We start from the raw sequence: 115343 nt of genomic DNA on the forward strand, positions 1-115343 counted from the left end.
CAATTTAAGTGAAGGCGGGGAGGGCGTTGATGCGGAACCTAAAGTTGCTTACCGCGGGGTAAAAGGTTTTGACAACATCTGGGACGCTGGAGCGCAGATCGGCATTGCCGACAGACAGGCTTTTTTACTGGGTATGTACCACAGTACAAAGAATGCAACCTTTGGTTTGGGTATGGATTACAAACGCCAGTACCTGATCAGTGCCACTTACACTACGCAGACTTCTGCTTTGAGTAATTATACAAATGGCAGTTTTGAGCTGAACTTAAGACTGAGTTTGGGACAAAAAGGGAAGTAGTTAACCGAGGTTACCCTCATTACTTACGTCATCCTGAATTTATTTCAGGATCTTAACATAAAAATGGCTGGTGTAGTTTACATCAGCCATTTTTATTTAAAGGCTAGTTCCATTTAGTCACAGCCTATTCCACATATGTATCCATTGTGTAACATTTTAATTACAGTATAATAAGCTTATTTCCTGTGATTACTTTTGAACAACCAAATATACAGCGAGTTAAATGCCTGTTGTGTATTGTAAAAACCAACACAACCATCTAATTAACTCATAACTTTATTATGAAAAAAGCTCTGCTCTTTTTACTTGTTATGTTTTCGTTATTTTCTGCTTCAGGACAAACAACGGAAACATTTGAAGGTCTCAACGCTGGTCAAACCAGTTTTACAGCCGGAGGCAAGACGTTTAACCTCGTCTCTACACTAGGATTTGTCGTTTATGCAGGCACGCCCCAGCTGGGCTACAATCAATCCAACAAATTTATTCATGCACTGGATGCTCCAATCAATCAGCCGCAAACCTATGGGCAAACGGGCACCATGACCGTGACTTCAGGTAATTTTAAGCTCAACAGTCTATGGGTGTACCTGGCTGGGGATAACACGCAAAATCCTGGAATCACATTAGGTGGCGGTGCAGGTTCAGTAACCTTTAGAGGCAAGCTTGGGGGAGTAACCCAATTTACTGTCGTGAAGACAACCACTGGTGCCAATATTGGGTTCGGACTTCCCGGTAACGGCTTTATTCCAATTAATTTCGCCACTGAAGGCGGATCAAACAACACCAATACCAGTATCGACCAGCTTGAGATACAGTTGAGTAGTAATTACGACTATTTCGCAATTGATAATTTTATCTTCAGCGCTGGCGGGCCGCCGGCATTGACTGCTACAACGGCACAAACAGACGTTTTATGTAATGGCGCAACAACAGGCTCAGCTTCGGTTACACCGAGCGGAGGGACTACACCTTATACCTATTTATGGAATACCGGTGCAACAGGTTCTTCAATTTCCGGGCTTGCGGCTGGAAGTTATTCCTGCAACATCAAAGATGCGAACAACACCACAATCACCAAAAACTTTACCATCGGTCAACCAGCCTCATTGGTAGCCTCGCAAGGCACAATAAATAATGTAAGCTGTAACGGCGGATCTAACGGAACGGCTACTGTAGTAGTGACGGGCGGAACAGGACCTTATACTTACGACTGGAACGGTACACCTACCGGAGACGGTACAGCGACAATTTCTGGTTTAGCTACGGGTACGTATACGGTAACTGTAAAGGATGCTAACCTGTGCCAGACTACACAGAGTTTTACCATCAGTCAACCTGCAGCATTTACAGTGACGACCTCACAAACAGATATTTTATGTAACGGCTCGGCTACGGGAGCTGCATCGGTTAATGTGAGCGGTGGAACTGGTGCGTATAGTTATTTATGGTTACCTAGTGGTGGCACTCAGGCCTCAGCTACGGGGCTGACCGCAGGAACTTATACGGTGACCATTAAAGACGCCAACCTTTGCCAGACCACCAGAACTTTTACCATTACGGAACCTGCAGCTTTGGTGGCTACGGCTGGTGCACAGACTAACATCAATTGTCGTGATGCGGCGACAGGCAGTGCCACGGTGAACGTAACTGGCGGAACCGGGGCGTACACGTACAGCTGGTCCCCTTCGGGTGGTACCCAGGCTACAGCCAGCGGCCTGGTTGCGGGAACTTACACCGTGACCGTTAAAGATGCCAACCTTTGCCAGACTACACAAAGTTTTACCATTACCCAGCCGGGGGCTGTATTGTCGGCCACCACGGCCTCAACCGGGGTGAGTTGTTTTGGGGGGTCTAATGGTACAGCCACAGTTAATGTTAGCGGTGGTACACCTACCTATACTTATTTGTGGGCACCCCTGGGTGGTACCTCAGCATCCATCAGCGGTCGTCCTGCGGGGAATTATACCTGTACCATTACCGATTCAAAGGGCTGTACACTGGTAAAAAATGTCACCATTGGTACGCCTGCTGCTTTTTCGGCTACGGTGAGCAAAACGGATGTGAGCTGTAATGGCGGTACAAATGGCAGCGCTACTGTAGTGGCTTCGGGTGCCACAGCGCCTTATAGCTATGCATGGTCTCCTACCGGAGGTACGCAAGCTACGGCGAGCGGGCTTGCTGCCGGAAACTATAGCGTTACGATAACAGATGTGAATACCTGTTCTTACACGGTTAACGTGACCATCGATCAACCTGCAGCTTTGGCGGTTACAACAGCACAAACCGATGTACTTTGCAATGGCAGCGCAACGGGCTCAGCTAGTGTTAATGTGAGCGGTGGAACTCCGGGATATACTTATTTATGGTCACCATCGGGAGGGACAGCTGCAACAGCTTCCGGCCTTACCGCCGGTAATTACAGTTGCCAGATTACTGATGCAAAAGGTTGTACTTTTACTCAGAGTTTTACCATTGGCACAACCAATACTTTAGTGGCTACGACTTCCAAAACAGATATTTTATGTCGTGGTAGCAATACCGGTTCAGCAACGGTGGTTCCTTCAGGTGCCCCTGGACCTTTTACTTATGTCTGGTCGCCGTCAGGCGGAAATGCGGCTACGGCTTCCAACCTGACTGCCGGTAACTACAGCGTCACCATTACTTCTGCCAATGGATGTTCGATCGTTAAGAACTTTACGATCAATGAGCCGGCGGCTTTTGTAGTTACCCCATCACAGACCAATGTGGCTTGTCATGGATCGGCTACAGGTACAGCCAGTGTTGTTGTTACCGGAGGAACCGGAGCTTATACGTACAACTGGTCGCCATCTGGTGGAACTGCAGCAACAGCGGGCAGCCTCACTGCGGGAACATATACGGTAACCATTAAGGATGCCAACCTTTGTCAGACGACACAGAGTTTTACGATTACAGAACCGACTGCAATTACAGCTTCAACTTCACAGACGAATGTGACCACAGCGCTGGGGAGCAATGGTTCGGCAACGGTGACTGCAACTGGCGGAACCGGGGCTTACAGTTATGTGTGGTCGCCTACTGGCGGAACTGCTGCCACAGCTACAGGTCTGGGTAGTGGAAATTATACCGTTACGGTGACAGATGCGAACGGTTGTAACGTGCTGAAGAATGTAACGATCCTGGAGCCAGCGGCGATCAGTAGTTTTGCCGCAATCAGCAAAACCTATGGTGATGCGAGTTTTAACATCAGCCCGCCGACTAGCAATAGCCCAGGGGCGTTTAGTTATACCAGCAGTGATCCTACAGTCGCATCGGTAAGCGGAAATACGGTAACCGTGATTAAGTCTGGAACGACCACCATTACTGCAACGCAGGCGGCCAGCGGCAATTATGCGCAGACCGTTGCTACGGCTACGCTTTCGGTAAATGCAAAACAATTGACGATTAGTAATACCAGTCGTTCAAAAGTTTATGGGCAGGTGTTGACCGGTACCGACTTTGCCGGAACAATCACAGGTCTGGAAAACGGCGATAACATCACGGTCAGCAGGACAAGTACAGGTGCAGCAGCTACGGCAGCAGTAGGGAATTACCCGATTGTGGCAACGCTTGTTGACCCAGGTAATAAAATAGGAAACTATACTTTGGTTAATCCAAATGGCACGTTAACCGTAACGGCTAAAGCCTTGACGATTGCCAGTACCGACCGCTCAAAAGTTTACGGACAGGTGTTGACCGGTACCGACTTTTCCGGTACGATCACAGGTCTGGAAAACGGTGACAACATTAGCGTAAATAGAACAAGTACAGGTGCAGCAGCTACAGCAGCAGTAGGGAATTACCCGATTGTAGCGAGCATTGTTGACCCAGGTAACAAAATAGGAAACTATACTTTGGTTAATCCAAATGGCACGTTAAGCGTAACGGCTAAAGCCTTAACCATTGCCAGTACCGACCGCTCAAAAGTATACGGGCAGGTGTTGACCGGTACCGATTTTGCCGGAACGATCACTGGTTTGGAAAATGGTGATAACATTAGCGTAAATAGAACAAGTACAGGTGCAGCAGCTACGGCAGCAGTAGGGAATTACCCGATTGTAGCGAGCATTGTTGACCCAGGTAATAAACTAGGAAACTATACGGTTAGCAATCCAAATGGTACCTTAAGCGTAACTGCTAAAACCTTGACGATTGCCAGTACCGACCGCTCAAAAGTATACGGTCAGGTGTTGACCGGTACCGACTTTACCGGAACGATCACAGGTCTGGAAAATGGCGATAACATTACGGTCAGCAGGACAAGTACAGGTGCAGCGGCTACAGCAGCAGTAGGGAATTACCCGATTGTAGCGAGCATTGTTGATCCAGGTAACAAAATAGGAAACTATACTTTGGTTAATCCAAATGGCACGTTAAATGTAACGGCTAAAGCCTTGACGATTGCCAGTACCGACCGATCAAAAGTATACGGTCAGGTGTTGACCGGTACCGACTTTACCGGAACGATCACTGGTTTGGCCAATGGCGATAACATTACGGTCAGCAGGACAAGTACAGGTGCAGCGGCTACAGCAGCAGTAGGGAACTACCCGATTGTAGCGAGCATTGTTGACCCAGGTAACAAAATAGGAAACTATACTTTGGTTAATCCAAATGGTGTATTAACCGTAACGGCTAAAGCCTTGACGATTGCCAGTACTGACCGCTCAAAAGTTTACGGACAGGTGTTGACCGGTACTGATTTTTCCGGAACAATCACAGGTTTGGAAAACGGCGATAACATCACGGTCAGCAGAACAAGTACAGGTGCAGCAGCTACAGCAGCAGTAGGGAATTACCCGATTGTGGCGACAGTTGTTGATCCAGGTAACAAACTAGGAAACTATACTTTGGTTAATCCAAATGGTACCTTAAACGTAACGGCTAAAGCCTTGACGATTGCCAATACCAACCGTTCAAAAGTTTACGGACAGGTGTTGATCGCTACCGACTTTGCAGGAACGATCACAGGTCTGGAAAATGGCGATAACATCACGGTCAGCAGAACAAGTACAGGTTCCGTGGCTACAGCAGCAGTAGGGAATTACCAGATTTTGGCAACGCTTGTTGACCCAGGTAACAAACTAGGAAACTATACGGTTACCAATCCAAATGGTACCTTAAGCGTAACTGCTAAAGCCTTGACGATTGCCAGTACTGACCGTTCAAAAGTTTACGGACAGGTGTTGACCGGTACCGACTTTGTAGGAACGATCACAGGTCTGGAAAATGGCGATAACATCACGGTCAGCAGAACAAGTACAGGTTCCGTGGCTACAGCAGCAGTAGGGAATTACCCGATTGTGGCAACGCTTGTTGACCCAGGTAACAAACTAGGAAACTATACTTTGGTTAATCCAAATGGTACCTTAAGCGTAACTGCTAAAGCCTTGACGATTGCCAATACTGACCGATCAAAAGTATACGGTCAGGTGTTGATCGCTACCGACTTTACCGGAACAATCACAGGTCTGGAAAACGGCGATAACATTACGGTCAGCAGAACAAGTACAGGTGCAGCAGCTACAGCAGCAGTAGGTAATTACCCGATTGTAGCGAGCATTGTTGATCCAGGTAACAAAGTAGGAAACTATACGGTTACCAATCCAAATGGTACGTTAAGTGTAACGGCTAAAGGCCTGATCGTTACTGCAGATAACAAAGAGAAATTTGCCGGAACAGCCAATCCAACATTAACAGTGAGTTATGCTGGTTTCGTAAATAACGAAGACTTCAACGTGTTAACCACTAAGCCAACAATAGTTACCACAGCAGTACTGAACAGTCTGCCTGGAGACTATCCGATTACAGCAAGTGCTGCAGTTGGAAGCAATTACAGCATCAGTTATGTAGCTGGTATTTTGAAAGTAAAACCAGGTGCACCTACGGACATCAGTTTAGCTGCGGTAACTTTGTATGAAAATGCTGCTGCTGGTACCAATGCCGGAACCCTGAGCAGTACTTCGCCGGATGCTTCTGCAACCTTTACCTATACTTTGGTGGCCGGAGCCGGTGATACGGACAATGCATCTTTCGCAATCAGCGGAAACAAGATCAACACCACAGCGGTGCTGGATTATGAAACCAAAGCTGTATACAGCGTTCGCCTGAGAAGCACCACGCAATACGGTCTGTTCCTGGATAAAGTAATCAGCATCAACCTGACTGACGTGAATGAGATCCCTACACTTGCAGCAATTGCCAACCAGACAATTTGCTACAACCGTACGGTTCAGAATGTGGCCTTAACGGGTATCAGTGCCGGTCCTGAAACTTCGCAAACCACGACTTTGTCGGTAAGCAGCAGCAATGCAAACTTGTTTGACCGCCTGACGGTAACAGGAACCGGTGCAACCGGAACTTTAAGCTACCAGGCTAAAACTGGTGCTGCAGGTACTGCAACAGTGACTGTAACGGTTAAAGACAATGGCGGAACCGCCAATGGTGGTGTGGATACTTACAGCCGTACTTTTGTAATTACCATCAATGCCTTGCCGGTGTTGAGCATCAACAGCGATAAAGGTGTAGAGGTGAGCAAAGGTGAAACGGTGTTTTTAAATGCGACCGGTGCGGTTGGTTATACCTGGTCTGCAGACAACAGCATCATTGGTGCGGTAAATGCTGCGACCTTACAGGTTAGACCTAGTCAGACAACAACCTACACGGTAACAGGTACCAATGCGAGCGGTTGCAGCGAGACAAAAACCTTTACCATTACGGTACTGGACGACCTGGCCAAGATCAAAGCCACCAATATCCTGAGTCCGAACGGCGATGGTTACAACGACAAATGGATCATTGACAACATCGATTTTTACCCGAACAACGAAGTGAAAATATTCGACAAGAGCGGGCGTATGGTGTTCAGCAAAAGAGGCTACGACAACAGCTGGGAGGGAACCTATAACGGTATTGCACTAAATGAAGGTACTTATTATTATGTGATCGATTTTGGAACCGGCAGGCAGGTGTTTAAAGGTTTCATTACTGTAGTAAGGAATAATTAAAATGTGCCGGTACTTTAAATAAAAAATAAATGAGAACAACACATAAAACACTTGCCCTGATTGCCTTTGCAACGCTATTGGGAATATCATCAAAAGCGCAGCTTAACCCGCTGTCGTCTCAATTTTACACCAATCAATACCTCATCAATCCGGCTTTTGCCGGCGCTGGTGAAGGTTTAAAGGTAAATGGTGCCTACCGCAAACTCTGGAGCAATGTACCTGGCTCCCCTTTAACCCAAAACCTGACAGTAGATTACGGTTTTGGCCGGGTTGGTTTGGGTTTAACGGTAAACAACGAAAGCGCGGGACTGCAAAGGCAGACCCGTGTGGTAGGTAGTTATGCGTACCATTTGCCATTGAGCGGGGACAACCAGCAATTGCATTTTGGGGTGTCCTTAGGATTTATGAGCCAACGCCTGGAAAATGCGGACATTTATGGCAATCCGAGTGACCCGATGGTGTGGCAGTACAACGACCGTAAAACTTACCTGGATGGTGATTTCGGGGTGTCCTATACTTCTGACCACTTAAACATCCAGGCTTCGATCCCAAACCTGAAAAGTGTGCTGAAGAAAGATGTGATCAAACTGGCGGATGTGGCTACTTTTTATACGGCTGTAAGTTACCGGATTTTGCTTAGCGAAGGTGCAGAAGGTGTAGATGCGGAACCTAAAGTTGCTTACCGCGGCGTAAAAGGTTTTGACAACATCTGGGATGCTGGAGCGCAGATTGGCATTGCCGACAGACAGGCTTTTTTACTGGGTATGTACCACAGTACAAAGAATGCAACCTTCGGGTTGGGTATGGATTACAAACGCCAGTACCTGATCAGTGCTACTTACACCACGCAAACTTCTGCTTTGAGTAATTATACAAATGGCAGTTTTGAGCTGAATTTGAGACTGAGTTTGGGCAGGAAAGGGAAGTAGTTAACCGAGGTTACCCTCATTACTTACGTCATCCTGAATTTATTTCAGGATCTTAACATAAAAATGGCTGATGTAAACTACATCAGCCATTTTTGAGTTATGCATCTGGTATTTCTGGTTCTACCAATTTTGTCAGTTTTTCAAGTGATTCCTGCCAGCCTAAGTAACACATTTCTGCCGGTATAACTGCCGGAATTCCTTCTTGTGTGATTTTGATTTCTGTACCTACCATTGTTTTACGTAGCAAGACAGTTGTGGTCATTTCTCCTAGTAAATTTGGATCATCAAATACATCGCTGTACTTCAAAGCCTCGTTGGGTTTGAGTTCAATGTATTTTCCACCAAATGAATGGCCATGGCCGGTCGTGAAGTTTTGGAAGGACATTTTAAAAGTTCCTCCGGTTGTGACATTCATCTCATGGACGGTACAAAGAAAGCCATATGGAGGAAGCCAGGAGGCAATTGCCAAAGCTTCTGTGAATGCGCGATAAACCTTTTCTGGTGAGGCCTTAAGGACTCTGTGTAAAGAAACGCTGTTTTCTGACATGGGGATCATTTTTAAGTTTATAATGGATTATTTAACATCAACATTACAAATGTGGTCAGAAAAACCGGCTCGCTTAGCGGTGAAATAAGACAATTTGAAGGGGCATTTGCGACTTGCTTATTTATAAAAAACGCTTATTATCTTTAAAGCGCAGCATGCTGCGCTTTAAAGATAATAAGCGTTTATAGCTTTATAAAATCAGTCTTAGTTGATTACCTTGGCAGCATCGCGTAAGGCTTTGATTGTATCGTGTGCTGCTTTGATGTCTTGTGCCTGACGGCTAACGGTATCTAAAGCTTCACCACTCAGTTCACCTTTTTCTAAAGCCATGCGGTAAGCTGCTTTGATCGCATCTTCGCCGCGCTCGGCCTCGTTCAAAATGCTTTCACGGTCGCTTCCGCCAAATAAGGCTTTTACGTCGATCCAGGCGCGGTGTAAAGTACCAGCTACACTATTTCCGGTTTCTGGTTCTTCGCCCAGGCCTGCAACTAATGCCACCAGTTCCTGGCTGAATTTTCTGCTCTGTGAACTATATTCCAGGAAGACGGCTTTTAAATCAATGTTCTCATCGTTAATATCCGCTACTGCTTTTTCAAAACCAGCAATCCTGTCATTGTTAATCTCTACCAGTTCATTTAAAATTGTTGTCGTTTTCATAGTATATATAAGTTTTTGAAACTTTATAACAACTGGTTGCTGGTTTTGTTTAGAGAATGCTGAATGATGGGTTTATTTGTCAGGCCTGGGTGTTGATGTGTATTGATGATGAAATGAATAGTCAGCTTATCAAAAAGACAAATTAACTTGTCTTATCATCAGGTATTCCAGGTTATATATTTTTATGGCTTAAAGCGGTCTGATGAAGAACACGATAAAGGTTGAACGGGCAAAGCATGACCTTACCCAGGCTGCGCTGCCAGCATATTCGATACCACTGTAGAATCCATTTTCACCCTGGAGGAGAAGGACTGGAAATAGATGTTGGTTTTTTTTAGATGAATAGACTAAATTTATAGAATATGGTAAACGATTATAAGAAACACGATCTGTTTGGTAAGACCTTCATGCAGAAAATTGCACTTACGGCACCATTTAAATTTGATTTTCCAGTCACTGAACAAGCCTGTTTCCTATATGTTTTAGCAGGTGATTTTCAATTCGAAGTGGATGATGAGAAGATAAATATTCCTGCGAATTATTCTTTGCTATTGAATTGCATCAGTTCTGGAAAACAAATACACCATTCTCATTCAAAAAGCAATTGCGAGATTGTAATTGTTACTTTCTATCCGGATATATTAAAGCGGATTTACGACAGGGAGTTGCCACTATTGTTTCATACACCCAGCAACAAGGTTTCAAATCAATCCCAAGAGAAGGTCAGCAACGATTTTCTCATTCAGAAATATGTAGAAGGATTGTTGTTTTATTTTGCCAATCCATCGCTTGTCAGTGAAGATATGCTGATCCTAAAGCTCAAGGAAATTATCCTGCTGCTCTCCCAGACACAAAATGCTGAAGCCATACAGGTCATCTTATCGCAGCTTTTTTCGCCCATGGCCTACACTTTCAAGCAAATCATCGAAGCCAACTTGTTTTCGCAATTGACAATCGAACAGCTGGCGGAGCAAACTAACCTTAGTGTCTCATCATTCAAAAGGGAATTTGCGAAATTATATAATGATACGCCTGCCAGCTATATTAAAAACAAAAAACTGGAAAAAGCAGCCGAAATGCTCCTGGTTTCTGACCAACGCATTACGGGCATCGCATTTGAATGTGGCTTCCATGATCTGGCAAATTTCACCAAAAGCTTCAGCGATAAATACCAACGTACCCCAACGCAGTATCGTCAGGAGTTAAAAGGCAGGGCATCGGAGTGATGCTGTTTTTATGAACTAAAATACCAAACAATTGAACTAAATCGCAAAGCCCATTTTTTCTTTCTGTTGCAATTTTGTCCTGTTCCTTTTTCGGAAAACAAGCTTCGGATGGGATCAATAAACAGGTCTGGCAATGGCGAGGTTTGAAGTGTTAAATCAAAGCCTGTGTTGACAGCATATTTTAACTAAAAACAATATCAAAATGGGATTATCAAATTTAGGAATCTTTCACACCATTGTCGGAATCGCCGCAATTGTAGCTGCACTGATCGGATTGATCAGATATGCTAAAATCAATTTGAACGTATTGTCCGGACGCGTATATTTCTTGGGAACTGTCGTTACTTCAGTGACTGCACTGGGTATTTCAAAACATGGCGGCTTTAACCCCGGGCATGCTTTTTCCATATTTATTCTCTTACTGGTTTCGATTGCTTTTTATCTGCATTCGAGAAAGAAAGAAAGCATGAGGGCCCGTTACTTCGAGAACTTCCTGCTGTCGTTCAGTTTTTTCTTATCCCTGGTGCCCACGGTTAATGAAACATTTACCCGTGTGCCTGTAGGGCATCCTTTGGCAAAGGACATCAGTTCTCCGGTCATTGGCCAAACATTGCTGGTTTTGTTGGTTCTTTTCATAGCGGGGTCTGTTTATCAGTTTATTAACCAGAAGAAAGAGCGCGGGCTGGCAAAAAAATAAAAGTCTATATCTTTGTGGCAATACAGGAAGACAAAAAACAAATAAAATGGACACAAGTGATTTGCTGAAACAGGTTGCCTTTATTAAGGAGATTGACAAATTGAAATATATTCAGCGCAGAACGAAATTGTTTAACAGTGACAGGCACGAAAATGACGCTGAACATAGCTGGCACCTGGCGATGATGGCCATCGTTTTAAGCGAACATTCCAACCAACCAATAGATGTTTTGAAAGTGGTAAAAATGGTCTTGATCCATGATTTGGTTGAAATTGATGCTGGTGATACTTTTATCTACGATACAGCAAAAAATCACACCAATACAGATGAAGAAAGATTGGCTGCACAACGAATTTTTGGGCTGCTGCCGGAAGCGCAGGCCCAGGAATTTATATCAATTTGGGAAGAATTTGAGGAAGGACAGACTGATGAGGCCAAATTTGCAAAAACCATGGACCGGTTTGAACCATTGTTGCAGAATACTTCCAACAATGGTGGGACATGGGCTGAATTTGATGTGGAATATCAAACAGTTTACAACAAAAAGAAAGCAATTGCAAATGGATCGGCCTCAATCTGGAGTTATGCTGATCGCTTGTTAAATGAAAGTGTGGAAAAGGGGATTCTTCGCAAGGCATCCCAATGATTTTAACATCCAATTCTTAGCACTGCCACAGAAACTTTGCAGTTTTTCCTTCTTTACAATCAAATAAGTAAGCAACTCCGCCGCCGCCAAAATTCATGGCTGTTCTGTAATCGGGACCTTCTTCCAGTTGTGCCACAAATCTCATGCTTTTGCTGCAGCAATCACATTCAGGTGTTTCATCCCCCTGAATCCAACTTGGTATGCCATCGTATTGCCCTAAAACCTGCCTTTTATTTCCTTCCCAGTTTTCTCTCGCGCTATCGTAATCATCAGCGTCTGTTTCGATCAGGTTTACCCCATAAACTGTCTCTCTAAGTAACGATTCACCCTCAAGCGGTTTAAAAAATTCCAGATTTTCTGAGTTGACAATAATGACTTTATTGCCGCCGCCTTCAGGATCCCATTCATCACACAATCCTGGATCATTTTGGCACATGAATATCAATTCCAAGCCAATATCGGTTTTGATCTTTCCCTGATATTGCATCTTGGCCTGACACGTGCGACAGCTAGGCCATTCCGTGTTTTTGCCAATTTCTTTAACTGGTAGTCCACCAAAGCTGGTTTCTGTAAGTATATCACTTTTTGAATCGTCGTTAATCAGTAGTTTTATCATCAGGATTGTTTTAGGATTTCGGTTTTTATGAACTCAATATAAATTTTTGTGCGTGGTTCTGATGGGGTTACTGTTTTTAAACAAAATTGGAAGGAGTTTAGTTTTTAGTGATATGATTCCAATTTATCCGGGTACCTTCCTGCTAAGATGACCATACATACTTATTGTGCCTGTTCGGTTATTTTTCGTACAACGTTATCGAGTTTGATAGCTTCTTGTTCCAACAGATCTATGATGCCGCTACAAGACGAATCGTCCTCGTTTTCTTTGGCTAGCTTAACAAGCCCGAGTATATTGGAAAGTGGCGCCCTTACTTCATGTGATTGTATCCATGATATTTTTTTGAGCTGTTCGTTCTGCTTTTCAATCATCTTCATCTGCATGTTTTGCTTAGCCTGTATTTTTTTTTGCTCAGTTACATCGACAAAATAAACAGCGAGCCCGTCTTTTTTTGGATATACATGCATCGATCCCCAAACACCAAGAGCAGCATAACATTCTTCAAAATGCACACTTACCTTTTCCGTTAACGCACGTTGGTATTCCTGGTAAAATCTTCCTTCTTTTGATTGAGGAAAAAATTCCCAAAGGTTTTTTCCCAGCAAATCGGCTCTTTTACAGTTTAAGATCCGCTCTGCCTCCTTGTTGATATAAGTTACCTCCCAATGTTGATTCATGGCGTAAAACCCATCGGTAATACTTTCAAGGATATCGGCGATTTCTAAATTTTTTTCTTGTAATTCATTTTCAGCCTTTACCTTCTGGTCAATATCTATAGCCATTGCTACCCTGGCCTGCCTGTTCTGGAAAATACTGCTATGCCCGTAGATATGAACAAAAAATTCTTCTCCATTTTTTCGGATGTGTTTCCATGTCCCGTAATCGACATACGTGGTTTTTACCTGCTGAATGGCAGATTTGAAGCGCTCTGCTTCTTCCACTGACCTGATTTGTAAGGCTTTCATGGACAGGAACTCATCCCTTTGGTATCCGTACTGGTTTAAAGCAGCATCATTTACCGCTAAAAATTCATACGTATGAAGATCGAAGATATACATTGGGGCAGGACTTTCCTCAAAAATTCGTTTGAAATTGGCAGCTTCTCCATCTTCTGAGGCGATCTGGGCAGGTATATTCTTCATGATTTAATCCTTAATGTAGGATTCAAATTAGTAAAAAAATATGATTTAAGCATTGCTTTAAGATCAAGCAGTGGACTTTATTATTATAGAAATAATTTAGGGCCATATCATAGTGGGCTAACATAAGTTATGTTCCATGAGGTAGGTCATCGCTTCTTTCAGGGCTTGCTCATTATTTTTTGGATTGAACCCCAATTCATTTCTTGATTTAGAAATATCAAAATCCTGTTGTAATCCTGAAAACATAGCAATGTCTTTGATCGTCAGTAAAGGTGGTTTGCCACTCATCTTAGCCGAAAATTCCATTAAACCTGCAATAGCATACAGCATAAATTTTGGTACTGATCCAGGTATTTTAAGTTTCAGTTCGGGATAAAGCTTTTGTGCCAATTTAGTTGTATCCGTAATGGTCATACATTTTTCATTAGCCAGAATATACCGTTCGCCGGAACGTCCTTTTTGTGCGGCCAAAAAACAACCTTCAGCAACATCTTTCACATCAATCCAGTTCAAGGTAATTTTGGTATCCATTGGAATTTGTTTATTCAAAATCAGCTTTAGTACGCCATAAGAAACGTTCAAAGGGAAAAAGGCCTCGCTTCCTATCATTGCTCCCGGCATAACGGACACCAATTCAATTCCCAGTTCTTCGGCCAGTTGAAAAGCGAGTTGTTCACCGTCATTTTTAGAGTTGTAATACATATCCCTGCGGTCGGGGTTGTAGCCATTGCTTTCTTTGGTCGGTAGATTGGTATAATCTAAAGCAGCAATGGAACTCACATAGACAATTCTTTTAACACCCGCATCGGCCGCTGCTTCTATCGTATTGCGCGTTCCCTGCATATTTACATCGTAAATTTCTTTTTTAGGGTCTTTAGCCCACAACTTGAAGGCGGCACCAACGGCGTAAAAGGTATGAACACCTTGTAAAGCTCTTTTAAAGGAAGCGCTATCCGTAATATCTGCCTGAACTACCTCACAGTCCAGATCTTTTAAATGTGCTGCGTTTTTCATGTCGCGGACAGACGCCCGTACTGGAATTCCTTTTTTTAGGAGTAACCTAACCAGGTTGTTACCCAGATGTCCGTTGGCACCAGATACCAATGCTAAATTATGATGTGTCATATGCTTTGATTTTAAATGATGGGACAAATTTCAGTCTTAATCATTCAAAACCACTTCACAAATGTTACCTAATAATCTGTTTACGGATACGGCTCAAACTTTTAGGGTTCATACCTAGAAAAGAGGAGATGTATTGCATGGGAACATGCTGGAGAATTTCGGGATGTTGGTCCATCAGTTTTAAATACCGCTGTTCTGCATTAAGGGTAGCCAGTTCTTTTGCCCGGTTTTCATTATAGGATAAGGACTGCTGGAATACCAGGATACTGAAGTCTTTGAATGCTGGGCTTTGTCCGATCAGTATATCGAGATCAAATTTCGTAATCCTCAACAGCTCACATTCGGTAATACATTCCAGATTGTCATCAGACTTCTGCTGATGAATGAAATTTGAATAGGAAGTGATGAACCCAGGTGGACAATTGATGTGTGTGGTGACCTCGTCGCCCTTTTGGTTATAATGGAATAGACGAAGAAAACCTGAAACTACAAAATACAAATAGACAGGTACTTTTCCTTCTTCTTCAATTACCCGATTTTTAGGGTACAAAACTGGTTCGAAATATTGCAGGCACAAATTTCTTTCTAAATCAGAAAGCGCTACACTTTGTGTAATGAGATGGATAAGTTGCTTGTGCATCTTGCAAAGATAAGCAAAGTGCATGGTGTTGTGCCATTTGCTTTAAGTGAGGAAGGAGGAAATCACTGATAAATACATTGGCATAGAATTAGCGTACAGAAATTAATATAAACGACTATTCTACTTAGAAATATGCGAACAGGTAAAATCATCACCATATATTTATTTTTGTTCTTTTCGGCAGTTTTACAAAAGGAGGTAATTGCAAAACAAACTTTCGGGATTTTAAACGATCATAACTCCGCGAAAGATGAGATTGATCAGGATAGGCCGAAGAATTTAAAACAACTTAAAAGTAAATCCTTTGTAGTTAGCTGTGGTGGAGGGTGTGCAATGACGTATACGGCGACAGCAATAAAGCAAAACAGTTCCTCTTTTAAAGTGAGGTTCAAAGTTGAAATGTATGTCAACGAAGGTTTAACAGATACATATACGGAAAGCTACTCATTTATTTATAACGCTGCCAATAATGTTGATCAGGTTCTGGATGTTAAGCATAAAAATGCTTTAGAAACTTTGCCCGTTGGCGCGCGGAAATCGTTTATCGATTTCGGCAAAGACCTGATTAAGACCTATGGAGTTGGGGCTGATTCAAAAGTACTTTAATAATAAGTAATCGAAATTTGATATCAAGAAAAAGAAATGTTGCAGGAATAATATTTATGATAATATGTATCTTGGTTTCGCATGAAAATTATAAAGCTGATTCACACGCTGGTATCGATAGTATTACTTTTGCTTGTAAGCAAAGCATCGATTGGCCAGACAAAACACCCTAATTACTGGAACGACGTACAGACGATCAAAAGTTATGATAAAATGTTCCAGCAACCACCGAACCCTATTTTGTTTGTCGGTAGCTCCTCAATACGTAAATGGGAACACCTGCAGCAGGCTTTTGGTTCTTATAATGTGATGAACCGGGGGATAGGGGGTGCGGTGGTTAACGACATTACTTTTTATCTGAAAGATTTGGTGTTTAAATATAAGCCGAGGCAAATTGTTATGTATGTGGGGGAAAACGATGTGGTGTCTGAAGGCGTGACTGCGGATTCAATTTTGAACCGGACAATCCGTCTTTATAAGGGAATTAGAGCTGAAATGCCTACTGTTCCAATGGTGTATATTTCGCTTAAACCCAGTCCGTCGCGTGCTAAGTTTATGGATAAAACGAAGGAAGCCAATCGGCTTATCCGTGAGTTCCTTTCGCAAGAAAAGAATACTGTTTTTGTTGACATTTTTTCGCCTATGCTAAAGGAGGGGATATCCAGACCCGAATTATTTGTAAGTGACCTGTTGCATATGAATCAGAAAGGTTATGATATCTGGGAGGCTGCTGTGAAACCTTTTTTGATTGCAGCTGAAAAATAAAACGATTACTTATGGACGCAATTGAACTTAAAGATCAACAAAGAAAGTATTTTGGATTGGCGCCAGTCGACAAAAACTGGGATCGGATCACATTTCCTAAGGGCCTGGTATGCTATTTTGATCAGAATGTCATCAAAAAGGTGGTGATAAACAGCACAGAATATTTTGATTATTATTCAGAGTTTGATACAGAAATACAAACCAATGATCGTTCCAAAGTAATACCAGTTAGTGGTAAGGGAAAGGAGAAGTCCATAAGCCTTGCTGTGTTGGCCGACTATAGCCTGAAATCGGTTTCTGTTAGGTTTGACATAGACCATAATACCAAAGGCGAGGTAGTACAAAGGTGCTATTGGGTAATCAATAAACACGCAATGAACTTATTGGATAACGCGGCGATGTTTAGGCAGATGGTAACATTAGATGAACTTCCGGTATTTATTGATCAGTTTATTGAAACATTACCCGATGACCACCTGAAGCGCTTAGCTGGTGTTAAAGAAGCGCCTCCACAAAAGAATAAACCGGTTAAGTTTAAAAGTGGTGATTTTTTTGCCATTCCTACGAAACGGGATTTATATGGTCGGCCAACGGAATATACCTTTGGCAGGCACCTGTTGAATATTTCTGCATTGAGGAAAAATGGTGTGGTCAATAAACAACACCATTTTTACGACCTGGGTACAATTGTACAGCTAGTGACTGTTTATGATTTTAAATCTCCAACTACAGACGTGGATGTCAATAGGATTAAATTATCGCGTAGCATTCCCCCGTTTTATATGATGGACGACCAACTGATGCGTGGCAATTATCCCATTATTGGAAATATTCCTGTTGATCCGAATGAAATCGTTTTTCCAATGCATTATGGCAGTTACGTGGAAAGTTCGCGTAAAGGCTATTATTTTGGATGGGGGATGATTATGGTTGACAAGGTAGAGAAAATTCCTTTTAAGGACAATGACATGGATTATAATTACCGCAATAACGGTGTAGCATTTGGTGCGTCTCTGTATCAACTTGAAGATTTGAGAAATGGTCTGCCTCCGTATGATGTATATGACGATATTAATCACCCGGACAATATCGAACTTAAGCGGAAAATATTTGCATCTCTGGGGGTACCAATCGATATTGACTATGATGATTATTGTTTAAAATCAGGGGTGATGACAAGAGCTGAGCTTTTGAAGGTTAAGGTTGGTTGATTAGCCTTTAATTATCCTCCCCCGATGGTATTGTTACGATCATCTGTTTAAATTAAAAATCTTAATTTAGAAAAAAATAACATGAAATATATTGGATTCATTACTGAGAATACAAAAATTGAAGGCTCCGATTCGTTCGCTTACATGCTATCTAAACCACCGAATAAAGATGAGGATATATTAAAAAAGGTAGTGAAATATCTAGATGAAGGGGTTATTATTTTTGGATGGATGGGCTACAGTTATGATTTTAAAACAAAGCAGCCTATAGCACCTGATGCCTATTATACAGATGGTGTATATGTGTGGCCAGGCTATTATTCTTATTATTTAAATACTTATTCTCAAGAGCTCGACGGAGATTTTGTTGAATATCTTCGCGAGAATAAATTCAAGTTAAAAGATAAGGATGCAATTATCAGATTGGTTGGTAGTTTAGAGGTGGAATTAGATGAAAAACTAAAGGCTTCATTTAGTTCCCCAGAAGATCACACATTAAGCCTAGATGGCCATAAAGTTAAATAGCGTATGAGAAATGGATTACTTTTCCTGAAATTATTAGTATTACTATCTTCTAGCAGTTACTCGCAAGAGAAAGATACTGACAGGTTAAGGTCTGAGATCTTTAAAATCGTAACACCTAAAGATCAAAGCTATCTGGAGCAAGGACAATTTAAAAGTAGTGTAATTACATTCTCTTTCGCCATTGGGACCGATGAACAAGGCGATATAGACACGATTGACTTATCAAATTCTGTATTAAATGTGCATTCAAATTTCGTTAACTTTGAGCGTATTAAAAAAGAACTAAGGAAACAGGAGCATATTTTCGAACCCTATAAAAATATGTTGTTTTTTGGAATGGTTATGGTGGCAAATGGCGAATTGGATTACATCAGACCAAACCAATTGTATACCTCATGGCCAAAGCTATTGCAAAATTTACAACCTTTATTGGGTAAAAGGAAACTTATTATTTATGATCCGTTTTTGACGCTTTTCTATTATAAGAAAAGTGATTAGCTAAGTAACCTTATCTTATTCTTGCTTAAATTTATAGTGTTAGAAAACATATATTATAGAAGTGGTTTCGCATGATGACGTTATTTTGGCGTATCAGGTAAAGATTTGAAACTGGATAAAGCAGACCTAAATAATAATAAGAATTAATGACTTGAAAATATGGAGAATAAGCAGTGGATTGGAAATAAAATCAGGTTGGAACCGCTTGAATTAATTCATACAGAAGGACTGACCTTAGCTGCTGAAGGGAATCAGGAATTGTTTCGCTGGACTGTGGTACCACAGGGAGTTGAAGCAATGACGCAGTATGTGCAATCAGCGATCGAGCAACGCAATGCCGGAACTGGTTTGCCTTTTGTTATCATTAGTAACGATGACGGAGCCATTAAAGGATCAACCCGTTTTTGGAATATTGCTTACTGGCCCTGGCCATCACAGACGCCGGAATTTGGTAGAACTGCACCGGATGTTTGTGAAATTGGTCATACCTGGCTTACGGCTTCTGCTGTTAAAACCGGGATAAATACTGAAGTTAAGTTCTTAATGCTAAAATATGCTTTTCAGTATTGGAAGGTGTGGCGGGTTAATTTTACAACTGACGTTCGAAATCAGCAATCCAGGACGGCAATTGAACGGTTAGGAGCTAAATTTGAAGGAGTGATCCGGGCAGAAAGAATGGGGGCTGATTTTACAGTCAGGGATTCTGCACGATTTTCTATCCTTTTATCCGAATGGTCAGAAGTAGAAGCTCGGCTTCAAAACTATATGCAATCTTATAACTAAAATATTGCTCGTTTATAAAATATATAAATATGATAAGTTCCTTTTTAATGGTAGGCCAGTCAAATATGGCAGGTCGGGGATATTTGGCTGATGTTAAGCAGATTTATGATGAAAAGATCAAAATGCTGGTGAATGGCCGCTGGCAAACAATGATAGAACCAATTAACTTTGACAGGCCTACATCAGGCATCGGACTTGCAGCATCATTTGCGGGAGCGTGGAGATTAAAAAATGATCAGGAAGAAATTGGTTTGATACCCTGTGCTGATGGTGGAACCAGTCTGGACGATTGGGCTGTTGGGGGCGCACTCTTTGACAATGCTGTGTTCCAGGCAAAGCTTGCGCTAAGAACCAGTAAATTGACTGGGATTATGTGGCATCAGGGAGAAAATGATAGTTTTGCTGGGCTTTCGGCTGTTTATTATGATAAGCTGAGTATTATCGTTGATGCGTTTCGCGCTGAGCTGAATGCGCCAGATATTCCTTTTATTATGGGTGGTCTTGGCGATTTTTTAAGCACAGGTAGATACGGTAAATATTTTACTGAATATAAGCAGGTGAATTATGCCCTTCAGAAATTCGCTGAAACAAAACCGAACGCTTATTTTGTAACAGCTACGGGATTAACAGCAAATGCGGATGAGCTTCATTTTGATGCGATATCGTTGCGCAGATTTGGTATCCGGTATTTCGAATCGTTCCTTCAAAAGAAAAATGTGCTAGCTCCAGTTACCGGCGAAGATGAGTTAGTGGATATGGTACATCAAAGGCCTTTAACGAAAAATGAGCAGGCCGCATTGTTAAAGATTGATTTTTCACTTGGTAAAATATCTTCAGATGATCTGGACGAAAAGGTAAGCCAATTGAATGAGTAATCAACTTGATCGGTTAATTTCAATAGTCTATCCTTAGTGTCTTCCAAATTACTTTTGTCCAGAAGATCAATTACGGTTTCCCGTAAGGACAAGCTTGTTTATCTGACTACTTTCGAATTATGATTGGGAACTGAAATTTTGAGTTGAATGATTCCCTGGTCGGATTTGGTCAACTGAATTTCAGAATGATTTATTAGAAAGTAAAAAATAGGGTGCCAGATATTACTGACACATGGAGCAATTGTAATAAGGTATTTGATATGGATTTTAAAGACGAAGTAAGGCAATTAGGGACGAGAACTGCAAAGATGATTCCGCAGATTCAAACAGAAGAAGCAACCAAAAATGCGCTGATCATGCCATTTATCAGATTGTTGGGATTTGATGTATTTGATCCATTTGAAGTTAACCCGGAATTCATTGCGGATATTGGGATTAAAAAAGGCGAGAAGGTTGACTATGCAATTATGAAGGATGGGGAGCCCATCATCATCATTGAGTGCAAACACCATCTGGAAAAGTTGGATCCACACAATTCACAGCTGTTTAGATATTTTCATGTGACTAAAGCTAAGTTTAGCTTATTAACTAATGGATTGAATTATAGGTTTTATACGGATTTAAATGATCCCAATAAAATGGATGATAAGCCGTTTTTTGAATTCAATATTGCTGAAATCAAGGATGCGCAGATCGAGGAATTAAAAAAGTTCCATAAGTCGTATTTTGACATTGAAAACATTTCTAATACAGCATCTGATTTAAAGTTTACCAATGAACTTAAAGCCCTCATTACATCGGAACTTAGAGATCCTTCGACAGTATTTGTAAAACATTTTGCCAGTCAGGTGTATCAGGGTAAGTTGACAGAAAAAATTCTGGCTCAGTTTACTGAACTGGTTAAACGGTCCTCTAACCAGGTGCTCAATGATGCGATTACCGACAGGTTGAAAATGGCTTTAGGGAAGGAAGAGGCCAACAGTAACGAAACTGAAGTAAAAAGTACAGCTGAGCCTGTAATGGCGACTGAAACGGGAATTGTAACCACTGAAGAGGAAATTGAAGGGTACTTTGTTGTGAAGTCAATTTTACGAGAGGTAGTTGACCCAAAACGGATTGTGCATCGTGATGCGTTATCATACTTTGCCATATTGCTTGATGACAACAATCGCAAGACCATATGCAGGCTGTATTTGGGCAATAAGAAGTATTTGGCTGTGCTGGATGAAAATAAGAAGGAAGTTAAGTATGAAATCAATTCAATTGATGACCTGTATCAACATTCGGGTGTTTTAACTGATATCATTAATAGGTTGGAAAAAAAGTAAAGCACACATTAGAAAAGCCTCCTTTTTAGGGAGGCTTTACCTTATTAAATTTGTAATTTTAAAGCGGCGGAAATATGTTTTTCCCCTTCTTCATCCAGAAAAACTTTTGCTGGCGTAAGTCCGACATATCTACCCCCTTCATGTGGCCGGGCTTCGATTACCTGGAAGCTGACCAGTTTACCTGATTTAACATAACGACCTTCCAGTTGAGTTGCACAACTTCCCTCTTCTCCGGTCGGTATACGCAAGATTCCCTCAAAATCATTTTCATTAAATAAACGGATAAGTTCAGCCTGGTGCTGGCGCTCGAAATAACGGAAAAAGTACTTTTGTGACTCCCCGGTTTCTACATGTTTCAGCGAAATCAACCATTTCCTTTTAAAAATCTTCAGTTCTTTCATCAAGAAGTCAAACAAATCCGAATATTCCCCCGGACTTACTTCCTTAGTCATTAATATTTTATTACTCATAGGTTATGATAGTTTGTTTTATAAAAATATAAAAAAATGCCATAACTTAAATAACAATAAATGTATATGATGCACATTCTTAGGTGAGTAGCTCAAATGGCTCGTGTATGTAATTTGAAGCATATAAATTCTCAGTGATTTGGATTGTACTTTTTAAAAAGCCAATTGACTAGCAAGGCATATTTTATATCTTAGTTGAGAACTTTTAGTTTATAATCCAATGTAGATGCAATTCAGAAAAAGACTCCCATATGTCGGTTTAATTTTTTTAATCATATTGCTTGGGCTTTTGTCAAGGCAATTCGCTTTGATACCTGTATCGACAGGTGATGCATTATGGGCAACAATGATTTTTTTTATAGTCAGGTTTTTCCTGGTTGATGCTCGTGTGAACTCGGTTGCATGGATTGGTTTATTAATTTGTTACCTGGTAGAGTTCAGTCAGCTTTATCAGCAGCCCTGGATCAATAACATTAGGCAGACCCTGCCGGGGCGATTGATTTTAGGTCAAGGATTTCTTTGGTCTGATCTCATTGCATATGCTATAGGAATTTTTATAGCATATTTAATAGATTCTGCGGTAGCGGGAAAACGATCTTTAACAAAAGGGAGTAAATAGAACGTTTGAATTTTTAGTTAGGTTGCAGATCAGGTGATCTGCCTTCGGTATCTCTCCCCGATGGAGAGTGGACTTTTTTCGTTTTACGGGTTCCCGTAAGGAAAACTTTGTTTACCTGCATACTTTCGAATCATAATTAGGAACTGAAATTCTAAATTATGAAGAAGTGCTGCGTAAATGCTCAGTTAAAATTCATGGTTTTGTTGAAGTTCATAGTGAGCAATCAATATTAACGACACCCAAATGAACCAACATCCAATTTTCTTAGAACACCCCGGTCTTATTATAATCTTTGCCGTTGCTGTTATCGTTATGCTATTGCTAGATCTAGGCATTTTTAATAAAAAAAGTCATGTTGTTTCCAATAAGGAGGCTATTACCTGGTCATTGGTTTGGATCAGTTTAGCCATGGCCTTTAGCGGTCTTGTGTATCATTTTGCCGGGCCAGTTAAGTTTTTTGAATTTCAGTCTGCCTATTGGATTGAAAAGGCACTGTCTGTAGATAATCTATTTGTATTTATACTTGTTTTCAAATTTTTTGATGTAGCCAATGCCAACAAGCATAAGGTTCTGTTTTGGGGAATTATTGGGGCTTTAGTTTTGAGGGGGCTCTTTATCTTTTCTGGTGCATTTTTAATTGAGCTTACTTATCTGAATAAGCTGTTAAATGTAGTTGGGTTACGAGGTTTTAAGTATGATATCAATATCATCATGACACTTTTTGGTCTATTCCTGGTTTACGCAGGGATTAAATCCTGGTCGTCTGGTGAAGAGGATGACGAAGAGGATTACAACAACACAAGGGGAGCGAAATTGATCCGCAAAGTTTTTAATGTGAGTGATCAATACGATGCTGATAAATTTTTCACCATTCAGAATGGAAAGAAGTTTGCAACACCGCTGTTGGTAGTTGTGGCTGTTATTGAATTTACAGATCTTTTATTTGCGGTAGACTCTATCCCGGCCATTTTTGCCATTTCTAATGATCCATTCATCCTATATACGTCCAATATCTTTGCCATACTCGGATTGAGGGCGCTTTTCTTTCTACTGGATAATTTTATTTACTTGTTTAGCAAGTTGAAATACGGCCTGGCCATTATTCTATCTTTTATCGGATTGAAGATGATCATTGCACCATTTTATCACATCGAGTCCATTTATTCACTCCTGGTGATTGGTGTGATATTGGGCTTTTCAGTTTTGCTCTCCCTCATTTTACCGGACGAAAAAAACTCATAATAGCTTCATCAATTTTAAATTAAAATATACGATAATGAAAAAGAAATACTGTATTGTCCTTATAGCTGCGTTGGGAATTCAGGGCTGCAGCAGCGAAAATGGTGATCCATTTGCTGAATTTGATCCCTATATCGCTACGGAACTGCCTGGCCGCATTGAAGCGTACAATAATGCAAGGGATACAAATAGTATCAAAAGTGGAAATGTAGCACTTTATATCGATTTCTCGGCCGGAATGAATACCGCATTCTCAAATCCTGAGATTAAACACTTAATGGGGGATTGCTTTAATGCTGTTTTAGCTGATCAGTTTGATGTGTATAAATTGGTCAGTGGTGCCGTAACACCTTTGGAAGTTACGAACCCCACCGAACTTGGTGAAAAAGTCAGCGACGCAAAGGAATACCTCAATAGACGGGCTCCGATCCAGATGGGAGTGGAGAAGATCGTTGCCTCCAATAGCGATGCCTTGCTGATTACTGATTTTGAAGAATTTCAAAATGATAAGGAAGTGACCAGTACAGCTTATCTGAAGATTTCATTTTCAAAATGGCTGGCTAAAGGAAACGCCGTTAACTTCTTTGTAGCCAATTATAATGAGGGAAAGGTGACCAAGCACATCTATTTTACCATATTTAGTTGCGGAAGGCCAGACACCAAAAGTTTATTGAGTAAGCTGGAACCTAAGTTGAGTTTGTTAAACTCGAAATTTGAACTTTCTACCCAGTCATTTAAGCTGAGTACAGATTATCCCACGGAGAAATCGGGGGGTATATTTTATGATCCAAAAGGAACATCGGAAGCGACCAGGAATGTTTTGGATCTTAAAAGTAATTATGTAAATGGTTTAAAAAATGGAAGAAACTTTGAGTTTTATCCATTTGGTGTGGATTGGAATACGATTGGAAAACTTCATGAAAGTTATAATGAGCAACATCAGTTTAATGACTTTTTTAGAAAGTTGTGGATTGATTTAAGCAATGAAGACAGTTATCTGTTTGGTGATTTTGCGGTCAATGTATCCGACGTATCGGAAGATTACGAGCAGTTTTCAAAATGTTTGGAGGTTAAAAAGCACAAGCCAAAGTTAGCTAAAGGAAGCAATGGTGAGGCTAAGTTTGCAGATGAGGAAAAAGACCCTATAGCAATGAAGTGCTATAATACTGATGGCTTTTTGAAACCGGAATGGATGTATAAAGCTAAAGATCCGGTAGCGTTGACGGAAGTTTTTGTACTTAACCAGACACTCTTTAAGAATACAAAGACAATTAACCGCAAAAAGACGGAGTTAGGCGTTTCATTTGATCCACAATTTAAAGTTAAAAATATTCAAAATCCGGGCGGACTACTTAGGGTGGATATTGTGCTTAAAAATCCACAACCGAATTTAGCTAATCCAGCACTTGATCAGTTTAAATGGGTTAATGAAAGTGGAATTTCTAACATCGCCCTGCGGGAATCTATAGTTAGTACGCTACAGGATATTAAACCGGAAAACAAGGTAGTGTACTCGTATTATATCAAAACAAATCAATAATTATCAAACCATTTAATAGACAATTACATGCAATCTGTATCTGCTTACATCATTTCAATTGTGATCACTTTCATTTTTTTACTAGTATCGGCTTTGATCTCCACATCCATCAAGTTTGAGGGAGGCAGTCAGCCTAAAGATGCTCAGAAGCGTAAAACCTGGTTCTGGATTTTCGCCTTGCTTAATCCTGCCGTAATTTTCCTAATGGGGTATTATGCCTTTAAGCCGGATGCAAACATCATGGTGGTGAACAAATATGTCTCTGCCTTAGGCGTAGGGACTGCCATAGGCTTTTTCGTGTACCTGATTGGTGGACTGATACTAAGTAAGACTTTTAAAAATGGCAAACTGGGTCACTGGTTCTAATCCTTAATCAAAAACATCATGGATAAATTATTTGTCATCGCGATCGGTGGTACCGGTATGCGTTGCCTGGAAGCCTTTACACATTTATGTAGCATCGGCATGTTCGATAACCAGGAGATTGAAGTACTTACTTTAGATACCGATCAAAACAACGGTAATAAGGCGAGAGTTGAGGAATTAATTACCCTGTATAACCGGATTAAAACCAATGGTACAATAACTGGGGGAACGCCAAATGCAAATACCTTTTTTTCTGCAAAGCTTAATTTGCATCGATTCTGGACGAATTATTCAGGCCCCGGCAGGGAGAGCTATAAAAATCTGAGTAAAATATCAACTGGTTCTCAGGAACAGCAGAAGGCCAATAAATTGATTTCTGACCTGTTTTTAGACAATGATACGGTACAGGAGTTTGATTTGGCACATGGCTACAGGGCGCAAACGCATTTGGGTTCAATGTTGATGTACCACGGCATTGTAGAGGCAGCCCGAAATATTTTGAAAGGAACCAATGTACAGACTGAAGAACGGGAACTGGAAGCTTTTATAGCCAAGTTGGAGCAAGCTGGTGAGATAGCCAGGGTTTTTATTTTCGGGTCTGTCTTTGGGGGAACTGGTGCTTCTTCTATTCCGGTGATACCGAAAGCCCTACAGGATTTTGTTAAAATAAGGTCAAATGGGACATCGAGTATTGATTTTTCAAAGGCGAAGTTTGGCTCGACATTGTTGACCGAATATTTTACGTTTGCCAAACCAGACGACAATCAAAAATCTGCGAAAAGCGATCGGGTAATTGCAGATTCTTCGTTTTTTCCGATCAACAGCCAGGCTGCACTTCAGTTCTATCAAAATGATCCTACAGTTAAGAAGTGCTATAAATTGCTGTACCACATTGGGTGGCCGATAGAAAGTAAAAAGATGGATGAAGGAAAATCAAGTAAAACCATTACAGGTGGTAGCGAACAGAAAAATCCTTGTCACATTACAGAATTGCTTTGTGCCTGTGCTGCTTATGACTTTTTTACAAGGAGTACAGGTTTTGATAACGGACAGGCAGACTATCTGTACAAAGCTGTAGAATTTAAAGACAATTCCTTTAACTTCTCTTTTGATGATTTTGTAGGAAAAGAGAATAATGCAGGTGAAAACTTTGTGAACAGATTGGGCGCATTTTTTTCCCTGGCGCATATTTCCTTATCCTTGAATGGCGCTGCGGATGGAGATATTGGCATCAAAGGGTTCATCAATCAGTGCAAAGAGCAGAAGTTGGATCAATATAGTGGTATTACTGATATTGAATGTAAAGAAATCAATGAGTATTTTAAATTATTCGCGTACACTTTTGATGATGCGAGATTTATTCCTGGATGGTTGTATCAGGTCAGGAGTACGGTGGCCCCAGGTCGTTTTATTTTTGACAGTAAGGCTTTTCTTAGCAATAGAAACGAACTGAAGAATATTGATGTTGGTGCGATATTTCAGGACGAAAAATACCATTGGTCTAAAGGCGGTTTTTTTGGAAGCAGGTATAATTCTTTCGTAAAGACACTGATCAATACCGGACCAAAGGATGAGCAGAAGGTGAATACGACCAAGGAAAAGTTTTTGGCCCACATCTACAATGCATTAACCATTTCACAAAATTTTAATCTTAATTAATAGGAAGATGTCTGATAAAAGAATAAAGGCGCTTGCGATTAAAGTTCAGCCAAATACAGAACCAAATGGGGTGGAGTTTGCCTGGGACAAGATTCCTCAGCTTGAGGTTTTTACCAAGCACATTTTAATTCCTGAAATTGCGGTTAACCAATACGGTGATTCATCTGTTAATATCGGAACCATTGTATCCGGGATACCTTCGGTATTTGCCAGGGCTAATCTGTTCAGAGCTGCCTCGGATAACATTCAGGATAAAGATGCTGCGGCATCCGGCTTAATGCTCTTTTATAAATCATTAATCAATGAATGGAAAGGGTTCATCAGCTGTATTGCATTGTCTTATAAAGACATTGAAGTAAATAGGGTGCATTTGGCTTATTCTGACGGCAAGAAAGTTCTGGATACTGCAAATATTTATGAACCCACTGGAGCATTTGGTAACATGCTATTTGAAAGGGAACCGCTTTGGTGCGATCAATCACTGGCAAATAATACCGATAAAGTGCCATTTATAGATGTAATCTCTTTTAAAGGAACTGTGGTAGGAGGTACCTCACCAGACAGTTTATTGTTTACCTCGGCATCTTATGCTATTGGCGATAAGGCTCCCTTTGTAAATGTAAGAAATGGTCGGTTTATTGATCCGCTGAAATCGGATCTGACACCACAGGATCTCTTTAATTTGTATGGTTACGCCAAGCATATTCTAAACCATATTGAAAAGTTTAGGCGCAATTTTGATGGCGTAGCAGAATTTATCGCACCGAAATATGGCAACATTTCTGGTATTCTGGAGGGCTGGTTGAAAGACATGCGGAAGTATCAGGAAGAAAAAGGCTATCCTAAACTGGACGAGCAGTCGCCACCTGAAATCGGATCTATTTTTAATTATCCTTTTAGCCTGCTCTTCAATTATTCTACAGAGTTATTTGGATCGGAAGGGGTCATCTACGGTGAAACTAAAGAGGGAGCCATTCCATTTGATCCGAAGGATTTGTTGCTGCCGGATACAACCGAAATTGCCCAGATTGATTTTGGGAGAGAGGGAGCTGAAACCAGAAACTACCTAAAAAATAAGCCTATCTTACTGCTTGAAGCCGAAACTAAAGGTCAGCCCAACAGCTTCGCTTATTTTACATTGCCCCTAACACCATTAGCATTAAATGTATTTGGTGCGACATTGGATGCGTTGGTTGGCATTTCTGTCACTTCAAACGTTAGATCGCGAATTACAGGTTTATACGACCCTAATGATAAAGATGGCGAACGACTGATTGTGAATTTGAGTCTTTACACTGAAAATGGAACTGAAATTATTAAACAGGTAGTTTATCGTGTGACTAGTGATTCTATATTGGGCAAGGATATTTTGATGTGGCCAAATTTCATTTCTAAACAATGGAACAGGTATTTTTTATATTCAGAGATTCCGCATAATGATGCCAAGTTTCAGGCTACTCCATTTATTGGAAATGTAAATGATGATTTTTTTAGAATTGTGCTAGATGAAAAGGGCACGCCGTTATACCTGGGCAGTAATGGAAAGGCTGCGAAATTTGATCCCAAATACGGCGACATTAAGTCGGAATTACATGTGTCGTCTAATAATGCGGTTTCTGATAACAAGTATAAATATGAAATTTATGAGAGCAATCAGCCCTTTAAAGGAGTTAAATTTTCACATGCTGGTATAGATTGTGGGTTTGGAATCATTAGGTATGACGGTTCAGGTAATACGCAGGATTTGCCTGTAAACATGTTGAATTCTCCAAAGACGCTCTATCCTGCATTTTTGGGTGTTGATTTTGGAAGTACCAATTCATCGATTGCCTATTTTTCTGATTACCGAAATGAAGTATGTGAGCGTTTGAAACTAACCAATAAGCGGGTTTCTTTGTTGGGTAGTGATGCGAAGAATAACGATGAACGACCGGCGGTTGAGGACGAAATTTTCTTTTTTCAAAACGATGAAATCCTCACAAATTCTATTAAATCTGTACTTACTGTTCATGACTCCAGACGCGTGGTCAATGAGGATCACCTATTGGTGGAATCTTTGATGGCGCAGGCGGTAAAAGGTGGTTTTCCTTGTTTTGAAAAGAACCTTCCGATTGAAAATGCAGAGAATGACCGATATGTGCTGAGCTATAGCAGAGTTGGGCGGGCTGAGCTTGTTTACAATATGAAATGGTCTACTCAAGCTATTGATAAAAGCTATAAAACTGCTTATTTGAGTTCACTCTTGTTGCATGTTTATGCACAGCTTTTTATGGAAAACCATGAGCCGAAGACCTTGAAATGGTCATATCCATCTTCAATGGGGAAAGAATTGTTGAGTGAGTACAGGGCAATCTGGGATTCGCTAAGGAATATTTCCCCAATAGTAAGTGATGTTAAACTCAAGACCTATCCGCCTTCTGATTTATCGGATATTGGTGATACCTCTTCGGAGAGCGCCTGGGGTATTGCAAAAGCCACAACAGGTTGGGACGCGGTTCCGGAAGTTGTTAGTGAAGGCGGTTGGGGTTCAGCTGAAAGCAGTGGCTGGGGAAGTGCTGCGGCTGGCAGCTCCGCTCATATAAGTCATCAATCCATTAAAAATACCATTAACATCGCCTCGGAAACAGAGCCTGTTAGCTTTAACTTCAAAACGCTTAGCAATGAGGAGTCTTTATCGGAAGCTTGCGCAGTAGCCAATTATCTGGTTCGTCCGAATGGTGGTTACGCTATAAATCCGGGAGAATTGGTGCTTTGTTTTGATATCGGGGGAAGCACGACGGATATTACAGCATTATGTCAGATGGAGGGCGGCAAGGCTATGATTAAACAAAACTCGATTAGATTTGCTGCAGAGCGGGTTGCACAAGCCACCAAGTATTCTCCTAACTTTAAAAATGTATTATTGAAAATTTGCGAGATCAAGAAAATCTCTATTCAGGGACTCAATAGCGGAGTTAATAAATACTCGGAGAACACTGCTCCTTATTATTTTGAACAAGTGGTAGATCGGCTGGAAGCTGGAGATTTTGAAACCTTTTATCGGTTGATTGCCGCAGATTGTAAGGAAATGATGAGTGTCAATTTGTATGTTACTGGTCTGATCATGTTTTATGCCGGACAATTGGCTTACAAGCTGCGTACTGAAATTGTAAGGTCTGACGATGCGCCTGCTGCTGTAAAAGCGATCCCTCCAAAAATCAAGATTGCTTTTGCCGGAAAGGGTGCCAGAATTTTCGATTGGTTTAATGCCGTAAATGCGAAATCAGCAGAGCAATATTATACCGATATGTTTATTAGGGGTATGGGAGGGATGGCTGTGGCAAAAACAACCATCACACCGATTTCGGTCAATCCTTTAAAAATCATTGATATCAATTCTCAAAGCGGAATTAACAATTCTGATGTAAAGTACGAGGTATCTAAAGGGCTGGCGATTCCAACGCACATTACAAGCATTCTGGTACCTACCAATAAGCAAGCTATAGAGATACTTGGCGAAGATAACTTTTGTATTGTCACGCCCGAAGGAACATTTAAGTATCTGGAATCGACAAATTCAATAACGGCGGAAATGTTGGAACACGTGGGGAACCATTTCATTTGTCTTCCACCTGAAGGAAAACCACATTGCCCGAGATTTATGGATTTTGCAGACCTTTTTTATAAAGTGTCGTCTTCTATGTTTGGCTTAAAAATGAATCCTGGAGAATTTATGGCGGGTTTCATGGATATGAACATTGAGAATTACATCAAGGGCGAGCCAGGTTTTATCAGGGCTCAAAAACGAAAACATGAAGACAAAAGGGAGTTTGATTTTGTTGCACCCATCATCATTTTAGAAGGGATGAAGTTTTTTGAGAAGCATTTGCTAAAAGGGATCCAAAAGCCATAAGGATGAGTTATTGTGTGCTTATTAAGATTTCCAAACGCATGGTTTCTTTCTGGTACCAAACAGAGGGGAGTCCTTATGCTGCACTATGTTTGAGGGGTACGAATAACATCCCGCTGTATTTCTATGTGGCAGGGAATGATTTTTACTTTGGCGCCCTGGCAAAGGAACGATTTTATAAGAATGACCCAAATGCTTTTGGAAACTATTTTGAAATCATCAAGGATCCAAGCAGGCATTTCGATATCTATGGTAATAAAAAGCCGGTGAAGCAACTTTTTTACCACGGTGTTGAACAATTCCTATCTCATTTTATCCATACCGTTTTATATAAAAGTGATTCGATAGAATCTTACAGGCATTTTCCATTACGTTTTGTATTTGAAGCCGATATTGAAGATCAGGAGAAAGTTTTGATCGAAGCCCTTTTTACAGAAGCAGGCTATTTTAATGTAAAGCGAGTGGATCTAACAGCCGCTTTATTTAAGGTGTTGATTGCGTCAGGTATTGTAGAGCGAGATGGTGCTATTTTACTGCTGAGCAGTATTGACAATAAACTCTTTCTTCAGTTATACAAACGTGGTTTTAGTGATGATCCTTCTCGGATTCAATTGGAGGGGCAGGGTGCGGACACACGTGTAAAGATTTTAGCAGAGATGATTTTGGAGTATATCGTTAGTTTAAATCCATTTTTAAATATCGATACCGGAAAAGAGCTTGGTACATTACTTTCTTTTTGCAAAACGTTACTTGACCAGGATGTACCAATCATTACCGGAGAAGCTGAATTAACAGATGGTCAGAAATATTGGTTCAGAATTACTGCCAGAAATTTGAGCGAAAGGTTGAAATACTATAGCAGTGATCTTATTATTTATACTGCAATAGATGATTTGTTGAGATCAAATGGAATTCATAATGATGCTGTAACTCTTTTGGTGGCTAGTGAAGAACTCAATACACCTTATTTTCTGGAAAAGCTACTTAAAAAGTATATCAAGGTAAAGGCAGTTGATCAAGTTCATTTGAATGAAGCTATGAAATGTATTTTTTCTCAAATAGACTTTTCAAATCCTATTGGACGACGCAATATTTCAGCACCGCCGGCTTCCTTGACGAAACCCGGTTTACCACCACTTCCGTCAAGGAAAGAAGTTACGAGTGTACCTGTTATTACAAAACCAAAACTACCACCATTACCACCCAAGAAAAATTAATAAAATGGCTATACAATTGCAAAAAAAACAGCCAGTATCATTGGCTAAAGAAATGCCAGGAATTCAGGGCTTTGTTGCTGGACTTGGCTGGGATCCTGCTGTTGTGAACGGATATTCCGTTGATTTGGACCTCTCTGTTTTTATGTTAGGTGCGAACGGGAAACTGATTGCTGACGAATTCTTTGTATTCTATAATAATACAGAAAGTCCGGATGGTTCAACAAGTTATCCAGGTGACTCCATAGGCGGAGTCGGAGACGGAGATGACGAAGTTATAAAAGTGGATCTTTCGAAGATTGATGAGCGGGTTGAGTTTCTCTATTTCACGGTTACAATTGACCAATCGGGAGAGCGCTCGCACCACTTTGGTCATGTAAACAACTCCTATATTCTTATTAGAAATATTGCTGACAATTCAATACTCTGCCAGTATAAACTGAACGAAAGCTTTAACAACGAGGATTCACTGGTATTTGCGGCTGTTTCAAGGAACAATGGAGATTGGGATGTTGAAGCTTTAGGCCAGGCGTTTAACGGAGGCTTAGGCACCTTAGTGGAATTGTATCAATAATTAAATTATAAAAAAAAATGAGCTTTAATTTATCAAAAGGAGACAGATTTTCGCTGTCAAAGGCGGCACCTGGTTTGTCTGTCGTTAAAATTGGAATGGGATGGGATCCTAATGATCAACCTAACGGGCCTGAATTTGATCTCGACGTATCTGCATTTGCTATCAACAGTTCTTTCAAAATTCCTTCCGACTCTTATTTTGTGTTCTACGGTCAGGTTAGAATGGGGAATTGCGTGAAGGATATTGTGGAAAATGAACTGGATAGGCCCATTACAGATGATCAATCTATCCTAGGTGCTATTGATGATCCGGATGGGAAGCGCAGCGATGGAGATGACGATGAAGACATGTTTATCGATTTGACAAAAGTTAACCCAAAAGTGGAACAGATCATTATCTGCTGCACAATCTGTAAATATCCACACGACAACAAGAAAGACCGGAGGACCCTGGACCTGAACTTTGGCCAGGTTGAGGATTGCTATATCCGGATAGTCAATGAACTTAATGGTGAAGAACTGCTAAGATATGATCTCAAGGATCAATACACCAATGAGGATGCTGTGGAATTCGGTAGGTTATTTAGAGTTGGCGATAGCTGGGAATTTGAAGCAATGGGCAGGGCGCATACAGGAAGTCTGCAGACTCTGGTAGACATGTACACTTAAAACATATATATCGTTATGGCGTTCAATTTACATAAAAATGGTAGTCCTGAGGGGACTTCTGAATCAAATTCGAAATTTGATCTTTCAAAAAACGTAGCTGCTACTGGTGGGACAGTTGTAGATCGAAAGCGGTCTAATCTGTTAATTTATATAGTCATCGGCCTTTTAACGGTCGCTGGCACTGCCTGGTATTTACTTTCGAACAGAGGCGTTCCAATTGAGAAGACTGGTGCGGTTAGCGCTACATCAGATACGGTTGAAACTCCGGCTATGTCAGCGAAATCGACAGGAGCAATTGATGAAGTGGAAAAAGTTGTAAGTGCCGGAAGTGAAAAAGTAAGCAGTCAGGATGAAAAGGCAGTAAATAAAATTCCTGCCCAGTTTGCTAGCGGGGCTTCTTCGTTTAATAATTTAGACAAAAGGATAGTTAATGATATTATTGCATATTTAGTGAACAATTCATCAGCTAGACTGGAGGTGTTTGGTTATGCAAGTAGCGAAGGCTCTGTTGCCGTTAATCAATCCATTTCTCAGGCCAGAGCTGATGCTTTTAAGAATTATTTGATTGCTAAGTCCGTAAAAGCTGATCGTATAAAGGCTACAGGGAATGGAATAGCAAATCCCATTGCTTCAAATGATACTGAATCTGGACGAAGGAAAAATAGGAGGGTTGAGGTACGGTTAAATTAGTTGTAAAATAATAACTCGGATGAATTTTGATGCGGAAATACCCAAAGCGGCATTTGTCGATTTGGGTATTCTTATTCTTCCGGATCTCATCTTTAAAATATAATTTTATACTTCATTATTGTTCTGCTCAATAAGTGCGGCCATTTTTGAATTAAAGGTAGTTAGATCTGTTTCAGACTTGTAAAAAAACTCCAGATCGGCGGTTTCTACACAGACAATGGCTTTTTGTAACACCATCTCGCCATCCTGAGTCAATTTGATCGTCTTCGCCCTGGTATCTGTTGGGTGTTCGTGACGGGTGATGAAATTCTTCTCTTCCAGCGTTCTCAATACTTTTGATACCATCATCCTGTCCGCATTGCCCTGATTGGCTATATCAACTTGCGTAACCTTTTCACTATCCCTGGATAACCAGGCAAGTGCACAGAGTAGTGCGAACTGGGTATGTGTCAGGTCTAAAGGATCTAAAACACGCTTTAATTTTCTCTGCCATAACATGGTCAGCTGTCCCAAAAGATAGCCTGGACTATCTTCTGGCTTTTTAAAATGAAATTCAATCTTTTTGGACATATCAGTTTGACTTCAGAAAGGTAATGTTATATCCGTCAGGGTCTCTGGCAATGAGGGTTTTCCCGAAAGGTGTTACCTGAACCGGCCCCAAAAGTGTAACATTATTTGCTAATAACTGGGTCTGCAAATCCTCTATTTCTCCATCAATTGCGAACCATAATGAGGCACCGATGCCCAGTTCTTTTCCTTCCAGGTTGCCAATAGGTGTTCTAATGGCAAAACTTGCCTCACCTTTATTATATCTAAAAACACAGGCCGATGGGTTGGGTATCCCTGCTTCCTCAAAACCTAGTTTTTTGGTGTAAAATTCTTTTGAAGTTTCAAGATCCCTAACTTGAAGGGATGCAAATTCTAATTTTCTCATGGCTATATTTCTTTTGTTGTCACAAATATAGTATTCGCGACAACAATTAGCAATTCTTTTTGTAATTGTACATGAATTACTCTTGATTAGATATCACACATATTTTTAAGAACCACAAATTTATGATCAACACCATACGCCATCAAGCAAGGTTTAGGTCATTTATTTGCAGTATGTTGTCATGATAAAAACGGTACATTATTACTATATTGTGGCATTTATTTTAATCGAAACGCTCGCTATGAACTTTAAATCATTTGCCAATCTTTTTTTTTGCTTTTTCTTCTGTACGCTGGTCACATCTTCAGATGTTTTCTCGCAACAAAAAAGTAAGTACAACCTGCTTTGGGAAATAAGTGGAAATGGCTTAAAAAAGCCATCCTACCTTTTTGGCTCTGTACACATTAAGGACAAGCGTGTATTTAACTTTAGCGACTCTGTAATGAAGGCTATCGAATCCAGTTCAGCTTTTGCCCTGGAGTCACATCCTGATTCCATAATAAAAGCGATTTTTGACAGGATTGCGGTAAAAAAGCAATCGCTGAAATCTCCTTTAAAAAATGATTATAAAAAGGATGATGATATGCAGACCTTCATAGATGCCTATCTATACGGTATCGCACGTACCTATAAAAAGAAAATATTTGGGCTTGAAGATGCGGAGGGACAAATGAATCTGCTTTTTGGCGATGATGAAGATGATTTACTTGGCGAAGGTGCTAAAGCGGAAAGAAAGGCGATGGAAGACATCATTGATATATACATCAAAGGAGACATCGATGAGATTTGGGCCTATTTACAGGACAAGGATTTAGAGCAAATGAGCCTGGCGGAACGCAATCTGGTGATGGCTAAAAGTATAACCAATCTGGTAAAAAATGAAACGCTGTTTGCTACGGTAGGCGTTGCACATTTGCCAGGAGAAAAAGGAATCATTGCGCTGTTGCAGCGTGATGGTTATCAATTGAGACCTGTTGGCGCTACATTTACAGGTGGTTCTGCCATTCCTAAGATTGACTATGATAAAATGGACTGGTATACCCATCAAAATAAAGTGAATAATTATAGTGTGGATTTTCCATCAGTACCAATTTCTCAAAACAATGCAGGAGAAAAGATTGCTTTTTGTGCTGATATGATCAGCAATGTTATATTTACAACCTCTTCTTTTTATATAGGGCCTTCCCAGTTTGAAAGTGAGGAAATATTTTTGGATACATTGCTGAGTAAATTTGTAAAGGACAGTACGGTTTTATTGAGCAGACAGCGGGTTGTCAAATATGGCGTTCCTGCCACTGAGATTTTAATTAGGAAAAATACGCGATTTTCCAGGATCCTACTGATTTTTAAAAACAAAACACTTTATAATCTAAGTGTAGAAAGTGACAAAAACAACTTAAATAGTGACTTCGTAGCGCGCTTTTTTAATTCGCTGACGTTCAATGAGGCTATAGCCGTGAATAAAGGGCCCTGGATTGATTTTAAAAATGTTGAAGGTGCATTTTCTGTAAAAATGCCTGTTCAACCTGATCCTATGCGTAAGGAAATCCCCAATAGCACGCACCCAAATTATCCCTCATATGCTTTAAATATGTATTCCGCAGTTGATCAATTGAATATGGTAACTTATATTTTGAGGTATAACGATTTTCCTGGGGGAATGTACCTGTCAGATAAATCAGTTGTGTTCAAAGCCGCTATAAAGGATTTGGAAGGTAAAGGTAAATTGATTGAAGAGCCAAAAGTTATTTTTAAAGATGGTTTTGAAGGAAGGTCCTTTAGCCTGATTCTGCAGGGGACGTTTATGGAAATACAGCTTTTTTTACGTGGAAATAGGACCTATTTATTATTGAGACAAAATATGAATGGACCAGATCCGCTGAAAGAAGATCCTTTCTTTGATTCTTTTAAATTTGATAAATACGCTTTCAAAAAAGGTATAACCACAGCAGTAGGTGCAATTAGTGTCAATTTGCCCCAAAATCTGGTACAGATACCGGGAGAGAAAGATACTGAAGCAAGTACTTCATATTTAAATAACAGCAAGTCTTATTATGCTGTGAATGAAAATTCTGGAAGTTTGTACTGCATTGAACAAGCTGATATCAGTAAATATTATAGAATACGGAACCTGGATTCTTTAAATGCTTTATTTTTAAAGGAGCTGATTGCAGTAGAAGACTCTGTATACCAATCTGAAGATGTTAAAATGGGGGTTGTCAATACAAAGCAAAGCCGGGTTTACAGTAAGTTGTCTGGTAATTATAAGGTGTTCAGAGTTTGGACTTATGATAACCGTTTTTATTGTGGAACTTTAATAGGAGATAAGGAAGAGGTTGAAAGCTCACTTTGGAATGACGTGTTTAAAAACATAAATTATCTGGCAGATAGCAAATTGCCAGAGCTGGCTGCTTCTAAGGCTAATCTTATTGTTAAGAACCTAAGAAGTACCGATACCTTAACTTACAAGGGAGCCTTGGGAGCCCTAAGTTTTTATGAGTTTACCAAGGATGAACTTCCTCAGATTTATAGTGCATTGAGGTATAAATATGCCGATGACACCTCGAGTAACGGGGCACGAGTGCGGTTGATCCGTGAATTGTCTGCATTACATGATTCACAGACCGGAAACTTGCTTAAGGAGTTGTATAAAGATGAGACGAATGCCGAACTGATACGTGTACATGCACTTTCCAGAGTGACAGACGTAGATAAAAATAGCTACGACTGGTATTTAAATGCTTTGCTTGTAAGTAAGCCCTTCAATGCCGATTTACATTGGAATTTATTTCAACCTTTGCGGGATTCAGTTGCTTTTGCTGTAAAAAATATGGATAAGCTAATTGCGCTGACGGAGCATAAAATTTACAGGCCGCAAATATTAAATGTAATGTCTAGAATGTTAACCGAAGAAAAAAAAGCCGAGTATATTGCCATATTGAAGGATGTCAAAGATAAGGTGATGCGTAACGCAATAGCTGATGTGGATACTGAGTTGTTAAAGATAAATACGGCCGAATCTGATGAAATTGATTACGGGATGGTCTATGACTACCTGAGACTTCTGCCCAAATTGGATCTATCAGATATGACAAATAAAATAACAAACAAAATATTGGTTGCTGACTCTATTCCGTATTTACACAATGCCGCTTTAGTTGCAAGAATTACCGCTGGATTAAGTTTGGATAAGCATTTTTTGCAGGCTAAGTTGGATGATGTAGAATCCCGTTATCAGATCATGGAAGCTTTTTACAATGTTGGGAAAATTGAAGACGTTCCTGTAATGTACAGAAAGCACGATGAATTTGCTAAGTTGCTGATGTATAATTTTCTGGACGACGAGAATGGTTATCCGGAATCGATCAAATTATTAGGCAAGTTAACTGAGGAGGGCAAGGCATATTATGCTTTTGAATTTGTTTATGAGGCGGATGAGGGTGTTAAAAATACCTATATAGGGGTAGTTGGTGCTTTTGATGACCAATCTGATCAATTGAACTTTCTGGATTATAAATGCCATACCAATTTAGACAAAAAAGCGGATGACTGGATGAGTCAGGCAAATGTATTGATTAAGGAATTGAATGAAAGTGAGTAGGCTATAATTAGCTTCTGTTTAGTTTGCATGTTGCTGCAGTGTTTATTGTGTGCGGAAAGTTAGATTTTTCAAACGAATTTGTTATTTATTACAGCGTGTTTATCTTTACACGTTATTAAAAAATATTTAATGGATTCCCAACCACACCGGTTTACTAACGATAAATTATTAGAAATCTTGTCGTTATCGCACAATGCGACTGCTATTTATTCCGGTGAAGATATCACCATACAAACCGCAAATGACGCCATGATTGGCTTTTGGGGGAAAGACCGGAGTGTGATTGGTAAGCCACTGGCTGAAGCTGTACCTGAATTGGTCGGTCAACCTTTTCTTGATGTGCTGGGAGAAGTCTGGCGCACAGGTGTGACTTATGAAGCTAAAGACGTAAAGGCCGCACTGGTTGTGGATGGGAGACTACAAAATTTCTATTTTGATTTTATTTATCGCGCGATCAAAAATGAAACTGGTGAAGTTGACTGTATTTTGCATACTGCAACTGATGTAACGGAGTTAAATCAGGAATTGGAAGCCATCAGTGAAGAGCTTAAGTCGTCCAATGAGGAGCTGGCGGCTGCAAATGAGGAATTGGCAGCATCGAACGAAGAGCTGCTATCTACCAATGAAGAGTTGTCCCAAAGCCGGGAACAGTTAGAAGAGTTAGTTGAAGATCTTGCAGACAGCGAGGGCAGGACACGTAGTATTATTCAGGCTGCTCCTTTTCCGATTGGGGTTTACTCCGGGCAGGAAATGCGAATCATTTTTGCCAATGAATCGATTATGGATGTTTGGGGGAAAGGTAGGGATGTCATCGGAAAACTGTATTCAGAAATTTTGCCTGAACTCGATAATCAGGATGTGTTCAATCAATTGGATGAAGTGTTTAGAACGGGCATTCCTTTTCAGGCGAGAAACCAGAGGATAGATCTGGTGGTGCTGGGTAAACCAACAACGTTTTACTTCAATTATAATTTTACCGCTTTAAGTAATGAGGCTGGAGAAATATATGGAGTAATGAATACTGCGGCTGATGTTACCGATGTGGTCCTGGCAAAACAGCAGCTGGAGTCTTCTGCACGGGAACTTGCAACGCTAAACGAAGAGTTGACAGCCTCTAATGAAGAACTGGGTAATTTCAATTCGGAATTGAAAACACTCTTTGAACAATTAAAAATCAGTCAGGATGAGACGCAACTGGCAATTGATGCAGCAGGGCTGGCTACTTTTGACCTCAACCCCCTGACGGGAAAATTTACCGGCAATTCTCTGCTGAAATCCTGGTTCGGTTTGCCATCCGAAGCGGAAATTGAGTTGAAGAAGGCGATCGATGTGATCGCGGAAGATGACCGGGAAAGCGTGGTCGCTGCCATCACCCAATCTATGAACCCTGCTTTAGGTGGCGATTACGATATTTCTTATACCATCATTAATCCGTTAAATCCGGAACCAAGAATAGTCAGGGCTAAAGGAAAAGCATTGTTTAACGAGCAGCAACAGGCTATCCGACTAAGCGGAGTCTTATTGGATGTAACCGAGCAGTTTACTTCTCAGGGGAAAATGGAGCAGCTGATCAACAGTCTTTCGGCCAGTGAACAGAAATTTCGGCTGCTGATCCAAAAGGCACCAGTTGCCATTAACGTATTCCGTACGCCTCAACTGATCATCGAGAATGTGAACGATAAAATGCTGGAAATATGGGGTAAGTCGGCAGAGGTAGAAGGTAAAACTTTCTCTGAGGCCCTGCCGGAGATGTTGTACCAACCTTTTGTGGATATCCTGAATGAGGTATTTGCATCTGGAACTCCTTATTTTGGACTGGAAAATAAAGCGATCATCATGAGCAACGGTGTACCGGAAGAGCGCTATTTCAATTTCATCTATCAGCCGGTTCCTGAAGAAGATGGGAAAATTGACAGCATCTTGCAGGTGGTGACCGAGGTTACTGAGCAGGTGAATGCAAGAAAGGAAATTGCAGATATGAATACCAGGTTGAATATCGCAATTGATGCTGGAGGACTAGGCTCTACAGAAGTTGACCTGGCCACCGGAACAATGGCTTGTAATGCACAGTTTAAGAGTTGCTATGGCCTTACCCCTGATCAGGATTTTACGTATCCTGAACTTTTCGATGCTATGCTGCCCGAATATAGGAATATGGTTAAGCAATTGGTTGCCACAGCCATACAAAACCATAGCGTTTACCGGGCTGAATATGAAGTGATCTGGCCGGATGGTTCGATACATTGGATCAAGGCACATGGTAAGGCGCGTTACAACAGCGATGGTGAGGCGGTTAAAATGGTCGGTATCATTTCTGACGTAACTGAAGCAAAGGCCGATGAGCAACGTAAAAATGATTTTATCGGTATGGTTAGTCACGAACTCAAAACACCTTTAACCTCATTGAGTGGCTACGTACAAATGCTTTACAGAAGGGCAGAAAAGAATAAAGATACTTTCACGGCGGGGGCTTTGGATATGGCTCATAAACAGGTGAAAAAAATGACTACGATGATCAACGGTTTTTTAAATGTATCCCGTCTTGAATCCGGTAAAATTCACATTGACCGGCATAATTTTGATATGGCGGCGCTGCTGAAAGAACTGGAAGAGGAGTTTAACATGACTGTTGCCAGCCATCAGATCTTTTTTGCACCCGTTGGGGAAATCCTGGTAGACGCTGACCGGGATAAGATCGGCCAGGTCATCAATAATTTCATCAGTAATGCCTTGAAATATGCCCCTTCAGGCTCTAGAATTGATATTGCCTGCGAGAAAAATAACAACTGGGTTCAGCTATCTGTCAGGGATGAAGGACTGGGGATAAAAAAAGAAGATCAGCAGAAACTATTTGAACGTTTTTACCGGGTGAAAGACCAGCCCTCAACAATTTCTGGATTTGGCATCGGATTATATTTATGTGCAGAAGTGATACATCGGCATGAAGGTAAAATATGGGTGGAGAGTGAAATCGGTCAGGGATCAACCTTTTATTTCAGTCTGCCGGTTTCATAAAATGCCGGACGGAGAGCAGAAAGAAGTTAAAATTCCTGTAGATATTTCTGTGTATGACAAGACTTTGGAATAAATATGCTTAACCTCGAGCGTATAAGCAGATTTTGAGAAAATTTATATAAAAAATGGAAAAGTGACGGTAAATTGATTTTTTGGACGAAGTTTTGTAAAGCATTTGGATGACGTTCAATTTCTGAGCAACCAATGTTCTGGAATTAGCATATCAATGAAGAAATACCGCAAGCGATACAAAAAGCAAAAAAGATAATTTGATGATTAAAATTAAGACAAATACGCAATTAAGAATTGCTGGAATCCTGTTGCTGAACTTATTGATTCAGGCCTGTCATTCTCAAAATTTTGATCTGGCAACGCTTAAGCTCCCTGTTGCCGAAAGTAGCATCACTTCAAAAATAAAACTTGACGATCAGAAATTTCAGGTAGGTAACCTGAATGAATACATTTCCTTAGAAAAGGATGCTTTATATTTTAGTGGCAAATCCTTGTATGGCAGCATTGATAACAGTCCCAATACATCGTATATGGCCAATGGAGTGCGGTTTTACATTGATAAAAAAACGAATCAGGTAGAAGCTTACCGTTTGGGTATTAAAACTACTGCAGAAACCAGTAAGCTTGAAAAGGGACTGGAAGAGAAATTTGGCAAAACTTTCTACTATTATAAAGATCCGGATATGAATTTCAGAATCTGGGAATACAACGGGAATACTTATTTTCTGGAAGTGAATTCTACGACTGTTTATAATGGTGAACATACCACATCAAGTGACTTATTTGTTGTAAACAACAAATGCGAAGCATTTTTAAATTATTGTATGGCCGGAGGATTTGGCTATTACCAGGATTATCTGAACGCCAAAAAGAAAAGTAACAAAAAGCAGTATACTTACAATGATTTTTTAAATGAGATGAAGGCAGAAGGCAATGATTATTATTTGAAAAAGGTAGTTAGATAATGGCAGATAAATTAATGTTCAATTTCACACAGCGTTTTTCCTCCATCCTTTGCGCTGGCAATAGTGGTTGAAATAATTTCACTTTTACAATTATTTAAACCGTGACATCTGGCGTTTAGGTGGTATTTTTTTGCAACTTTACTGGTACAGATATAGGCTGTTGTACTACGTTCAATGCTGGCGTTACGCATAGATAAGCCGATTCCTCCTACAATGGTGATCAGGAAAATAACGATATCAATTCCATATTTGGTCAATGGGACTCTTTTTCCTGGTTGTTTTAATCGTACAAATTCTTTTTTTTCAATTTCTTCGTGCTTTGCCTTTTCTGGTTCAGATTCCTCTGGTTCAGATTCCGCTGTGATTTCCTTGATTTCTTCATTAACCTCGCCCGGAGTGGTGGTGTAATCTACGCGATAATCATAAGGTCTGCGTTCGAAGCCTATTAGCCAGGCTAAAATTTCAATATTTCTTTCATCCCTGACATTTGTTTCTCCTGATATAAAATTATCTAGCGGTTTAAACCGATCACGGTCAAATCTGTTAATGCTGTGGCTGTAGTCATTTGACTCTTCGCCATTATTAAAAAAATCCCTGATAATTTTCTCATCTTTTTTAAGTGTTCTTGATCTCAAAGCGGCAAGACATTCCTCTTTTAATTTTTTACAAGTCGGGTACACCAGATTCGAAGAAAGCGCTCTTTGATCTTTCTTTTTGTGGTAATCCAAAATCACTGCTTTTTTATAATCATCGAGCATTATCCTATCAATTGATAAGTAAATGTAGCCGGAATTTTCGGAATATTTTATGGTTTTCCGGAATTCCGATGGATTTATAGGAATGATCGGAACCGCATGATGATCAATACTTTTGCTCGCTATACATTTGCTGTCGAAATCGGTTGGAGCTTTCAATTAGCTATTGAAGTTCATGTAAATACCCGTTTTTAAAAGAGAAGAAGTTGCGGTAGGTAATGACCGGTTTGGGAAGCAGTTACTGCCGCCCGCAATGGAATCTCAACCCTTCCCAAAAATTTCAGAAGCGCTTCTGGAATGCCAATGTAGCAACCTCCGCGATAGGATTCGCGGAGGCCTACCAAGTATTTCAATTCTAAATTTTTGAGTTATGTATAGTATTATTTTCTTCTTTTTATTGGGCTTAGTATCCCCATCACATTCAGGTAAAACTTCTAAACATGAATGTAAGAAAACGCCAACCACAATGACGACAATGGATGATGGCCCTGGAGGGGAAGTTGGCGATAACCCGCCTAAACCTTAATATCGAAAAATACGGGCATTTTTTTGCCCGTATTTTTATTATTTTAGGGAAATATTAAAAATATTGAAAACATATATAACGGCTCTTCTTTTACTATTAAACCTTTCTTGCCATCAGGATAAGATTAAAAATCAGGTTTCACAAGAAAACCCATATTACCTCAAGGCTTACGATTTTTTGAGTAAACAAAATACCGACAGCAGTTTCATTTACTTTAATAAAGCTAAAGAAAAATTTTTAAAGGATGGCGATAGTATTAAGGTTGCCAAATGCCTGATCAATATGGCCATTATCAGTGGTGGCAGGGGGGACTCTTTTGGAAGTCAGGAAATTTCTCTTTCAGCTGTCAAATATTTGGATCCAACTTTGGAGGAGGAGAGGGAAATATTGTCTTCCAATTATAATAACTTGGGGAAAATGGCCAATCGCCTAAAGAATTATGAGCAGGCTGCCCAGTTCTATTTCAAATCAATTGAACTCTCTAACGATTCCGCTTCCAAGAATATTTATCTGAATAATCTTGCTATCAATTTAACCGATCAGCTTAAGTATAGTGAGGCGCTTAACTATTTTAAGCAGTTACTCGCTACTAAAAGTATCCAGGAGAACCCGACTACTTTTTCACGGATCTTATCTAATACTGCTAAGACTAAATGGCTTCAGGATCCTAATTTTAATCCGGTCCCTGACTTTCTTAAAGCATTACAGATTCGGCAACAGGGAAAGGATTTTTGGGGACAGAATGCAAGCTTTGCCCACCTCACAGATTTTTACATGAACAAAAGGCCTGATTCTGCATTATTCTATGCACATCAAATGTATCGGGTTGCGCAGCAGGTTACCAGTGCTGATGATCAGATGTATGCTTTGGAGCGGTTAGTTAAACTAAGTGAACCTAAATTGTCCAAACAGTATTTTGAAACTTACAGAAAACTGAAAGATAGTCTGGAAACTGATCGGAATGCCGCCAAGAATCAGTTTGCCATGATTCGGTACGACACGGAAAAAAATAAAGCAGATAATCTGCTGTTGCAGAAAGATAATGCAAAAAAAGAATTTTTACTGATCGTTACGTTGATCTTAGTCGCAGCGGGCACGTTTCTTCTCCTGCTTTGGTACCGAAAAAGGAAGCAAAAGATGGAACTACAGGCCGAAAATGCCATTCGTGATAACAAGTTGAAAATCCATAAAAAAGTACATGATGTTGTTGCAAATGGTTTGTACAGGATGATGTCTGAAATAGAGAACAAGGAAGATATAGATAAGGAAAGAATTTTGGATGATATCGAGGTGCTTTACGAGAAATCCCGCGACATCACTTATGAAGAGATTCATGCCGCTGAGCCTGATTTTCCGGAAAAAATAAATCGCCTGATGGCATCATTTGGCGCTACGAACAGGAGAATCTCGCTGGTAGGTAATGAGGAAGTGTTGTGGGATCAGGTGAGTGCAAAAGCAAAACATGAAATCGTACACATCCTGCAGGAATTGATGGTCAATATGAAAAAGCATAGTGGTGCAAGTAATGTGGTGCTGAAGTTTGAGCGGATTGGTAATCAGGTGAATATCTATTATACGGATGATGGTGTCGGGATCAAAGGAAAGCCGAATTTTAAAAATGGCTTGACAAATACGGGAAACCGTATTGGCAGTATTGGTGGGGCCATTACTTTTGATACAAATAACGATAGGGGATTGAGCATTTTCATTTCCTTTACAACTACCTAAAGATATATGATGTTTGAACGCGTACTAATTGCAGAGGATCAGGAAAGCACCAGTATTTCTGTTCGTAAAACTATAGGGGATTTAAAAATTGTAGATCCTGATTATGTGTTTTATTGCGATGATGCTTTTGCCCGGATCCAAAAGGCACTTAAAATAGGGCAACCTTATGATTTACTAATCACCGATCTTTCTTTTGAAGAAGATCATAACATTCAGAAAATTGTTGACGGTGCCGCGCTGATTAGGGCCGCTAAAAATGAACAGCCCGGGCTCAAGGTCTTGGTGTTTTCGGCCGAGGGTAAGCCCACGGTGATTGATATGCTAATTAAGGATCTCGGTATTGACGGATACGTCCGAAAAGCCCGGCACGATGCTAAAGAACTGAGATCAGCCCTTGAGGCGATTGCACAAGGAAAAAAGTATTTCCCTGCACAGATGAAAGTCCTTGTGAAGGAAAGAAATACTTATGATTTTACCAGTTACGATACCACCATTATCGCTTTGCTTGCCGGCGGTGCAAAGCAAAAAGAGATCCCTGAATATCTTCAACTTAAGGACATCAGGCCTTCAGGTTTGAGTAGCATTGAAAAACGCCTCAATCTGATTAAAGAAGTGTTGGGCTTTTCTACAAATGAACAGCTTATTGCCTATTGCAAGGATTTTAAAATTATCTAAAACTTTAATTTCCCGCTTTACGGTTTCCCGTAAGAAAAACACTGTTCACCTGCTTATTTTCGAATCATAATCAAGAACCGAACATCTGGTTACGAAAAAGAACTACGATATCAAATCATTTGTAAATCACATGCTCTCAATATGTGCATACCATAGGGCTATTCAGTAGTCCTTAATGAGGGCCTTCGGGCCCTCAGGTATCGATTTGATCATATTGGAATATAAAAATCTACCATACATTTTTGTTCAGGATGTGTTCTGTAATCGTTGTGATAGATCTCAAAAGGGGCTCTGTCAGCTTTTTTATAGCCGTTTTCAGCCATCCATACAAAAAGCGCATTCCAGGATTTTTCAAACTCAATAATCCCAATTACAAAACTGCCAACAATAAATTTTCCAGCCGGAATGGAAGTCAAACCGATATTTCCCGATACTTTTAAGGGATTAGCCAGCGTGATGCAGGCACTCATCCTAACTTTTTCCGGGTTTGTGGTTTTAAAACTATCGTGGTAAATAGTGACCATTTTTGTATCGGGATATTTTAGCAGTTCCAATGGAGTTGCCCATTTAATTAGCGTGTCATAAGCTTTTGTAATTCCTTGAACTCCGATACTAGTTACATAAGCCAGTTCTACATGGGTCATGTGTTTGATTTCAATTTTTGCATTCATGCCGATCCAATTTTTAAGGTGATCAATGCTGCAAATGTATTCGTCAAACGCTACAAGCTCTTGTCCATTCTTGCTTTCAACTTTACTGATCTTGCTAAATCTGCTAATTTTTTGTTTGCGGAACTCAGACGGACTAACGCCGTAATATTTTTTGAAAGCACGTGTAAGAGAAGAATTGCCATTAAAACCGAATAGCACTGAAAGCTCTGTAATGCTTACTTCAGGTTTACGCATTAATACAGAAGCCGCTTTTTCAATTCTTTTCCTGGTTATGTAAGCATTTAACGTCTCATGAGTAACAGCTTTAAATATCCTGTGAAAATGGAAGGAGGAAAAACAGGCAACTTTTGAAATCGTTTCCAGAGACAAATTTGTATCGAGATTTTGATCTATAAATTGCAGTGCCTTATTCACGCTATTCGTATAGTTCACTTGTACTTCTTTATCTAAACTTACCATTGTGATAGAGGTAATTGTTATTGCCCGGTTGCCCGGATTAATTGTAAAATATCCGATAACGCAATTTACAGATTAATTGATGGTGTACCACGAAAAAAATCGTATGCGGCCTGATCAACTTTACTGCATTGAATAGCTGCATTCACGTAATATATTGCAGCGTTCGCGTAAAACATTTTGGCTAACCACAGTTTGTCCTTATTTTCAGGAAATTGAATAAATTATTGATATGAAAACGATAAGGAATAATGATTACCCTGATTTAATAATCGTATCGGCATTATTAGCAATCGTACCTCCTATAGGAATTTTGTTTATAATTGTCAGTTGGTTTAAAGGCAAGCGTGTAAATACAATTTCAATTCTGGGTGTCTTAATCGGGATCATGTCCACCATATATTTCTATTTACAATTAACGAATCGGATATGAAAAATTGCAACTTATCCTATGCGGTTAGATTTGTATTAACGATAAGCACATAAAATCCTGGGTATAAAATAAGTCTCTAAGTCGATCACCTGAACTTAGAGACTTGTTACTTTAATACGATTTAAAAAAGGCTTAATTCAGTCTGTAAAACATGACGATCCGCATTTCCGTGCTAAAGTAAAGTACATATGCATGTCTGCGCTGACAATCTTCACAGCCACAGTCTTCTGACGGATGATTACATTCGCAATACCTTGAACAACCTTCAGGGAACCGATCCTGCATCATGTCGATTTCCCAACCTATTGGACTATATCTTTTCATTTTAGGGCCTCCTTTCAAAATTTAATTGATTTTTAGAAGTTGATTGACATAAATTTCGGGTGTAAAAGCCGGACTGGAAATATGCTATAGTCAGAAAGGCAAATCTGTTAGGTGAAAGCCTGTTTATGATATTTGAATGTTGTAACATGTAAAAATTGCTGTTTAGCAGACGTAGGTATGTATCTGCGGTGAAATGCCCTTTTTTGGCGGTGAATGGCTGTATCCATGTTTAGCCTGATGGAAAGTTATCTTTAAATTTGCAGGGTCTATCAAATGATTTCACATCCAACATATTATGGCAAGACAGCAACTAAATAGTGGAAACGCAGCGGGCATCGAACTGCCGAAAGCAAAACTGAACAAGGAAACTTTGGGCCATGTTGCGCAACTGCTCAGTTACCTGAAACCTTATCGTAGAAAATTCATCGCCGCATTGTTCTTTCTGTTCCTATCCAGTTTGGTTGGACTCGCTTTTCCATCGTTTGTGGGCGCACTCATCGATACTGCTCAAGGGAAGCGAACGAATGACTATCTGCCAGGTACCATACCAGGAATATTGTTACTCGCCTTTGTAGTACTTGTGCTGCAGGCAGTGGTGTCATTTTTCCGGATATTATGGTTTGTTAGCGTTGGCGAGCGGTCACTAGCCGACATCCGGCGGGATACCTACCTTAAACTGATCACCTTGCCCATGAACTTCTTCGCAGGCAGGCGGGTAGGGGAACTCAATAGCAGAATTTCGGCTGATCTTTCCCAGGTACAGGATACACTCACCACAACGATAGCTGAGATGATCAGGCAGACGGTCTTGCTGGTCGGTGGTATTATCTTTATGTCCATCATTTCGAAAAAACTTGTTTTTGCGCTGCTTGTCGTATTACCTGTGCTAATTGTTGCTGCGGTTTTTTTCGGACGGTTCATCAAGAAGATTTCACGACAGGCTCAAGATAAGCTTGCAGAGTCCAATACCATTGTCGACGAAACATTGATGGGCATAGCCAATGTAAAGGCTTTCGTAAACGAACCTTTTGAGGCGGCACGTTACAGTCATACCATCCGAGAGGTAGCCAATATTGCGATAAAGGGGGCTAAATTCAGAGGCATGTTCTCGTCCTTTATTGTGCTGTGTCTTTTTGGTGGCATTTTAGGGGTGATAGGCTACGGTTGTATACTGGTCAGTAAGGGTGAAATTACCTTTGGACAACTCTTACAGTTTTCACTTTACGCCATGTTTTTAGCCAGCTCCCTTGGAAGTTTCCCTGAGATGTTTGCCAATGTACAGAAAACAGTAGGTGCCAGTGAAAGGGTATTGGAAATCCTGGCCGAACAAGGTGAAGATGTATCCATAACTGAAAATATCAATCATGTTGAACAAAAAATACAAGGTAATATTGCCTTTCAACAGGTAGGCTTCTCTTATCCTTCGCGCCCGGAACTTGAAGTGCTGACTGATGTTTCTTTTGAAGCCAAAGCCGGTGAAAGGCTTGCTATTGTTGGGCCAAGTGGCTCAGGTAAATCAACAACAGCTGCGTTAATCTTGCAGTTTTATCGTCCACAGCGCGGCGAAATACTTTTTGATGGTAAACCATCCCATCAATATTCGCTTACTGACATCAGAAACCAGGTAGCGATCGTTCCTCAGGACGTCATGTTGTTTGGAGGCACAATTCTGGAAAATATTTCTTACGGTAAACTTAGCGCCAGTAAAGAAGAAATTATCCAGGCGGCCCAACGGGCAAACGCCCACCAGTTTATCAGTTCCTTCCCGGAAGGATATGAAACGGTAGTCGGCGAACGTGGTGTAAAACTTTCTGGCGGACAGCGGCAGCGAATTGCGATAGCACGGGCATTACTGAAAAATCCATCCATATTGATCCTGGATGAGGCTACATCTTCGCTTGATTCTGAATCGGAACGTTTGGTTCAGGAAGCTTTGGAAGAGCTCATGAAAGGCCGTACTTCAATAATCATTGCCCACCGCCTATCAACCATCCGTGAGGCCGACCGAATCATTGTGATGGAAAAGGGGAGATTAATTGAATCGGGAACGCACCGCGAACTGATGGAAAATGAGGAGGGACTTTATCGCTACTTAAGCGGGCTTCAGTTTGAACTGAGCTAAGTGGAAGCGATAGCTTCAAAATGACGACTAAAGATATTCAAGCTGTGGATATTTAGGCAAAACCTTCGGCGGATCTGGTTGTTATGTGTTTAACTAAAGGATTAGATGATGGAAATGCAATTGAACCATCCGTACTTTTCCTGCTAAACATATTTTTATGAAACGAATATTGATGATCCTGACTTCCCATCAGCAGATGGAAAATACTGAAAGTAAAACTGGTGTTTGGCTTGGCGAATTTACTGATCCTTATTATGAATTTATAGATCAGGGTTATCAGGTTACTTTAGCTAGTCCTTTAGGTGGAAAGCCACCTGTGGACGGAATGAGTGAATTGACTGAAAACATTACTGCTTCAAACCGGAGGTTTAATGATGATGAATTTGCCAAGCAAGCTTTTGCCCGTACACATACCCTGGTTGGGTTATCTGCCAGCGATTTTGATGCCCTGTTTTTTCCGGGCGGCCATGGCCCGCTCTGGGATTTGGCCATTGATGAATTGAGCGGCAAATTAATTTTGGATTTTTTCTACGCAAACAAGCCGGTAGCTGCGGTTTGTCATGGTCCTGCAGCTTTGGTCAAAGCTGCTGAAATGGTGCCGGGTTTATTGTCCGGCAAAAGGATTACAGGTTTTACCAATGCAGAGGAAACGCTGGTGGGCAGGCCAGGTCACATCCCTTTTAACCTTGAAGATAAACTGATCGCGCTGGGGGCTGACTTTAAATCCGCATTAGTGCCTTTTTTCTCCCATGTTGAAATTGATGGACTTTTAATTACCGGGCAGAATCCTTTGTCTGCAGGCCCTGCAGCCCAGGCCTTGATTGATGTGCTGGAAAATAGAATGGTAGACTGATCAGGATAAAGATATACGATGAATAACATTAAAATTTACTTGTTTTTAGCATTATTGGTTAGTTCGTCTTGCCATTCACAGGATCAGAAATTTGTCGACTTAGAAAAAATATCACTTAAATTCAATGTGTCTTCTTTTTTTGAAAATAAGTTGAAAAAGACAGAGGAAATTCTTGCGACAAAAGTAGAGGGATTAGATAAGAAAAAAGCACTTACCCTTTTAGATAATCCTTTTTTTGCAAAGGATACTTTGGGTTTTTATCCATCTGAGGGTAGATTTCCGACAGCATTGTATTTGGAGGCAACCAGCGACTGGATGTCCAGAAACAAAAAACCAACCGAGCTATTTGGTTACAGATATAAAACGGTGGCATATAACCCGGAAAAAGACACTTTGGCAATCCTAAATACCGTGGCATTTCCAACAATCAATATGGCGGAAGACAAGAAGGGGAATCTAATGTACCTTGATGTAAGTAAGACGGCTAAAAAGCAAAGTGATTTCACGAAAATAAAAGATTATCTGGAAAAAAACTGTAAGAAAGTGAAGGTAGATGATCCTGAAGAAAATATGTCTTATTGGGAAAATGAGCATTTTTTTTATAAGCTAACCGGAAAAGAAAATAAGGAAGAGGAGATATTGTCTTATGATAACCTGGGAAATAAAAAAACCAGATCGATCAGCGTTACAGACATCAATTTAGTCATGTACACCAAGACATATATCGAGAAAATGAAGGAACAAAAAATTTATTCATCAGGAAATGTGTTTTGGATGAAGTAAGCGTTGACGGTTTCGGTATTTATCTCAAATCCATTATCTTTGCCGCTCAATTTAATATGTCATTTCGTGATTAATGTAAATAATATCTCCGTTTCATTTGGTGGAACTACCTTGTTTAGTGATGTAACCTTTTCGATTAATGAAAACGATAAAATAGCCCTGATGGGTAAAAATGGGGCGGGCAAGTCGACCATCCTCAAGATCATTGCCAACGTATCTAAACCTACTTCTGGTAACGTAACCGGTCCTAAGGATGCAGTCATTGCCTATTTGCCACAGCATTTGCTTACCCAGGATAAGGTCACTGTTTTTGAAGAAACGATGAAAGCTTTCGAAGAGGTAAACCAGATGCAGAAGGAGCTCGATGAGCTGAATGAGCAACTGACTATTCGTACCGATTACGATAGTGATGACTACATGAAGCTGATTGAACGTGTATCAGAACTCAGTGAGAAATTTTATTCAATCGAAGAGGTTAATTACGATGCCGAGGTAGAAAAAGTGTTAAAAGGTTTAGGTTTTGAACGTAAAGACTTTAGCCGTCAAACATCTGAGTTTTCGGGTGGATGGCGCATGCGGATTGAACTGGCCAAGATTTTATTAAAAAAACCTGATCTGATTTTGCTGGATGAACCTACCAACCATATGGATATTGAAAGTATACAGTGGTTGGAAGATTTTTTAATCAATTCCGCTAAGGCAGTTATGGTGATTTCGCACGACCGTACCTTTGTAGATAACATTACCAATCGTACAATTGAAGTCACCATGGGCAGGATTTACGATTATAAAGCCAAGTACAGCCACTACCTGCAGCTGCGTGCCGACCGCCGGATACATCAATTGAAAGCCTATGAAGAGCAACAACGATTTATTGCAGATAACCAGGAATTTATAGATCGGTTTAGAGGTACCTATTCAAAAACGCTGCAAGTGCAGTCGCGCGTAAAAATGCTCGAAAAGCTCGAAGTTATTGAGATCGATGAGGTCGATACTTCCGCATTGCGTCTGAAGTTTCCACCATCCCCACGTTCAGGTCAATACCCGGTGATGGTAGAAGAACTGACTAAGGCGTATGGGGATCATGTGGTATTCGAAAAAGCATCGATGGTCATAGAAAGGGGAGAAAAAGTAGCTTTCGTAGGTAAAAATGGTGAAGGTAAATCAACCATGATTAAAGCCATCATGAGCGAGATTGACTTTGAAGGAGATTTAAAAGTCGGTCATAATGCGAAGATTGGCTACTTCGCTCAAAATCAGGCTGCGTTGCTGGACGAAAATTTAACGGTATTTGAAACCATCGATCAGATTCCCTTGAGCGATGGAACCATAAAAATCAAGGACCTTTTAGGTGCCTTTATGTTTAGCGGTGACGATACCACCAAAAAGGTTAAGGTGCTTTCTGGCGGTGAAAAAACCCGCTTAGCAATGATCAAACTCTTACTGGAACCCGTAAATGTATTGATTCTGGATGAGCCGACAAACCATTTAGATATGAAGACCAAAGACATCATCAAAGAGGCTTTACAGGATTTTGATGGTACCTTGATTTTGGTATCGCATGACCGGGATTTCTTAGACGGACTGGCCCAAAAAGTATTCGAGTTTGGTAATAAACGCGTTCGCGAACATTTTGAAGATATCAAAGGTTTCCTGGCCTACAAGAAAATGAATAGTTTGAAAGAAATTGAACAAGCTAAATAGTGTTCACAGTCACGTCTTTGAACATGAACTTATTGTCACTGATCCTCAGCGTTTTTTTACTGGCAGTTGTAATGTTTTTTAGAATGACTGTTTTCGTTTTAATGTAGGGAAACTTTTCCTGATAAGTATTGTCTGTCATTTTCGGATTAAAATTAGAGAAAATGGCAGGCCCCTGGTAATTGTCAGGATGTTGGGAGTCGTCGATGCTCAGATTTTCTATAGTGATCCTTTCCGGCATATAGCACACATAGCCGAAATCATGCTGACCTGAATTGGACCCGCTGATTAAAGCTGCCGTAACCGGTTTGCCACCTGCGGGAACAAAGACACAGTTGCGGATCACCAGCATTCCCTGCCATGTACTACCATAGTCGGCGCGGAGGTTGACAAAACTACGTCCGCGAACCGTGGAATTCTCAATAGTCAACAGGCCACTGCCAATGGCATTGATGCCCATATGTCCAAGCGTAGAGTTGCGGATGGTCGCGTTAGCAACTCCTTGATGGGCGTCAAAACGGGATAATGTGCAACCATCATAGAGCATATTCTTGCAAAAATTTGAACCGATTATACCCCAGTATTTCGTATCGTTGATGTCGTTGGTCTGGCTGCAGTTCAAAAAAGATACATGAAGTGCACGGTTCACAGAAAGATCGTAGGTACCCATGGTGACAGGCTTACCTGCCGCACCAATGGTACTATAAGTACGGTGGCCGGTCAGAATGGTGTTTTTTACCGTCACATAAGCACAATCGCCAATGTTGATAAAGCCCCCATATGGAGCACTTTGCGCTCCTTCACCTTTGATGTTGTGTTTCAGCCCTTCAACAAGCACATTCGATCGTCTGATCGCAATGTTCCGGTTGTAATAAGCGTATTTTGATTCTTCTTTATTGGCAATTGTCGTGAAATTACCTCCGGTAATTTTCAGTAGCTGCTCATCTATAGGCAGAGCGCTTAGGCTCGTAATCTTGTCAAAATCCCAAATGATCGGTGCTTTCCTATCCACGTTGCCGTTTTTATCCACAATGAAGAGGTCGGTTTGCGCAGATCCATTGTTTTGATTTAGTCCAAACCGGATATACTGTTTTACGTTAGAATTGGTGACGGTAATTAAGCAGGGGCCTGGCAAAGGAACATCGATTTTTTCCTGGTTTCTCTTCAGTGCGGTTATTTTTTCCAGTTTAAACGGTTTTAAGCTTGAACTTATTGTGAAAATAGCTGCGCTGTGATCTTTTACTTCGGTGTCATCAATGATGAAAGATGCCGTGCCGAAATCAGTATCTGTCTGAACGACCACAGTGCGGGCTTTCCCCCCAATGTAATAAGTGGCTCCGGCGTCAGCTATAACTACAAGCCGGTGTAAATTGGCAAATGCGTGGGTTGCAGCGATCGCATCTATATCATCCGTTTGCCCATTACCTTTGGCACCGAATTCACTATAGCGAACCAGGCCGGCCGCCTTGAATTTAAGTACATCTTTTGGCGATACGTTGACATGTAATTCCCCACTATCGATCCTATATACCATTGTTTTTGGCTCAATAGATGTGATGACAATGTTGTGCTCAGGCAAATTTTTACGCTGTGCCTGGGTCATCAATCCATTGATTAAAAAAAGAAAGATCAGGAGTACATACTTCATGATAAAGGGGAGTTTAGTCTTCATTAATTTAAACTGACCCTTTAGCTTATCCGGGCCTTATTTTACAGGGTAAGATATATAAAAAACCGGATTTGAATTGTAATATTCTAAACGGTATTTCTTCGTTTTATAGATATCTTTGAGGATGGAAATAAACAAGGAAAACATAACGACCAGATGTGCTACCAATGAGGATTTGCCTGTACTTGGCAAATTTTTGCAAATGCTTGTCGAGGCTGAACGCCCCTTTAATCCAACATTAAAGGATGGAGAAATCTTCTACTACGACCTCGAAACATTGATTGCCGATGAGCAAACAACCGTGCTGGTACTCGAGCTTAATGCTGAAGTTGTCGGATGTGGTTATGCCCAAATTCGCTCTGCAAAAGTTTACGAACGCCATGAACGCTTTGGTTACCTCGGCTTTATGTTTGTAAAACCAGAATTTAGAGGAAAAGGCTTGAATAGCCTATTGTTAAATGAGCTTAAGCAATGGGTTTTATCAAATGGAATAACTGAAGTACGCCTTGATGTATACCATGACAATGATGCGGCTGTGCGGGCATATGAAAAAGTGGGGTTCAAAAAACTACTTACCACAATGCGCTGTGACATCAATGACATGAATTAAAATGAAGACAATCCATATTAGCTAATATCAGTATAATACACAGTAGGGGCAAGTCCTCACATAGTTCATACCTGGTTCAGACTTTCTTCACAAAATGCCCCCCCTTCATGCGCTTTCTGTGGAGCATGTGTGAACAATGTGTGAAGGAGTTATTTTCTTGTGAACAACTGTCACTGATGTTGGTATAAAACAATTCAGCGGTATTTAAAGGGTAGGAGTGTGTGCCGCATCAGCTGCTCAGCAATAAAAAACAAACGATATGCTCATGAAAAATAAAAGCTTTTAATACCTTAGCGTCCTGTTTAACCCAAGCCATAACTACCTTTTGTATGAAATTCGAGTTTATTTGTACCGAAAATGATTATCTGATGAATACCTTATTTTGGGTTTCCCGATCTAAAGAAGCTACAAAAAGCAGGTGGGTAAATGTGGTTGTTCGTGTTTTACTTTTTCTCGTTGCTGCATTCAGCGCTTATATGAACAATAGTTTTTATCTGGCTGGTTTTGCACTCTTGTGTGCGGTAGCTATTGTTTTTCTATACCCCATTTATCAGCGTTCTTTTTACAAAAAAAGTTACCTGAAATACATCAGAACCATATATAAAGATCGCATTGACAAAATGCTGACCATTGATTTTAAAGAAGAAGTGGTTTGGACAAAAGATGAAACCGGAGAATCTGAGATGAACCGCTCAGAAATTGCAGAAGTAAACGAAACAGCGGATTACTTTTTTATTAAGTTTGACAGTGATGAAGCCCTATTTTTACCAAAAGACAGGATTCAGGTGGCAGATTTTCTGGTGGTTATGGACCGGCTTTCGGCTCAATATTCTTTGAAGCTTAATCAGATGCTCGACTGGACCTGGAAATAAAACAGATGATTTGATGGTTATTCTAAACTCGTACTAGCTATTTGTGATATAATTGATATTTTTGCAATCTGAAGCGGATGGGGATATTATCATGAAAACAGCAGCGAAAACCTCAGCATCTGAGGCCATCAGCACCACACAATTAGGTATATTAGTCAGTATTGCATTAATTTTTATAAAGGGCATATCTGGTCATCTGGGTCAATCGTACGCACTGATTGCAGACGCTACAGAATCTTGCGCCGACGTGATCAGTTCTGGCTTATTGTGGCTGGCACTTAAGTATGCCCAAAGACCACCTGATAAAGGGCATCCTTACGGACATGGCAAGGCGGAACCAGTTGCCGCGGTTATCATTGGAATGTTTTTATTACTGGCTGCAGGCTGGATTGGCTGGCACGCGATAGGATTTATTCAGACACCGCATGACTTGCCTAAGTCTTATACGCTGATTGTACTTGTTATCGTAATTATGATCAAGGAATTGCTGTTCCGTTATGTATTTGCTGTTGGAAAAAGATTGAACAGCAATGCAGTTAAAGCTGATGCTTATCACCACAGAAGTGACGCAATTACCTCCGTTGCAGCTTTTGCAGGCATAACAATTGCCTTATTTTTAGGAAAAGGTTACGAAGGTGCTGATGATTGGGCTGCCTTGCTGGCTTGTGTGTTCATTGTATACAATGCTTTCAAAATAATCAAGCCTGCCTTCTCAGAAATTATGGACGGTGCACCTTCTGATGAATTGATCGCAGCGATTAGTCATGTAGCAGCACTGCACGAAGAGGTTAAATTGGTAGAGAAATGTTATGTCCGTAAAATGGGACTGGAATATTATGTGGATATGCACATCGAAGTAGACGGACACATCAATGTTTTTGAAGCGCACCGGGTAGCACATCAGGTAAAAGATGAATTGCTGGAATCTGATTTGCACATTAAAGATGCATTAATCCACGTAGAGCCTTATCAAGGCTAATTGAAATTTAAGTGTGAGGTTATGACAGAACATGAATTTTTAACATATTGTAAAAGCCAGATTTCAGGACCGCTGAAGGAGGAGGATATCATCACCATGTTAACAGCCTGGGGAAGTATCAAATATACACAAGGTTACCAGCTAGGTATTGAGGCGCAAAGCAACACAGCGGATGAGGACAAATATCCAGATGAGGAATAATTCTTTTTTATTCCAATACATAAGGCTATTTTTAACTTATGGTATTTAGGTACAGCCCTTTTAAAACAGTCAGCTTAGCTTTGGCAATTTTGAGTTTATCTTCTTGTATCTCCAGATTGGGAAGACCAAATATAACTGGTGTCATCGTTGACTACGATAAGCACCCTATCGCTGGATGCCAGGTAGGGGAAAGTATAACTGCTAAAGATGGATCTTTTAGTCTGAAGGAAATCCGTTACAACAAGTTTTTATTGTCAGAAATGATGGTCATGGAAGCGCCACCCTTAAGAGTCAGCGAAAGGATTGTAAAGGAAGGCTTTGAACCAGATGAGATTTTTATATGGAGCACTTTTGGAGGTGGGCGAAGGAAAGGTGCTAAATACCAAATGGATACCATTTACCTGAGGAAAGTAGATCAGCAATTTGATCTGTCTGCGTTACTTAAGCGGAGCAAATGGGAATTAAGTTATACAAAAAACGCAGATACAGTTTACATGATCAGGGATGGATTTAACGCCTGGTGTAAAACTTCGAGGTGTAACAGTATATATCAAGACTACCGTTCAAAACGCGATGACCTAAAAATCCTGCCTGAAGGCATGATCAGTAGGGAAGTAGTGCTGCAATTCGACGCAGATCATGGGGCTGTCTTACAGCAGATCCAGTTTTATAAGCATACTTTTGATGGCCCAAACAAAGAGCCCGATACATTAAATACGCAAATGACCTGGAAAATGAGCGATGGCAATCGCATGAGGCTTGGAAAAAGTACGCTCTCCTTACTTAACAATACTTATCGTTTGGCTAAGATTGATTTGTACAGTTTAATATTGATTAAAACTGAATCATAAGGGGCTGTCAATTCCAATTTAATAAAGCAGGCTTGTTAACCCGCTGTATTAAATCGTAACTCAATAAATATCATTTATCCTTTATTGTCAAAAATACTTCTAAAAGCAGACCAGCAGGCATTGGTAATGTCAGTCGGTAAACCATCTTTTACATAAAACTGGATACCAGTCTCATTATAAAAGCAACGGAAGTAATTACCCAGTCTGTCTGGTTTTTCTCCTGTATGAATATTTACACGGTTACCTAGCCAACGGGCATATGTGACCTCAACGCCGTTAAGTGCATCTTCAAGGTCCTTAGTCCGGCCAGAATTTTTATTAGCTAAAATCAGTTCACTATAATCACTCATACCAAAAAATTGTTTAAAAGGCAAAGGTACGGTTATATTATGGTAATAACTAGACAGATGACGTAAGCTTTAGCCTTGTTTATTGGTAAAAAGTATGATATATAATCTGATGTGGCGGAGCCATGACAAAAGTACAGGGCAATTAACAGATTTTTGCGGCAAACACAATTACAATATCTGTTCATGCTGATCAAATCAATTAAAAACCTCCTTTTTTCTACCCGTACAACGGGTTTAATGCTCCTGTTATATGCCTTTTCTATGGCTATGGCCACGTTTGTAGAAAACGATTATGGTACGCCTGTAGCGAAAGCGTTAATTTACAATTGCTGGTGGTTTGAGGCCATCATGGTTATTCTGGTGCTCAATTTCATTGGAAACATTCAGCGTTATCAGTTGGTTCAGTATAAAAAGCTCCCTTTACTTGTTTTTCACCTGGCATTCATCATCATTTTTATTGGCGGCTACATTACCCGTTACATTAGTTTTGAAGGCTCTATGCACATCAGAGAAGGAGAATCCAGTAATGAGATCATTTCAGATGCAACTTTCTTTAAGGTTCAGATTGGAAAAGGAGAGGAGGCATTGGCCTATGATGATGTGCGTGCGATATTGCTTTCTAACCGGATTCCGACTTATCTGAAGCCTTTTAAAAAGACTTTTGTTTCAGAATATGATTACAAGGGCGAGCGTGTGAAGTTTAAAGTAATTGATTTTTATGCCAGGGCACAGGATTCATTGGTTAAGGCCGATTCCGGCACCCCGACATTACATTTGGTGGTGTTGGAAAATGGCAAGCGGGTCAATAAGTACATCCCCTCGGGACGTGTTCAGTTGATTCAAAATTTACTGATCAGTTTCAATAAGCAAACTCCCGGCGCAATCAACATCAGTGATGCGACAGGGGCATATCAGATTTCATCGCCATATGAAGGAAATTACATGATTATGGCTACCCAGGAAAGAAAAGTAGTTGAAGGTAAAGATGTACCGCAACCTTTTAATTTAAGGAGCTTGTATACCTACGGTAGTTTGGCATTTGTAGTACCTGAACCTGCAACACCGGGATCTATCATCTATTTTGAAGGAGATAAACGCAGCCATGAACATGATCCTGATCTGGTTAAAGTAGAAGTTACTACACCAACAGCGATCGATACGATATCCTTTTATGGCGGTAAAGGCATGACCAACTTTCAGCACCAGAGCGAGATCGGTGGATTAAGAATGTCCCTGGCCTATGGTTCTAAAATATATCCTGCACCATTTTCACTGAAACTGGCAGATTTTAAAATGGAAAAATATCCCGGCAGTACCAGTCCGGCAGCCTACTCTTCGGATGTACTGATACAGGATGGCGGGCCCGACAGACCTTATAAAATCTATATGAACCATGTACTTGACCACTCTGGTTACCGTTTCTTCCAGGCAAGTTTTGATGATGATGAAAAAGGTACCGTACTTTCTGTAAACCATGATGAGTGGGGAACAAACATAACATACATTGGATACACTTTATTATTTCTGGGCATGTTTGTCACATTATTCTGGAAGGGAACACATTTCTCTAAATTAAATGAACAGTTAAAATCAATTTCTAAATCCAAGACTTTATTGTTGTTCTTGTTGCTACTGCCATTTGGATCGGCATTCAGTCAGCAAAAAATAGATATGCACGGCACAAATGGCACCCCGGGGATGCCACAGGCAGTACATAATCATGATGAACATGACCATGACCATGACCATGCTGACCACGACCATGCGGGGCACAATCATGATCCGCAACCTGCAGTAAATCCACATGATCATGAGCACAGTCCTGAACACATCGCTGAGCTTCAGCAAATCCTGATGGGAAAAACGGTTGATGCCGCGCAATTTGCAGCAGCTATTAAAATAGATCAGCAACATGCTGACCTGTTTGGACGTTTGCTGGTGCAAAATATTGATGGCAGGATAGAGCCTGTCAACACAATGGCACTGGAGATTTTAAGAAAGCTTTACCGCAAAGATCGATTCTATAACCTGGATGCAAATCAGTTTTTTCTATCGGTTTCCACCATGCCCTTTAACTGGGTAAACGTTCCCTTAATTAAAGTGGGTACTAAAGGCGGACCAGAATTGTTAAAAGCAGTTAAAGCCAATGCAGATGGCTACACTTCCATGATTAACTTATTGAGGCTGGGGGCCAATGGTGCACTGGAGTTTGTATTGAAAGATGAGTACCTGAAATCTTTTGCAAAGAAACCGGCTGAACAGGGAAGTTATGATAAGGATCTGATCGACTTAAATGATAAATTGCAGGCCATGCAGCAGTTAACAGATGGACAATACCTGCGTATTTTCCCCATCGCAGGTGATGCAAACAACACCTGGATTGCCTTGCCGATTTCGCAGCCAAATGCTCCGGTGAGTATGCCAAATGCATTTGATAAATATTTTAAAGCCATACAACAAGGTCAGCAAACCGGTAACTGGTCGGCAGCAGATGCCGAACTGAATGGCATCAAAGCCTTGCAATTAAAATATGGTAAAGATGTGGTGCCTTCGCAAGCTAAAATTGACTGGGAGGTGAGTTATAACTCCTGGAATATCTTTTTGAATTTAATGATCACTTATGCCTTACTGGGTGTGGTGATTCTGTCACTCGCTTTTTTTAAGCTCTTTAAAAATTCGAAATCTTTAGATAAACTGGTTAAGTTTGTGTTGGTTCTGATTGGTACGGCAGCGGCATTGCAGGCGCTTGGTTTGGGCGTTCGATGGTACATTTCGGGGCATGAACCCTGGAGTAATGGCTATGAGGCCGTCCTCTTCATCAGTTGGATTGGTGTATTGTCCGGATTGCTCATGTATAGAAACAGCAATGCATTTATACCTGCTGCAGGTTGTTTGATTGCGGTTATTCTAATGGGATTTGCACACGGTGGATCGCAAATGAATCCTCAGATTACACCTTTGGTGCCAGTGCTAAAATCGTATTGGTTGATGATCCATGTAGCCATCATCACCTCCAGCTATGGCTTCTTTGGTCTGAGCGCTTTACTGGGAACTGTTGTATTGGTGCTTTACGTCATTGACAACAAAAAAATCAGTGCAAAAGTGAAATCATCTGTAACCGAGTTGACTATCGTAAACGAAATGTCGCTTACCGTAGGATTGTTTTTGCTAACAGTTGGTACTTTCCTGGGTGGGATCTGGGCAAATGAAAGCTGGGGCAGGTATTGGAGCTGGGATCCTAAAGAAACCTGGGCTTTCATCTCGGTGATCATTTATGCTTTTGTACTGCATGTGAGGTTGATACCAAAATTGAAAAGCAAGTATCTGTTCAATTTGTTGTCATTGATCAGCTTTTCAACCATTATTATGACTTATTTTGGCGTGAACTACTATCTGACAGGTTTACACTCTTATGCCCAGGGAGATCCTGTGCCGATCCCGGGCTGGGTATACATTACGATAGCGATAGTCGCGCTATTGGCTATTGTTTCGTATTACAGATTCAAAGCGCTGAAGCAAAAATAGCTGTAGGCGTAAAAAATATTTGACAAAAAAAAAGCATCCACTAAGGATGCTTTTTTTGGTTGTAGTTGTTATCCAACTTTAACTTTAGTGGCGTTCAAGCCTTTTTTTCCATTTTCAACTTCGTAACTTACTTTGTCGTTTTCTCTAATTTGATCGATTAGACCAGATACGTGTACAAAAATTTCTGGTTCTCCGTTATCAGGTATGATAAAGCCAAATCCTTTTGATTCATTGAAAAATTTTACTGTTCCTTGTGGCATTGAATTGTGATTAATTTGTATATAGATTGATTTATTGCATAATTACTGAATGGCATAACATTATAAATTTACAGATTGTTTGCACAAATCACCCATTCATTAAAATAAAATTAAATAAATTTTTCCAAGCTTCACGATTTCATGTTAAATAAATTGCATTTTCTTATAAAATTCAGAGTGTTAACAGCAATTTTTTTTGCCAAATCTCGTTTTAATGTGTCCTATTTGCCTTGATTTAAGTTTAATGATTATTGTGTAGGTTGTTGATAATCATTGTCTTAATCTGTTTTTTCTTCATTGAGGTTTGTACAGCTTTTAAAAATTCTTTAGAATGAGCCCTTAAAATTACTGGCGGGCCATTTTATAGTTTTAAGATCGATACAATGATGAACCACAGTATTTGCAAAATAAGGCATCATGATCATGCCCCTCGGCACCACAACTTGGACAGGACTCAAATTTGTGTTTCGTCTTTCTGGAGGCCAGCGCCAGGTCGTGGGTAATGATTCCTGTAGGTACCGCAATGATTGCATAACCTGTAAGCATAACTATGGAGGCGACAAATTTACCCATTGGTGTAACCGGAGAGATATCTCCATAACCTACTGTGGTGATGGTTACTATAGCCCAGTAAATGCTTTCAGGGATATTGGAAAATCCATTTTCCCGTTTTTCTACCAGGTACATGATAGATCCGAGTATTACCGTTAAAGTGAGTACAGTGAGGAGAAATATACTGATTTTTCGAATGCTGTTTTTCAGGGCCTGGGTTAGAAAATTGATTTCGGTTAAAAAGTGTCCGAGCTTAAAAATTCTGAACACACGGAGTAACCGCAGTGCCCGGAATACCAATAAGGACTGTGCCCCCACAAAGAAAATACTTAAATAGGAAGGGATCAGGGCAATCAAATCAATGATACCCAACAAACTGAAAACGTATTTTAAAGGCTTGCGTATGCTGATCAGGCGAAGTATGTACTCAATTGTAAACAATGCAGAGAATACCCATTCCACGCGGTTAAAAAGAATACCATAGTGTTGGTGGATGCTTTGTACACTATCCAGCATCACGACGATGATACTCGTAAAAATAGCGATCAGCAAGCCTATGTCGAATGCTTTACCCGCAGGCGTGTTCGATTCGTAAATGATCTCGTGCAGGTTGAAACGCCAGTCTTTTTTTTCTGTTTTGGCCATTATTATAGAGGAGAATCAGTCAATAGTCAGTTTGAATTTATTGCTGACCGCATACTGCAATAACTTGACCAATATCATAGTCTTCTCTGTTTTTGCGGATATTTAATCCTTTTGGATTCATATTTATGGTTTATCTTTGAAAGACAAATACTGACTATGAGAACTGCAATTAAAAGTTTCTTACTCCTGGGGTTCATCGCCCTTTCATCAACCGGTTTTTCGCAGCACAAAATGCAACCTCTTGATGAATTGATCAACAAAACAGATCCGGCGTGGCCATTGGTGAAAAATTGGATTGATTCAGCTAAAAATAAGGTTGAAGTACTTGAGGTTGATTCAGCAAACGCCAGCCTCGCCTTATTTAATGCTCAAATGTCAACGTATGCTACCCTTGGTGCTGTAATTTACAATACTGGAGGAATTATGGTTGATCAGGGTTGGCTTCGCATTTTGGGCTCAGGAAGTAAAAGATTAAATCGGTCTGTGGCCGATTGGAATAAAGGAAAAACGATTCAGGATTATGGAGACAAACCTGATTATCTGCTCGTTGCGGATGACGCTGTGGGCGGTTTTTTTGCAATCAATTATGGCGCTTTTGGTGCGGATTTGAAAAATGTATATTATCTGGCGCCCAACAGTTTAAAGTGGGAGGGATTAGGCCTTGGCTATACAGAATTTATAAGATTTTGCTTTGATGGCGATCTATCTTCTTTTTATAAAGGGCTCAGGTGGTCAACCTGGGATCAGTTTATTGCCAATCTTGATGGCAATAAATCCTATAGCTTCAGACCGTACCTATGGTCAAAAGAAGGGACCGACATAGATAAATGCAGTAGAAAAATAGTGCCAACGGAAGATCTGTTTAAATTTAATACCAATAAGCAAAAGGAATTGAACCCGCAAAGTATCATTGAAACTCAGTAATAGCCGCATTCATTTCTGGCCAATGATAAATCCTTACTTTTTCTGAAGGGGCTTTTGCTACAGCAGCCATAGCTTTCGCGATATCTTTGCCATCCATCCCTTTGTACTTTTTTAATGCTTTACCGATTAAAAGTGGGTTAATAAATCCCCACATTTTGATCAGAAAGGCTTCCATAGGACGGTGCTCCTGACGTTTACCCAAAATCATAGATGGCCTGAAAATATGCGTGTATTCAAAATTCAACGCAATGATGTCACGCTCTGTTTCACCTTTGGTTCTGACATAAAAAATGCCTGAGTCTGGATTTGCACCTACTGCAGTGACCACAAACACAGATTGAGCACCATTGTCCTTGGCAATTTTTGCGGCCAATACCGGATAATCGTGATCGATTTGGTAATAAATTTTCAGATCGGGTGTTTTATTCTTCGTTGTACCCAATGCGATGAATATCTCATCTGCAATGAGCTGGTCTGCAAGCTCAGGCAGACTGTGGAAGTCGCCAATTAGCTGGATTAATTTAGGGTGTTCCATTTCCAGTTTTTTCCGGACAACCACGATGATGCTTTCATAATCTGCATGGTGTAGCAATTCCTGAAGCAGGTTTGAACCGATGAAGCCACTTGCTCCAATGAGGATTGCTTTTTTGAGTTTAACGTTAGCGCTCATGACTGATGTATCCGTGTAATTGTAAGTCTTCTTTATTTTTAATGCTGTAGTTACAGCCATTGTGTAACAACACAATTCTGGATGAAGTGTTTAGGATATGCTGATAATAATGATCTGTAAGTACAATACCTTTGAATTTTCTTAGCGCTTGAATATGCCTGACGATCTCTTCAATGATGATTGGAGACAGCTGCGAAAAAGGTTCATCCAAAAGTACAAAATCACTGTTACTGTATAGGACCAGCAGGCATTCAACCAAACGTTTCTGGCCACCGGATAAGTCACCTATTGGCATATCCAGGTGTTTTGTGATCAGTTCTTCGCTCAGCAATTGCTGACGGTATGTATTGGTGTATTGATCAACCAGATCTTTGATTTTTAAGTGCTGCGGTATAAATAAATGTTGGGGAAGGTAACTGACCTGACCACTAAGATAAGCTTGTTTAATCGGCTGCCCGTTCAACCTCATGTACATATAATCTGGCCGGAGGTTGCCAAAGATGATCTTCAGCAAGGTCGATTTGCCAGAACCATTCCTGCCCAGAAGTCCGACTACTTCACCGATTGCACAAGAAAGATAGACGCTACTCAGTACTTTGTCTCCCCGGTAGCTATGTGCTACGCTATCTATATAAAGCTCGCGCATAGGTATCCAATTGAGATGAGTAGGATGAATAGTAAAAAATCAGCTATAAAAAGTCTGCTAAAAATTAATTTGTAGCTAAATCCAAGATTTTGGTAATGGTAAACTCTTGAAGCGTAGAGCAGTCTTTCAACAGCAATGCTGATGAGGTACCCGACGAGTTTAAAAATGATGGAAAGCATATACAGCGGATAATGCGTATAACCCTTTGATAAAAAGAGAAAGCTAAAAAACAGACTGGTGCCCAGATTGATTGCAATGATGAATTTAAAGTGTTGACGATAGATAAAAGTCAGTTTATTGAGCATTGTTCCAATATTTGAGATATATTTAATAGCTATGGGTAAAATAACTATTTTTAAGTTATGAAATATGCCCTTATCTCATTTTTATTGTGCTGTGTTCAAGTTGCTGTCGGACAATCAAGCAAGTACACCAACGCTGTAGATTCTTTAGTTAAACTTGGAAAAATAGCAGACGTAATTCCTTATCTTGAAGAACAACTGAAGCAAAGTCCCAAAAACGAAGAGGTTCTAAGGATGCTGGGCTTTTATCACATCGAAAAAAATGAACTTGAAACCGGGGCTAAATATTATCAGGATGCGCTTCTCATCAATCCTAAATGTGGCCGTTGCTACCTGAACCTTGGGCGGATTTTTGTAATGAAAAATGATCTTGATCAGGGCTTAATCTATTTCAATAAAGCAGTTGACGCAGATCCGAATGATGCCTTAATTTTATCTAACCGCGGACGGTTAAGGGAAATGAAAGGTGATAAAAGTGCTGCGCTCCAGGATCATAATAAGGCGGTTCAGCTTGAACCCAATAGCCTGGATGCACGCTTGCAAAGGGCAATGGCCAATTTCAGAATGGAAAACATGGATGCGGCCTGCACCGACTATCATATGGCTAAAACATTGCTTACACAATCCGGTATCCAGGATGCGAATGTATTGAACCAGATCAACAGCGCTATACTTGACATCTGTGACGACTCCAGGCCAAGTTATTATTACCAGCGTAGTGCAGCCTTTTATAATTTAAAGGATTATCAAAAGGCGGTGGACATTTGCGCTGAAGGGCTTAGGAAATTTCCAACCAGTCCCATGATCCTGTCTTTTCAGGGAAATGCCTATATGGCTTTAAAAAACTATACTGCTGCCTTGTCGTGTTATCAGGCTTTTCTTAAGAATGACGAGGCCATCCTCAAAGAGGTCCGGGCAAATGTGAGGTTTAACCGAGCATCCGAAGCGGAATTATCTGTGTTTCAGAAAGGCTCGGTAGCCTCAGTTCACTTCAATATGGCCCAGTGCAACATTTATACCGGGAAATTTCAGGATGCCCTGAATGCAATCAACCAGGCTTTGGCTTTGGCTCCCGATGTTAAAGATTTTGAAAAGGAACGTTATTATAATACTCGGGGCCACATTTACCTGGCATTGAATAAATACGACCTGGCCAGAACTGATTTTGACAAGAGTATTCAAATCAATAAAGATTTTGTGTTGGCTTATGTCAACCGGGCAATTGCAAAAATGAGTACAGTGGAAAAGATCAAATCAGCTTCTTTTTCCCTGCAGGGAAAACTGGAACTCCAACCGGTACAAATCAATTGGTTAACACCTAAAACGAGTGCTTTAAAGCAATCGGAGTCGACGATGCGTTCTGCGCTGGAAGATTGCAACGCGGCGATAGCCCTGGATCAGCAGAGCGGATTTGCTTACTATATCAGGGCTCAGATCAAGCAGTTATTAGCGGACAAAAGTTTTCTGATCGATCTGCAAATGGCTAAAAAATTAGGAATGCAAATGGAAGCCAATTTAATGAAGTAGACTGTTATATTTGCAGCTTTATTCCGATCCAGATTTGAAAAAATATATTATTCTGCTGCTTATCCTGATAAGCTTTTCCTGCTATTCCCAAAATGTAAGTCTTTGTTCCTGGAATTTACAGAATTTCGGTAAATCCAAAGGCGAGGAAAAGATCGCCTATATTGCCCAGGTTGTTCGCGAGTTTGACATCATTGCCCTGCAGGAAGTTGTTGCAGGGCATGGCGGGAGTCAGGCTGTAGCCCGTTTGGCTGATGAATTGAACCGATTGGGTAATCAATGGGATTACGTAGTGAGTGATCCTACTTCTGGCATGGGCAGTTCCAGGGAACGCTATGCTTTTATCTGGAATACCGCAAAAGTAAAGCAAAAGGGAAAAGCATGGCTGGAGGAAAGTTATAACCTGTTGATTGACCGGGAGCCTTATTATTGTAGGTTTACCATCAATAATAAAGTTTTTACCGTCGCCAGCTTTCATGCGGTGCCAAAATCAAAACAACCTGAAACAGAGATCAAATATTTTAAGTATTTGCCTGCCCTTTATCCTGCAGATAACCTGATCTTCTGTGGTGATTTTAACATCCCACAATCGCATACGGTTTTTAATCCCCTTAAAAAAATGGGTTATGTATCAGCGCTGGTGCGACAAAAAACTTCGTTGAAGCAGCGTCCGGTCAATGGAAATGCATTGGCTTCTGAATATGATAATTTCTACTTTCATCCGGCGAAGCTGAAGATGACCGCATCTGGCATTGTTCATTTTTATGGAGATTTTGAAAGTCTGAAAGATGCAAGATCAATTTCAGACCATGTGCCAGTGTACATGAAAATTGATTTGGGAACCCTGGCAAAGTAAGCATTACTGATACAGGTACCAGGCCCACCAGATCAGGACGAACTGTATGGGAAGTCTGATATAGGCCAGTGTTTTTGAGCCAATTGCCGGATGTTCTTTAAAAACATCTATCGTATGAAAGGGTAAAAAAGCAATCATCATCAAAAGCAATGCTAAAGCAGCAAGGTGGCGAAAAGCCGGAAAAAATAAAGCCAGGCCAATAGCGAACTCAACAACGCCTACAATGTAGTTAACCGTTAATATGGGCATCCATTTTGGGATGAATGTTTTGTAAAAATAAGGCTGTACAATGTGGTTGACACCAGCTGCCATCATGATGATGCCAAATGTCCATAAAAGAAATAATTTCATCATCAGTAATTTATGATTAAAACAACAGGTATGCTTTAATGTTTAAAAAGCTTCCGTAAGTCCTAAAAAGAATCCTTTAGAACCATAATTGCCAAATGCGTAATCTAAACAGAGATTGGTCCGGGTTGCTTTATTGAACAGGACACGTAATCCGGCGCCACCCCCAGGCTGCCATTGCTGGAACAATTTGGTGCCAAGATCATCGTCTGTGGATTGTATGTTAAAGAAGCCAACACCACTAAGAAACTTGTTTCTGGTAATTGGGAATCGGTATTCCAGTTCTGAATAAAAATACCTGGGACCTTTAAAATAAGTCACGGTATAGCCTCTTCCACTACGGTAATAGGTATCTCTCCCTGTTCCCGGTAATTCCAGGTAGGGCAAAGCACCGCCGATCAAATAAGAGCCCCAGTTCCAGAACGCAATGACATGCTCTGGATTGGATTCGGATAAGCTCCAGTACTTTCTAAAATCAGTAGTCACTTGTATTGCACTTTTTGAGCTACCCATCCAGGTCTGATTGACACGAACTCCGGCATCCGCATAAATTCCTTTATAAGCGCGGTTCTGATTGTCCCGCGTAGTGTATTGGAGATTGACAAGTATACCGTTAGACTGGTAGTGATCGCGGTTAAAACCATATCTGTCACTGTAAATATTGTATGGTGTTAAATCAGTCGTGTTCAGGCGATCCTCAATTTTTCTTCTGATCTCAAAAGATACCCCGGCGCCAACAAACAAATGCGGTTGAATTTGTTTATATATTTTCTCCCTGAAATTATAATACTCTGCATGTAAGACATAGGGTTTCCGATCTGGATTTGACAAAATCAGATCTGCCTCACTTTGGTTTGCTGCCTGGCCAATGCCCAGCCCAAAATCAGGTAAAACGGTTTTGGCCGCCACAAGACTTCCTTGTAGGTTCCATTTATTACCAGGTGTATATACATTGTGGTTGATGTAGAAATAAATAATCCCCTTGGTCGTAATGGAGGCAGATGTAGCTGCGATAGACATCAACGTATTCGGCTCCTTGCCCAATACCTTTCCGGCTACAGCTTTTATGCCAATTTGTGCCCCGATGCTTGGGTTGTAGGCAAAATTGGGAATAATGGTTACGGCAGACTTTTTATCCAGACTTTTAGCCTTTGCACCTGGATGGAAAATGCTCGAAAAGAGGTCGCCAACATCATATTGCACTTTGGTTGTATCAGCAGGTTTGGTTTGCCCGTAGCCACAGGCCATGCTTGCCAGAAATATAATGCCGCTAATCAGCATTTTTTTTGCCATTTGTTTTTTGAACGCTATGTTGTTAAATTTCAATACGCTGTCTCTTTAATTTCAAATATAACGACAAATATCCACATCAATTATAAATTCACTTCCTGTATCTCAATAATATACAAATTCTTATATTAGCTTATATATATTTCTATATGGCACTTCAACAGGTTATTCCACAAGTATTTTATGATGACATCCAGATCGGACTTCAGTTTTTTGTAGAAGGATTGGGTTTTAAGCTCGTCTATAACGACGATACATTATACATTGTTAAGCGCGATGAGATCAGCCTGATCTTGTTCATTGATCCTGAATCTGCAAAAGGCGATCGTCCGCAAATCCGCATACAGACCGATGATATCGAAGCAATTTACAACGAAATTAAAGCAAGAAGTCCGAAAATACTCCATCCCAATTTGAGCTATATTAAGAACCAGCCCTGGGGATTACGTGAATTTGCAGCCCTCGATCCAACAACAGTTTGCATCGTGTTTCAACAAGCTTTACCTTAATCTGAATAGGGGTATGTCGTAAATATTGGCAAACTGACTTGGCCATCGACTGCGTCAATAATTTGGAAAGATTAAACAATGTAGATTAAATACTGTTATATTTGTCTAGATATTTTATTGTTAAATATGGACAAAACTAAGTACTCAATTTCAGATCTGGAACAATTGTCTGGAATTCATGTAGATACCATCAGGATTTGGGAAAGAAGGTATAAGGCGCTTGATCCCATGCGTACTGAGGGAAATACCAGGTTTTATCACGATGGACATCTTCGCCGATTACTCAATATTGTTGGCTTAAACCAGTCCGGCATGAAGATTTCTCAGGTTTGTTCACTTTCCGATCAGGAAATAGATCAGTTGTTGAAAAAGGAAATGGACTACACCATCTCCCTGAATCCTCAGTTTGAATATTATATTTCACAGTTACTTAAGTTTGGTCTGGCTTATAACGGACTACAATTTGATCAGTTGATTTCCAGATGTATTGCCGAACTGGGCATGATCCTGACTTACAAGGATATCATTTATCCTTTGATGGTCAGGTTAGGGCTCATGTGGCGCAGGGATCACATTTGTCCTGCCCAGGAGCATTTTTTATCAAATCTTATCCGGCAAAAAATATTTGTTGCAATTAACGAGGTTAAAGTCAATTTGCAGTCAACAACCTCCTGGTTGCTTTTTTTACCGGAAGATGAAGACCATGACATCGGGTTGTTATTTGCCCATTACATTTTAAAACTTGCTGGTCAACAGGTCATTTTTCTTGGGGGAAGGGTACCACAGGAATCGGTAATTGACGCCATGTCTCACAACGAATCTGCACACCTGCTGCTGTTTATGGTCAGGGCCAGGCCGCTTCCGGATGCCAATCTTTATTTGAATAAACTGAGTGCCAACTTTCCAAATTCAAAAATTCATCTTGCAGGCAATTCGAAACTAATCGGACAGCTGGATCTTGCTGAAAATATCAATTGGTTTCAGTCCATACATGATTTCGAACGTACCATAAAAAACCTAGCACATGTCAACTGAGCCGAAGCCTGAAAAATACAACGTTGCTGTTATTGGGGCCGGCTTTGCCGGGATCAGTTCTGCTGCTTATCTCGCTAAAGATGGCTTTGAGGTTGATGTTTATGAAAAGAACGCCGAAGTCGGGGGAAGGGCAAGACAACTATTTACGGACAATGGCTACGTGTTTGACATGGGGCCAAGTTGGTACTGGATGCCTGATGTATTTGAACAGTTCTTCAATGATTTTGGTTACAAAGCAGCTGATTTTTACGAACTGGAGCTGTTGGACCCAGGATTTACGTTGGTTTTTGGGCAACACGATGTATTGGATATACCTGCTGATTTTCAGGAGTTGTGTGATTTATTTGAAACGATTGAACCTGGCAGCTCAATAAAACTGAAGGAGTTTTTAGCAGAGGCAGAATATAAATATCGCATTGGTGTTGGAAAACTTGTTTACAAGCCAGGGCTTTCCATCCTTGAATTTTTAGATTTGGACCTGATCAGTGGATTATTTAAGCTGCAGGTATTTACCGATTTCAGCACCCACGTCAAGAAATTTTTTAAAGATCCCAGACTGATTGCTTTGATGGAATTTCCGGTGTTATTTTTAGGCGCAATGCCTGAAGACACTCCTGCATTGTATAGTTTGATGAATTATGCGGGCTTAAAATTAGGTACCTGGTATCCAAAAGGTGGTTTCGGTCAGGTTATTCAGGGCATGAAAACTGTAGCGGAAAAACAAGGGGTAAAATTTCACCTCAATACCGCTGTGGATGGTTTGGCTGTCGAGGCCAGGAAAATTAATCAGGTCAGTTGTGCTGCGGGTACCAAAAGTTATGATGGTGTAATTGCGGCAGCAGATTATCAGCACGTTGAAGCGAAACTGCTCGATAAAAGCTACAGGAATTATACGGATAAATATTGGAATAGCAGGGTTTTAGCCCCATCGTGCCTGATCTTTTATATTGGGCTAAATACAGAAATCGGTCGCCTTAAACACCATACTTTGTTTTTTGACCAAGACCTGAAACAACATGCGCGGGAGATTTACAAAAATCCACAATGGCCATCAAAGCCGCTTTTTTATGTCTGCTGCCCTTCAAAAACCGACAATTCCGTTGCTCCTGAGGGACATGAAAATTTATTTGTCCTGATGCCGCTTGCCACAGGCATTGAAGACAATGAAGTGTTACGCGAGCAGTATTTTCAACTCATTATGGAAAGGCTGGAACATTATACGGGAACAGCAGTCCGTAACCACATAGATTATAAAAAAAGTTATTGTATTGCAGATTTTACTGCAGATTACAATGCCTATAAAGGGAATGCTTACGGACTGGCGAATACGCTGATGCAAACTGCCAACTTAAAGCCTGCTCTAAAAAATAAAAAAATTAAAAACCTTTTTTACGCAGGACAACTTACCGTCCCTGGTCCTGGTGTTCCTCCATCTATAATTTCAGGAAACGTAGCCGCTAAACAGCTTATTAAATACTTTAAGGAGAGCCTATGAAAGATACATTCGACAAGTTATCCGCTGAATGCAGCAAAATGACGACCAGACGCTACAGTACGAGCTTTTCTCTGGGAATTTATTTTTTAGATAAAAAGCTTCGGCAGCCCATTTATGCAATTTATGGTTTCGTCAGACTTGCCGATGAGATTGTGGATAGTTTCCACGACTATGACAAAGTTTTTTTATTGTCTAAATTTAGACACGACTGTTTTGAGGCGATTGAACATGGAATCAGCCTCAATCCTGTATTGAATTCTTTTCAGCAGGTCGTAAATGAATTTAAAATAGAAATGGAGCTGATTGAGTTGTTTTTGAAAAGCATGGAGATGGATTTGTGCGAACATCAGTATACCCCGGAAAAATATGATCAATATATACTGGGTTCTGCCCAGGTGGTTGGCTTGATGTGTCTTCAGGTTTTTACCGGGGGTGATAAAGCTCAATATGAACATTTGAAAGATTCAGCTATGAAACTGGGATCCGCATTTCAAAAAGTCAACTTTCTGAGAGATGTGAATGCCGACTACCTGGAATTGAGCCGTACTTATTTTCCAAATGTCAATCTTTCTGTTTTTTCCAATGATGAAAAAAGGATGATAGAAGCAGATATAGAGTCGGAATTTAAAGCAGCATTGGTTGGCATTAAACAATTACCCGCTTCTTCAAGAAATGGCGTACATCTTGCGTATATTTACTATAAGGAGTTATTTAACAAAATTAGAAATGTCTCTGCAGATCAGGTGATGTCCAGACGTGTAAGAATCTCTAATGTTCATAAATTTGGATTGATGTTCGATTCCATTATTCGCTTTAAATTAAATGTCATATGAAGATTTGGGTATTATTTATCTTATCCGCTTTTTTAGGATCTGGAAGAAATGAAAAGTCAGATCTTAAACGAATCAGAGATTTGTATGCGCAATCCGCAACACTTAAAACCGCAGCAGACAAACTTTTAAAAACACTTTCAGAAGTAGATGAGTCTTCCGTAGCGGTCTTGATTGGCTACAAAGGTGCAGCAGAAATGATGCAGGCTAAGTATGGTATAAATCCTATAAATAAATTCAAGAGATTTAAAAAAGGGCGATCATGGATAGAAAAAGCTGTAGCAAAGGATCCTGGGGATTTGGAAGTGAGGTATTTACGTTTTACCATTCAGACTAATCTTCCTTCTTTTCTTTTCTATGATGAGCACATTAAACAGGATAAAACATTCCTGATTGAGAACCTGGTAGCCGTAAAGGACAAAGAATTGAAAGAGAACATTATAAACTATTTATCCACTACAAAATATTGTTCTGAGCAGGAACGGAAGGGATTATTTTATGACAGATGAGGTTATACTTGTAAATTATGAAGATGAGGTTTTAGGTACCATGCCTAAATTGCAGGCACACCTGGAAGGTAAAATGCACCGTGCATTTTCTGTTTTTATTTTCAATTCTTCCGGCCAGCTTTTGTTGCAACAGCGTGCTTTTGACAAATACCATTCCGCAGGGAAATGGACCAATACCTGTTGCAGCCATCCCAGGCCTGGGGAGGAGACCGAGGCGGCGGCAGTAAGGAGATTGTTAGAAGAAATGGGTATGTACTGCGAAATCGAGCATAAATTTAGCTTCAGGTATGATGCAGAAGTTGGAAATGGCTTGATTGAGAATGAATATGACCATGTGTATTTTGGCATCAGTAATCGGGAACCTCAACCCAATGCTGACGAAGTACATGCTTTCAAATATGTGACCATGCCTGCCTTGCAGGAAGACCTGCGCGAAAACCCTGAGCATTACACCGAGTGGCTTAAGGTTTGCTTTTATCGCGTCCTATTTTATCACCAAAGAATGTTTGACAATGAGTAACTGGATTGTGAATTTATTGATTGTGCTGGCTACTTTTATTTTAATGGAAGGGGTAGCCTGGTTTACCCATAAGTATGTGATGCATGGATTGCTTTGGGTACTGCATAAAGACCATCATCACAAAGACCACGATGGTTTTTTAGAACGAAATGACTTTTTCTTTCTCATTTTTGCCCTTCCGGCAATCGCCTGTATCGCCATTGGTACCTGGTATGGTTACCATATCCCATTTTGGATTGGTGTTGGTGTAACACTTTATGGTTTTGCCTACTTTTTTGTTCATGATATTTTTATTCACCAGCGCTTTAAATTAATGAGAAATGCCGATCATTGGTATTTTAAAGCCATACGCAGAGCGCACAAAATGCATCACAAACATACCGGTAAGGAAGATGGAGAATGTTTTGGAATGTTATGGGTTCCGCTTAAATATTTCTTCAGTAAACATAAAAACACAGTGACATGAGTTTTACTTACCTGCTGATCGACTTCTTTACGATTATTGTACCCTTTATCTATTCTTTTCATCCCAAACTGCAATTTTACAAAACCTGGAGGGCATTTTTTCCTGCAGTGCTCATTACCGGATTGATTTTTATTCTCTGGGATGTTTATTTTACCGGTCTTGGCGTATGGGGCTTTAATCCCAGGTATTTAGTTGGTATAATGGTCGGGAATATGCCACTAGAGGAGATCTTGTTCTTTTTGTGCATTCCATATGCTTGTGTATTTACTTTTCATTGCCTGGACTTGTGGATCAAAAATGGCATTTCAAAAACTGTTGAAGGGCTGCTAACTCCTGCATTCATTGTGATCTTCATGGTAATAGCTGTAACCTATCATGATAAGATTTATCCAATGGTTACTTTTGCGGGACTTTCTTTACTGTTAATACTGGCAAAATATGTCTTAAAAATCAGTTGGCTTGCCAAGTTCTATGTCATTTATTCGATTCTTTTGATTCCTTTCTTGATTGTAAATGGAATGCTAACCGGCACAGGTCTGGAAGAACCGGTTGTTTGGTATAATGCGCAAAAAATCATTGGCTTCAGAATTTTAACCATACCAATAGAAGATACTTTTTATGGAATGGGACTTATTTTATCAAATCTGATGATTTATAAATACCTGAAAAAGCGTAGTCACCATTAGGGTTTTAGGAATTCCTGCTGCTTTTGTGTTTGAAGGCTGATTTGTTTTTTTATTACTAACATCACCTTAACACGGCTCATTTACATTTGCTTTCATATAGCAGTTACCAGGTAGCCTAATCCCTATAGCACCATGATCGATCTCAAGAATTTTGAATTTATATATATACACCATTGGGAAAAATTATATGCCTTTTGCTTCCGTATGACACGGGACGAGTATATCGCCCAAAATATTGTTCAGGATATCTTTACCGATCTTTGGGAACGCAGAAAAGAAGTCAACATTTTGTCTATACAAAATTACCTGTTTCGTGCGGCAAGGAACCAGGTTTTAAAAGAGTACCGTAAAAAGAAATTTGATACCACAGCGATAGATGAGAAACTGGAAGATTACCTGATCGATAACATTTCTTCGATTGACTCTGAATTGATGGATCGTTTGTATGCACTGCTCGAAAATCTACCCGTAAAACGAAAAGAGATCCTGATCATGAATAAAATTCAGGAGATAGGAATAGACGACATTGCAACCGAGCTTAACATATCCAGGCAAACAGTCAAAAATCAACTTTCCTCTGCTTTAAAGCAACTCAGGTTTGATGCAGGTGAAAGCTCCGGACTCATTATACCTTTTGGCATTTATCTATTATTACACCTTAACAATACTTTAACAATATCGTAATCATTTGCGATAGTACTTTTTTGCCTCCGTCGGTACTTATAGCTGAATATAAGTATTATGATAAAAAAAGATATACATTATCTGGAGTATCTGATCGCAAGAGAAGAAAATCAGACGATTTCTGAGGCCGAAGCAAAATTGCTGGCGGATTTCATGCAGGATGAGTACGATCGCTCTGAATGGGACACCCAACAAATGGGGGCTAAAGCTGCAGTTTCTGCGGGGATCTATAAAAACATCAAAAAACGCAATCAGTTAAAGAAACCATTTAGAATCCATTACAAACATGCAGTAGCTGCCACCATTGCCCTGGTCATCGGTTTGGGTGTTTTGTTGAAACCTCAGCCTGGCATCAAAGAAATTTCAATAAAGACAGCTTCCAAGACCGATTCGGTTAAACTAGAGGATGGTACGCTGGTTTATCTGGCTTCTCATTCTGAATTCAAATATCCTGAACATTTTGACGGTACTTTGAGGTCCGTTTCCTTAGTTAAGGGCAACGCCTTCTTCAAAGTAGCAAAAGATAAAAAGCACCCTTTTATCGTCAGCTCGGGGCAAATTAAAACCAGCGTATTAGGTACTTCATTCCACATTGGCCTGGATCAAAATCAGGCAAGTGTAACGGTAATTACCGGACATGTAAAGGTAGCCAGTAAAACGCAGGTCGCTTTTTTAGAACCCAATCAAAGTGCTGTTTTCAATGCCGGTAGACTAAAAAAGCGAGAACTGAGCAATGTGGCTTTATACTCCTGGTATAAAAAAGATGTGGCCTTGAATGATGTCGCCCTGGGAGAGGTGTTTACCCTGCTGAACTTTAAGTACGGGGTAGATTTTAAAGCAGAGCATCCGGAAATAGAGAACACCAGAATAACGCTGTTTCTTGAGGCAGATTTACCACTACAAAACATCCTTAATCAAATTAATTATATCACGCATTTAAAATTCGAAAGCTATGGAGAAATCATAAAAGTACACCATTAAAAAAGCCGCAATTGCTACGAACAACTACGGCTATACATTATTTATCACTTGATTAATAAATTAATATGCATTATAAATATACTTTTTTTACCCTAAAAAGAATGTGTTTTCTGGCTGTTATTTTTCTTTTTATACAAGAAGGACAGGCAAAAACCTTGAATAATAAGCCTTTAAATGAGAAAATAAAATCAGCAAATGAGACGCTGGTCAACATTTTTTCGCAACTCAGTAGGCAAACCAGCTATAAGTTTAGTTATAGCGAAGAGATTATTGCCGACAAAAAAACGTATGTGGTCACCTACAGCAAACCACTAAATGAATTACTCAAATCTCTTTCTGAAGCTGCTGATTTTAACTACGTCATACGCGATAATGTGGTATTGATCAGTAAAAATAAAGAAGCAAAGCAGGTTGTAAAGGCCGCTGCATTTCAGCATACCGTAAAAGGAAAAGTTCTGGATGAAAAAGGGCTCCCGCTGATCGGTGCGACAGTCAGGGAGCTGGGTACTAAAAATGCCGTTGTAACCAACGCAATCGGAGCTTTTGAAATTAAAGTGGCTACAGGCAAAATTATAGATGTCTCTTTCATTGGATATAAAAGCAAACGCATCAGTATAGATCAAAATATACTTACGATCAACCTGGAGCCTGATGCGTCAAACTTAGGAGAGGTATTGGTTGTTGGCTATGGTAAACAAACCAAAAAAGACGTTACCGGTGCCGTTGCACAACTGGATGAAAAAAACTTCCGACAAGGTGCTGTGGTATCTGCGGATAATCTTTTGCAGGGTAAAATTGCTGGTGTAAGAGTGGTCAGCAGTACTGGCGAGCCAGGTGGTGGTGTGGATGTAACCATCCGGGGCGTCGGTTCCATCCGTAGTGGAAGTACACCGCTATTTGTCGTTGACGGTGTTCCTTTAACCAATGATGATGTAAGTCCCGGCGGACAAGATGTAGGTTTAGGTGGTTCAAGATCGAAAAATCCGCTCAACTTTCTAAACACCAGTGATATTGAGTCGATTTCTGTATTGAAAGATGCTTCGGCTGCGGCGATATATGGAGCAAGGGGTTCTAATGGTGTTGTTATTGTAACCACTAAGAAAGGTAAAAAGGGTGAAGGTACTTTTAACGTGGATTCTTATCTGGGAATTTCTTCGCTTGCACATAAGCTAAAAGTATTAACAGCAGATCAATACCGTAACGCAATTAATGCTTTAGGTGATAAATATAGAGCTTACGATCATGGTGGCAACACAGATTGGCAGGATGTAATTTACAGACAAGCTAAAACAAGAAACAATTCTGTTGCTTTTTCTAAACAAACCAATACCGGTAACTACTATGTGTCTGCAGCCCAGATGGATCAGGAAGGGATTGTGAAAAACAGTGAATTTCGAAGAACATCGGCAAGAATCAATGCATCAGAATCTTTTCTGGATGATCAACGGCTGAAAATCGGTGTCAACTTAACCGCCAGTGAAACCAGGGATTTGGGCGTGCCAACCAGTGATGACGGTGGATCCAACGGACAGTTGATCATTCACACCCTAATGGCTAACCCAACAAGATCGGTATTCGATGAAAATGGAAATTACACCAACTTTAAGATGAATGCCCATTACAATCCTGCGTATCTGCTCGATATTTACAGGGACATTACCCGTACGCTAAGGGTGCTGGGCAATATGGATCTGTCTTTCAGAATTGTAAAAGGTCTTGAATATAAATTTAACCTGGGTATAGACCGTTCTTTAGGAGAAAGAAATACCACAATTTTCGCCAACAAGACAGACATCAGTACAGATGGTAAATACATCAAATACAATCTGAATTCCAAAAGTACCTTGATGGAACATTACCTCAATTATAGTCTGCTGGTAGAAAAACACAAAATCGAAGCACTCGCAGGTTTTTCTTATCAGAAATTTGAAAGAGGGGGAAATGGGTATAATGTGCTCAGTATAGGCGAAAAGGGCCAGGGTGTTTTGCCCGAAAATAATCCTGGATTTGCCGGTAAGCAAACTGGTTTAAATGGTTTTAAGCAATTAAATGAGTTACAATCATTTTTTTCGAGGTTCAATTACGCTTATGATAACAAATACCTTTTAACTGCTTCTGTACGTGCCGATGGTTCTACGCGTTTTGGCGCCAATAATAAATATGGATATTTTCCTTCTTTTGCCCTGGGCTGGAACATCTCCAAAGAAGATTTTCTTAAAAACAGTAGTTTGCTTAACGACCTGAAAATAAGGGCAAGTTGGGGACAAACCGGTAACCAGGAAGTAGAGAACAAAATTACTAAAGCTAGTTATGCACTTTCCGCTCCGGATGGTTACTATTTAAATGATGATCTGGCCCTGGTGAACGGGGTTTTAATTAAACGAACGCCAAATCCAAATCTGAAATGGGAAGTGGTATCGCAGTTGAATATCGGTGTTGATTTTGAATTGCTGCACGGAAAAGTATACGGTACCCTGGATTACTTTGACAAAAAGACAAGCGACGCAATTTTATACATTCCATCTCCTGTATTGAGCCCAACGCCAAAAATATGGGTCAATATAGACGGTAAAATTGTCAACAAAGGATTGGAAGTGATGTTGGGTACTAAAATTTTCAATACAGACAAGTTTAACTGGTCTGTTGATGCCAACGGAGCAACATTAAACAATAAGATACAGGGTTTACCAGTATCTCAGATCCTCAGCGGAGCAGTTTCCGGACCGGGGCTATCCGGTGTAACGGCCAATATTTATAAAAACGGCTATGCAGCGGGATCTTTCTACATGGCTGAGCACAAAGGATTTGATGCCAATGGTAAAGACATTTTCGGAGATAAAATCATTGTTCAAAGTGCACTTCCTAAGTTCACTTATGGATTTAACAGCCAGATGAATTATAAAAATGTTGATTTCTCTTTCTCTTTCATCGGTCAGACAGGCGGTTACCTGTTTAACAATACCGGTTTAAATGCTTTAAATATAAATAACCTGGCTTCTGACAGAAACGTCTCTGAAAAGTATTATAAGTCAGGTGCTAACCCCGCAAATGCACAAGTGTTGTCAACGCTTTATCTCGAAAAATCAGACTTTTTAAGATTGAATTCTGCAAGGTTAGGATATAATTTCAAACTTCAAGGGGTCAAATGGCTCCAGGGACTTGGCGTATATGTTACCGGACAAAACTTATTTACGATAACCAATTACAGTGGCTATGATCCTTTGATCAACAGTCCTAAAGCAACAGATGGTAACCAGTCGCAAGGTATTGATTATACTGCTTATCCGCCTGCTAAAACATTCCTTTTTGGTTTAACTATTAAATTATAAACATGAAATTAAATACATTATTCAAAGCTAAACATCTATTGGTTTTAGCAGCGACCATGGCTTTAACAGGCTGCACCAAACTTAACGAGGTGGTGCTGGATGAAGTTCTGGGTGAGAATGCTTCAAACCCTGCCAGTGCGCTGGCCTCAGCTTATGATAGATTGGGGAAAAGTACCTTTGTCGATCATGGAGGTGTGTTTGCACTACAGGAGTACACTACAGATGAAGCATTATTGGCTACTCGTGGTAGTGATTGGGGGGATGGCGGTAAATGGAGATCCATGCATGAGTTTACATGGGCCCCTGATAATGCGATCGTAACCGACAACTGGAATAACCTGACCAGTGGTGTCACCAAGTCTTTAACTGCCATAAAAGAGGCAACAAACAGTGACGTTCCACAAAAAAGTCTTTACCTGGCAGAAGCCAAAGGTTTGCTGGCTTATTATACGTATACAACACTCGATCTATATGGACAGGCTCCTTATCGTGATCCGCTAAATGAAAAAGCACCTTTAGAAATTAAACAGGCAGCAACAGCTATCGATGAATTGATCACAGAAGTTGAAGGATTAATTCCTAACCTGGCAACTTTAGGCACACAATCTACACACAACGGCCGGTTTACCAAAGAAGCTGCTTATGGTCTGTTGGCAAATATGTATCTGAACCGCGCAGTATATAAGGATCGCTATGCGGCAACGTTCAATTTTACTGAAAAAGCCGTCAATGGTAATGATACGGATATGGATCGGGTAATTTATTACACCTCATTGTTGATCAATGGGGGTAAATTTGGACTGGCTACCAATTATTTTGATAGTTTTTCCATCAATAACACAGCAGGACCAGAGCTTATTTTTGTGATTTCACAAAAGATAGACCGCATTAGAAACGGATCAAATTCTTTTGCGTATGTATGTGTAGAGCGTAATCAGCGACCTTCTCCCGTAAACAGGGGCACCAATGCAGCTTGTGTTTCTCCGGAGTTTTATGCCAGCTGGAATGGCAATCATGACGATCCAAGGTTTTCAAGGAAATATCAGTATGCTGATGGTACCTGGTTTACCAATGATGCTGAAGGCAGTGTACCAGCCAGCGATGTTGTTGTAGGTACAAGCCAGCCATGGTTCCATTTTAACCGCGGAATTATGGTTGGGCAACAATACGGGCCCAAATTGACTCCCGCTGGTGGTTTTGAAATGGTTGGCAATAGAATTAAAGTTTCAGAACTGTATATGGAAAAAAGCAGTGGGACTAAAATGGACTTTACACCGGAGTTGAATTTTGACGACCCTACAAAAGCAATATTTGCACAGGATCAAATCAATAGGGGAGCACGGGTATTTAAATTTGAGTATGATCCTGGAGACGGCAATGGCTCCAGTAACGTAGACATTCCGCTGTTCCGTTTGGGCGTCATGTATACATTAAGGGCCGAGGCTTATTTCCGTAAAGGACAAACAGATCTTGCCCTGGCAGATATCAACAGATTACGTACATCAAGAACCAGGGAAGCATATTATAACAATGCACGCGGCGTAGCCATATCCGTTCTTGATGAAGCTACTTTGTATAAAGAAATGGCTTTTGAAAGCTATTGGGAAATGTACAGAAGGCCTCAGATGATTCGTTTTGGAAAGTTTGAAAAGCCCTTTAGTGCTAAACCCACTACGCAGCCCTTCAGAAGGATATTCCCAATTCCACAAACAACATTGGATGTGACTAAAGAGCTTAAGCAAAATTTCGGCTATTAAAACTGATATCCTTTACATCCTGAAGTAAATTCAGGAAGATGCAACACATTAAAGAGCCTGATCATTCATCGTGATACAGGCTCTTTAAGTAATTTTATAAACTGTTTTTTACAATCTGCCCAAGCTTTTTGAGGTCAAAATCCAATTGTTTGTCCCATTTTAAACCAAAGTTTAAGCGCATACAATTGTTAAATTGATTGTGTTGGGTAAACATTCTGCCCGGTGCAAAACTGATCTTATGCTTGATGGCTGTTTCATAAAGCGCTGCAGTATCAATCCCCTGATCCAGTTCCAGCCACAACACAAAGCCACCCTGAGGTTTAGATATCTTGGTGCATTCCGGGAAATAATCCTCTACAGCCCTTTGATATTGCAGACAATTACTATATAACTTACTTCTTAAGGTACGGAGGTGATGGTCATATCGGCCATGTTCCAGAAAATCAGCAATCGCCTCGGCTTGCAATGGTGGATTAGAAATGGTTTGCAGCATTTTTTGGCGAATGATTTTGTCTTTGAATTTTCCGGGGGCAACCCAACCCACACGATACCCGGGCGCGAGTGTTTTGGAAAAAGAACCACACCACATCACTAAACCTTCCTCATCGTACAATTTACAAGGCGCTGGTCTGGAAGTTCCAAAATAAAGATCTCCATACAGGTCGTCTTCAATTAAGGGGATGTGCCGGGCGGCGAGCATCCGAACGACTTCCTTTTTATGTTCGTCAGGCATACAGCTCCCCAACGGATTGTTGAAATTGCTGACAAGCAAGCAAACTTTGATTTTTGGAAGGACCTTTTTTAAGGCCTCAATTTCAATACCTGTGATCGGATTGGTTGGAAGTTCTATAATTTTCAAACCCAGCGATTGTATCATTTGAAGTATTCCGAAATAAATCGGACTTTCTATGGCAATGCAATCGCCAGGTTGGGTTACTGCCAAAAGGCAATTGAATATGGAATTCAAAGCCCCGGAGGTAGTCACAATATCATCTTCTACCAATTGTCCGCCCCATACAAAAGACCATTTAGAAATGTTTCTTCTCAGGTTAACACTGCCTTGCACAGGTTCGTAAGCGGTTCCGCTATCACTCATGCTGCGGAGCACTTTGAGCATACTCTTATTCAATTTTGCAATCGGCACCATACTATTGTCAGCCACACCCAGTGAAAATTTAGTAATGCTGCTATCCGACAAGGTATCGAATACCCTGCTGATCAAATCCTCCGGCTGGTATGCTTTTTCTGATAATTTAGGCGTACTTACGGATGGCACCGCCAGCCTTCTGCTAAAAGAACGGCTTACATAATAGCCTGATTTTGGCCGGGATTCGATAAGCGATTTACTTTCCAATTCCAAAAAAGCTTGTTTAACCGTATTTAAACTCACCTCGTAAATTTTTTGTACGGTACGGATAGAAGGTAGTTTATCTCCGATTTTTAAAGTTTCAGAGGCAATCTGACCTTCTATGGTATTCGCAATTTTCCGGTATAAAACTTCTCTTGCCATGCTTAGTAAAGCTAATCAATAAATCATTTAATTGCACTGGTTCATCCAGTCAACAAAGGAACGGATTGAATTTTGCACACTTTTAGTATCTGAAAAGGCATCGCCACCGTTAAGTCCATATACACCTTCATGACTCCTGATGGTAAAATCAGTCAGCTGAGCTGCAATATTCATCGCGCTAAATTCCTCCGCAATTCTCAACTGTATCCTTGGCTTCGTTTGCGCATCTACATTTACAAACGAGTAAGCAATTATTCTTTTATTCCATTCTACCACATTAAGTGGAATCCCAAATTGTTCATTCAACTCGTTTTCACAAATCATTTGGTTTTTAGTGCTCTCATTTCCTAAATAAAGCGCTTTTATTGATTTTAAATCACCGAGGTATACGCCTCTGAATTTTAATTCTTTCGGGTCATTTTTTTGTGCTGCCATAATCAACATCTTTTATGACACAAAATTACCCCTAAGTAGGTGAGGTGTACAGATACAAAATTGGTTTAAATTATGGGTACAGATGTATGGCTGCAAGTCACCGCTTTTTTCCATGGTTTAAAAATCAATAAACTAATTGTGGCAAGTATGCTTACACTCGTCGCTGCGTAAAGTATAATCAGTTGAAATCCAGATACCAAATCAGGTTTTGTAAGTTCTGCTGAAATTGTTGTTCCGGATTTTGCATTTCCTGAAACCATTAAAAACCCCATAATGGCAATATTTAGCGCAAGGGAAATCATTCTTGCACTCATATCTATACCGGAAGCCATGCCCGACCGCGCTACAGGAACAGCGGCTGTTGTCGTATTCGTGACAGGCGTATTGGTCATGCCCAGGCCAGCACCTGCAATGATAGCACCAGGCAATATGCTGAGCCAGCTGGGCTGTTCCAAACTGCATCCATAATACATAAAAAAGAAACCGAGACCAATGGTAAACAACCCGATTGGAATGGCATACCCGGGTTTGTACCGCATAGACAGCCATTCACCTAAGGGAGGAAAAATAAGCGTAGGCAAGGTATAAGCCAGAAGTGAAAAACCTGCGGTAACGCTATCGTATCCTAAAACGCTTTGGAAGTAAATGGGCAGATAAATCATAAATGCCCAATAACTAAAATTCATACCCATAGAGCCCAGCAATGCACCAGAAAAATTAGTGTTTCTGAATACCGAAAAATCAAACATGGGCGCTGCTACCCGGCACTCTGTATATACAAATAATATAAAACTGGCTATCGATGCGAATAAAATGCTGAATCCTTTAACTGATCCAAAGCCCAGATCCGGACCTTGAGTAATGTAATAGGTAAGGCCAAAAACAGCTAGTGAAAGTGTGAGGATCCCAATTCGGTCAACTTTACCGGCTGCCGGGTTTTTCGATTCGGTTACGCCCATTAAAATTAGGATCAAGGTAATTGCTGCGAGTATAACATGGACCAGAAAAACCCACTGCCAACTCGACACAGCCACAATTACCCCACCAATTATGGGGCCGAAACCCAGGCCGATGCCAAAAATGATCCCCCAGATGCTAAATGCTTTACCGCGCGCCCGCTTGTCCTGGAATTGCTGCGAAAGCACTGAAACCTGGCAGATGAGCATTGCACCGCCGCTCATTCCCTGTAAAAATCGGGCCACAATGAGTACGGAGGTGCTTGCGGTTAAACCGCATATTAATGAGGTTATGCCAAATAAAATAACACTGATGATAAACAACAAACGACGGCCATAACGATCGGCTAATGTTCCGGTAGCCATGAGCACCGTAGTCACCGCTATGGTATACGCGTTCATGATCCACTGCATGTCTTTAAAACTACCGTGTAACAATTTTTCAAGGGTTGGCAAAATCACAGGAACACTGGATATTTCCAGGCCGAACATCAGGGAGGAAAGGGAGATCGCTGAAAGTGCGATCCTGTTTTTAATTAATTGTGGAATGGTAAATGACATGAGAAGTTTTTTGACAAAAATAAACTGATATATTTGTTTCTATCCGGTACAATTCTGTGATAAATAGGTAGATTTGCGAGATGAGGAAAGAGATGCTTTATCAAAATTATGAGGTCATTTATCAAAAGGTAGATGAATGCCCTGTAAAAGACTTGCAATTGACTTTCTTCCAATTGGTTTCTGTCATTTCTGGTTCCGGTGCGCTGCACATCAATGGCAACCAGATGCCTTATCAGGCCGGCAACTTGATGTTGCTGACCCCTGCTGACGCTCATTTTTTTGAAATTTCCACAACTTCTGAGTTTCTATTGGTTAAATTCAATAGCAATTATGTAAATGATTATCAGTGGCAAAGTATCGACCACATTGAGTGTCTATTGCATTACTCATCACATCTGTCCGGCTGTATTTTGAAATGCAGGGCTGATGAATTCCTGGTAAAAGGGATTACAGCGTCATTATTGCATTGCCTCAACCATAAAGACATGTATCAGGAAGACCTGTCCAGGCATTATATGAATGCCTTAATTGTCATTGCAGCAAGAAATCTGGCCAAGATGCGCCCACCGGGATTGCATAAGAGTTCCGACAAAAGGATCATAGAAATTATCAATTACATTCAGTTAAATATCTGTTTTCCTCAAAAAATAAAAGCCCCTGTCATCGCAACTCGGTTCGGACTCTCTGATACTTATTTAGGAAGTTATTTTAAGCATCAATGTGGTGAAACTTTACAGCAGTTCATCACCAATTATAAAATCCGCTTAATCGAATTCAGATTGAAATTCAGTGATAAAAGAGTGCATGAAATCGCTGATGAATTTGGTTTTTCTGACGAGAGTCACCTCAATAAGTTCTTTAAAAAACAGAAAGAGGTAAGCCTGACGGTATATCGAATGCAGTACCGAATGGATTAACTAACCTGGGGTAGACTTGTAACCCAATTGTCTTTTTAGTTCGAAAATCTGCAATACAAAAATCTATTGTGCTGTTTTTACGTTTATGGTATAAATCCAGAGGTTATGAAAACGATATTAAATTCATTAATACTTGTATTGTTCTTTAGCGGAACTTATGCACAAACACAAGCCATTAAAAATCCATATTATTCCAGAACTGATACTAAAAAACTGAAAGTAAGCAATGCAGAATGGAAGAAAATTCTACCACCTGATTTATATGCGGTAGCGAGAGAAGCGGCAACGGAAAGGGCATTTACCGGTAAATACTGGGACTCCGAAACCAAGGGCACATATTATTGTCGCGTTTGCGGGAATATATTGTTTAAATCGGATGCTAAATTTGCCAGTACCTGCGGCTGGCCAAGTTTTTTTGAGCCGATAGGAAAGAACAATACGGTTTACAAGGAAGACAATTCCCTAGGAATGGAGCGTACTGAAGTGCTTTGCGGTCGCTGCGGCTCGCACCTGGGACATATTTTTGATGATGGTCCGGCGCCAACTCACAAACGATATTGTATGAACTCCATCTCTTTAGATTTTGAGCCCGACGGGCCCGGGAAATAACCTGGCATAACATTGTATTTTATCCTTTACAAATCAACTTTATAGTGGAATTTGTGTAGTATTGATTACACACAAATGATACCTCTATGAAAAAATTATTAATCATGGCGATGGCTTGCTATGCCTTAAATGCCAGCGCCCAGGTAGACCAGTCCAGGAACTTCGTCTACCTCTATTCCGATTCTGTGATTTACGCCCAAAAGATCAGGCTAAGGCCAGATATTTATGGTTCCTGGCAGATCAGGGCCGACTCAAGGCGCATCACAACAGATCAGGTCAAATTTATGAGCAATGAAGATGGCTTTTTTGCAAACACCAGGAAGTTTAATTTAACCCGTGAAAACACGTTTTCTGAACGTGTCATTGAAGGTCGGATTAATCTTTTTCAGGAAGCAAGCTACGATCCTTATGCTTTTGACCGGGGTTATCGATACAGACAGAACAGACCTCAGGCCGTAGACACCAGGATGTTTTACAATAAGGGATGGAATGACCTTCAAAAGGTAAATTACCACAATTTAAGCCGTGACATGGCCGACCATCCTGAGAGTATGGATCTACTTAAAGGGTATCGGAAAAGTATGAATACTGCTAAAATCATGTATGTTGGCGCAGGCGCAGCGGTCATTGCCGGATTTGTATCATTCCTGGCCAATAGCAAAGACAAAATGCCTGATCGGGGGAGTTTTGGTCCCGGCGGTTTTAGCAAAGGAAATTCAGACTTCGGGTTTAAGAAAAGCAATTTTACGGCTAGCTTTGTTCTGTTGGGACTGGGAGCTGCATTGGGAGGTGGCGGGGCGCTTATTCAAATGTCAAGCACAAGGCATTTGGAAAATGCCATCGACGCCTACAACAGGTAAATTACTTTAAGCTAAAGCGCAGCATGAATTTATTTCAGGCTGCGCTTTAGTCTGTTCAAATATCCTGATACAATACATGTTCATCCGTACTAATGTCAAGCAGGGAAATTTTATAACCATATGCCCCTCCGGTATCCAAATCAACAACTTGTGCGGCATAAATGGGTTTACCAATTCGTTCGCCTCCCATTTTCCAATTCTGTGTAGGTGTATGCCCAATAAAAATCTGCTTAAAATTATTGACGTCTTTCAAATGCACTCCGGAAGCTTTCGCCGACATTGCTTTTTTCATCAAATCCCTGTTCCAATAAAATTCGTCACTATCCTGATCTTCAATCCGTTCATCCAGTCGGCAACCAGCATGAATGAAAAGTCGATTCTGCGCATCAATATAATAGTTCCGCTGGGTTCTGAAAAACGCTTGATGGGACTGCGGAACGAGTATGGGATGTAGTTTTCCGCCCAAATCCTTAACATAAGAATTGGCGGTCTCACTGAAATAAGATGGCGCCGGGTGTGTTCCTGTTTCAATAAATTGCTGCATCCAGGAGTCATGATTTCCTCTTATCGCGACCAGGTGTTTGATTTTTAACAATAGATCTACAACGCCGGCACTGTTCGGTCCACGGTCTACACAATCACCTAAATGGATCAGCGTGTCCAGCTCGTAATTAAAATCAGCTTGATTTAAACAGGAAATGAGCTTGTCCAGTTCGCCATGCGTATCTGTTGTTACAAATGTTCTCGGATTTTTCATCTGAAATTAAGGACAGTTAAGGTATCAAAATGTTTTCAATATCTTCAACTAGGTCGTTCCTATGGCTTGTAAATAAATATTCAAATCTTCTTCTTTTCCCAGCCCCAGCTTCTGCTTAATCCTATATTTGCTCATCCTTACACTTTTAGCCTCTACGTGCATCAGCTGTGCAATCTGACGTGTATCCATTTTAAGGTAGATATAAGCACATATTTTTAAATCCAGCGGACTCAATTTTTTTTCTGCGCTGTTTTGGATCAGGTTAAAAAAATCCGGATGAACTTGTTGGATCTGCATCTTGGCATCTTCAAAATCCTGATCCATAACCTGTTCCTCTTTCCATATCTTTTTGATGTTTACAGGATCACCATCATTTAGCTTTTCTTTAATGTCATATAACATCTGGTTCTTATGCGCCAATTGTAATGCATTGGCCATGGCCTCTTTTTTGAATTGCAACTGCTTCGTTTCCAGTAACTGCTGTTCAAGCTCCAGCTGTTTCTCGCGCTGCAAAGCGTAACGTAGCTTGAAATGATAAGAACGAAACATAAACAACAGCCCAAAAATAGAAGCGATAGCAATACAAGCGTACAGGTAATTCTGTTGCTTGTGACTTTCTTCCCTTTCTTTAAGTAACATAACCTCGTTGTTTTTCTGTTCAGTTTCGTACTGGATTTCCAGCTTTTGAGCATTTAATGCCTGTTCTTCATTGAAACTCTTCTGGGTATATTCGGTTACTTCCTTTTGAAACCTGATTGCTTTCTCCAGCTCACCTTTTCTGTCGTAGAAATCAGCCAGCGCCTGGACTACATTCAACATGGTATGATAATAAACCGGCTTACCGGTTTTAATCACTTCATAAGCACTCAACAGATAAGTTTCCTGTTTCCCATAATCGCCTTCCAGCTTCGCATATTCACTCAATATGCCTAAACCACTGGCCAATACTTCCTGGCTATTGTAAATGCCTTTCAATGCCGATATAGCGGTATTGGCATAACGGATGGCTTGTGCTTTTGCTTGTTTATCTGTCTGCGGGAAATATCTGAGGTAAAAGTTGGCCAGATCAATACAGGCTATGGCGTAAGTATGATTGGCTACATGACCGGGATATTGCAGGTAAAGCTTTTCTGATTTTTGCAGGTAAAATAAAACACTGTCCAGCTCTGCCTGGTTTTTAGTGGTTTGATAGTTGTATTCATGTGCTACTGACAATGCAGTATAGCAATTACTTAAATGATTGTAATCTTTGATTTTTAAAACGTTTTCAGTTGCCCTGGCAGCGTATAAATTTACTTTTTCCTCATTATTCCAGCTAGAGTAGACTGCGTAAAGCCTGTAGTATATTCTGGAGGCAATGTAAGGATCGGGAGTCTTTTCCAGCGCTTTCAAACCCAGGTTACAAAATTCGACTACGCGCTGTTTATCATCCAGTGTTTTGTAAATCAATACCTGTGTATAGTAGGCATAGGCCATTGCTATTGGGTTATTGGCCTGTTTTGCAAGGGCTAGGGTAGAATCGCTGCTGTGCTTAGCTGCCGACAATTTCCCGGTAGTGATTTTGATGTTGACCAGCAAAGTATAGGCCTTTACAGCCTCAAGGTAATTTTTAGCTTGAATTGAGATGTCAGCACTTTGCTTCGCTGTCGTTTCAGCCAGCGGATAATTTTTATTGATCCGATACAATTCCGCCAATTGGTTCAACAGTTCAGATTTTTCCTTTTTGCCCAGAGACGGGTTTTTCAACACGGAATTCAGGCTATCTGTCAACACGTTCTGAGCCTGGGCCGGGAAGTATAATAGCAGGTAGAAGAGAATGGGTAGTTTATATAGCAACGTTTTCATAGGTCCCCAAATTTAATGATAAATTGATAAGTAGTCGTTTAAAATGTAGGTAGTCTGAAATTGTTTAATCTGCTGACAATCAAATTTGTATAGAATACTGTAGACACATTGTAGACGCACCTTTTGATGCTGGTAGATCTTTTGTAGTCTATCAAAACTTGTCTGGTACGGCCTCAGATCAGAGCTTTGTTCCAGCAATAAAGCGAAATTAAAACTACTAAAATGGACAACAAAACATTATCTATGCTATCCTACATCACGCTAATTGGATGGCTGGTTGCTTATCTACTTGGAAAGGACAAAGCAGATGACCTGCTTAAGTATCATTTAAAGCAGTCTCTGGGCCTGGCAATCGTGAGCATCATCTTTAGCCTTGCCCTCAATGTAATCGCATACCTGGTGCCAAGCCTTCATGTCTTAGGTTTGCTCGGCTGGGTAATCGTTGTTTTATGGGTTATGGGCATCATCAACGCAGCCAATATGGCCAAAAAGCCGGTTCCCTTAATCGGCAAAATCTTTGAAGATAAATTTGCCTTTCTTTCTTAATACATTCAATAAAGGCAAAAAATTAGCTAAATAAAAAAACATTCAATCTAAATGATATGGAACCATTTAAATATTTTATTCAGGACGGAAATACCTATATTAAAATACCGCAACGTGCCTTATACTATACTTTTGCTATTCTTTTATTAGCTGGAGCTGTGCTTGCCTTTACCTATGGTCAGCATACCAGGGGTAGCATGTGGCTAATGGCATTGTTGGGTATCCTGGGTGTGCTGCTGTTGATGCGTGCCGGTGCTACCACTACTTTTGATGTGCAGAACCGTACCATCACCGCCCAATCGTTCTTTTTTACCAAACCAAAGCAGTTTCATTTTGATGATTTTGATAGTTTTCTCATCTCTAAGCAACGGTTTTTGATCACGCTCAATGCCACCGCGACATTGATTCTGGCCCCAAAAGGTAAAAGGCTCAATTTGCTACTGCATCAAACCATGTTTGTAACCAGACCATTACAAAATGTAGTAGACGAAACAGCCAGAATTCTGGAAATGGCAAATGGTAGTCAATTAAACTCAAAATGAAAACATCCTGGACTTTCATCGTCGACAGCCAAAAGATGAGCCTGCAACCCAATAAGAACTATAAGCAGAAGATCATGATTTGTACCTTTATTGCGCTGATTTCTGTTTTAGTGGCCCATTTACTTAAGATAAACACGGATATATACCGATTATTGATTAGCCTTGGTATCTTTTGTGCAGCCTATGCACTATATGATTTTATATTCAGACTTAAGCTTACTTATGTATTTGATCTGAAACACAGAAAAGTATACAAGAAGGTGCCCGGATTGTTCAGTCGGAAATTGATGAACTTCGATGAAGCCTGTATTCTGCTCGAAACCGATAATTGTGAGCCACATTATGTGTTGTCGAAACAGAACGACAGATATGGGAAAAATTATCCCATTAGCGATTATTTTTCAGGCAGCCTTAGCGGTCAACGCCAGCAGCAACATTACGAAACTGAAGTACTGGTTAAAATATACCATGTTCTATACGCAAACCCAATTCAAAAGATAAACTAAGCTTATGAACTACGATTTTGATATCAATAACTTCACAAGGATCATCAACTCGGCAGTCGTTCCTGCTGATGATCACGGTGGGCTCGATCTGGAGCTGGGAGACACAGACATCAATATAAAGAAACCATACATAGATGCTGAAGGAACAAATATGGGCAATAGCATATTCATTTCAGGTCCGAATGGGCTAACTGTTTACATGCGCATCGAATCTGGTTTCCTGTTTACATTTTACAGGGAAAATGAGCAGGAAAGTTTTAAAAGCCTGGAGGCAGGCAGCCCGGAATCGATTAAAAGCTTTACCTGGCACATCTGGACTCAAATTGTAGACTACGTTGAGCATCAGGAAAAAGCAGATGTACAGTTTCAAAATCAATTCAGCATATATGGAGTTCCATACGATCTGGAAAAATTACTGGAATTTGAAAAAGAATATGGCCAGGGAACGTATGCTGATGGGTTTTATCTGGATGTAATTGATAAGACCGGACTAAGAACCTATACCGAGGAAGAAAGTTTTCTTCATGCTTTCATAGAATTTGCACAAGCAAACGCCAGCGGGAGTACTTATGCCATTTGGGTGATTAACGAGAAACTTGACAGATGCCCGATTGTTGTTTTCGGTGATGAGGGTGGAATCCATCTTGTTGCAAAAAATACCGAAGAATTTATCCGGCTACTCAGTTACGATGTGGAGATTACGGTAGGTTGGGAGTCCGCCTATTTTTATAAAAGTGAAAACAATAGCGATGAAAGCGAACATAAAAGCATTTTTTTACAATGGATCAAAACCGTTATAGGGGTAACGCCCATCAAAACCGATCAGGAAGCTGATCTCATCATCAGGGCAGCCAATGATCAATTTGCCGACAGTCTCTATGATTTTTTAATCAAATATGGTATTGATGTAGAAGAAGGGTTTGGAAATCTGCAAGAATACCGGACTTTAACAGCCTTCCAAAACAACTTCCGGGGTAGAGCCCTCCCAAAAGAATTGGCTATGTTGTTCGATTTCCAGCAAAACCATCCCAATTATGCCCAGTATTTTTTACTGCGCGGATATGATCCCTCCGTTTTAAAAAAATGGAAACAGGATGAACAGTTTCAAAACGCCTTGATACCTTTTGCCAGGGCCACCAGTTTCGGCGCCATTTACGCTTTATGGGATGAAGGGAAAGGAAAAGAAACCAAAGATATGCCAGTACTGGTTTTGGATGAAGAAAATGGAATCAGTGTAATTGCGGAGCATGTATTACAGCTCTTCCGTCTCCTTACCTATGACATTGAACCTATACTGGATGGCGAAACCGTGAAGCTAAGTAACGACCGTGATAACTATGCAACCAGCAATCATATTGAAAATTACATCAACTGGCTTCAAGCCAATTTTGGCATATCACCTACGGAAGCGCCTTACGAAGACGTGATAGACACGGCCGAAGAAAAGTATACTGATGCATTCTGGCATTGGGAAACCTCACTTAAGTGATACGGATATGAATCGAACCTTAATCAGCATATGGAATATTTTTTGGCTCATCTACCTGATCTTTTTTGCCATACCTTTTCCCATGATCATTTATTACAGTGCTCATGATGGTACTGAAAGTGCAGCGCTGATCTCCGGGAGTCCAGTCACAGCGCTGATTGTCCTCGGAATATCTGTCTTTTTATGGGGGCTATTGTTCATCGGATATTTCAAAAACTGGATCGTCTCTGTTCTGATAGAAAAACGGAATATCGAACAAATTAAGTCAGGAGGCGTACGCAGACAGGCCGAAATATTAGCTTCAGAAAGCATAGCCGCTAAGGGTACCGGGATTGACAGTTATGCGTTAAAACTTTCTTTTAAAAACCTTGCAGATACCACCATTGTGGTAAAGACTACGGTAAATGATGCCAGGCCTTACGAGCGCCGGTTTGAAAAAGGTAAAAGGGTAGAGCTGTTACTTGATCCAGATATGAAGCGCAAGCCTTATTTTATTTTTGCAAGTACCGAGGTGAGCCTGAACATACCGGTGCTTTTACTTAAAATTTTAGGCTGGGCAACCTTTTTAGGGCTGGTAACAGGTTACTATGTTTATGCCTATCAGGACGAAAGCCATGGAGCTGGCTGGCGTTTTATTAGCTTTGGACATCCACTCTTCGTTTGTGCTGTTATACTTTTTATATATCGGATTCTGGCAAGATTGTTAAAGCGATATGTATCAAAAGTTAGTGAACTAACCTTAATTAAATTTAAAGGACGCAGGGCTTCAGCCAAACTAATGAATGCCAGCCAAACCGGAGTATACATCAATGAACAGCCTCAGATCAAATTCGAACTGGAATATGCTGATGGCAGAGGCCATTTACACCGTACCAGTTTAAAAAAGACGATTGGCATACTTCAACTGGACTTAACCAGGCAGGAGCAATTGGCCATCTTCTACCTTCCGGAAGATCCCAAACGTATTGCTTTTGCTGATGATTTAGATGAATTAAACGATTAAGCTATGAAATACCTTTTAGCCCTTACCAGCATTTGTTTGTTTTTTGTTTACGGCTGTAACCATGTAAACAAAAGCATTCAGGAGACTTTGCATCCCCGCAATACCTTGCCCAAAAAGATTGTAAAAAAAGAAGTTCAAATGCCTGATATTCAGAAAATCATTGATTCACAGGTCACGATGGCTAACTCAATCATTAAAACACATACCAGTCAGCATATCGAAATCCATGTAGATGGTCAAAGTAAGCAGCTTCTTGCTAATGACCGGGAGCTGAAAAATGCAGAGGCCGCACTAAGGCAATTGCCGCAATATGCAGGGAAGGAGATTTTCATTTATCAGGGTATTCATTTTTACGACGACGGGAGTATCAATGTCATGCTGAGACATCCTGCTAATCCTGAATATGTAGATCAATATCATTATAAAGAAGGCCAATGGTCTGCGCCGAGCCCGGTACAGTTGTCGGCCAGGGATCATGTTGAAAGCAGGATGGTGCCGCTGGATAGCATTCGGTTTATTACAGCATTTACATTGGCAAGAAATTACAATCAAAAAGCGCTGGAAGTTGAAGGCGCTAAACCGGTCACTCATGTTTACGCTGCGGTATGGAATAAACGCATCCGTTGGTATCCAATAACCATTAACGGCAGCCGGGAAAGTTATTCCATTGATTTTAACACAAATGGAGATATCCTGAGGTTTAGCCGGAACTGACCATGTTTACAAAAACTAAATGGCGGCAAATTCACATTCCGGTACAACCACTGCAGGGCATTTTGCTTTACCTAAAACCTCACTTATGGCAGTTCCAAACAGAAAATCGTCATTATTGTGTGCTTTATAACCACCCATAACCACCATCATAATGCCTGGATTTTGTTTTACCAGTTCCATCACATTCTCGGCAACAGTACCGCCTTCAGTCACATAATCAATATGTGGTAAAAACGTGCTTCCTTGCCTGCTCAATAAGTTTTCAAGTCTTTTCGCTTCATCCTGAAGCCTGTCCAGACTTTTTTGTAAAATTGCCGGATAATCTTTACTTGGCCAGCTGTCATAAACAGATGTTGGAATGAAGTAGGAGTGAAACAAAAGCAGGTCCCCATTAAACTTTTCTGCCAATTGTAGTGCATAATCGGCGGCATTACGTGCCGAACTGCTGAAGTCGGTAAGTACTAAAATGGTGCTTTTATTTACTTTAGCTTTCATAAAAGGATGCTTTTGCGTAAGATCACATAATTTAAGCTGCTAATTTCGGAAACATACTTAGCCAAAAATATGACAAGCATTACATTGATGGTTGATTGTCCTCATTATTTTTGTTGCGTTAGCTGTACTAACGAAAAAAATATAATGCCGGATTTTAATACACGTTTCTTAATTAAGCCTTTATCTTTTGAACAATGAAACGATCTTTTTAACGCCCATCATGATGGCTACCAGGATTAGGCCGGCCAATAGACCAAATGCAAATTCCTTAACAATGGAAGGTATCCCTGGAAATATGTGGTGAAAATATGGAATGTTGTGTACAAATATGCCGCCCGACACCAGGATTAAGGCAATTGTGCCTACAACGCTAAGCACCCTGATCATAATCGGTAACGATTTAACGAGTACATTTCCCATTCCCGCAAAAAAACCTTTTCCTTTTGCAAACGCAATTAATTTGTAACCCATATCATCCATTCGTACAATCAAAGCTACTATACCATAAACTCCAATGGTAGCCAATAAAGCAACGATAGCAACTGTAACAATCTGTATGACGAGCGTTTGGTCTAAAACACTCCCCAAAGCAATAATCACGATTTCTATGGATAGGATAAAATCGGTCATGATTGCAGATTTAACCTTGGCCTTTTCTGCAACTGCAGCATCCTGATTTGTTTCGGCAACATTCTGGTGACTGGCTTCCGGATGGTGAAAAAAGTATTCGATGATTTTTTCAACCCCCTCATAAGCCAGATAAAATCCGCCAAGTACCAGGACGACTTTAATGGCTACCGGAAAAAATGCATTCAGAACCAAAGCGATAGGTACAATAATCAGCTTGTTCAACAAAGAGCCTTTGGTGATTGACCAGAGTACCGGCAATTCCCTTGAGGACACAAAACCAGTTGCTTTTTCTGCATTTACCGCCAGATCATCTCCTAATATACCCGCTGTTTTGCTTGCTGCAACTTTTGAAGTTACGGCAACGTCGTCCATTAAAGCAGCTATATCGTCTAAAATCGCAAAAAAACCTGAAGCCATGTTGATCTATTTATAAGGCCGCAAAATATAAATACGATTTTGAATTTCCATGGTAAATCCAGTGATATCTTGAAATAAATTAGCCAATTAAGTTTCTTTTCATTATTTTTAGAATAACCTATATGTAAAATATGCTCTTATTAACTTTTTTGTGCTTTCCTGTCCATTGATCTGATCCGCTTTTGGTCAAGTTACTAAGTCGTAGTGTTAGTTAGCAATCATTAATTAATCTCTATAAGTATGAAGTATTTTATCCCTTTTGTTATTGTAGCATTTCTTTTGGTTCAAAAGGAAGCTTTTGCCTGCACACGAGTGGTGTATAAAGGCCCTAATGGTACAGTGATTACTGCACGAAGCATGGATTGGAAAGATGAAATTGCCGCTAACCTGTGGGTATTTCCCAGAGGAATTGCCAGAAGCGGAGAAGTTGGCCCACAATCTTTAAAGTGGACTTCCAAATACGGAAGCGTAATTTCCAGTGCCTGGGACATTGCAACAGTAGATGGTTTAAACGAAAAAGGATTGGTGGCCAACGTACTGTGGTTAGTCGAGTCCGTTTATCCAAAATTTGAACCTGAGGGTAAAAAGAAAGGCATCAGTATTTCATCCTGGGCCCAATATGTATTGGATAATTTTTCTACAGTAAGCGAAGCCGTTAATGCATTAAAGGATGAACCTTTTGTCGTAGTCAGTGACTATGTTCCTGGTACCAAGAAATTCACCACACTTCATTTGTCGATTTCTGACGCAACCGGCGACAATGCCATATTTGAATACATCAACGGGAAATTGGTGATCCATCACGATGCTGCTTATACCGTAATGACAAATTCACCGGTATTTGGCGAACAGCTCGCTTTAAATAACTACTGGGCCGGTATCCCCGGAACAATAATGCTGCCTGGTACCAACCGCGCTGCTGATCGCTTTGTTCGGGCATCCTATTACATCAATGCGATCCCGCAAACTGAAGATACAAGAATTGCTGTAGCCAGTGTCTTTAGCGTAATCAGAAATTGTTCAGTACCTTTTGGTATCAGCTCCGAGGCGGAACCAAACATTTCTTCAACCCGATGGAGGTCTGTTGCAGATCACAAAAACAAGACCTATTATTTTGAAAATGTCCTGACCCCAGGCACTTTTTGGGTCGATTTGAATAAATTTGATTTACAAGCAGGCGCAAAGGCCATGAAATTGGCTTTAAAACAAAATATGACTTTTAATGGAGAGGCTAATTCTAATTTTAAGGTTTCGGAACCCTTTAAGTTTTTAGGGATTTAAATCACGCTGTTAGCCCTGATCAGGTTTTAATTCGTGACATGGCTTCATGAATTAAAACTTGATTTTATAACATCTTATTCTTTAGCATTATCCAAAGGGATTTTCCTGACCGTAAAGTGCTCTGAATAATTCAGGTCAAGCGTTTCATGCGCTGTATCGCTTCGTTTTTCGGTCTGTGGACTTTTAACTTTCGGGGTTCCTAAGGCTATATATTTATGGTTTTGTTTTTTCCAATTGTCGTAAAAAACAGGATCGTATCCTCCAGAACCATTATCCAAAATCCGGATGCATAAATTTGTTTTCACCACTGGTAAAGTTTTGTCTTTCTTATACCGCAAATAAACTGTTTTTGTGGCCATATCGTAATGGTAAGTACCTTGGTATTTGTACGTCCAGTACGCTCCGCCAGAATACCAATCCACGGCTTTAAAAGTCTGGTCTTTAAAAAACTGCCAGGTGGTTCCTCTGCCTGCAGCTTTATTTCCTTTGGTCCAGCCCCATTCTTCCCGATCTAAAAAATGTGGGACAGATTGTGCACTTAGTTTTTCAAATCCAATGATCATATTAACAGGCAGTAAAGTAAATAAGAGTAGGATTATACATTTCATGTTGCGGGTTTCTTCATATGAAGATAATAATAAGTAATCGCATCTCGTCAATTCAATAAGTCCGTTCGACAATTCAAAGCGTATTTTTGTCACTTCACTCACAAAATCGGGTTACAGCATTTCGGTTACAGCTAAGTTTGTGCCAGTTAATTAATATAAGTAACCTATAAAAATGAAAAAAACACAATTCATGGCATTTCTTTTAGTGATCTCTGCAATCACTGCTGCTGCCCAAAAATCGATCGTATTAGATGCTTTTTCCAAACATGGTATAGATGCTGGTATGCTTAACGCCGACAATGTTGAGGCGCCTGCAGATTATGCTTATGAGCTCAAACAAACCACGATAACTTCAGCCAAGAAAAATACCATCGTGGCAAAATTTGATCCCTCGGCCCCAAAAGAAGAACAATGGACCGTGGTTTCTGTGGATGGAAAATCTCCCTCAAAATCAGATATTAATTCATTTCGGAAGAATCAAAATAAGCAGTCCACAAGCCAGCCGGATGAAACAAGCTACAGGATTGAAAAAGAAACGCCTGATTATTTGGTGGTAAGTTTTAAATCAGATCCCAACACCTTAGCTAAAGATGCTGCTTTTTTAAAAGATTGCAGACAACACATGACGATAAATCTGAAAACTAAAAAATTGGAGCAAATCCAGGGCCTCAATGAAAAACCTGTAAAAATTAATATCCTCAATGCCGATAAACTTGATCTCCTTATAAAGTATAGCAGAAATGATCAGGATAAACGTTATTTTCCGGTCAACCAGGAATTAAATATTCAGGCTAAATTTTTGGGACAAGCTGTGAATGTCCAAACCATTACAGAATATTCAAATTATACAAAAAAATAACACGATAAATCTTCCAGTACTGCCTATACAAAGCATTTGTATAGGCAGCATTTTTTTGTTTTCGGGCTTAGTAATCCAACCACGTTTTAAATAAAGGAGCCTTTGTTCTGCTCACTATAACACCCGTATCCGCGCAGTTTTTAAGTTTCAGCTTCAACTTCCCATTGAAAAAATTGTCTACTTTTTCAATGGAATTCACATGCACAATATATTGACGGTTTACCCTGAAGAAATTTTTAGGATTCAATTCTTGTTCCAGGGTTTCCAATACCTGGGGCACAACAACTTGTTCTCCATTAAACAGATTTGCATAGCTGACATTCAAATGCGCATTAAAAAATGCGATATCTTCCATATTGATTTTCCTGTAGCCATCACGATAGGGTAGAAAGAACCGGGACCTGTATTCTTTTGGCTGAATTTGTCGGAGCAGTTCTTCAATTGAAGGAGATTGTTGATACGATCGTTGTGCCGTATGCTCAAATTTAATAATGGCAGCTTCCAGCTGATCCTGCTCGATAGGCTTAAGCAGGTAATCAATGCTGTTGTACTTAAATGCTTTAACAGCATATTCATCATAGGCTGTCGTAAAAATTACCGGGCATTTCACGTCTGCCAGGTTAAATACCTCAAAACTTAGTCCATCTGCAAGTTGTATATCCATTAAAATCAAATCCGGACTTTCATTTTCGGCAAACCAATCTACCGTCTTTTTCACACTGGTTAAAACGCCTGCAATTTCCATATGAGGTCTGATCTGAAGTATTAGTCTTTTGATCCGATCCGAATTGAGCTTCTCATCTTCCAGAATCAATATTTTCCTTAACATATTCATATTTGATAAGTGGTACTTTTACAGTAAAAGTATGATCGTTTTTCTCTACAACCGGTTTTCTATCTCCTAATAAGGCATAGCGACTCATGATGTTTTCTAAACCCAGACCTGTGGATTCTGTTTTTTTTATCAAGGGTAGTATATTGTTCGACACCACCAGTTCATACAGATCATTCGTGTAAATACTAATTACCAGGGGGTTTTCTTCTTCTGTTCGATTGTGTTTCAATGCATTCTCGATGAACAGTTGAAGCGTAACCGGAGGAATTTGTAGCTCAAGTCTGGATTCATCGACATCGATGCGAAATGTAGTTCCACCTCCCATACGGTTCTTCACCAGGAAAAGGTAGGCATCCAGAAATTTAAGCTCTTCACTCAGGGAAATCAATTTCTTTTTAGCGTTAATCAATAAGTACCGATATACTTTTGCGAAATTTTCTGTGTACTCGTGGCCCAGTTGCTGGTCCTGCAGGATCAATTCCGAAAGTACACTCAGGTTGTTAAAAACAAAATGGGGGTCAAGTTGTAACTTCAGGGCCTGCAATTCTATCTCGGCTGCCAACTGTTTGTTTTGTGCGGCTTTGATTTCAAACTCAGCTGATTTTAAAGCCGCATTTTTCCAATTCTTAAGTAAATAATCCCCTGTATTTAGTGTGCTGATGATCAATGGCCAAAGGATAATTAATACAATTGTGTATAAGGATTGTCGTACATCCAACGCAGAAGATTTCGGTACCGGTAATTCGAGAATCGCATATAAAGACCCCAGACAAATGATCAGAAGCAGTACACCAAATACCTGAAACATCACCTGAATCAGTAAACGTTTCAACGGGTGAACCATCCATGGAATTCGTTTGTTCAATTTCCGGTCTATGAAAAGACTCAGCACCACTAGTATTCCGCAAAAAAGCACATTAGCCAAAATGTCTGTTGCTTTTCTGGACACCGACCAGGAGGCATACTCTGTCCAATATGAATAAGGATAAACAATGAATATAGTCAAATATGACCCTATAATCGTAAAGGTAATAAGTAATAAATGCTTCGCTTTACTTTCTTTCATTGCAATGGATCTTTCCGGTAGCTACATTTCTCTGACTAGCTATTATTGCTATTGTTACATCTATAAAAGTATGAAATTAACTGAATACCCATCGATTTTGAAACATAAACAACTTCGTGCTGTTTTATAAAGCATAATAATTTTCTATGGTTAAATGGATACTAAAATGCTTCTTGTTATTATTTGCTCAAACTGGCTTTTGTCAATTTACAGATAGTACGCATTATATGGTTCAGTACAGCTCTACCGGATCTATCAATAGAACAGACGAAAGCAAAGCCTACTTACTCAACAATGCGCTAAAACTGGGTATCCGTAAGCAGTCCATCAGCCTTAATTTCAGTAACAACTGGATTTACGGGAAACAAAACCGGCAACTGACCAATAATGACTTCTCCTCAACGCTGGATTTTAACCTGTATCATGCCCAATCTAAATTTTTTTATTGGGGATTGGCCAATTACAATACGAGCGTATCTTTAAAGATCAACAATCAATTGCTCGCGGGGGTAGGGATAGCCTATAATTTTCTCGACAAAGAGACAGCCTATCTTAACATCAGTAACGGATTGCTTTTCGATACCAGTGATCTCATTTCCCCAGATGGCTTTAGAGATCAATACGAAACCATCCGGAATTCTCTCAGGGTATCGTTTAAATTTGTGCTCTTTCAAAACCTGATTTTGAGTAACACTTCTTTTTTGCAAAATGCACTGACCACTAAAGGCGATTACGTCCTGAAAACAGATGCCGCCCTGAATTTTAAAATAAACAAATGGCTGGGCCTTAATACCTCTTACAAATACAACCGGGTTTCAAGAACGGAGCGGGAAAACTCCCTGCTAAGCTATGGCTTAACATTTGAACGTTATTTTTAGCCGGCACAAAATATTTATGGAAACGCTGCCACTACTGCATCTTGATTTAAAACAATGCTGTTATGGAAAATAAAGTCAACAATGCCAGCCTGAAATTTACCTGTACTCAGGACTGGGATGCTATGGAAACAACTGCAGATGGACGCTTCTGTACCACCTGCCAAAAGAACGTATATGATTTAACCGATAAGAATGTAGCCTACTTCGTTCAAATCATGCAGGAAAATAACCATAAAGTTTGCGGCAGGTTTACAACGGATCAATTGGTACAGCCCGATGAACAAAAACACAATCCTTACTGGAAGAAATGGCTGGTAGCTGCAATGGTGCTGATCGGATTTCATACCGCGGCGCAAAAAGCTAAAGCACAGGAAAAAATTATGGGTAAAGTAGCACCTAAGCCTGTCTGTAAAGATTCCACCATAAATACCTGGCTAGGAGAGGTGGCGCCCAGGCTAAACCCGGCCCAATTAAAAACCCTGCATGCCTATGTGGTTAAGCATTACAAAGGTCCTGCATCGGTAAATGGCAGACTACTTGCTTCATTTACAGTTAGCAAACAGGGCGCATTACAACAAATTGCAATCAGCAGCCACTTAGATAATCAGGTCAGAGCTGAGGTCTTAAGAATTTTAAAAAACGCCCCAAAATGGAAAGACGTCAACGGTTCTGATCCTTATCCTTTAAGTTTATCCCTTAATTTTAAAAATGGTAAAATCACCCCTTATGTTGATTAAGCAATTGGGATAAATGATGTATTGGAAGATGTAAGATATATTTCTTAATTTAACATCATGATTTTACGCTTTTTTACAAGGTCGCTGGTACCAATCCTGATCATCTCTTTATTGGGCTGTCAAAATAATCCTAAAGTGATTGAACGTGATGGCGAACCAGACATTTCCCGCGTAGCTGATGATGATGAGCAGATGAACAGGGCCATCAAATTGGCAAAACAAACTGTAGGTGAGTTTGATCATGCCTTGCTTAGTCAGGATACGGCACTGAAGTTCCTGGCGATGAAAATGCGTTTTGAAACCCCGGAAGGCGGTGGAGAACACATCTGGCTGAATCAAATCACCAAACGAGATAAAAAGTACTATGGCGTGATCGCCAATGTACCAGCATTAACTACGCAAGTTAAGCTGGGCGATTCTGTGGAAATACCTAAGGACAAAATCAGCGACTGGATGTATGTCCAAAATGGCAAATTAAAAGGTGGCTATACCATTCGGGCGTTGAGGGATCAGCTTTCAGCGTCTGAGCAGAAAGCTTTTGATGCAGAAAATGGATTTGATGTTGAGTAAGACCGTAGCTGCACAAAGGATCAACTTCTTTTTGTTGCTAAAATCCACTCTGCTCATGCTCGTCTTTGTCCTCCAGTCGTGTGGCGGAAAGCAGGAAAAGAAATCCAGGGCACTGGAAATACTATCAAAGCAAACCGGAATCCCGGTTTCCATCATCAAAATCCTGGAATCTGAAACTGGTGCCAAAGCCGTACATCTAAAAAGACATCAATCAATTACTGTCTATTTAACAAAGCCGAATGCAACTGATCAACAAACTGCTGAGGAAGCGTTACTCCTTTTACCTGGTGTGTTTGCAGGTGTAAAATCGACGACAGATTATTATGATTTACTAAAACGCATACAAACAAAGCTCAAAAGCTCCGGATATCGTGTTTTCTTTTGCAATGGAAGGGAAATCAATGATAGAGATGGGATTGCTATCGTTAAATCAGAAGATGAATTTACACCATTGGTATACATGCAAACCAATGGAATCAATTACGACCTGGATAATGCACAGCTCATCAAACGTCTTAAACTTTTAAGTCAGCGACTTGACCTTAAATTATTGGGTGCTGATTTTGATTGGTGCGAATTTCTGATCCAAAAAGAGCCGGAGGATTGGAATCAGCTGGCTGAAGAGATTTATGGGCTTTGCCCAGATATCGTTGAACAAGGAACTCAAACTGTTTCAGCATTGGCGCGCGAGATGAAGGAAACGAAACGGCTTTATTTGTGGTTCGATTAATAGGTATCGATTATAGTGAGATAACCGGTATTTTATCTTTTACAGGATAATGTAACTTTTAATTTATATAATCTAATGATTTAAAAACCATTTTTTTAAATAGCTGTTTTGTTTTTATTTTTAGGGCTATTTTATGTTTGTATGACGAATCGATCCGATAATCACCTATTTAATAATCAGTCGGCTGCTGCAAATGAAGCGAGGTTTAGAGCGCTTGTTGCAGCCACTTCAGACATTATATACAGTATGAGTGCGGATTGGCGTGTGATGCAGCAATTGGACGGTAGGGGATTTTTACCAGATACAGCCGGCCCTATAACGGACTGGCTACCTAAATACGTAGCTGTTGAAGATCAGGTAAAAGTGCAAACTGCCATCGATCATGCCATCGCTGAAAAACGAATATTTGAACTTGAGCATCGTGTATTACAGTCCGATGGTACTATAGGCTGGACATTTTCAAGGGCGGTCCCCATTTTAAATGATCAGGGTGAAATCATAGAATGGTTTGGAACAGCTACCGACATTACAGAGCGTAAGCGGATCGCAGATGAGCTTCGCGAGGCACAAGATCGGTCTGAACAACAAAGGCGACTGTATGAAACCATCACATCAAGTACACCCGATCTGATTTACGTATTTGATTTGCAGTACCGGTTTACTTATGCAAACAACGCACTGCTCACCATGTGGGGTAAAACCTGGGATACTGCAGTGGGTAAAGGGCTGTTAGAAAACGGCTATGAACCCTGGCATGCTGAAATGCATGAACGGGAAATCGATCAGATTGTAGCTACAAAACAACCTTTCCGCGGCGAAGTGTCTTTTCCGCACGCCATTTTAGGCAAGCGTGTATACGATTACATTCTTACACCTGTGCTCAACGACCAGGGACAGGTAGAAGCTGTGGCAGGTACAACACGCGATGTCACGGAGCGTAAACAATGGGAGGAAGCACTCGCGCAGAGTTCAGAGGAACTGCAGGCCATTAACGAGGAAATGATCGCTATTAATGAAGAGCAGGTCGCTTCCAACGAAGAACTAAGTGCCACCAATGAAGAGCTTGCAGAAGTCAATCAGCAATTGATAGAAGCTCAAAAAGATACCTACCTGGCCACCAAGCAAGTGGAAGGTGCAGAAGAGCGTCTTCGTTTAGCTATAGACGCAGCACAACTGGGTTCTTTTTCTATGAGTTCCACTGAAGATGCCTATATTTCCTCGCCCCGGGTAAAGGAATTCTTCGGGTTTACTGCAGACGAAACAGTACCCTATCAGATGGCTATTAATCAGATTCATCCGGATTATCGTGAAACCGTAATCAGACTGGTTGCTGAGTCCTTTGAAACAGGAAAAAGGTTTGATATGGAATATCCTGTAATTGGTTATCATGATGGAAAAACAAGGTGGATCAGGGGTGTAGGAACCATGCAACACGATAGTGACGGGAAAAATTACTTCACCGGCGTTTTAAACGACATCACTGAACGCAAACAAGATGAACAGCGAAAAAATGATTTCATTGCCATGGTTAGCCATGAGTTGAAAACCCCGCTGACCTCATTGGCCGGAATTTTACAGCTGCTGACGAGGAAAATTGGGGAGGCTGCAAATTCCGCACTTCCTGGTGGAATAGATAGGGCCCATTTACAGGTCAAAAAGATGATTACCTTGATTAATGGCTTCCTGAACGTTTCCAGATTAGAATCCGGAAAAATCCAACTGGACAAGGAAACTTTTGATCTTACAGCGCTGCTTTCAGAACTGCTGGAAGAAGCGGCACTCCTTGGTTCTGATCACCGCATCAGCATAGCCCCATGCCCCCCGGTTTCAATCTTGGCAGATAAGGATAAGATCGGTTCAGTGGTATCCAATCTGTTAAGCAATGCCATTAAGTATTCACCCAAAGGAAAGGAGATCATGATTCGCTGCAATACCGACGACAAATATGTATATGTAAGCGTTAAAGATAGTGGCATGGGGATCAAAGCGCAGAACATTGATTTTCTTTTCGATCGTTATTACAGGGTAGAAACCAATCATACGCAAAACATCGCTGGTTTTGGTATCGGCCTTTACCTGTCTGCCGAAATTGTTAAACATCATGGCGGGGAAATCGGCGTAGAAAGTGAATCTGGTGTAGGTAGTACGTTCTGGTTTAAATTGCCAAAATCTCCAGCCGCTAGTTTGTCGAGTGTTGATCAATAAAGTCTAAGAATCTATAATCCTGTCGCAATTACAATCAAATCCACACATTATTGTATCTTTATGCTTTTATCACTAAAGTAAAACATGCAACAATTTGAAGAGATTAAGGCCCTGCTAGGCGACTCAGTCACTTATTACCTTATAGCAGTAGATATGGATTCAAATTATAGCTATTTGAATAAGCGTTACGCGCAAATTTTTGAAGCCGTTCAAGGTCCGCTTCTTGGTAAACATTATTCCGTGACGTTGCACCCTGACGATCAGCAAACCTCCAAAATTGTATCTAAAATGGCTTTCAAGTATCCAAAATCCGTATTTCCCGCCACATTACGCAAGCACGATGGGGAGGGAGGTTTTATCATCACCAGGTGGGAATATAAAGCCATGTTTGATGAACATGGCGGACCTGCAGGTATTTTCTGTATCGGCCATGACATTACGGAGCTTACTCAAATCAGCGACGAACTTAAACATGTAAAATACAGTCATTCGCACCTGGTACGTAGGCATGTGGCAAATTTGATGGGGCTCGGGAAGTTGATGAACGAAACGAGTGACCTGTCAGATCTTAAGGACATTACCAAGATGATGGAACAAAGCGCTATCGATCTGGATGCTGTCATTAAAGAAATATATAACTAATCATTGGGCAGGAGGGGCAGCGACTGGCATTTCATCAGAAGGGATCGGTAAATAAATAGCCCCGTTCTTCAAATTCTTCAGGTGGCGTACCTGTTTGTCTTTATCATAAATGATCTTTAAAGACATCACCAACAGGCCTCGTTCCTTTAATATTACGGTGCTGTTTAAAATGACCGCATCATAATAATTAACCCTCGTGATCATCTTTGGTATTTTAATTTCCGGGGTATCTTTACCGGCCTTAACTTTTTTTAATGTTAAAGGTTCCAAACTGTAAAAGCCATTTACTTCAGTCTGGCCATACGTCAGCTTAATGATTTCCTTAAAATCGGTTCCGGGTTTCAGCGTCGTATCTGCATTCATTGTCCATTGGAATAAAATTGGCGATGAATATTCACGAAGTGACAGTGTGTCTTGAGTAAACTCGACGAGGCTTTCCTTAGGAGGCGGAGGCGGAATTGGTCTTCTTTTTTTCTTCTGACTGTAACTACTGAAGTGTAAAGTCATCAGTGCTAGAAAAATGAATAAATTTTTCATGGTAAAGCTTTGTTAATAAATTCGTTTTATTTTACTTTAAATGTGATCGTATTAGAACCTACTTTGAGTTTTGTTGCTCCACCGTCTGTTACGCTATATTTCCCGTCATCCATAGGTGTCAAACGTGCAAAGTAATCGGTATTACTTTTAAACACCAAATAATTGAATTCGCTTGGTCCGATTTTAAATTCACCTTTCTTTTTAGGTAAGAAACTACCCGTAAATATCAGCGTTTTTAAGTAATCGACACCATCCCTATTTTCAATGCTTTTACGGCTTTTAAAAGGATCCCAATCAAAATCTTCCATTTCAAGGCCCTGTTCAAGATATTTTTCGAAGCCAGCTATCCCCGTAATTTCATCAGGTCCCTGTTCTGTGGAAATCTTGATTTCGTTGCCTTTTCCTGCTATTGCGCTTTGTTTTGACACGTTTTTTCTAACGGCATTGGTAAATTTACTATATTCATAAAGGCTGATTTTTACGGTGTCTTTTAAGTCATATACCGCTTTATCAGAACTCAGCTCAATCTTAACCGCATCCTGATCTACCTTTAATTTTTCAACCACATTGACCGAGAATGCTGCGGTTTTGTATTGCTTACCCTGTATGCTTACGTTTAGTACCGGAAAACTGATTTTTCCTAAGCGGGTAGGTTTGGCATAAGTGTAAAAGTTATAATAAGCATGAATGACTTTGCCACTATCATCTGTACTCTTGCTTTCATCAATATGCTGCATCACTTCGCTTAAATCGGTTGTCAATTCCAGGCCATCAATTTTTCCGTTTTCTGCCCACACACTGTCGGGTTTAACTTTAAAACTAATAAAGAAATCGGCTGTTTTGCCGAGTTCTATTTCCGGTTGTACCACATACTGAACCATAGGTTGTTCTTTTTTTTCCTGGCAGGAAGTGGAAACTATAGTAGCAGCCATAGTCACCATATATAACAGCGTTTTCTTGATCATCAGCTTGCAAGTGCAAAAAGCGTACCTTAGTTTACTCCCGCAGAAAGTCTATACAATCTTCCTGCATCTGTAATCGCGTACAAAGCGTTATCGGTGCCCTGTGTAATATCTCTAAACCGCTGCTGTTGGTCAGCGAGTAATCTTTCTTCTCCAACAACCCGGTTATTTTCTATAACAAGCCTTATAATGTGCATGCCACTCAAAGAGCCGATAAAAAGATTGTTTTCCCATTCCGGAATTTGCCTCCCTTTATAGAATGTCATGCCACTTGGCGATACCACAGGATCCCAGTAATAACTGGGCTGAGTAAGACCATCTTGCTGTTGAATGCCAGCTCCAATGGTTTGTCCACTATATTCGATCCCATAAGTAATGGTGGGCCAGCCATAATTGGCACCAGGCTGAAGGCGGTTGATCTCATCGCCGCCCCTCGGACCGTGTTCGCCTTGCCAAACCTCACCCGTAACCGGATGAATAGCCAATCCCTGCGGGTTCCTATGTCCAATTGTATAGAGTTCTGGTAAGGCACCAGCCTGGCTAAAGTTGGGATTTCCAGGTGCCGGCTGACCACTGGTTGTAATCCGGATAACTTTTCCTAAAGCAGCAGTAACAGCCTGTGCCAGGGGCCTTGTTGTCAGGCTGGACCGTTCTCCTGTACTCACCAAAAGGTTTCCGGTCTGATCAAACAGAATCCGACCGCCGTAGTGCAAATTGCTGTTAAAGGCAGGATTTGCCCGATAAATCACAGTTGGATTTTCTATACTTGTCTCGGTATTTGATAACCTTCCTTTCGCCACTGCGGTTAAATTGCCACCTGTTACAGCTTCGGAAAAAACCCAGTACACCATCCGGTTTGTCTCAAACTTTGGATCCAGGCATAAGCCCAGCAACCCGCCCTGGTCACTTGGATTTACAACAGGCAAACCTGTTATTGGGTTGCCAACCGATCCGGATGTCGTTACGATACGCATACGCCCAGCTTTTTCGGTAACCAGTAAACGTCCATCTGGCAGACTGGTTATGCCCCATGGAGCAATAAGTGCAGAAGTCAGCAGGTCATACCTATATGCTGTGTTGGTACGGACACCTGCAATCCTGGTCTGACCAGTAAATGCGGGCTTATAATTGGTGTTGGCTGAGCCGGTTTCTACGGGATCTAAAACAGGCATGGCCTCATTGTCCGAATTTTTCTTGGAGCAACCAGTCTGAATAATCACACCAGCGCATAGCAAAATTATTAACCATCTCGTTTTCATAACACCACGTTTTAAATACCCATCAATACCAGGTATAACATCAAAAAACCTTAAAAGTTTTCAAGTTATCAGACACTTACCTCCAGTTTCACTAAAGCTTTTTACGGGTGGCAATGGTTTCAATCCATTCAATGGCAGCATCAACAGGTTCCTGTGATTTTGAAAAGGAGGTGTTATGTCCCAATTCCGGAAAAACCCGGTACACATAAGGCTTACCTTGTGCTTTAAGTACCTCCAGGCGCTCAATTGATAAATTTACCGGAACCTGTATGTCTTTCCCTCCAAAAAGCCAAAGTCCTGGAATCGAAAGCTTCGCCAGCGGATCGCGTGGATCAGTGGCGGTAAATTGGTAGCGGTCTGGATCATTGCTGATGTGCTCCCGTGCATCGGCTTCTTTGTGGGTATCCCAAAAGTCAGACTGCCCCCCTGTGTAAAATTGAAATCTCAACTGTTCAAGTGTCGTCACTACAGGTCCGCTAAACAATATCATAAAATTAACATTCGGATTTATTTTTGCAGCCATGGGAATAATCCATCCGGCCTGACTAAAGCCCATTAACCCTAAGGGCCAATGGTTGGCCGGTAGCTTGGATAAAAGCGCATTGGAGGCAGCGCTCGCATCTAAAGCCAATAGATGAAGATTAACCGAGTCAATGTTGTTGGTCCCGACTTCCGGACCAGCATACATGCCGCCAGATTTTCCAACTCCGCGTTTGTCGTACGTAAAAACGGCAATGCCTTTTTTCGCCAAAAGCGATGCCATTTTCACCATTCTCGTTTCCTGCCCCGATCCATGTACAAGAACTATGGCCGCCTGCGGATGTCTGGGTTTATAGATCGTGCCAGCTAAAGTAACTCCAGCACTATTGAAATTAACATTTTCCATGCTGAAGTCAGGTTGAGCAGTCGGTTCAGCGGGCATTTGCGCAAACAGGTTCACACTTAAGCAGCAGAGTAGGAGAAGTAAATATGGTTTCATCATCTTAATTTAAATGTGAGACAATATTACAACCAACAGTATACTGATAGGTATAAATGTGACGAAATACGGCATAAATGTGACGAAAATATCCGTCCGCATGCAATGGAAAACTTAAGCCCTTATTGGAAGCGCTCTTCTCATATCTTCAAGATCTTTTTGAAAAATGTCCAGGGGCTGTTCCAATACAATGGTATTCGTATTCAATTGTTTGATCACCAGGTCATGATAATTTTTCTTGAGCAATGACGTCAGCGGCCTGTCCTTTAACGGAAGTTCTTTTTCCCTGATTTGAAAATCATAATCTGAAAACTTATACTCCGTTTTACCAATAAGCATGCGGTCTGATGTAATCACGGATTTGTTTTTAACGTAGGTTACAATCAATAGAAATGGCATGATTACAAATCCCAGTAAACTGAACAAGCCAACGCGGTAAGTTGGGGTGGCATGTAAAATTACGCCCTGGATCAGGTTGTAAAGTGAGCCGAAAATAATGAATGGAGCAAGTACAGCATAAAAGATCAGTACTTTTTTTGCCAGACATATTTTTAAAATATTTTCCATATAGCGTGTAATTTAATAAGACAACAACAAATTCCTGAATTCAAAGTTTTAAATATCTCGGCACCTGCAAAAAAATGTGTGAAAAACTTATGGATCAGATCAAGCAGAATGGTGTAGTATTTGTACATAGCTGGCTTAATGGAGAAGATTCAAAAGCCAGTGCTCAACAAAAAAATAAATGCAGGTGTAATTAAGCGGGTGGCTATAACTGTAGCTGTTGTGGCCATGCTTTTTTCTTTGATACTTATTGTATCTATGCTTTTACCTGAAGCTAAAGGGCCAGGCGATGTAGATTTGGAAGGTACAACTCAGGACATAGGCGGCATATTTGTCCGGTATGAAAATCAGATTTATGCATCCGTGCCCAGTAATGGATATTATCCGATTAAGGGAGCCGATGTCAGTAGTTTCAGACTAGTAGATGACGGCTACCGGAACCGTCAGTTCGGTGTAGATAAAAATCACGCCTATTGTGGCAATCTGGTTATCAAAGATTTCAATCCGGCTACTGCCAAAGCAATTGGCAACGATTATTTTACCGATGGCAAGCAAACCTGTTACTGTGCCTCTATGAGTACTAAAAATGAAGCATTATCGGTAATCTCGGAGTTAAGCCAGCGCATGCGTTATGGTTTTGGGATAGGAGAGAAACCGCAAACTTATATTTATCCTTTCTCCAGACTTGAAGCCGGCGCAGCACCTTACCGGGCTATCCTGAAAACAGAAGTGGTTACCAACGGAACCTTTTCCTACTACCAGGGCAAATTGCTGCCGCAAACTCATGCCCCAGGCCTTAGGCAGATTCCAAAAAGGTACAACGATGGTGATATTCGTGAAAGTGAACTCTACCTGGCAGATGGGCAAAACGTCTATTATCAAAATACCAGGCTGCCATTACAGGATCATGCAGACCTTTATGCCATCGTGATCGATGCCCAAAATCAGGAAAATTATCTGATCGATCCGAAACAAGGGATGGTCTATGTCAATGACATTGCTTTTGACAAGCAATACAGCCCTTATCAGGTATTGTCACTAAATGGAGACCATGTTTATCATGCGTTATTTCTAAGTAAAGATGGTATTTTCTATTTTGATAAGGAGGAAAAAAAGGTATTGAGGATTCGTGACAATCCTTTTGGTAGTGGAAAGTTTAAAGAAATTGCACCCCTTGTTTTTTCGGATGGTCAGCAAATTCTATATACACAGGCGGGTCAGTCCTGGGGTAACAACAAAAGCCCGGGACTAAAATCCGAATCCACTTATATTAATCGATTAGATGAACCTGTTACAGGCCCCTGGGAAAAAGTTGGTATGGTTGGCGGTAATTCAGGATCGGT

At 40.5% G+C, this 115343-nt stretch carries 106 protein-coding genes (1 of these 106 running past the window's edge); 72 read left to right on the forward strand and 34 right to left on the reverse strand.

The genetic code is table 11. The annotated features are described in order from the left end of the window. From IM797_RS23200 to IM797_RS23210, 3 genes are all read left to right on the forward strand, one after another. A partial coding sequence (locus tag IM797_RS23200; RefSeq protein WP_194129598.1) for a type IX secretion system membrane protein PorP/SprF occupies positions 1–298 on the forward strand: 298 nt, incomplete at its 5' end. A 281-nt stretch (positions 299–579) separates the two neighbouring features. Beyond that, positions 580–7323, forward strand: a complete 6744-nt coding sequence (locus tag IM797_RS23205) for an MBG domain-containing protein (RefSeq protein ID WP_194129599.1) — start codon at positions 580–582, stop codon at positions 7321–7323. A gap of 29 nt (positions 7324–7352) precedes the next feature. After that, a complete protein-coding gene (locus IM797_RS23210; protein ID WP_194129600.1) occupies positions 7353–8252 on the forward strand; it encodes a type IX secretion system membrane protein PorP/SprF in 900 nt (299 codons plus the stop codon). Between the two features lie 97 nt (positions 8253–8349). Here IM797_RS23210 and IM797_RS23215 read toward each other — a convergent pair whose 3' ends face one another. Both IM797_RS23215 and IM797_RS23220 read right to left on the reverse strand, forming a co-directional pair. Further along, positions 8350–8799, reverse strand: a complete 450-nt coding sequence (locus IM797_RS23215) for an SRPBCC family protein (protein WP_194129601.1) — start codon at positions 8797–8799, stop codon at positions 8350–8352. A gap of 204 nt (positions 8800–9003) precedes the next feature. After that, entirely contained in the window at positions 9004–9456 is a 453-nt protein-coding gene (locus tag IM797_RS23220) for a PA2169 family four-helix-bundle protein (RefSeq protein ID WP_194129602.1), read from the reverse strand. 362 nt (positions 9457–9818) lie between these two features. Between IM797_RS23220 and IM797_RS23225 the strand changes: the two genes are divergently transcribed. The 3 genes from IM797_RS23225 (at position 9819) to IM797_RS23235 (ending at position 12025) form a co-directional block, all read left to right on the forward strand. Further along, the gene (locus tag IM797_RS23225; protein WP_194129603.1) at positions 9819–10682 is read left to right on the forward strand and encodes an AraC family transcriptional regulator; all 864 of its coding nucleotides are present in this window, start codon (positions 9819–9821) and stop codon (positions 10680–10682) included. Positions 10683–10884: 202 nt separating this feature from the next. After that, positions 10885–11379: a hypothetical protein gene (locus IM797_RS23230; RefSeq protein WP_194129604.1), complete on the forward strand. Its 495-nt coding sequence runs from the start codon at positions 10885–10887 to the stop codon at positions 11377–11379. Between the two features lie 46 nt (positions 11380–11425). Further along, positions 11426–12025, forward strand: coding sequence for an HD family hydrolase (locus tag IM797_RS23235; protein WP_194129605.1), 600 nt, complete (start codon positions 11426–11428; stop codon positions 12023–12025). A 16-nt stretch (positions 12026–12041) separates the two neighbouring features. Here the strand turns inward: IM797_RS23235 and IM797_RS23240 are convergent, their stop codons facing one another. The 4 genes from IM797_RS23240 to IM797_RS23255 all read right to left on the reverse strand — a co-directional run bounded on the left by IM797_RS23240 (position 12042) and on the right by IM797_RS23255 (position 15548). Beyond that, positions 12042–12641 carry a hypothetical protein gene (locus IM797_RS23240; RefSeq protein WP_194129606.1) on the reverse strand — a complete coding sequence of 200 codons (600 nt, stop codon included), beginning with the start codon at positions 12639–12641 and terminating at the stop codon, positions 12042–12044. 161 nt (positions 12642–12802) lie between these two features. Then, positions 12803–13783: a PAS domain S-box protein gene (locus IM797_RS23245; protein ID WP_194129607.1), complete on the reverse strand. Its 981-nt coding sequence runs from the start codon at positions 13781–13783 to the stop codon at positions 12803–12805. 117 nt (positions 13784–13900) lie between these two features. Continuing rightward, positions 13901–14908 carry an NAD-dependent epimerase/dehydratase family protein gene (locus IM797_RS23250; protein WP_194129608.1) on the reverse strand — a complete coding sequence of 336 codons (1008 nt, stop codon included), beginning with the start codon at positions 14906–14908 and terminating at the stop codon, positions 13901–13903. Between the two features lie 64 nt (positions 14909–14972). Then, positions 14973–15548 (reverse strand): Crp/Fnr family transcriptional regulator, encoded by a 576-nt coding sequence (locus IM797_RS23255; RefSeq protein WP_194129609.1) that lies wholly within the window; start codon positions 15546–15548, stop codon positions 14973–14975. Between the two features lie 132 nt (positions 15549–15680). Here IM797_RS23255 and IM797_RS23260 point away from each other — a divergent pair, with 132 nt between their 5' ends. The 8 genes from IM797_RS23260 (at position 15681) to IM797_RS23295 (ending at position 22139) form a co-directional block, all read left to right on the forward strand. Further along, positions 15681–16154, forward strand: a complete 474-nt coding sequence (locus IM797_RS23260; RefSeq protein WP_194129610.1) for a hypothetical protein — start codon at positions 15681–15683, stop codon at positions 16152–16154. Between the two features lie 81 nt (positions 16155–16235). Continuing rightward, positions 16236–16919, forward strand: coding sequence for a GDSL-type esterase/lipase family protein (locus IM797_RS23265; protein ID WP_194129611.1), 684 nt, complete (start codon positions 16236–16238; stop codon positions 16917–16919). 11 nt (positions 16920–16930) lie between these two features. Then, positions 16931–18130, forward strand: coding sequence for an Imm26 family immunity protein (locus IM797_RS23270; protein WP_194129612.1), 1200 nt, complete (start codon positions 16931–16933; stop codon positions 18128–18130). A gap of 81 nt (positions 18131–18211) precedes the next feature. Further along, on the forward strand, positions 18212–18655 hold the full coding sequence (locus IM797_RS23275) for a hypothetical protein (RefSeq protein ID WP_194129613.1): 444 nt from the start codon (positions 18212–18214) through the stop codon (positions 18653–18655). 3 nt (positions 18656–18658) lie between these two features. After that, a complete protein-coding gene (locus IM797_RS23280; protein WP_194129614.1) occupies positions 18659–19153 on the forward strand; it encodes a hypothetical protein in 495 nt (164 codons plus the stop codon). 159 nt (positions 19154–19312) lie between these two features. Beyond that, entirely contained in the window at positions 19313–19936 is a 624-nt protein-coding gene (locus tag IM797_RS23285) for a GNAT family N-acetyltransferase (RefSeq protein WP_194129615.1), read from the forward strand. A 29-nt stretch (positions 19937–19965) separates the two neighbouring features. After that, positions 19966–20811 carry a sialate O-acetylesterase gene (locus tag IM797_RS23290; RefSeq protein ID WP_194129616.1) on the forward strand — a complete coding sequence of 282 codons (846 nt, stop codon included), beginning with the start codon at positions 19966–19968 and terminating at the stop codon, positions 20809–20811. A 260-nt stretch (positions 20812–21071) separates the two neighbouring features. After that, positions 21072–22139 (forward strand): type I restriction endonuclease, encoded by a 1068-nt coding sequence (locus tag IM797_RS23295; RefSeq protein ID WP_194129617.1) that lies wholly within the window; start codon positions 21072–21074, stop codon positions 22137–22139. Between the two features lie 44 nt (positions 22140–22183). Here the strand turns inward: IM797_RS23295 and IM797_RS23300 are convergent, their stop codons facing one another. Then, complete coding sequence (locus tag IM797_RS23300) at positions 22184–22609, reverse strand: hypothetical protein (RefSeq protein ID WP_194129618.1); 426 nt, start codon at positions 22607–22609, stop codon at positions 22184–22186. A gap of 226 nt (positions 22610–22835) precedes the next feature. Here IM797_RS23300 and IM797_RS23305 point away from each other — a divergent pair, with 226 nt between their 5' ends. The 10 genes from IM797_RS23305 (at position 22836) to IM797_RS23350 (ending at position 35067) form a co-directional block, all read left to right on the forward strand. Continuing rightward, positions 22836–23228, forward strand: coding sequence for a DUF2809 domain-containing protein (locus IM797_RS23305; RefSeq protein ID WP_194129619.1), 393 nt, complete (start codon positions 22836–22838; stop codon positions 23226–23228). A gap of 243 nt (positions 23229–23471) precedes the next feature. After that, a complete protein-coding gene (locus IM797_RS23310; RefSeq protein ID WP_194129620.1) occupies positions 23472–24470 on the forward strand; it encodes a TerC/Alx family metal homeostasis membrane protein in 999 nt (332 codons plus the stop codon). A 34-nt stretch (positions 24471–24504) separates the two neighbouring features. Then, on the forward strand, positions 24505–26007 hold the full coding sequence (locus IM797_RS23315; protein WP_194129621.1) for a hypothetical protein: 1503 nt from the start codon (positions 24505–24507) through the stop codon (positions 26005–26007). A gap of 27 nt (positions 26008–26034) precedes the next feature. Beyond that, complete coding sequence (locus IM797_RS23320) at positions 26035–26373, forward strand: hypothetical protein (RefSeq protein WP_194129622.1); 339 nt, start codon at positions 26035–26037, stop codon at positions 26371–26373. An 18-nt stretch (positions 26374–26391) separates the two neighbouring features. Further along, complete coding sequence (locus IM797_RS23325; protein WP_194129623.1) at positions 26392–28032, forward strand: hypothetical protein; 1641 nt, start codon at positions 26392–26394, stop codon at positions 28030–28032. Between the two features lie 7 nt (positions 28033–28039). Continuing rightward, positions 28040–31924 carry a hypothetical protein gene (locus IM797_RS23330; RefSeq protein ID WP_194129624.1) on the forward strand — a complete coding sequence of 1295 codons (3885 nt, stop codon included), beginning with the start codon at positions 28040–28042 and terminating at the stop codon, positions 31922–31924. Between the two features lie 125 nt (positions 31925–32049). Then, positions 32050–33138: a hypothetical protein gene (locus IM797_RS23335; protein ID WP_194129625.1), complete on the forward strand. Its 1089-nt coding sequence runs from the start codon at positions 32050–32052 to the stop codon at positions 33136–33138. A gap of 4 nt (positions 33139–33142) precedes the next feature. After that, positions 33143–33709 (forward strand): TerD family protein, encoded by a 567-nt coding sequence (locus tag IM797_RS23340; protein ID WP_194129626.1) that lies wholly within the window; start codon positions 33143–33145, stop codon positions 33707–33709. 17 nt (positions 33710–33726) lie between these two features. Further along, positions 33727–34377 carry a TerD family protein gene (locus IM797_RS23345; RefSeq protein ID WP_194129627.1) on the forward strand — a complete coding sequence of 217 codons (651 nt, stop codon included), beginning with the start codon at positions 33727–33729 and terminating at the stop codon, positions 34375–34377. Between the two features lie 15 nt (positions 34378–34392). After that, a complete protein-coding gene (locus tag IM797_RS23350; RefSeq protein WP_194129628.1) occupies positions 34393–35067 on the forward strand; it encodes an OmpA family protein in 675 nt (224 codons plus the stop codon). 105 nt (positions 35068–35172) lie between these two features. Here the strand turns inward: IM797_RS23350 and IM797_RS23355 are convergent, their stop codons facing one another. Together IM797_RS23355 and IM797_RS23360 are read right to left on the reverse strand one after the other, a co-directional pair. Then, a complete protein-coding gene (locus IM797_RS23355) occupies positions 35173–35637 on the reverse strand; it encodes a MarR family winged helix-turn-helix transcriptional regulator (RefSeq protein ID WP_194129629.1) in 465 nt (154 codons plus the stop codon). A 1-nt stretch (position 35638) separates the two neighbouring features. Further along, positions 35639–36001, reverse strand: a complete 363-nt coding sequence (locus IM797_RS23360) for a VOC family protein (protein ID WP_194129630.1) — start codon at positions 35999–36001, stop codon at positions 35639–35641. A gap of 241 nt (positions 36002–36242) precedes the next feature. Here IM797_RS23360 and IM797_RS23365 point away from each other — a divergent pair, with 241 nt between their 5' ends. The 3 genes from IM797_RS23365 to IM797_RS23375 all read left to right on the forward strand — a co-directional run bounded on the left by IM797_RS23365 (position 36243) and on the right by IM797_RS23375 (position 43594). Further along, positions 36243–39602 carry a TraB/GumN family protein gene (locus IM797_RS23365; protein ID WP_194129631.1) on the forward strand — a complete coding sequence of 1120 codons (3360 nt, stop codon included), beginning with the start codon at positions 36243–36245 and terminating at the stop codon, positions 39600–39602. Between the two features lie 129 nt (positions 39603–39731). Continuing rightward, positions 39732–42617: a PAS domain-containing protein gene (locus IM797_RS23370; RefSeq protein ID WP_194129632.1), complete on the forward strand. Its 2886-nt coding sequence runs from the start codon at positions 39732–39734 to the stop codon at positions 42615–42617. 272 nt (positions 42618–42889) lie between these two features. Continuing rightward, the gene (locus tag IM797_RS23375) at positions 42890–43594 is read left to right on the forward strand and encodes a hypothetical protein (RefSeq protein ID WP_194129633.1); all 705 of its coding nucleotides are present in this window, start codon (positions 42890–42892) and stop codon (positions 43592–43594) included. Positions 43595–43605: 11 nt separating this feature from the next. On the opposite strand, the gene IM797_RS23380 is transcribed toward IM797_RS23375, so the two are convergent. Beyond that, positions 43606–44508 carry a hypothetical protein gene (locus IM797_RS23380; RefSeq protein ID WP_194129634.1) on the reverse strand — a complete coding sequence of 301 codons (903 nt, stop codon included), beginning with the start codon at positions 44506–44508 and terminating at the stop codon, positions 43606–43608. Positions 44509–44938: 430 nt separating this feature from the next. Here IM797_RS23380 and IM797_RS23385 point away from each other — a divergent pair, with 430 nt between their 5' ends. Then, positions 44939–46603 carry a tetratricopeptide repeat-containing sensor histidine kinase gene (locus IM797_RS23385; RefSeq protein ID WP_194129635.1) on the forward strand — a complete coding sequence of 555 codons (1665 nt, stop codon included), beginning with the start codon at positions 44939–44941 and terminating at the stop codon, positions 46601–46603. Positions 46604–46609: 6 nt separating this feature from the next. Further along, the gene (locus IM797_RS23390) at positions 46610–47278 is read left to right on the forward strand and encodes a response regulator (protein WP_370583115.1); all 669 of its coding nucleotides are present in this window, start codon (positions 46610–46612) and stop codon (positions 47276–47278) included. Between the two features lie 209 nt (positions 47279–47487). Here IM797_RS23390 and IM797_RS23395 read toward each other — a convergent pair whose 3' ends face one another. Continuing rightward, the gene (locus IM797_RS23395) at positions 47488–48408 is read right to left on the reverse strand and encodes a GyrI-like domain-containing protein (protein ID WP_194129636.1); all 921 of its coding nucleotides are present in this window, start codon (positions 48406–48408) and stop codon (positions 47488–47490) included. A gap of 1049 nt (positions 48409–49457) precedes the next feature. Between IM797_RS23395 and IM797_RS23400 the strand changes: the two genes are divergently transcribed. The 4 genes from IM797_RS23400 to IM797_RS23415 all read left to right on the forward strand — a co-directional run bounded on the left by IM797_RS23400 (position 49458) and on the right by IM797_RS23415 (position 54624). Continuing rightward, on the forward strand, positions 49458–51284 hold the full coding sequence (locus tag IM797_RS23400) for an ABC transporter ATP-binding protein (protein ID WP_194129637.1): 1827 nt from the start codon (positions 49458–49460) through the stop codon (positions 51282–51284). Positions 51285–51441: 157 nt separating this feature from the next. After that, positions 51442–52137, forward strand: a complete 696-nt coding sequence (locus IM797_RS23405) for a type 1 glutamine amidotransferase domain-containing protein (RefSeq protein WP_228099069.1) — start codon at positions 51442–51444, stop codon at positions 52135–52137. 18 nt (positions 52138–52155) lie between these two features. Then, positions 52156–52920: a hypothetical protein gene (locus IM797_RS23410; protein WP_194129638.1), complete on the forward strand. Its 765-nt coding sequence runs from the start codon at positions 52156–52158 to the stop codon at positions 52918–52920. Between the two features lie 66 nt (positions 52921–52986). Continuing rightward, the gene (locus tag IM797_RS23415; RefSeq protein ID WP_194129639.1) at positions 52987–54624 is read left to right on the forward strand and encodes an ABC-F family ATP-binding cassette domain-containing protein; all 1638 of its coding nucleotides are present in this window, start codon (positions 52987–52989) and stop codon (positions 54622–54624) included. Here the strand turns inward: IM797_RS23415 and IM797_RS23420 are convergent. After that, positions 54617–56293 (reverse strand): hypothetical protein, encoded by a 1677-nt coding sequence (locus IM797_RS23420; protein ID WP_228099072.1) that lies wholly within the window; start codon positions 56291–56293, stop codon positions 54617–54619. The two genes, IM797_RS23415 and IM797_RS23420, sit on opposite strands and share 8 nt — an antisense overlap. A gap of 121 nt (positions 56294–56414) precedes the next feature. Here IM797_RS23420 and IM797_RS23425 point away from each other — a divergent pair, with 121 nt between their 5' ends. The 5 genes from IM797_RS23425 (at position 56415) to IM797_RS23445 (ending at position 59803) form a co-directional block, all read left to right on the forward strand. Then, the gene (locus IM797_RS23425; RefSeq protein WP_194129640.1) at positions 56415–56900 is read left to right on the forward strand and encodes a GNAT family N-acetyltransferase; all 486 of its coding nucleotides are present in this window, start codon (positions 56415–56417) and stop codon (positions 56898–56900) included. Positions 56901–57229: 329 nt separating this feature from the next. Further along, positions 57230–57772 carry a YcxB family protein gene (locus tag IM797_RS23430; RefSeq protein WP_194129641.1) on the forward strand — a complete coding sequence of 181 codons (543 nt, stop codon included), beginning with the start codon at positions 57230–57232 and terminating at the stop codon, positions 57770–57772. A gap of 91 nt (positions 57773–57863) precedes the next feature. Continuing rightward, entirely contained in the window at positions 57864–58751 is an 888-nt protein-coding gene (locus IM797_RS23435; RefSeq protein ID WP_194129642.1) for a cation diffusion facilitator family transporter, read from the forward strand. A gap of 21 nt (positions 58752–58772) precedes the next feature. Beyond that, complete coding sequence (locus IM797_RS23440; RefSeq protein ID WP_194129643.1) at positions 58773–58952, forward strand: hypothetical protein; 180 nt, start codon at positions 58773–58775, stop codon at positions 58950–58952. Positions 58953–58990: 38 nt separating this feature from the next. Then, positions 58991–59803 carry a hypothetical protein gene (locus tag IM797_RS23445; protein WP_194129644.1) on the forward strand — a complete coding sequence of 271 codons (813 nt, stop codon included), beginning with the start codon at positions 58991–58993 and terminating at the stop codon, positions 59801–59803. A 74-nt stretch (positions 59804–59877) separates the two neighbouring features. Here IM797_RS23445 and IM797_RS23450 read toward each other — a convergent pair whose 3' ends face one another. Next, the gene (locus tag IM797_RS23450) at positions 59878–60153 is read right to left on the reverse strand and encodes a hypothetical protein (protein WP_194129645.1); all 276 of its coding nucleotides are present in this window, start codon (positions 60151–60153) and stop codon (positions 59878–59880) included. A gap of 183 nt (positions 60154–60336) precedes the next feature. Here IM797_RS23450 and ccsA point away from each other — a divergent pair, with 183 nt between their 5' ends. Next, entirely contained in the window at positions 60337–63678 is a 3342-nt protein-coding gene (gene ccsA / locus IM797_RS23455) for a cytochrome c biogenesis protein (protein ID WP_228099074.1), read from the forward strand. 68 nt (positions 63679–63746) lie between these two features. On the opposite strand, the gene IM797_RS23460 is transcribed toward ccsA, so the two are convergent. Both IM797_RS23460 and IM797_RS23465 read right to left on the reverse strand, forming a co-directional pair. Beyond that, a complete protein-coding gene (locus tag IM797_RS23460) occupies positions 63747–63938 on the reverse strand; it encodes a cold-shock protein (protein WP_194129646.1) in 192 nt (63 codons plus the stop codon). 369 nt (positions 63939–64307) lie between these two features. Next, positions 64308–65135 carry an ion transporter gene (locus IM797_RS23465; RefSeq protein WP_194129647.1) on the reverse strand — a complete coding sequence of 276 codons (828 nt, stop codon included), beginning with the start codon at positions 65133–65135 and terminating at the stop codon, positions 64308–64310. A gap of 156 nt (positions 65136–65291) precedes the next feature. On the opposite strand from IM797_RS23465, the gene IM797_RS23470 reads away from it, so the two are divergent. Next, a complete protein-coding gene (locus IM797_RS23470; RefSeq protein WP_194129648.1) occupies positions 65292–66059 on the forward strand; it encodes a DUF2625 domain-containing protein in 768 nt (255 codons plus the stop codon). Here the strand turns inward: IM797_RS23470 and IM797_RS23475 are convergent. Then, entirely contained in the window at positions 66043–66729 is a 687-nt protein-coding gene (locus IM797_RS23475; RefSeq protein WP_194129649.1) for an SDR family oxidoreductase, read from the reverse strand. The genes IM797_RS23470 and IM797_RS23475 overlap by 17 nt on opposite strands. Then, positions 66719–67375 carry an ATP-binding cassette domain-containing protein gene (locus tag IM797_RS23480; RefSeq protein WP_194129650.1) on the reverse strand — a complete coding sequence of 219 codons (657 nt, stop codon included), beginning with the start codon at positions 67373–67375 and terminating at the stop codon, positions 66719–66721. Before IM797_RS23480 ends, IM797_RS23475 begins: the two co-directional genes overlap by 11 nt. 362 nt (positions 67376–67737) lie before the next feature. Between IM797_RS23480 and IM797_RS23485 the strand changes: the two genes are divergently transcribed. Both IM797_RS23485 and IM797_RS23490 read left to right on the forward strand, forming a co-directional pair. Then, complete coding sequence (locus IM797_RS23485; protein ID WP_194129651.1) at positions 67738–69204, forward strand: tetratricopeptide repeat protein; 1467 nt, start codon at positions 67738–67740, stop codon at positions 69202–69204. A 34-nt stretch (positions 69205–69238) separates the two neighbouring features. Next, the gene (locus IM797_RS23490) at positions 69239–70057 is read left to right on the forward strand and encodes an endonuclease/exonuclease/phosphatase family protein (protein ID WP_194129652.1); all 819 of its coding nucleotides are present in this window, start codon (positions 69239–69241) and stop codon (positions 70055–70057) included. Between the two features lie 3 nt (positions 70058–70060). On the opposite strand, the gene IM797_RS23495 is transcribed toward IM797_RS23490, so the two are convergent. Together IM797_RS23495 and IM797_RS23500 are read right to left on the reverse strand one after the other, a co-directional pair. After that, on the reverse strand, positions 70061–70411 hold the full coding sequence (locus tag IM797_RS23495) for a hypothetical protein (RefSeq protein WP_194129653.1): 351 nt from the start codon (positions 70409–70411) through the stop codon (positions 70061–70063). 39 nt (positions 70412–70450) lie between these two features. Beyond that, a complete protein-coding gene (locus IM797_RS23500) occupies positions 70451–71698 on the reverse strand; it encodes a BamA/TamA family outer membrane protein (protein ID WP_194129654.1) in 1248 nt (415 codons plus the stop codon). Positions 71699–71844: 146 nt separating this feature from the next. On the opposite strand from IM797_RS23500, the gene IM797_RS23505 reads away from it, so the two are divergent. From IM797_RS23505 to IM797_RS23560, 12 genes are all read left to right on the forward strand, one after another. Beyond that, on the forward strand, positions 71845–72204 hold the full coding sequence (locus IM797_RS23505) for a VOC family protein (RefSeq protein ID WP_194129655.1): 360 nt from the start codon (positions 71845–71847) through the stop codon (positions 72202–72204). Between the two features lie 126 nt (positions 72205–72330). Continuing rightward, positions 72331–73239 (forward strand): MerR family transcriptional regulator, encoded by a 909-nt coding sequence (locus tag IM797_RS23510; RefSeq protein ID WP_194129656.1) that lies wholly within the window; start codon positions 72331–72333, stop codon positions 73237–73239. Then, a complete protein-coding gene (locus IM797_RS23515) occupies positions 73229–74734 on the forward strand; it encodes an NAD(P)/FAD-dependent oxidoreductase (protein WP_194129657.1) in 1506 nt (501 codons plus the stop codon). Before IM797_RS23510 ends, IM797_RS23515 begins: the two co-directional genes overlap by 11 nt. After that, positions 74731–75567 (forward strand): phytoene/squalene synthase family protein, encoded by an 837-nt coding sequence (locus tag IM797_RS23520; protein ID WP_194129658.1) that lies wholly within the window; start codon positions 74731–74733, stop codon positions 75565–75567. The genes IM797_RS23515 and IM797_RS23520 overlap by 4 nt, the downstream gene beginning before the upstream one ends. Next, positions 75564–76073, forward strand: a complete 510-nt coding sequence (locus IM797_RS23525; RefSeq protein ID WP_194129659.1) for a hypothetical protein — start codon at positions 75564–75566, stop codon at positions 76071–76073. The genes IM797_RS23520 and IM797_RS23525 overlap by 4 nt, the downstream gene beginning before the upstream one ends. Next, complete coding sequence (gene idi, locus IM797_RS23530) at positions 76063–76593, forward strand: isopentenyl-diphosphate Delta-isomerase (RefSeq protein ID WP_194129660.1); 531 nt, start codon at positions 76063–76065, stop codon at positions 76591–76593. The genes IM797_RS23525 and idi overlap by 11 nt, the downstream gene beginning before the upstream one ends. Further along, a complete protein-coding gene (locus IM797_RS23535) occupies positions 76586–77059 on the forward strand; it encodes a beta-carotene hydroxylase (protein ID WP_194129661.1) in 474 nt (157 codons plus the stop codon). The genes idi and IM797_RS23535 overlap by 8 nt, the downstream gene beginning before the upstream one ends. Next, positions 77056–77745: a lycopene cyclase domain-containing protein gene (locus IM797_RS23540; protein ID WP_194129662.1), complete on the forward strand. Its 690-nt coding sequence runs from the start codon at positions 77056–77058 to the stop codon at positions 77743–77745. The genes IM797_RS23535 and IM797_RS23540 overlap by 4 nt, the downstream gene beginning before the upstream one ends. 132 nt (positions 77746–77877) lie before the next feature. After that, positions 77878–78429, forward strand: a complete 552-nt coding sequence (locus IM797_RS23545; RefSeq protein ID WP_194129663.1) for an RNA polymerase sigma factor — start codon at positions 77878–77880, stop codon at positions 78427–78429. 57 nt (positions 78430–78486) lie between these two features. Then, on the forward strand, positions 78487–79410 hold the full coding sequence (locus IM797_RS23550) for a FecR family protein (protein ID WP_194129664.1): 924 nt from the start codon (positions 78487–78489) through the stop codon (positions 79408–79410). Between the two features lie 65 nt (positions 79411–79475). Beyond that, entirely contained in the window at positions 79476–82739 is a 3264-nt protein-coding gene (locus tag IM797_RS23555) for a SusC/RagA family TonB-linked outer membrane protein (RefSeq protein WP_194129665.1), read from the forward strand. Between the two features lie 2 nt (positions 82740–82741). Continuing rightward, on the forward strand, positions 82742–84496 hold the full coding sequence (locus IM797_RS23560; RefSeq protein WP_194129666.1) for a RagB/SusD family nutrient uptake outer membrane protein: 1755 nt from the start codon (positions 82742–82744) through the stop codon (positions 84494–84496). Positions 84497–84590: 94 nt separating this feature from the next. Here IM797_RS23560 and IM797_RS23565 read toward each other — a convergent pair whose 3' ends face one another. The 3 genes from IM797_RS23565 to IM797_RS23575 form a co-directional block, all read right to left on the reverse strand. Beyond that, positions 84591–86006 carry a PLP-dependent aminotransferase family protein gene (locus tag IM797_RS23565; RefSeq protein ID WP_194129667.1) on the reverse strand — a complete coding sequence of 472 codons (1416 nt, stop codon included), beginning with the start codon at positions 86004–86006 and terminating at the stop codon, positions 84591–84593. A gap of 27 nt (positions 86007–86033) precedes the next feature. Further along, complete coding sequence (locus IM797_RS23570; RefSeq protein ID WP_194129668.1) at positions 86034–86441, reverse strand: hypothetical protein; 408 nt, start codon at positions 86439–86441, stop codon at positions 86034–86036. 65 nt (positions 86442–86506) lie between these two features. Next, a complete protein-coding gene (locus IM797_RS23575; protein ID WP_194129669.1) occupies positions 86507–87958 on the reverse strand; it encodes an MFS transporter in 1452 nt (483 codons plus the stop codon). Between the two features lie 80 nt (positions 87959–88038). Here IM797_RS23575 and IM797_RS23580 point away from each other — a divergent pair, with 80 nt between their 5' ends. From IM797_RS23580 to IM797_RS23590, 3 genes are all read left to right on the forward strand, one after another. Next, positions 88039–88875, forward strand: a complete 837-nt coding sequence (locus IM797_RS23580; protein WP_194129670.1) for an AraC family transcriptional regulator — start codon at positions 88039–88041, stop codon at positions 88873–88875. A gap of 105 nt (positions 88876–88980) precedes the next feature. Further along, entirely contained in the window at positions 88981–89484 is a 504-nt protein-coding gene (gene msrB / locus IM797_RS23585) for a peptide-methionine (R)-S-oxide reductase MsrB (RefSeq protein WP_194129671.1), read from the forward strand. An 86-nt stretch (positions 89485–89570) separates the two neighbouring features. Next, positions 89571–90344 (forward strand): hypothetical protein, encoded by a 774-nt coding sequence (locus tag IM797_RS23590; RefSeq protein WP_194129672.1) that lies wholly within the window; start codon positions 89571–89573, stop codon positions 90342–90344. Between the two features lie 55 nt (positions 90345–90399). Here the strand turns inward: IM797_RS23590 and IM797_RS23595 are convergent, their stop codons facing one another. Further along, positions 90400–91101: a metallophosphoesterase gene (locus IM797_RS23595; protein ID WP_194129673.1), complete on the reverse strand. Its 702-nt coding sequence runs from the start codon at positions 91099–91101 to the stop codon at positions 90400–90402. Between the two features lie 48 nt (positions 91102–91149). Further along, positions 91150–92946, reverse strand: a complete 1797-nt coding sequence (locus IM797_RS23600) for a hypothetical protein (protein WP_194129674.1) — start codon at positions 92944–92946, stop codon at positions 91150–91152. Between the two features lie 222 nt (positions 92947–93168). Here IM797_RS23600 and IM797_RS23605 point away from each other — a divergent pair, with 222 nt between their 5' ends. From IM797_RS23605 to IM797_RS23630, 6 genes are read left to right on the forward strand one after another with little or no spacing between them, the layout of a single operon-like run. Beyond that, entirely contained in the window at positions 93169–93492 is a 324-nt protein-coding gene (locus tag IM797_RS23605; protein ID WP_194129675.1) for a DUF4870 domain-containing protein, read from the forward strand. A 56-nt stretch (positions 93493–93548) separates the two neighbouring features. Further along, a complete protein-coding gene (locus IM797_RS23610) occupies positions 93549–94034 on the forward strand; it encodes a hypothetical protein (protein ID WP_194129676.1) in 486 nt (161 codons plus the stop codon). Then, a complete protein-coding gene (locus tag IM797_RS23615; protein ID WP_194129677.1) occupies positions 94031–94540 on the forward strand; it encodes a hypothetical protein in 510 nt (169 codons plus the stop codon). The genes IM797_RS23610 and IM797_RS23615 overlap by 4 nt, the downstream gene beginning before the upstream one ends. Positions 94541–94544: 4 nt before the next feature. Beyond that, a complete protein-coding gene (locus IM797_RS23620; RefSeq protein WP_194129678.1) occupies positions 94545–96029 on the forward strand; it encodes a hypothetical protein in 1485 nt (494 codons plus the stop codon). A gap of 7 nt (positions 96030–96036) precedes the next feature. After that, positions 96037–97032 (forward strand): hypothetical protein, encoded by a 996-nt coding sequence (locus IM797_RS23625; protein WP_194129679.1) that lies wholly within the window; start codon positions 96037–96039, stop codon positions 97030–97032. A gap of 3 nt (positions 97033–97035) precedes the next feature. Then, positions 97036–97746 carry a hypothetical protein gene (locus IM797_RS23630; RefSeq protein ID WP_194129680.1) on the forward strand — a complete coding sequence of 237 codons (711 nt, stop codon included), beginning with the start codon at positions 97036–97038 and terminating at the stop codon, positions 97744–97746. Between the two features lie 15 nt (positions 97747–97761). Here the strand turns inward: IM797_RS23630 and IM797_RS23635 are convergent, their stop codons facing one another. Further along, complete coding sequence (locus tag IM797_RS23635; protein ID WP_194129681.1) at positions 97762–98241, reverse strand: universal stress protein; 480 nt, start codon at positions 98239–98241, stop codon at positions 97762–97764. Positions 98242–98421: 180 nt separating this feature from the next. Next, the gene (locus tag IM797_RS23640; protein ID WP_194129682.1) at positions 98422–99288 is read right to left on the reverse strand and encodes a DUF808 domain-containing protein; all 867 of its coding nucleotides are present in this window, start codon (positions 99286–99288) and stop codon (positions 98422–98424) included. Positions 99289–99528: 240 nt separating this feature from the next. On the opposite strand from IM797_RS23640, the gene IM797_RS23645 reads away from it, so the two are divergent. Further along, positions 99529–100569, forward strand: coding sequence for a linear amide C-N hydrolase (locus tag IM797_RS23645; protein ID WP_194129683.1), 1041 nt, complete (start codon positions 99529–99531; stop codon positions 100567–100569). Positions 100570–100643: 74 nt separating this feature from the next. Here IM797_RS23645 and IM797_RS23650 read toward each other — a convergent pair whose 3' ends face one another. Beyond that, positions 100644–101177, reverse strand: coding sequence for a hypothetical protein (locus IM797_RS23650; protein WP_194129684.1), 534 nt, complete (start codon positions 101175–101177; stop codon positions 100644–100646). Positions 101178–101367: 190 nt separating this feature from the next. Here IM797_RS23650 and IM797_RS23655 point away from each other — a divergent pair, with 190 nt between their 5' ends. Then, on the forward strand, positions 101368–102036 hold the full coding sequence (locus IM797_RS23655) for a hypothetical protein (RefSeq protein WP_194129685.1): 669 nt from the start codon (positions 101368–101370) through the stop codon (positions 102034–102036). A 67-nt stretch (positions 102037–102103) separates the two neighbouring features. On the opposite strand, the gene IM797_RS23660 is transcribed toward IM797_RS23655, so the two are convergent. Then, positions 102104–102865 (reverse strand): LytTR family DNA-binding domain-containing protein, encoded by a 762-nt coding sequence (locus IM797_RS23660; RefSeq protein WP_194129686.1) that lies wholly within the window; start codon positions 102863–102865, stop codon positions 102104–102106. Further along, positions 102834–103937, reverse strand: coding sequence for a sensor histidine kinase (locus IM797_RS23665; RefSeq protein ID WP_194129687.1), 1104 nt, complete (start codon positions 103935–103937; stop codon positions 102834–102836). Before IM797_RS23665 ends, IM797_RS23660 begins: the two co-directional genes overlap by 32 nt. Positions 103938–104164: 227 nt before the next feature. On the opposite strand from IM797_RS23665, the gene IM797_RS23670 reads away from it, so the two are divergent. The 6 genes from IM797_RS23670 (at position 104165) to IM797_RS23695 (ending at position 109699) form a co-directional block, all read left to right on the forward strand. Continuing rightward, entirely contained in the window at positions 104165–104815 is a 651-nt protein-coding gene (locus tag IM797_RS23670) for a DUF481 domain-containing protein (protein ID WP_228099076.1), read from the forward strand. A 62-nt stretch (positions 104816–104877) separates the two neighbouring features. Next, on the forward strand, positions 104878–105552 hold the full coding sequence (locus IM797_RS23675; protein WP_194129689.1) for a hypothetical protein: 675 nt from the start codon (positions 104878–104880) through the stop codon (positions 105550–105552). 57 nt (positions 105553–105609) lie between these two features. Further along, a complete protein-coding gene (locus IM797_RS23680; protein WP_194129690.1) occupies positions 105610–106122 on the forward strand; it encodes a YegJ family protein in 513 nt (170 codons plus the stop codon). Beyond that, positions 106094–106852: a DUF4253 domain-containing protein gene (locus IM797_RS23685; protein ID WP_194129691.1), complete on the forward strand. Its 759-nt coding sequence runs from the start codon at positions 106094–106096 to the stop codon at positions 106850–106852. Before IM797_RS23680 ends, IM797_RS23685 begins: the two co-directional genes overlap by 29 nt. 141 nt (positions 106853–106993) lie before the next feature. After that, the gene (locus tag IM797_RS23690; RefSeq protein ID WP_194129692.1) at positions 106994–109057 is read left to right on the forward strand and encodes a PAS domain S-box protein; all 2064 of its coding nucleotides are present in this window, start codon (positions 106994–106996) and stop codon (positions 109055–109057) included. Between the two features lie 84 nt (positions 109058–109141). Next, the gene (locus IM797_RS23695) at positions 109142–109699 is read left to right on the forward strand and encodes a PAS domain-containing protein (RefSeq protein WP_194129693.1); all 558 of its coding nucleotides are present in this window, start codon (positions 109142–109144) and stop codon (positions 109697–109699) included. Here the strand turns inward: IM797_RS23695 and IM797_RS23700 are convergent, their stop codons facing one another. From IM797_RS23700 to IM797_RS23720, 5 genes are all read right to left on the reverse strand, one after another. Beyond that, positions 109700–110236, reverse strand: a complete 537-nt coding sequence (locus IM797_RS23700; protein ID WP_194129694.1) for a hypothetical protein — start codon at positions 110234–110236, stop codon at positions 109700–109702. It abuts the gene before it with no gap. A gap of 26 nt (positions 110237–110262) precedes the next feature. After that, complete coding sequence (locus IM797_RS23705; protein ID WP_194129695.1) at positions 110263–111168, reverse strand: hypothetical protein; 906 nt, start codon at positions 111166–111168, stop codon at positions 110263–110265. Between the two features lie 59 nt (positions 111169–111227). After that, complete coding sequence (locus tag IM797_RS23710) at positions 111228–112457, reverse strand: PQQ-dependent sugar dehydrogenase (RefSeq protein WP_194129696.1); 1230 nt, start codon at positions 112455–112457, stop codon at positions 111228–111230. Between the two features lie 91 nt (positions 112458–112548). Continuing rightward, on the reverse strand, positions 112549–113439 hold the full coding sequence (locus IM797_RS23715; RefSeq protein WP_194129697.1) for a S9 family peptidase: 891 nt from the start codon (positions 113437–113439) through the stop codon (positions 112549–112551). A gap of 111 nt (positions 113440–113550) precedes the next feature. After that, entirely contained in the window at positions 113551–114003 is a 453-nt protein-coding gene (locus IM797_RS23720) for a hypothetical protein (RefSeq protein ID WP_194129698.1), read from the reverse strand. 138 nt (positions 114004–114141) lie between these two features. Between IM797_RS23720 and IM797_RS23725 the strand changes: the two genes are divergently transcribed. Then, a protein-coding gene (locus IM797_RS23725; RefSeq protein ID WP_194129699.1) for a DKNYY domain-containing protein crosses the window boundary here: on the forward strand, positions 114142–115343 show its 5' portion. It continues 592 nt past the right edge of the window; 1202 of the gene's 1794 nt are visible here — the first part of the coding sequence; the start codon lies at positions 114142–114144; the stop codon falls past the right edge of the window.

Source organism: Pedobacter sp. MC2016-24, from assembly GCF_015223055.1.
Taxonomy (GTDB): Bacteria; Bacteroidota; Bacteroidia; order Sphingobacteriales; family Sphingobacteriaceae; genus Pedobacter.

Coding starts and splice junctions, on each gene's coding strand:
- IM797_RS23205 (WP_194129599.1), top strand. CDS start 580: ATGAAAAAAGCTCTGCTCTTTTTACTTGTTATGTTTTCGTTATTTTCT.
- IM797_RS23210 (WP_194129600.1), top strand. CDS start 7,353: ATGAGAACAACACATAAAACACTTGCCCTGATTGCCTTTGCAACGCTA.
- IM797_RS23215 (WP_194129601.1), bottom strand. CDS start 8,799: ATGTCAGAAAACAGCGTTTCTTTACACAGAGTCCTTAAGGCCTCACCA.
- IM797_RS23220 (WP_194129602.1), bottom strand. CDS start 9,456: ATGAAAACGACAACAATTTTAAATGAACTGGTAGAGATTAACAATGAC.
- IM797_RS23225 (WP_194129603.1), top strand. CDS start 9,819: ATGGTAAACGATTATAAGAAACACGATCTGTTTGGTAAGACCTTCATG.
- IM797_RS23230 (WP_194129604.1), top strand. CDS start 10,885: ATGGGATTATCAAATTTAGGAATCTTTCACACCATTGTCGGAATCGCC.
- IM797_RS23235 (WP_194129605.1), top strand. CDS start 11,426: ATGGACACAAGTGATTTGCTGAAACAGGTTGCCTTTATTAAGGAGATT.
- IM797_RS23240 (WP_194129606.1), bottom strand. CDS start 12,641: ATGATAAAACTACTGATTAACGACGATTCAAAAAGTGATATACTTACA.
- IM797_RS23245 (WP_194129607.1), bottom strand. CDS start 13,783: ATGAAGAATATACCTGCCCAGATCGCCTCAGAAGATGGAGAAGCTGCC.
- IM797_RS23250 (WP_194129608.1), bottom strand. CDS start 14,908: ATGACACATCATAATTTAGCATTGGTATCTGGTGCCAACGGACATCTG.
- IM797_RS23255 (WP_194129609.1), bottom strand. CDS start 15,548: ATGCACAAGCAACTTATCCATCTCATTACACAAAGTGTAGCGCTTTCT.
- IM797_RS23260 (WP_194129610.1), top strand. CDS start 15,681: ATGCGAACAGGTAAAATCATCACCATATATTTATTTTTGTTCTTTTCG.
- IM797_RS23265 (WP_194129611.1), top strand. CDS start 16,236: ATGAAAATTATAAAGCTGATTCACACGCTGGTATCGATAGTATTACTT.
- IM797_RS23270 (WP_194129612.1), top strand. CDS start 16,931: ATGGACGCAATTGAACTTAAAGATCAACAAAGAAAGTATTTTGGATTG.
- IM797_RS23275 (WP_194129613.1), top strand. CDS start 18,212: ATGAAATATATTGGATTCATTACTGAGAATACAAAAATTGAAGGCTCC.
- IM797_RS23280 (WP_194129614.1), top strand. CDS start 18,659: ATGAGAAATGGATTACTTTTCCTGAAATTATTAGTATTACTATCTTCT.
- IM797_RS23285 (WP_194129615.1), top strand. CDS start 19,313: ATGGAGAATAAGCAGTGGATTGGAAATAAAATCAGGTTGGAACCGCTT.
- IM797_RS23290 (WP_194129616.1), top strand. CDS start 19,966: ATGATAAGTTCCTTTTTAATGGTAGGCCAGTCAAATATGGCAGGTCGG.
- IM797_RS23295 (WP_194129617.1), top strand. CDS start 21,072: ATGGATTTTAAAGACGAAGTAAGGCAATTAGGGACGAGAACTGCAAAG.
- IM797_RS23300 (WP_194129618.1), bottom strand. CDS start 22,609: ATGAGTAATAAAATATTAATGACTAAGGAAGTAAGTCCGGGGGAATAT.
- IM797_RS23305 (WP_194129619.1), top strand. CDS start 22,836: ATGCAATTCAGAAAAAGACTCCCATATGTCGGTTTAATTTTTTTAATC.
- IM797_RS23310 (WP_194129620.1), top strand. CDS start 23,472: ATGAACCAACATCCAATTTTCTTAGAACACCCCGGTCTTATTATAATC.
- IM797_RS23315 (WP_194129621.1), top strand. CDS start 24,505: ATGAAAAAGAAATACTGTATTGTCCTTATAGCTGCGTTGGGAATTCAG.
- IM797_RS23320 (WP_194129622.1), top strand. CDS start 26,035: ATGCAATCTGTATCTGCTTACATCATTTCAATTGTGATCACTTTCATT.
- IM797_RS23325 (WP_194129623.1), top strand. CDS start 26,392: ATGGATAAATTATTTGTCATCGCGATCGGTGGTACCGGTATGCGTTGC.
- IM797_RS23330 (WP_194129624.1), top strand. CDS start 28,040: ATGTCTGATAAAAGAATAAAGGCGCTTGCGATTAAAGTTCAGCCAAAT.
- IM797_RS23340 (WP_194129626.1), top strand. CDS start 33,143: ATGGCTATACAATTGCAAAAAAAACAGCCAGTATCATTGGCTAAAGAA.
- IM797_RS23345 (WP_194129627.1), top strand. CDS start 33,727: ATGAGCTTTAATTTATCAAAAGGAGACAGATTTTCGCTGTCAAAGGCG.
- IM797_RS23350 (WP_194129628.1), top strand. CDS start 34,393: ATGGCGTTCAATTTACATAAAAATGGTAGTCCTGAGGGGACTTCTGAA.
- IM797_RS23355 (WP_194129629.1), bottom strand. CDS start 35,637: ATGTCCAAAAAGATTGAATTTCATTTTAAAAAGCCAGAAGATAGTCCA.
- IM797_RS23360 (WP_194129630.1), bottom strand. CDS start 36,001: ATGAGAAAATTAGAATTTGCATCCCTTCAAGTTAGGGATCTTGAAACT.
- IM797_RS23365 (WP_194129631.1), top strand. CDS start 36,243: ATGAACTTTAAATCATTTGCCAATCTTTTTTTTTGCTTTTTCTTCTGT.
- IM797_RS23370 (WP_194129632.1), top strand. CDS start 39,732: ATGGATTCCCAACCACACCGGTTTACTAACGATAAATTATTAGAAATC.
- IM797_RS23375 (WP_194129633.1), top strand. CDS start 42,890: ATGATTAAAATTAAGACAAATACGCAATTAAGAATTGCTGGAATCCTG.
- IM797_RS23390 (WP_370583115.1), top strand. CDS start 46,610: ATGATGTTTGAACGCGTACTAATTGCAGAGGATCAGGAAAGCACCAGT.
- IM797_RS23395 (WP_194129636.1), bottom strand. CDS start 48,408: ATGGTAAGTTTAGATAAAGAAGTACAAGTGAACTATACGAATAGCGTG.
- IM797_RS23400 (WP_194129637.1), top strand. CDS start 49,458: ATGGCAAGACAGCAACTAAATAGTGGAAACGCAGCGGGCATCGAACTG.
- IM797_RS23405 (WP_228099069.1), top strand. CDS start 51,442: ATGAAACGAATATTGATGATCCTGACTTCCCATCAGCAGATGGAAAAT.
- IM797_RS23410 (WP_194129638.1), top strand. CDS start 52,156: ATGAATAACATTAAAATTTACTTGTTTTTAGCATTATTGGTTAGTTCG.
- IM797_RS23420 (WP_228099072.1), bottom strand. CDS start 56,293: ATGAAGACTAAACTCCCCTTTATCATGAAGTATGTACTCCTGATCTTT.
- IM797_RS23425 (WP_194129640.1), top strand. CDS start 56,415: ATGGAAATAAACAAGGAAAACATAACGACCAGATGTGCTACCAATGAG.
- IM797_RS23430 (WP_194129641.1), top strand. CDS start 57,230: ATGAAATTCGAGTTTATTTGTACCGAAAATGATTATCTGATGAATACC.
- IM797_RS23435 (WP_194129642.1), top strand. CDS start 57,864: ATGAAAACAGCAGCGAAAACCTCAGCATCTGAGGCCATCAGCACCACA.
- IM797_RS23440 (WP_194129643.1), top strand. CDS start 58,773: ATGACAGAACATGAATTTTTAACATATTGTAAAAGCCAGATTTCAGGA.
- IM797_RS23445 (WP_194129644.1), top strand. CDS start 58,991: ATGGTATTTAGGTACAGCCCTTTTAAAACAGTCAGCTTAGCTTTGGCA.
- IM797_RS23450 (WP_194129645.1), bottom strand. CDS start 60,153: ATGAGTGATTATAGTGAACTGATTTTAGCTAATAAAAATTCTGGCCGG.
- ccsA (WP_228099074.1), top strand. CDS start 60,337: ATGCTGATCAAATCAATTAAAAACCTCCTTTTTTCTACCCGTACAACG.
- IM797_RS23460 (WP_194129646.1), bottom strand. CDS start 63,938: ATGCCACAAGGAACAGTAAAATTTTTCAATGAATCAAAAGGATTTGGC.
- IM797_RS23465 (WP_194129647.1), bottom strand. CDS start 65,135: ATGGCCAAAACAGAAAAAAAAGACTGGCGTTTCAACCTGCACGAGATC.
- IM797_RS23470 (WP_194129648.1), top strand. CDS start 65,292: ATGAGAACTGCAATTAAAAGTTTCTTACTCCTGGGGTTCATCGCCCTT.
- IM797_RS23475 (WP_194129649.1), bottom strand. CDS start 66,729: ATGAGCGCTAACGTTAAACTCAAAAAAGCAATCCTCATTGGAGCAAGT.
- IM797_RS23480 (WP_194129650.1), bottom strand. CDS start 67,375: ATGCGCGAGCTTTATATAGATAGCGTAGCACATAGCTACCGGGGAGAC.
- IM797_RS23485 (WP_194129651.1), top strand. CDS start 67,738: ATGAAATATGCCCTTATCTCATTTTTATTGTGCTGTGTTCAAGTTGCT.
- IM797_RS23495 (WP_194129653.1), bottom strand. CDS start 70,411: ATGATGAAATTATTTCTTTTATGGACATTTGGCATCATCATGATGGCA.
- IM797_RS23500 (WP_194129654.1), bottom strand. CDS start 71,698: ATGGCAAAAAAAATGCTGATTAGCGGCATTATATTTCTGGCAAGCATG.
- IM797_RS23505 (WP_194129655.1), top strand. CDS start 71,845: ATGGCACTTCAACAGGTTATTCCACAAGTATTTTATGATGACATCCAG.
- IM797_RS23510 (WP_194129656.1), top strand. CDS start 72,331: ATGGACAAAACTAAGTACTCAATTTCAGATCTGGAACAATTGTCTGGA.
- IM797_RS23515 (WP_194129657.1), top strand. CDS start 73,229: ATGTCAACTGAGCCGAAGCCTGAAAAATACAACGTTGCTGTTATTGGG.
- IM797_RS23520 (WP_194129658.1), top strand. CDS start 74,731: ATGAAAGATACATTCGACAAGTTATCCGCTGAATGCAGCAAAATGACG.
- IM797_RS23525 (WP_194129659.1), top strand. CDS start 75,564: ATGAAGATTTGGGTATTATTTATCTTATCCGCTTTTTTAGGATCTGGA.
- idi (WP_194129660.1), top strand. CDS start 76,063: ATGACAGATGAGGTTATACTTGTAAATTATGAAGATGAGGTTTTAGGT.
- IM797_RS23535 (WP_194129661.1), top strand. CDS start 76,586: ATGAGTAACTGGATTGTGAATTTATTGATTGTGCTGGCTACTTTTATT.
- IM797_RS23540 (WP_194129662.1), top strand. CDS start 77,056: ATGAGTTTTACTTACCTGCTGATCGACTTCTTTACGATTATTGTACCC.
- IM797_RS23545 (WP_194129663.1), top strand. CDS start 77,878: ATGATCGATCTCAAGAATTTTGAATTTATATATATACACCATTGGGAA.
- IM797_RS23550 (WP_194129664.1), top strand. CDS start 78,487: ATGATAAAAAAAGATATACATTATCTGGAGTATCTGATCGCAAGAGAA.
- IM797_RS23555 (WP_194129665.1), top strand. CDS start 79,476: ATGCATTATAAATATACTTTTTTTACCCTAAAAAGAATGTGTTTTCTG.
- IM797_RS23560 (WP_194129666.1), top strand. CDS start 82,742: ATGAAATTAAATACATTATTCAAAGCTAAACATCTATTGGTTTTAGCA.
- IM797_RS23565 (WP_194129667.1), bottom strand. CDS start 86,006: ATGGCAAGAGAAGTTTTATACCGGAAAATTGCGAATACCATAGAAGGT.
- IM797_RS23570 (WP_194129668.1), bottom strand. CDS start 86,441: ATGGCAGCACAAAAAAATGACCCGAAAGAATTAAAATTCAGAGGCGTA.
- IM797_RS23575 (WP_194129669.1), bottom strand. CDS start 87,958: ATGTCATTTACCATTCCACAATTAATTAAAAACAGGATCGCACTTTCA.
- IM797_RS23580 (WP_194129670.1), top strand. CDS start 88,039: ATGAGGAAAGAGATGCTTTATCAAAATTATGAGGTCATTTATCAAAAG.
- msrB (WP_194129671.1), top strand. CDS start 88,981: ATGAAAACGATATTAAATTCATTAATACTTGTATTGTTCTTTAGCGGA.
- IM797_RS23590 (WP_194129672.1), top strand. CDS start 89,571: ATGAAAAAATTATTAATCATGGCGATGGCTTGCTATGCCTTAAATGCC.
- IM797_RS23595 (WP_194129673.1), bottom strand. CDS start 91,101: ATGAAAAATCCGAGAACATTTGTAACAACAGATACGCATGGCGAACTG.
- IM797_RS23600 (WP_194129674.1), bottom strand. CDS start 92,946: ATGAAAACGTTGCTATATAAACTACCCATTCTCTTCTACCTGCTATTA.
- IM797_RS23605 (WP_194129675.1), top strand. CDS start 93,169: ATGGACAACAAAACATTATCTATGCTATCCTACATCACGCTAATTGGA.
- IM797_RS23610 (WP_194129676.1), top strand. CDS start 93,549: ATGGAACCATTTAAATATTTTATTCAGGACGGAAATACCTATATTAAA.
- IM797_RS23615 (WP_194129677.1), top strand. CDS start 94,031: ATGAAAACATCCTGGACTTTCATCGTCGACAGCCAAAAGATGAGCCTG.
- IM797_RS23620 (WP_194129678.1), top strand. CDS start 94,545: ATGAACTACGATTTTGATATCAATAACTTCACAAGGATCATCAACTCG.
- IM797_RS23625 (WP_194129679.1), top strand. CDS start 96,037: ATGAATCGAACCTTAATCAGCATATGGAATATTTTTTGGCTCATCTAC.
- IM797_RS23630 (WP_194129680.1), top strand. CDS start 97,036: ATGAAATACCTTTTAGCCCTTACCAGCATTTGTTTGTTTTTTGTTTAC.
- IM797_RS23635 (WP_194129681.1), bottom strand. CDS start 98,241: ATGAAAGCTAAAGTAAATAAAAGCACCATTTTAGTACTTACCGACTTC.
- IM797_RS23640 (WP_194129682.1), bottom strand. CDS start 99,288: ATGGCTTCAGGTTTTTTTGCGATTTTAGACGATATAGCTGCTTTAATG.
- IM797_RS23645 (WP_194129683.1), top strand. CDS start 99,529: ATGAAGTATTTTATCCCTTTTGTTATTGTAGCATTTCTTTTGGTTCAA.
- IM797_RS23650 (WP_194129684.1), bottom strand. CDS start 101,177: ATGAAATGTATAATCCTACTCTTATTTACTTTACTGCCTGTTAATATG.
- IM797_RS23655 (WP_194129685.1), top strand. CDS start 101,368: ATGGCATTTCTTTTAGTGATCTCTGCAATCACTGCTGCTGCCCAAAAA.
- IM797_RS23660 (WP_194129686.1), bottom strand. CDS start 102,865: ATGTTAAGGAAAATATTGATTCTGGAAGATGAGAAGCTCAATTCGGAT.
- IM797_RS23665 (WP_194129687.1), bottom strand. CDS start 103,937: ATGAAAGAAAGTAAAGCGAAGCATTTATTACTTATTACCTTTACGATT.
- IM797_RS23670 (WP_228099076.1), top strand. CDS start 104,165: ATGGTTCAGTACAGCTCTACCGGATCTATCAATAGAACAGACGAAAGC.
- IM797_RS23675 (WP_194129689.1), top strand. CDS start 104,878: ATGGAAAATAAAGTCAACAATGCCAGCCTGAAATTTACCTGTACTCAG.
- IM797_RS23680 (WP_194129690.1), top strand. CDS start 105,610: ATGATTTTACGCTTTTTTACAAGGTCGCTGGTACCAATCCTGATCATC.
- IM797_RS23685 (WP_194129691.1), top strand. CDS start 106,094: ATGCAGAAAATGGATTTGATGTTGAGTAAGACCGTAGCTGCACAAAGG.
- IM797_RS23690 (WP_194129692.1), top strand. CDS start 106,994: ATGACGAATCGATCCGATAATCACCTATTTAATAATCAGTCGGCTGCT.
- IM797_RS23695 (WP_194129693.1), top strand. CDS start 109,142: ATGCAACAATTTGAAGAGATTAAGGCCCTGCTAGGCGACTCAGTCACT.
- IM797_RS23700 (WP_194129694.1), bottom strand. CDS start 110,236: ATGAAAAATTTATTCATTTTTCTAGCACTGATGACTTTACACTTCAGT.
- IM797_RS23705 (WP_194129695.1), bottom strand. CDS start 111,168: ATGGCTGCTACTATAGTTTCCACTTCCTGCCAGGAAAAAAAAGAACAA.
- IM797_RS23710 (WP_194129696.1), bottom strand. CDS start 112,457: ATGAAAACGAGATGGTTAATAATTTTGCTATGCGCTGGTGTGATTATT.
- IM797_RS23715 (WP_194129697.1), bottom strand. CDS start 113,439: ATGATGAAACCATATTTACTTCTCCTACTCTGCTGCTTAAGTGTGAAC.
- IM797_RS23720 (WP_194129698.1), bottom strand. CDS start 114,003: ATGGAAAATATTTTAAAAATATGTCTGGCAAAAAAAGTACTGATCTTT.